Genomic DNA, 115,343 nt, shown 5'->3' with positions numbered 1-115,343 from the left:
TCTGGAATTATATATAATATAGTAAAAGATAGTAACGTAACTCAAGAAATTACTCAAGATGTTTTTATAAAAGCTTGGAATAATGCAGCCTCATATTCTTCAAAAAAAGGACGTTTTTTTACATGGTTGCTTAATATAGCTAGAAACGCGGCTATAGATTACACAAGATCAAAAACAAATAAACAGTCCAAACAAAACCTTAATTCAGATTTTTTCGTAGATATATTAGAGACGCATAAAAGTTTAGACGACTCTACCAACGCAATTGGGTTGAAAGATATAGTGTCTAAATTAACGGAGAAATGTAAATCTATGATTGAATTATTATATTTTAGAGGATTTACCCAAAAAGAAGCGGCAGAAGAATTAGACATTCCTTTAGGAACTATTAAAACAAGAAACAGAAGTTGTATAGGCGATTTACGTACTATGCTTGGAGTATAAAATGGATATAAAAGAATACATAGCATCTGGAATTTTAGAACTGTATGTAGCAGGCACACTCTCTGAAAAAGAGAATGAAGAAGTATACGCTGTTATAAAAGAACACCCAGAAGTCTTACAAGAAGTTATTTCTATTGAAAGAGCAATTTTATTTTTGTCTGATGCTGCTAAAAAAGATACTCCTTATTCTTTTTCTAGATTACAGAAAAAATTAAATGGTAATGCGCCTAAAATTATTCCTATCTCAAAATCAAAAATAAACTGGTCTCAATTTACAGGTTGGGCAGCTGCTGTACTTTTAGGTAGTGTTTTAATATATACTGTTAACCAAAACAACACACTAAAAACTCAAATTGCTGCAGAGAAACAGCAATTAGAAAAACAAATAGACAAAGCCTCTAACAATCTAGCTGAAGCCGAAAAATTAATAGAAGTTTTTAGAGATAAAGATATTATTTCTATACCTCTAGCAGGACAAGTAGCATCTCCAAACTCATACGCAAAAGTGTATTGGGACAAAAAAACAAATTCTATTTATTTAGATGCCAAAGGTTTACCTGAGCCACCTAAAGGCAAGGTATATCAAGTTTGGTCTTTAAAATTAGCTCCTTTAACCCCCACAAGCTTAGGAACTATTGATACTTTTACTGCAGATACCAATAAAATCTTTGCCATAGATAACCCTAATGATTCTGAGGCCTTTGGTATAACGCTAGAACCAGAAGGTGGTAGTGCATCTCCTACTCTAGAACAACTTTATGCGCTTGGTGCAATTAACGCTGCTCCTTAGTTTTACTATATTTTTAAATTAACTTTTGTATAATGTATGCAAATTATTAAGTCTATAACTCAAGAAACCAAATAAGAGGTTTTACTTAATAAAAAGTTTGGATCAAATTATTCTAATCTTTCTACACAAAATACTCTTACTGAATCTTTGACTATCGATTTAGATAATCAATTAACATTTAGATTTGGTGTAGAATCCGAATTTATCTTTGGATTTTATAAAAATAAATGGTTTGCAATAAGTAAACCTACTTATGAATATTTTAAAAAGAAACAAAGAACAGACAATCAAAGTACCAAGATTGACTATACATCAATAGAATCAATTATTATACGTCATCATTTATTTTTGAATGATAGAGCAAAACTGTTTGTTAACTGAGTTCTTTATAAAAACATTGTTTATCAAGTAATTACTATTTTTATTGTTTAAAACGAATATCATTTCGATTGAAATGGAGAAATCTTACTATAGATATGAGATTTCTCAACTACACTTTTACTTCGTAAGCTACTTTTAATTTAAATATATTTAAATTTCAGTAATGTTCGAAATGACAAGTGTCTAATTTTCAAATAAATAGTACTTGTGTCATAGAAAAGTTATATCGAACTCACGTGTTTGTTAACACTTCCTTAGTTTTTGATTTTGCTGGCAATACCCCTTATATTGTATTTAAATCTAGTGGTACTTGTAAAGTACAACAGTTAATAAATGTAGATAATTTGGCTTTTGATTTTAGATATCAATCTAGTAAGAAATTTTAGACGTTGAAGGATTTTGGCTTTTAGATTATCAAACACTCTCTTTTATTTTTAGATTTACTATTTTTTAGAGTACTTAATTTTCTTCTAAAAAATATATTAAAAAAAGAAACCTGTTACATTGCTGTAACAGGAATCTCATCCAACTAAAACTAACCAAAACATGGTTAAAACCTTATTATTATTTCTTGTGTTTATTTTTAAAAACGATAACTTAAAGTTGCTTTTGCAAAAAAAGGTGTTCCTGGAGTAAAGTGAATCTCTTCTACAGATGTTACTTCATTTTGCAACCTACTTTCTGTAGCAAATTGTGTTTCATTCCACTCTACATCAAATAAATTTTCTATTGCAACCCCCAATGAAAGTTGTTGATTCACCTGATAATTTAGGTTTAAATCTGTCACAAAATACCCTTCTGCTACTATAGTATTGTCTTCATTAGCTGCTCTGTCCCCTAAATATCGGTAACGTAAACCTCCTGAAAATTTACCCAAATTTGTAATTGCTATACCACCTGCTACAGTAACTTCTGGAGCTAGAGGTATAAAGTCTTCACCCTTAATATTTTCTAAACTTTTAGCATCTGTATATGTCGCATCTGTATCTAAAAACAACCAATCTAGAATTTGGTATCGTATACCAAAATCTAATCCAAATCTTCTAGATTTTCCAGAAGGCTCTACAATACCTGCATCTCCTACATACACAAACTCTTCTTCTGAAAACAAATACCATAATGCTGTATTTAACACAATGTTTTTGTTTGGCTTATATATATTACCAAAATCTACACCATAAGCTCTTGGTAACACCTTGTCTGCATTTTGTTGTAAAACTACTCTAGCATCATTAGAATGAAAACCAATTCCTGATTTTAAAAACCACTGTAAATTATCATGTTGAGTATACAAAAAATTTAATTTAGGGTTTACTATTGCTTTAGTCTTAGATAAGGTTTCAAAATTATCGCTCAAAGCATCATTATATAAAAAATTAAAATAATCAAAACGAAGTGCTGGTGCTATTTTGAATTTTCCAATTTCAAATTCTGAGTTAAAAAATGCATATGCGTTAGTTTGATTTATATCTCCTAATTGAATCTGTTCTAAGGTTTCTCTTCTATTTTTTGTACGAGCTAACTCTACATCATTTACAATATCAAAACGTAAACCAGCCCCTTTGGTATATTTAGCCTCAATATTTCCATATTTTTTTGTGTCTGTAATTTGAACATTTGCTCCAAAAATATCTCTTGTTTCAAATTGTCTTATTTGATCTCCGTTTAATGGGTCTTCTAAAAAAAATGTAAAATTAGAAAAAAGCTCAAAATTATAATTACTATAAAATGCATTGGCATTTAACCTAGAGCTTTCAGAAATAGTTTTATCAAATTGAAGGTTTACATTAGTTCTAGAAGTAAAACCACCTTCTGTATCATCTATGGCACCAAACCTAGAAATCAAACCGCTTTGTACTGCTCTTTCTGGTATTTGTCCAGAAGCATCCCATCTACTTTTAAAATATGAAGTTGTTAAAGAAATTCTATCAGATCCTTTTAAAAAAGCACTGTATTTACCAAAAATATTAATTCTATTAAAATTTTGTGGTGATTCAAATGCTCCATCAGTTTCAATATATTCAACAGCTATATAAGCATTTTTATCTTTCGTAGCATCTAATAAGTTAAACATACCTAAAGTTCTTAGAGAGTTAAAATCTCCATATCCTACAGAAATTAAATTTTCTTGAATTGCTTTTTTTGTTGAAAAGTTTACGTAGCCTGCCGTATTAAAATCTCCTTGATTAGCATAGTAAGGCCCTTTACCAAAATCTATTTTTGAAATTGTTTCTGGTATTATAAAATGCAAATCAGAATATCCTTGACCATGTGCATGAGAAACCATATTTATTGGCATACCATCTACTGAAAGCGTTATATCTGTTCCATGATCTATATCAAAACCTCTTAAAAAAATTTGTTCTGCTTTACCGCCACCTGCATGTTGCCCTATAAATAAACCAGGTACTTTTCTTAAAATTTCTTGCGAATTGTTTACAGGGTTAACACTTACATCTATTTTTGTTATGGTTTGCATTGCATCTAATTCTTTACGTAAAACCAACTCTTTAAGTTCAAATACTTTTGTTTTTAAAACTATTGTAATTCCTGTATTTATATGATTTTTAGTAGCTATAATCACTTTCTTTTCATAACCTAAAATACTTACTTGTAGGCTATCATTTACAGCTACACCTTCTAAATAGAAAACGCCTACTTCATTGGTATGTGTATGCTTATTATTAGATAAATTAATAATATAAGCATTTTCTAAGCCCTGATATAGAGGGTCCAAAATTTTTCCTGTTAACTGTTGTCCAAACAAATAAAAACCACAAAAAAAGAATAACAATATTGTTAAATACCTCATATTATATCTCTTAAATATTATTGATTTCTGCTTCTACATTTGGTCCTAATTCATAGACAGCTCCTAAAAGCTCTTTTTTAAGCGTTACAGCCATTGGTATTTTTCCGTTTGCCTTAAAAATAAGAGCTGCATGTAATAAAGCTTCTGGTTCAAAAGTTTTTTCAATTACGTGTTGGTCAACTATTGCTAACGCCTTTTCTTTTTGCCCGTTGTTAAAATATGCCCAAGCCAATAAGTCATAAGATTGTGCCGTTGGTCTTTCTTCCACTTCTTGTTTTGCCAACACTATTGCTTTATCATTTTGTGCTTCAGATAACAATAAAACATCATATTTATGATACATTACACCATATTTTGTGTTTTTTACCCTAGACCAATAACTATCAATTTGATGTTTTTTTTCAACCTTATCTCCCATATAATCAGCAATTTCAGACTTTAATAAATGATAATCTGGTGATGCATTTTCTTTGGTAACTGTGTTTAAAATTCTTAGTGCTTCTTTTGGATTTCTCTCATAAGAAAATACAATCCATGCTATACCTTTTTTAGCATAACTATTGTTTGGATTAATTGCTAAAGCTTTTAAATAACTATTGTAAGAATCTTTAATACGACCTGCATGACCATAATAATCTGCTAAATTCGTATAATTCCATTGTATTAAACTATTTTTTTTAGACGATTTTGCGATTTTTAAAGACATTTCTAAGTAGGCAATTGCTTTGTCTAAATTTCCTAAATGATCATTGTATTTTGATAATCTAATTAGGTAGTCAAAATCTTTGAAGTTTTTTACTTTAGATAAGTATTCAGAAACTTTTTCATAGTTTCCTAACTCTACATATACATCTACAAGCATTAAATGTGTTCTTTGTAAATTTTCTCCATTATATTCTGCTTTGGTTAAAAGGTCTAAAGCCTCTTTAAATCTATGTTGAGAAATAAAATTTCTTGCCAAACTTCTTAGATAACCTGCATTATTATAATTTGTTTTTTCATTGGCTATTATTAAGTTTTTTTCAGCCTCTTTAAGGTCATTTATATTTCCTGTAGATTGAAATTTTTTTGAATTAGCGGCCGCTAATTTTGCGTAATAAGGGTATTGATTTGGGGTTTTAGAAAGTTTATTTTTCCAAAAATTATAATCAGATGTAATTTTTGGTAAATCTGTGTTAGATGTCATTTCTAAATACTGATTGTAGTCTTTAGAATTGGTAATTTTTTTATTGGGTTGTGTATTGCAACTAATCGTTAAATAACAAGTTACAAATAATAAAATTAGTTGGATGTATTTCATGATTTGTATGTTTTAGAAAGGTGTTTATAATTTAAAATACTGGCGCACTATTCCCCCAAACGTGCGCCAGCTAATTCCCTTTTTACCAAGGCGTTGCCAAATAAGGGAATGATGTTAAAAATTCTTTATCATTAGCATCTACATTGTCATTTGATAAGGTAGGGTTTTCAGTAAAATCTTCTCCACCAAAAATCAATAACAACTCTACTGTAATAACATCATCTGCTAAAGCTCTACCTGTTAATACATTTGTTCCGTCAAAGAAAGTTGTTTTACCATCTAAAGAAACATTTAGAACATCTGTAGCTAATAAACCTGTAAAGGCTGCTGCATTTTGACCTAAAGCATTGGTATCATCTGCATTTGCAAATGCAGGACTTAAAGCCATTAAATTGGTCTGAAACATAGATTGAAATCTTGCAGATTGTGCAGAAGGTACTGTTACATTAAACTCATCTTTACTAGCTGCAGAAACAAAAACTGTATTTACTGCTGGTCTTCCCATTTGATCTTTCTGAGCAAAAGTTCCAGAAAAATCTGGTCCTGTTGGTAAATCTTCATCCTTATTATTGTTACAGGATACTAAAATGAAGGTTAATGAAAATAAAAAAGTTAAGTATTTTAAATATGTGTATTTCATAATATTGTTTTTAAAGTTGATATTGTTATTGTTTTGCTTTAGCTTCTACCCAAGTATTAATTGTTCCTGAAGAACCTATCATAGATTTAGGAACTTCTACTACTATAGACATTACGTTAGTACCCGCAAAAGTATCTGAACCTGGACTATTAAATCCTGGTGCATTACCTGCAATTATTTCTCCATACCTAGCAAAATCCATAAAGAAAGGATCATCTCTTGGGCCTGCAAAAAATTTCATTCCTACGGCATTAGTACTTGTCACAGCAGTAGAATTGTAAGCTGTAATAGCAACTTCTCCGGCTGTAGCGTTTTCATTAATTGTACTATTTAGCCCAGTTACAGAAGGTGTAAATGGTCCAAAAAAGTACATAACTCCATCTCTAGGTATAGCCTGTATTACAAAGTCTTCAGTATTATCTTGATTGGTGTCTATATTAAACTCTACAAGTACGTTTTCATCAAAAGATGTTTCTGCAGTTGCAGAAGGACTAAGTAAACCTTGTACATTGGCTACAAATACCAGATTATTGGTATCTTCACCTTGAAAGGCATAAAAATCTGTAATGTCTGCTGTTGTTCCTTGAGCATCAGGAGCATCTATATGATCTGCTGCTACCAAGACCAAACCAATAACGGCTGCAAAAATGGTTGTCAATAAAATTCTGTTTTTCTTCATTGTGTGATATTTAAGTTATTATTTAATTGAATCTCACTAACACTTACGAGAAAAAAAGAAGTAGGGTTTTAAAAAACTTTATTTTTTTTACACTTTTTTTAGAAACCCTTGTGTTTAAAGAGAAAAACACATAGAAAAAAATTAAAATTTCACTAAATATTTGTAGTATTGTAAGACTAATTGTTTTAAAATTGGAAAAAACAAACCCAAAACTATCTTGGAAACAAAAACTTCATGAAATTATTTATGAAGCAGATACACCACAGGGTAAACTTTTTGATATTATACTTTTAATTGCAATTATTGCTAGTATTCTTTTAGTAATGCTTGAAAGTGTAGAAAGTATAGATACCAAATACCATGATTTACTAAATCTAGGAGAATGGATTATTACAGTATTATTTTCTATTGAATATATTTTAAGAGTAATTTCTATACAAAAACCGTTTAAATATGTTTTTAGTTTTTACGGTATTATAGATCTACTTTCTACTATACCAAAATATCTTTCTTTTATAATAGTAGGATCTCATAATTTAGCAGCCCTAAGAGCACTTAGATTATTACGTGTTTTTAGAATTTTAAAGTTAGCAAGATATGTGGGTGCATCAAACAAATTGATGTTGGCCTTAAAATCTAGTAGAGCAAAAATTGCAGTCTTTTTATTTTTTGTTTTAATTGTTTGTATCATTTTAGGAACCATTATGTATATGATAGAAGGTGCAGAAAATGGTTTTAATAACATCCCTAAAAGTATTTATTGGGCTATTGTAACTTTAACTACTGTTGGCTTTGGAGACATTGCACCACAGACACCTTTGGGGCAACTTATAGCAAGTGCTATTATGATTCTTGGATATTCTATCATTGCAATTCCGACAGGAATTGTAAGTGCAGAAATGAACAAAAAAGAAGAATTACCAACAAATACGCAATCTTGCCCTAACTGTCTTAAAGAAAAACACCAAGAAAATGCTACTTTTTGTTATAGTTGTGGTAGTATTTTAAATCCGTAATTGTTAATGAAAAACACATTAATTACCATTGTAGGACCAACTGCAATAGGAAAAACTGCCTTAAGTATACAACTTGCAAAACATTTTAAGAGTGCTATACTTTCTTGTGATTCTCGCCAATTCTACCAAGAAATGACTATAGGTACTGCTGTTCCTGAGCCTGAAGAATTGGCTGCTGCTACACATCATTTTATTCAAAACAGAAGTATTTTTGATGATTATAATGTAGGCGCTTTTGAAAAAGATGCTTTAGCAAAATTGGATGAACTATTTTTGAAAAATCCAATTCAAATTATGGTTGGCGGAAGTGGTTTGTATGTAGATGCTGTTTTAAAAGGGTTGGATTATTTTCCTAAAGTAGCGCCATCTATCAGGCAAAATTTAAATAAAGAACTTGAAAAAAATGGTCTTGAAACACTTCAACAAAAGTTAAAAGAATTTGATCTTGAAACCTACAATTCTATAGCCATAGATAATCCTCAAAGAGTTATAAGAGCTCTAGAAATTTGTATAGGAACCAATATTCCGTATTCAGAGTTTAAAAATAAACCAAAAACTCCTAGAAATTTTAAGAGTATAAAAATTGGTTTGAATGCAGATAGAGAAATTATCTATGAAAGAATAAACAAACGGGTAGATATTATGGTTCAAAAAGGCTTGTTAGAAGAAACCAAAAAACTATACAAACACAAACATTTAAATGCTTTGCAAACTGTTGGTTATAGAGAGTTGTTTTCTTATTATGATGGAGATTTTACCAAAGATTTTGCTATTTCTGAAATTAAAAAAAATACAAGACGATTTGCAAAAAGACAATTGACTTGGTTTAAAAAAGATCTTGAAACCTATTGGTTTGACTACAAAACCAATAGTTCTGAAATTTGCACCAAAATTTCTGAAAAAATTAACGCACTAAAAAATTAATCTACTTTTGTAGTTAATTGACTTTTATATCTTTGCTTCACAAAAAATAAAAAAAATGAAATCTAAAATTATATTTTTTTATACTTTATTAATATCTAGTATTATTTATTCTCAAAATAAAGTTGGTACAGTAGATAGTGATTATGTTATGAATTTGATGCCAGAGGCAAAAATTGTTTTAAAAAGAGCAAAAGCTTATGGTGCTAAACTAGACTCTTCTTTTCAGATAAAAGTACAGGTCTATAAAGATAAGGTAGAAACGTATCAAAAAAACGAAAAAACTTTGGGCGAATTGGCTAAAAAAACATCAATTCAAGAGTTGACACAATTAGAAACAGATATTAAAAAATACCAAAACAATGGTCAGCAACTTATGCAACTCAAACAAAACGAATTGATGCGACCACTATATAAAAAATTAAGTGATGTTATTGCAGAGGTCGCAAAAGCTAACGGATATTCTCAAATTTTAACCATTACTGGTAATGAATTTGCTTACTTAGATCCTACATTTGATATAACAGATTTAGTACTTGCTAAATTAGGTATTGAAAAACCAACGGATAATAATTAGTCTCTTACAATATAAATAGCTTTACTATTAAAATAAACTTTATAAAAGGTAAACAAAAAAGCTCAAGAAATAATCTTGAGCTTTTTTTGTAATTACTTAGTTTTTATAACCTATCTCCTACTATAATTTGGAGCTTCTTTGGTTATAGCAACATCATGAGGATGACTTTCATTGATACCGCTTGCCGTAATTCTAACAAACTGACCTGTTTCTTTTAAAGTTTCTATGTCTTTTGCACCACAATAGCCCATACCTGCTCTTAATCCTCCTATAAATTGATGAATACTTTCAGACAACTCACCTTTGTAAGGTACACGTCCTACAATTCCTTCTGGTACTAATTTTTTAATATCATCTTCTACATCTTGGAAATAACGATCTTTAGAACCTTTTTTCATAGCCTCTACAGATCCCATTCCTCTATACGATTTAAATTTTCTTCCTTCGTAAATAATTGTTTCTCCAGGAGATTCTTTTGTACCCGCTAAAAGAGAACCTAGCATTACAGAATCTGCTCCTGCTGCAATTGCTTTAGGAATATCTCCTGTATAACGAATTCCACCGTCTGCAATAACAGGCACTCCTGTGCCTTTTATAGCCGCAGCAACTTCTAAAACTGCTGAAAATTGAGGAAACCCGACACCTGCAACAACTCTAGTTGTACAAATAGAACCTGGTCCTATACCAACTTTTACAGCATCTGCACCAGCCTCTACTAAGTATTTTGCAGCAGCTCCTGTAGCAATATTACCTACTACAACATCTAGTTCTGGGTACTTAGCTTTTACTTCTTTTAATACAGAAACCACACCTTTTGTATGCCCATGCGCGGTATCTATAATTACAGCATCTACACCTGCATTTACCAAAGCGCCTGCTCTTTCTACAGCATCACCTGTAACACCCAATGCTGCAGCTACTCTAAGTCTACCATAAGTATCTTTATTAGCTATTGGTTTTTGGGTAACCTTTGTAATATCTCTAAAAGTAATTAAACCTTTTAGTTTGTAGGCTTCATCTACAATTAGTAATTTTTCAATTTTATGATTTTGAAGTATCAATTCAGCATCGTTTAAAGAAGTTCCTACTCCAGCAGTAACCAAGTTTTCACTTGTCATTACTTCAACAATAGGACGTTCATTTTGATGTTCAAAACGTAAATCTCTATTGGTAACAATACCTTTTAATGTTCCTTTTTCATCAACAATAGGAATACCTCCAATACTGTGCTCTCGCATGTTTGCTTTGGCATCTAAAACTGTAGCGGTTAGCGGTAAGGTAACTGGGTCTAAAATCATTCCGCTTTCTGCACGTTTTACACGTCTAACTTCTTGAGCTTGTTGCTCTATAGTCATGTTTTTGTGCAAAACACCAATACCTCCTTCTCTTGCAATAGCTATTGCTAAAGCAGATTCTGTTACAGTATCCATAGCTGCTGAAGCTATAGGCACATTTATAGTAATGTTTTTTGTAAATTTTGTTTGTATACTTACTTCTCTAGGAAGTACCTCTGAAAAGGCAGGAACCAAAAGAACGTCATCATAAGTTAGTCCTTCTCCTAATATTTTGTTTTCGTGAGCTGTCATGTGCAATTAAGATATAATTGCGTGCAAATTTACAACTAATTATTGAGATTTTAGGTAAAATAAACTTTAAGATATTTTATTGTATTTACTCAGCCAACAATACTCACTAAAATTCTTACCAGATGATGCTCCTAGAAAGAAAATCATACCCATAACTCCTTTAACATAAAACAAAAATAACATAAATAAATAGCCAAAATTGGCTTCGTCATTAAAAAAGAAATCTTTAGTAATTATGGTTAATAAAAAGCTAATAGCAAAAATGGCTACACCTAAATTTTCTACATTTTTTACAGACCAGTATTTTAGTTTTCTTAAAGGATGTAAATCTTTACCCCACTTGTGGATTAAATAGTAGTATCCATTTCCCATAGGAGCAAATAATAAAGGATCATCAGCCTCGTTAAGTTCAAATAATTTTGAAGGAGCTATAATTTTGAAGCCGTCTAAAGTTGTAGCGTGATTTTCTTCTAAGACTTTGATTTTAGAGATTACTTCTTTTGGATAATCACTTTTAAAATAACGCGTATCTAAAAAGCGTAATCTATAATTAATGCATATTTTTTTTATTTCACTAACATGAAAAATAGCATCTGTGTCTACTTCATTTATATTAAAACTATTTATTGTTTTTTGAATGGGTGATTGTGACAATCTTTCTAACACACTTTTTTGAGTAGCATCTATATCATCAAAAACTTCTTGAACCCACTTTAAAACATCAACAGCTTTGTATCTTTTATTTCTTTCTTTAATTAATTGTTGTTGAATATCAATAGTTTGTAGCATTTCAAAATATTTTGATACTAAATTAAGCATTCATTCTCAATTTTTAAAATTGAAAAAAAGATGATTATTATTTAAAATGAATACAAATAAGTTAGAATTTTAGTTCTAAAGTTAGGTAGTAATTTCTTGGTGCAGAGGGTATAATACCAGGGCCTGGATAGCCAGTTGCCCTTCTAGTAAAATATGAATTATTGAAAACATTATTTATTCCTGCTTCAATTTTTGCAAACTTGTACTTGTAAGAAGTAGAAAAATCTAAAATATTGTATGCAGGAATTGGTCCTCTAACAGCATTAGATTCGTCAGGAATTGGTGAATTAGAGGCATCATTAAATTGCTCTGATAAATAACTATATTGTAAACTGAGTAGCAAATTTTTATACCCAAAACGCACACCTGTTTTAAAGTTTACATCGGGTACAAACTCTACACTATTACCCACAATACCATTTTCTTTAGACTCTGTATATTCTGAATTGATAAAAGATGTATTGAAAAATAGATTCAAAATATAATTATTACGCATTTTTAAGATTCCTTTTAAGTTAAAATCTACCAAAGATTCTATTCCTAAAATTCTTGCTTTACCAACGTTAGTTCTTAGTAAACCTACATTATTTATAGGCGGAATTCTAGTGAAGATATCTCCTATTCTATTGTTATAGAATAATGCAAAAAAATTGGTATCATAAGATATATTTTTGTTTACGTTACCTCTAATACCCAAATCTGCAGTATATCCTCTTTCATCTTCTAAATTGGGGTCTATTGCATTAGAAGGGTTTACAATATTTACATCAGAAAACGTAATAGATCTATAGTTTTGAGAAACGTTTGCATACGCCTCAAAGGCTTTATTCTGTTTATAACTAAAACCAACACCTAACAGGGCAAAAGAGCGCTCTTTTGTAATATTATCAGCTTCTTCTACAGTTCCTACAGGGTTTCCTGCACCATCAAAATTTGTAAGTTTTTTTATACCATTACTACCTGTATTAATGTATTCAAAACGAAAACCTGGGGTTATCGAAAATTTATCGTTTATATATAATATGTTTTCTCCAAAGAGGGCAATATTTTCATTTGGATTGTCAAAATCTGACTGAAAACGAAAATTGGGAAATTGAGCAGTGGCTTTTGTAAAATTTGCATCACTGCCATCTGTTCCTGGTCCTTGAAAAGAGTTGTTAGACGCATTGTAGTACTTTGCTCCTATTAAAAAAGTAGTCTTTTTACCCAATAAGGTATATGAATTTAAATAACGAGTTTCAAAACCAAAATTATTAAAGTCGCCAATAATTAAATCTCTAGCATTAAAATCATCTTCAGTTGCAACTCTAGCAACCCTAAAACCAACAGCTTTTCTAGAAGCATTTAAACCAAAAAAGTTAAAACTAAAAGTGGCTGTTTTAGAAATGTTATAATTGTATTTTAAATTGTAAAGCAGCCAATCTACTTTAAACCAATTTCGTGTTCTATTGCTCTGAAAAGGGTTTTCTGCAAACATTCTATCTGTTAAACCACCTGCTTGTTTTGCCAAATAATCTAAATAGGTAATTTCTAAGGCTAGCTTGTTTTTATCATTAAACTGATACCCTAAGTGCAAAAACGCATTGGTAGAATTGAATTGAGAATTAGGTCTAAAACCATCACCTTTTTTGTAATTGAAAAAACCATAATAACTCACTTTATTTTTAGTACCACTAACACTTGTAAAATTGGTATACAAACCAAAACTACCCACTGTATTTCTGCTGATGAGTTCTAATTCTTTAGTTGCATTTGGCTTTTTAGTTACAAAATTAATCAATCCTCCAAATTGAGTTCCGTATTGTAATGAAGCTGCTCCTCTAATAATTTGAATTTCTTTCAAGCCTTCTGATGCTGGTGTATAGTAACTTTCTGGGTACCCTAAAACGTCTGCACTAATATCATACAAATTTTGACGCGTATTAAAATTTGCTGTTCTATTGGGGTCTAAACCCCTTCCTCCAATATTTAATTGTAAACCTGCATCATCATTTTCAAAGATGTTTAAACCTGCAACTTGATTAAAAATTTGTCTTGCATTGTTGGCCGCTAAATTAGCTGCTGATTGATTTACTAAAACAACTTCTGTTTTTTTTCCTGCATATATAGAGGTACCTTCTACATCTTTTAACCGTTTTAGTTCAAAAATCTTTTCTTTTCTAGTTCTTATTTGAATTTCTGATAATTCTTCTGTAAAAGAATTTAATACAACTTTTGTATTCTGATAATCATCAGACTCTAAAACAAGGTTTTTTACTTTATAATTGTCTGTAAAAAAAACAAGTACAATTAGCTCTAAATCTGTATTGAATTTAAATTTACCTAAAGGAGATGTTTTAGCAAGTAACCCACCGTTTTCGTTATAAATCTCTACATTTTTTATAGGTTGATTTTGTTCTGAAACTACGGTTCCAAAAACGGTAAACTGACTATATAATGTAGTTTGAAACAATATGAAAACAACAACTAATACTTTAAATTTCATTATACTAAATTCCTTTAATTTTTATTCTTGAATTAAATGGTAAAATCCATTTTTTAGGTTTAAGTGATGCTACTTCTTGATACAAATCTACAGTAGAGTCTATGTATTTTGTACTTAACCTACCGTTTAACGCAACATAACTTTCTGCATAAACAGCAACGTTTTGATGCCCTTGGCTTTTAAAATGATGGCCCAAAAAATGTGCATATTCAAGAATAAAATCTGGTTGAAAACTCATTTGTTTCTCTTGAAAAGGCGTTAAAAAGTCTGTATTATCTACAATAAAAAAACTCCCTGTTTTTGTGTTTGAAATTTTAAAATTAGTATTACCTGCCTTTTCCATTAACATTACTCTCCAGGAAAATCGATATCCTTCTTCTGTCCAAAATAACTCTCCAGGATATAGCAAATATCTCCAAGGAAATAATAATTGGAGCACAAAAAAAGGAATTAAAACTGACAATACTACTTTTTTGTTTTGAATTTTATAAAATACTATTTGTTGTGCAGCAGTAGTACTTGTGTGTTTTGCTAAAAAAGAAAATTTAGAAATTAACTGTTTACTAAAGTTGATAATTTTTTGATGAAAAGAAGCATCAAAAAAAATTAGTGTGGAAATAATCATGATATACGGAAACATACCAATAGGAAACAAAACTCTAGTAAATACATGAAAAAATACTACCACTATAAAAGCAAAGTATCTTGTTCTTTTGTACAATAATAAAAAAGGAATTGTTAAATCATAAAGCATTCCACCCCAACTCATTGCAAAATAAAACCACTCTTGTTGCATTAAATTTTCTCCAATTAAAGGAAGATCATATTTAGAAGGTAACCATATTTTTAACGGTTGTGCTCTAAATAACCAATCTGTATTTAACTTTGCCAAACCAGCATAAAAATACACAATACCTAAGAGAAGTTTTATACTATCTATTGTCCATTGAGGTACGTTTGTATAATATTTTTTTTGAGTAAAAGCATCTAGAGAAAAATATTTATTTGCTGGCAAAAAAATTAATAAAAAACTTACAATGGATATAAAATAATAATGGTTTAAATAGGTTGTTTTATCCATCAATTCAATATAAGTAAACGATAGAAAAAAGATAATAATAGCAATTCTATATTTATAACCTAACGCTACAAAAAAAGCGGCTAAACCACAGATAACAAATAGTAGATAAGTATAACTGCCAAAAGGTTTTACCCAACTAAAACCATAATATGAAAAGTGAAACTTTGGTGTAATATATAATTTTTCAATCCAACCATAAGACCAAAAACGAATGATACTTAACAACATCATTACACCAAAACACATGCGAAATACTGCTAAAGGTGCACTATGTGTTTGTTTGTTAAAATTGTATTTTAAAAGTATCATTAAAACAAAAACCTGAGCATTTACTTAACTTTATGGTAAAATGTTCAGGTTTATTTTTATATTAATTTATTAATTTTAATCTCCATCTGAATCTACAAAATCTACACTTATATTAAATGCTTGTAACATATCAACCTTTAATAATATTACTGCTTTTTGTAATTCATCATAAGCTCTAAGCATTTGAGAATTATCTGTAGCTATTTGAGAAATAAAATTTGGGTTAAGTGTATTAATTTGTGTTCTAGCAGAAGCAAATTGATTTTCTATGGCTGTTACCAAATCTTGCCTTTGTAAAGCAACCAAATAGGCTTTAAAACTAACTTGAGTAGTACTTGTAGATGGATTACCTTCAAACAAGTCTTGTACAGCTGTTAGAGCTTCTAATGCTAATGTTTTAGACACTTCTTTGTTATAATATGCTTCTACTCTATCCGGTAAAGGGTTTGCAGAAAAAATTCCTGCAGGTAATCCAATTTTGTTACGTCTTAACCCTTTTTCATAATAGAAAATATAGTCATTTACCAATTTGTTTACAGTACTTGTAGCAGTGTTTTGATCGTTATTTACAAAAGTACTTTTATTACTTTTAAACTCAGCTACAACATCTTTTGTTAACCTGTTCATTTGGTTTAGCACATCAATCAAATACTTCTTATAATTTTCACTATTTTCTACTGTAGTGTACTTTCCTAAAACTTCTTCAGTTGTTGTTCCAACTCCAAATAATAAATAATCTAATGCCGGAAAACCTTGTGCATCTTGGTTGTTTACGCTATTTAAATCATATGTTCCGTCAGCTATATTCTCTTCAACATCTGTAACTGTTAAAGGAAAAACATTCATAAAAAATGAATATTGTAACTCTTCTGCACGTCCAATATTAAACATTTCTACATATTGCCAAGATTTGTAAGCCTCTAACCAAGTACTTCTTAAATCTTCTAGTGTAACTTCTGTAGGATTGTTAGAAAATGTAACCCCTGCAGTAACTAATGTTTCCATATCAATTGCAAAATTATCATATGATGGAATAATAATATTATCTGCAATATGGGTTAACATTGCTTTTCTATCAAAGTTATCTGTAACATCTGGCCCATTTTCTCCATTAGGAGTACAGGCATACATCAGAGAAAGCGAAAGAAAAAGTGTTGCTATTTTTTTAATCATCTTATTTCTATTTATTCTAAATAAAAGCACAAAAGTAACAAAAAGCAATCAATCTAAATTGCTTTTTGTTTTGAAAATTTGTTAAAATATTAGTTACCAGCTTCTGCTACGGTGAAGTTGAATTTACTCGCAATAGTCGTAGACATTTCATCTAAGGTTGCCTCATTAATACTCCAGAAACCATTACCTGCAGTAAGGGTTGTAATAAAAGTATCTACTTCAGATTTTGAGAAATAAGGTTCTGGTGAATTTGGCTTTCTTGTAAATTGTAAACTGTAAATAAAACCAAATCCTTCAGATAAGTCATGAAATGCACTTGCTTTATCTCGTTGCAAATTAGCCTTGGCTTGTTGTAAGTAATAAACAGATCTAATACCTACAATCATAGAAATTTTTTCTTTTAAAATTGCTGCCTGTTCATCTCTTATAGTATAATCTTTATTTACTATGGCTGCTCTACCTAATTTAAAAGCATCATATATATCAGTAGCAATACCTGTAAAATCAGCATCGTTTTCTACTCTTGCTAAATATTTGCTTAAAAAACTATCCGCACCTAAAATTGGGTTTTCTGCGTTATCAGTACCATAAAGATACCCAAAAGCTTCATCCCACTTGTGTTCCATATTTGTATAGTTTTTACCTTCAGCAACTATCTCAGCATCATTATCTGTTACATTTGAAGCCTCATCTAATACTGCTGTACTTAAATAGTTATTTATAATTTGATCTACCATTAATGCCCCTATTAAACCTTTGTTGAATGCTTGATCATATTCTAACCCTTTAGCATTTACATATCTAGTAGAACCACCACCAGCTTCTTGAATCTTACCTGCTATACCTTGGGCAGCATCAACATTCCAATTAGGATATACTTCATTTACCTGAGCAGCAATCCAAGTATCAAAATCTGCTTTTATAGCTGCTGCATCTGTAGTATTAGATGAAAAAAAATCTGAAGATGCTGCTGTTTTACTTCTAACTGACTTTGTAGAAGCATTTAAATCTGTTCTCTCAAAATTGTTTCCTGTGTTTGTAAACATTCCATCTATTTGCTCTTCCGTTTTTGATGGATCTTTCAAAGCACTTACCAATTCTTCACCCATCAGAATTCTCGTAGTTTGCCCACTATAACTTACCGTTGTTTCTCCATTTCTTGTAAAAGAATAGGTATCCGGTGCTTGTGTTTTGCTTTCGTTATCAGTATTGTTACATGATATTAAAATTGAAACTATGGCTATTGATAAAATTACTTTTTTCATTTTTATTTGGATTGATTTAAAATAATATATTTTACGATTGCAAATATAATATCCTAATCAACTTAGTCAAAATTTATTTAGACTTAATTTAAATAAAAACGTAAAATTACTTATATTACAATAAAAAAGGTCAATTGTTAATATATTTTAAATATTCAGCAACAGATTTACGAATATCATAACCAAACTCTTCAATTGTGGGTGTGTACACAGATAATACATTTGGATTGGTATTAGATAAAAAAGGAATGTCATAACCTTTTAATAAATAATCAGAAAATGCAACAGTATACTTTTTGTTTGGTTCAATTGATTTACCGTTAACCAACCACCTATTGTTTTGTAAACTTATGTTATGCCTTTGCAAATAAGCTCCCGTTCCTTTTGCCAATTTGCCATAATCTAGGACTCGTTTTAACAATTCGCCTGTGAGCTCTACTTTTAAAATTGCACCTCCATAGGGTAATACTTTAAAAATATCTACAGCAGTAATATTACCATACAATTGGTCGTCTATTCTTATAGAACCACCGTTTACCAAAGCAGCGTCAACATTACCATTAAAAGCAAAAGACATGGCAGCCGTTATAATTTCACCAAGATTGGTTTGTTGGCTTCTTATAGTTGTGTCTCTTCCATCTAAAGGAACTTTAGCATTAAAAATTACCTCATTAGGTTTTGCTATTACTTCTTTTATTTGCCTATTTAATACAGATTGCCATTTTTGTACAACCTTGTCGACTTCTATATTAGGTTCTATAGAAGCATTAATCTCTTTTAACTCAGACTGTACTGTTGTTTTTTTTGTTTTTTTATCAAACGATATTTTATGAACATATACAGATTTTGCATTTGCATCTGCTTTTGCAATTGTTACATCTCCAATTTTTTCATATTTGTTAGTATGTTCATGCCCACCCATAATTAAAGGTAAATCAGGAATAAGTTGTGCTATTTTTCTATCATGATTTATTTTTACGTGTGTTAAACCAAAAATTACATCTACCTTATCTTTAAGGTATGCATATGACGCTCTCGCTTTTACAAACATATTAGCATATTCTACATAGTCTTTTGGATTAGAAGGTATACAAACACTAATAAAACCAATTTTAATAGTGGTGCCATCTGCATCAGAAATATCTTTAATAAAGGTCTCTCCTACATATTCTTTTTCACCTTCTTTATCTTTATAAAAAGGCATTGCAGCTTCTTTTGTCTTTAATTTTACATTGGCAGAAACCCAAGGAAAAGTACTTTCATTTAAACGCTTTTGTAAGTCTTTTTGAGAAAGATCAAACTCATGATTTCCAAAAGCTACCAAATCAAAATTCATAGCGTTCATTACTTCTACCATTTGTTTACCTCTCACCCTTTCTCCATCTATTTTTAATGTTCCTAATAATGAAGGATTTAAAAAATCTCCTGCTAAAAACAACATTGTGTTGGGGTTTTCTTTAAGTAATTCTTTATAAAGGGTTGCTACCCTAGCCATCCCTCCAAATGCTCCTCCTTGTATAGGAGCTATTTCATACACATCATTAAGTTGTAAAAAGGTAAAATCAATTTTTTCATCGCCTTTAGGTCTTTGTTTCAAAATAGAACAGTGACTAAAGATTATTACAAAAATTATATAGATTATTGATTTAAAAGGCTTCATTCTATTTTTTTGTATAAAAGTAAATAGTTTTATTTAATTACTTATTTTTATAGACTATAAAATTAGATAGACATATGTTAAATAAATTAGTTTATTTCTTTCTTATAGTATGCTTATTTGCTTTAATAAGTTGTGCGTCAAAGAAAGAAATTACAAATGCCACTTCACAAACTTATACAGATTTTAGAGCACAACAAAAATCTTTTTTATCATCAGATGGAAATATAAAATATATTGATAAAGGCCAAGGAGAAGCAATTCTTTTACTACATGGTGTACCTTCATCTTCTTGGTTGTATAGAAAAATGATTGATGGTCTTGTAACCGAGGGTTACAGGGTTATTGCACCAGATATGCTTGGTTTTGGTAATAGTGATAATCCTAAAGGATATGATATTTATAGCGAAAAAAACCATGCCAAAAGAATCATAGAATTAATGAATAATTTAAAAATTGATACTTGGACACATGTAACGCATGATGCTGGTGGACTATGGACTTGGGCGTTGTTAGAAAATAATCCTAAAAGAATAGATAATCTTATTCTCTTAAACACTATTATTTATGAGGAAGGATTTAACCCTCCTATTCGAATGAAAAAAGGTGTTTTTTCAAAATTTGCAATGTGGATGTACAAAAACGGTGTAACTACTAATATGTTGCTTAATGGTTTATTTAAAAAAGGCCTCAAAAAAAATGACTTGACCAAAACAGAAATAGAAGGTTATAAAAAACCTTTAAGAGAAGGCAAAACAAGAGCTATGTATTACTTCTTTAGCAAAACATGTAATGAGTTACCCGTAAATGATAATGTTGTTAACAGCTTTAATAAGCCCACAGCCATTATTTGGGGAAAACATGATAATATGCTAAAATTTGCACCTCAACAAACTAAACTTATAAAAACGATGAACATAGAAAAAGAAAACGTTCATATTCTTGATGCAAAACATTTTATTCAGGAAGAAAAGCCAGAAGAAATAAATAAACTTATTTTACGTTTTTTAAAAAACCTCTAATGCCTTATTATAAGCACTTTCAAAACTCATAGGTTTTATATTTGTTGTAGCTTTTTGCGTAGTAAAATAGCTTATTAATTTTTCTGTAGGCATATTGCCTGTCAATTCATCTTTTGCCATAGGGCATCCTCCATAACCTTTAATGGCACCATCAAATCGATTACATCCAGCTTTATAAGCTGCATCTACTTTTTCATGCCATTTATTTGGTGTTGTGTGCAAATGCGCACCAAATTCTATGGTAGGGTACTGTGGTATTAAATTGGTGAATAAGTACTTTATGACTTCTGGTGTGGAACTTCCTATGGTATCAGATAAAGATAAAATTTGAACCCCCATAGCAGAAAGTTTTTCTGTCCATTCCGCAACTATTTCAACATTCCAAGGATCTCCATAAGGATTGCCAAAACCCATAGATAAATAAGCTACAACTTCTTTATCATGTTTATCTGCTAAATTAAGAATATCATGTAATGTTTTTATAGATTCGGCTATAGTTTTGTGTGTATTTCGCATCTGAAAATTTTCAGAAATCGAAAACGGATAGCCTAAATAATCTATTTCATCAAATTGAACTGCATCATTGGCTCCTCTTAAATTTGCAATAATTGACAGAAGTTTACTTTTGGTTTTAGATAAGTCTAGTTGAGCTAAAACTGCTGCTGTATCTCTCATTTGAGGAATTGCCTTTGGAGATACAAAACTTCCAAAATCAATAGTATCAAAACCAACTTTTAATAAAGAGTTTATGTACAATGCTTTTTTTTCTGTAGGTATAAAATGAGATTTTATACCCTGCATTGCATCTCTTGGACATTCTATGATTTTGACGTTTCTCATCGTTTCAAAGATAACTAAAGTATTGAAGTTAAATACAAATTATCTGAATTATAAGAATGTTTTTGGTACTTTCGTTTGTAAATGAAAACTTCAAAACACATACTTCCAATAATTATTATTTCACAATTCTGTTGCACGTCTTTATGGTTTGCTGGAAATGGAATTATTACAGATTTGATTAATAATTTTAATCTAAATGATGATGCTTTAGGGCACTTAACCTCTGCTGTACAATTTGGTTTTATTAGCGGAACACTTTTTTTTGCTTTATTTACTATTGCAGATCGTTTTGCGCCTGCTAAAGTATTTTGCTTTAGTGCACTTTTAGGAGCTACTTTTAATTTGGGCTTGGTTTTAGAAAGTCAAACCTTAAGTACTTTACTAATATTACGATTTTTAACTGGATTTTTTCTGGCAGGAATTTATCCTGTAGGCATGAAAATAGCAACAGATTATTTCAACAAAGGTTTAGGAAAATCTCTTGGGTATTTGGTTGGTGCGTTAGTATTAGGTACAGCTTTACCGCATTTATTAAAAGATATTTTAGAAAACTTTTCTTGGAAAAGTGTTTTATTTTTCACCTCTTCTTTAGCTGCTATTGGCGGACTTTTAATGGTGCTTTTTGTACCTAATGGGCCTTATAGAAAAGCAGGAAAAAAATTAGACTTGAGTATTTGTTTTTCTGTTTTCAAAAATAAAAACTTTAGAAAAGCTGCTTTTGGGTATTTTGGTCATATGTGGGAACTGTATACCTTTTGGGCTTTTGTACCTGTACTTTTAAAAATTTATTCAGATACTCATACAGCAGTTTCTTTTAACATTCCGCTATTATCTTTTCTAATTATTGCTGTAGGAAGTATTTCTTGTATTATTGGTGGTTACTTAGCTGAAAAAATTGGCTCTAAGCAAGTAGCTTTATCTTGTTTATTATTGTCAGGAATTTGTTGTGTACTATTTCCTCTTGCTGTATTACAAGGCTCGCAAATACTCTATGTTTTGTTTTTAATTTTTTGGGGAATGGTAGTTATAGCAGATTCTCCACAATTTTCTACTTTGGTTGCTCAAAATGCTACCCCAAGCCAAAAAGGTACAGCCTTAACTATTGTAAATAGTATTGGTTTTGCCATAACTATTGTAAGTATACAAATACTTTCTTATATTTTTTTAAGCGTAAACAGCAATTGGATTTTTACAATTTTAGCGATTGGACCAATTTTAGGATTGCTTTCGTTAAAAAGAAAATGATCAGTATCAAAAATAGTTGTAAAGTACTATTTTTGTGCTCATGAAAAATCTAAAACAAGTTACTAAAAAATTACAGAAAGCTGTTGCAGAAGTTATTCAGCAATATGTAATGATTGAGGAAAACGACAAAATTATGGTATGTCTTTCTGGAGGAAAAGACAGTTATACTTTATTAGACCTTTTATTGTATTTCCAAAAAGTGGCACCTATTTCATTTGAGCTAATTGCAGTTAATTTAGATCAAAAACAACCTAATTTTCCTGAAGAAATTTTACCTAGATATTTAGAAAACTTAGGTGTTAACTATAAAATTATAGAAAAAAATACTTATAAAATTGTAATGGAAAAAACTCCTGAAGGAAAAACAACTTGTAGTTTATGTTCTCGTTTACGAAGAGGCACTTTATATGAAGCTGCTAAAGACTTAGGTTGTAATAAAATTGCCTTAGGACACCATAGAAATGATATTTTAGAAACCTTTTTTCTAAATTTATTTTTTTCAGGAAAACTTGAAACAATGCCACCAAAATTTAAAAATGATACTGGAGATTTGGTTGTGTTAAGGCCTCTTGCTTTTTGTAAAGAAAGTGATATTGAAACCTATGCTAATTTTATGAATTTCCCTATAATACCTTGTAATTTATGTGGTTCTCAAGAAAATTTACAGCGTAAAAAAGTAAAGCAAATGATTACTGAATGGGAAACCGAATTCCCGAATAGAAATGCCATAATGATGAATGCTTTACAGAATGTATTTCCTTCTCACCTCTTAGATACCAACTTATATGATTTTGAAAATTTAGAATCTAAAATTGTTGCAACATCTTTAGCCAATTGATGTTTATAGAATACAAAAAAACCGAGCAAATTACTCGGTTTTTTTATTCTATATAGGTAAAAATTACATCATAGCTGCTGCAATTTTCTTGTAAGTACCGTTTTCTAATTTCTCTCTAATTCCTGAAAAGGCAGTTATGGTTTCATCTATATCTTCTTGTGTATGTGTTGCTGTTGGTATTAACCTTAAAATGATTAATCCTTTTGGTATCACAGGATACACAACTATAGAACAGAATATTCCATAATTTTCTCGTAAATCATTTACCATAGCCATAGCTTCTGGAATATCTCCTTTTAAATATACAGGAGTAATACATGTTTGTGTTGTACCTAAATCAAAACCAGCAGCTCTTAAACCAGATTGTAAATTACGGGTATTTTCCCATAATTTATCTTTTAATTCTGGCATTTTACGAATCATATCCAAACGTTTTAATGACCCTTTAACCATTGCCATTGGCAACGATTTAGCAAACATTTGAGAACGCATATTGTATTGTAAAAACTGAATAACATCTTTATTACCTGCTAAAAAAGCACCAATACCTGCCATAGATTTAGCAAATGTTGCAAAGTAAACGTCTATTTGATCTTGTACACCTTGTTCAAAACCAGTACCTCTACCTCCTTCTCCAAGTGTTCCAAAACCATGAGCATCATCTACCAATAAACGAAAATTGTATTTTTCTTTTAATGCACAAATTTCTTTTAAACGCCCTTGCTCTCCTCTCATTCCAAAAACACCTTCAGATATTGCTAAAATACCTCCCCCTGTTTTCTCTGCCATTCTTACAGCTCGCTTCATATTTTTTTCGAAGCTTTCCATGTCGTTGTGTTTGTAAACAAATCTTTTTCCTTGATGCAAACGTACACCATCTATAATACAGGCATGAGTATCTACATCATAAACAATAATATCATTTTTGGTAACTAAAGCATCTATAGCAGACATGATACCTTGATACCCAAAATTTAACAAGTATGCCTTTTCTTTATCTACAAATTCTGCACATTCTTTCTCTAATTGTTCATGATAAGGAGTATGTCCAGACATCATTCTAGCCCCCATTGGGTAAGCCATACCATGCTCTCTTGCAGCCTCTCCATCAACCTTTAAAACTTCAGGATGATTGGCTAAACCTAAATAGTCATTAATACTCCAAGTAACTACTTTTTTACCATTAAATGACATTCTGTTAGAGATTGGACCTTCAAGTTTAGGAAACACATAATAGCCTTCAGCTTTTTCTGCCCAGTTTCCTAAAGGACCTTTATCAGCAACGATTTTATCAAATAAATCTTTCGTCATTTTCTCTGTTTTTTTGATTTTGTTAAGAACTGCAAAGTAACCGTTTTTTTTGCAGTTTATCAAATCATTAAAATTGAATTAAAATTACATAAAGTCATTTTCTTTCATCCAATCATCGCTATAAATCTTGTTCATGTAACGAGATCCGTGATCTGGAAAGACAAGTACCACAACACTTTCTTCTGTAAACATACCTTTTTTGGCATACTGTTTTGTAGCTTGCATTACTGCTCCACTAGTGTAACCAGGAAACATACCTTCCGTTTTTACGATTTCTCTGGCTTGTAAGGCAGCTTCTTTATCTGAGACTTTTTCGTAGACATCAATAATATCAAAATCTGTAGCGGTAGGAATTAAATTTTTACCCAATCCTTCTATTTTATAAGGACTTACCTCATTTAAATCTAACTCTTTGGTTTCATGATATTTTTTTAGCACAGAACCTATAGCGTCTACTCCTAAAATTTTTATGTTTGGATTTTTCTCTTTCAAATATTGTCCTGAACCAGAAATAGTACCTCCTGTTCCGCTAGCTACTACAATATGAGTCAATTTACCTTCAGTTTGTTCCCATATTTCTGGGCCAGTAGTTCTGTAGTGAGCCTCTGTATTTAATTCATTAAAATATTGATTAATATATACAGAGTTTTTTGTTTTTTTATGAATAGCTTTGGCTACCTCGTAATAAGAGCGAGGATCTTCTGGTGGCACATTTGCAGGACAAACATGTACCTCTGCTCCCATACATTTTAATAAATCTATTTTATCTCTAGAAGATTTATCACTAACCGCTAAAATACATTTATAACCTTTAACAATGCTTATCATTGCCAAACTAAACCCAGTATTACCAGAAGTTGTTTCTACTATTGTAGCTCCTTTCTTTAAAATTCCTTTTTTTTCTGCATCTTGTACAATATGAAGTGCTATTCTATCCTTAGCAGAATGACCTGGGTTAAATGCTTCAAACTTAGCATAATATGTTCCTGGCAAGCTTTTAGTAATCGTATTCAGTTTAATAAGAGGTGTCTCTCCTACCAGTTCTAATATTGAATTTGTGATTCCTTGATTCCTAATCATTCTAATTAATTATCGAAAAAAGTTTTACAATTTTACTTTTTTCGATTGCAGGGGCAAAAGTACATTTATTAATGAAAAATGAAAAATGTTTCATTGTTAATTTATAGATCCTAATTTGTTTTCTAAACTTAGCAAAAAGGTATAATCTCTTGCAGTTTCTTTTAAAGAATCAAATCTACCTGAGGCTCCTCCATGACCAGTTTCCATATTTGTATGTAGTATTAAAACGTTGTTATCTGTTTTTAAATCTCTTAATTTTGCCACCCACTTTGCTGGTTCCCAATACTGTACTTGCGAATCATGAAAACCTGTGGTAACTAACATATTTGGATATGCTTTAGCGGATACGTTATCATAAGGTGAATAGGATTTGATATAATGATAATACTCTTCATTGTTTGGATTTCCCCACTCATCATATTCTCCTGTAGTTAGCGGTATACTTTCATCTATCATTGTAGAAACTACATCTACAAAGGGAACAGCAGCAATAATTCCGTTGTATAATTCTGGATTCATATTGATAATTGCCCCCATTAATAGACCACCTGCAGAACCACCCATAGCGTAAAGGTGTTTTGGTGATGTATAGCTATTTTCTATCAAAAATTTAGAACAATCTATAAAATCGTAAAATGTATTTTTCTTTTGTAACATCTTACCATCTTCATACCAATCTCTTCCTAAATATTCGCTTCCTCTTATATGCGCTAAAGCGTACACAAAACCTCTATCTAATAAACTTAGGCGTGTTGTAGAAAAACTATCTGGAATGGTGTAACCGTATGAACCATAGGCGTATTGTAAAAGAGGCGTACTGCTATTTAATTCTGTATCTTTATGATATACCAAACAAATCGCTATTTTTTTGCCATCTCTTGCTATTGCCCAAACTCTCTTGCTAATGTAATTTTCTTTGTTAAACTTACCACCTAGTACTTCTTGCTCTTTTTTTATTTCTTTTTCTTGTGATTTCATATTGAAATCAATAATAGAATTAGGAGTTGTAAAAGAATTGTAAGAATAACGAATAATATCTGTATCAAACTCTGGGTTTGCATAAACATCTGCCGCATATGCTTCTTCTTCAAAAGGTAAATAATAATCTTTTGTATTGTCCCAACTTTTAAACCTTATTTTATTTAAGCCATTGTTACGTTCTTCTAAAACTAAAAAATCTTTAAAAATAGAAAAATCTTCTAATAAAGTATCTTCTCTATGAGATATGACATCTACCCAATTCTCTTTTTCAGTAGCGTGAATTGAGGTTTTCATTAATTTAAAATTCGTAGCCTTGTCTTTGTTGGTTAAGATGTAAAAATGCTCTCCGTAATGAGAAACAGAGTATTCTAAATCTCGTTCTCTTTTTTGAAAAAGTGTAAACTCTTCTGTTGGATTATCTGCTTTTATAAACTGAGCTTCTGTAGAAACAGTACTATAAGAACCTATAATAATATATTTCTTAGATTTAGATTTGGTAACATAAGTGCCAAAAGTTTCATCTTTTTCATGATAAACCTCTACATCTTCAGAAGTTGGTGTACCCAACACATGTCTAAAAATTTTGATACTTCTTAGTGTAATTGGATCTTTTTTTGTGTAGAAAATTGTTTTATTATCATTGGCCCAAACAGAGCCTCCAGTCGTATTTTCTATAATGTCTGGATAAATCTCTCCTGTTTCTAAATTTTTTATACGTAAAAAATACTGTCTTCTACTTACTGTATCTGTAGCAAAAACCGCTAATTTATTGTTAGGTGAAACATTTAAGCCTCCTAATTGATAATACTCAAAACCCTCTGCCATTTTATTTACATCAAATAAAATTTCTTCTTCAGCCTCTAAGTTTTCGAGTTTTCTACTATAAATAGGATATTGTTTTCCCTTTTCATAACGTGTACTATAAAAATATCCATTGCTTTTATAAGGTACAGAAGCATCATCTTCTTTAATTCTACCTTTCATCTCTTCAAACAATTGATCTTGGAAAGTTTTTGCTCCTCTGGTAACAGCTTCGTAATAAGCATTTTCTTCCTCTAGATAATCAATCACTTTTTGGGTTTGATTATCTCTAATTTCAGCTAATTTTTGTTCATCAGACAAACGCATCCAAAAATAATTATCTACTCTTACATCTTGGTGTTTTTTTATTTCAACAGGAATTTTATCTGCTATAGGGGCTTTGGCATCAGTCATTTTCATCATTCTATTAGTATTGGGCGGTTGCAAATGTAAGATTTAAAAAAGAAATTTATCACTCAATTATAGTTTCATTGTATTGCTGAAAATAGTAATTTTGCTACTTGTAACTTATAAAGTATAAAACTATGTTTGGAGATTTAGGAGGAATGATGGATAAGCTTAAAGAAGCTCAACAAAAAGTAGAAGAAACAAAAACAAGATTAAATACGGTATTGATTGATGAGGCTTCTGCTGATCAAAAAATTAAAGTAACTGTAACTGCAAATAGAGAAGTAAAAGCAATTACTATTGATGAAACTTTATTACAAGATGCAGAAGAGTTAGAAGATTATTTAATCATTACCTTAAATAAAGCCATAGAAAAAGCAACCCAAATAAACGAAACAGAGATGGCTGCCGCTGCAAAAAGTGGTATGCCAAATATATCAGGAATGGGGTTTTAAATTCTACAAACAGTACTACGTTTTTGCTATTATTCTAAAGAATTATCTTTGCATTTTTTGAGCTATTTTTAACATCATATAAACAAAGTTACTTTTACAGTTAAAGTATCTTTGTTTATATTTTCTATTAAACTTTACATTCATGGCTAACAATAAAAAGAAAAAATCTTTATCTAAAAAAATTGCAAAATGGTTTGCTGTAACTGTTTTAGTAGTAATAGTACTGTTGGTTTCTGCACCTTTTATTTTTAAAGATAAAATTGTGTTGATGGTTACCAATACCATTAACAACTCTATAAACGCTAAAGTTTCTTTTACAAATAGCGACTTAAGTTTACTGAAGCATTTTCCATTAGCAAGTTTAACTGTAAACAACGTAGCAGTTGCCAACAAAGCTCCATTTATAGGTGACACTTTATTTAAAGCTAAAAAATTAAGTTTGGATATGAAAATTACTGAACTTTTCAAAAAACCAGATGAAAGTATTGCTATTCAAAGCATAAGTACTTCTAACGGAGCAATAAATATTATTTTTAATGAAGGTGGATTGGGTAATTATGATATTGCAAAGAAAGATGAAGCCGACGTAAATACCAATGCTAACAGTTCTTTTTCATTTAATATTAATGACTATCAACTAGAAAATATAGATTTTAACTATATAGACAGAGCCACTAAAATGAATTTAAGTGTTGCTGACATAGTACACTCTGGTAAAGGTAATTTTAAAGAAGATATTTTTAATTTAGACACAAAATCTACAGGGTATTTATCGTTTGCTATAGATAAAACCAATTTTATTAATAAGGTTAACGTTTCTTTAGATGCTGTTTTAGAAATGGATTTAAAAAACGCTAAGTACACTTTTAAAAAAAATACAGGATACATCAATCAATTGCCATTAGCTTTTGATGGTTTTATTCAATTGATTGATGATAACCAATTGTATGATATCCATTTTAAAACTCCAACATCATCTTTTAAAAATGCATTAGCTTTAGTGCCAGAAGAGTTTTCTGGAAATTTAAACACTATAGAAACTAAGGGTAATTTTGATTTAGAAGGTATCGTAAAAGGAACGTTATCAGAAAACACAATACCTAATTTTACTATAAACATTAATTCTAAAAATGCAATGTTTAAATACGCAGATTTACCGAAATCTGTCCAAAACATTAATATCAACACTCAAATTTTAAATAAAACAGGAAACACAAAAGACACATACATTACTGTAAATACGCTTAATTTTAAAATTGATGAAGATGTATTTTCTGCAAAAGGAAATGTAAAAAACCTTACCACAAATCCTAAGTTAAATCTTAGTGCAGAAGGAACCATTAATTTAGCAAATATTGGGAAAGTCTACCCTGTATCCTTAGAAAAAAAATTAGAAGGTATACTTACAGCTAACGTTTCTACACGTTTTGACATGAATGCCGTAGAAAAAAAGAACTACCAAAATATAGACAACTCAGGAACCATTTCTGTAGACAATTTTAAATATAACGGAAAAGATGTTGCAAATCCTTTTTTTATAAATAAGACAACATTAACATTCAATTCATCTGTTATAGAACTCAAAGAGTTTTCTGCAAAAACAGGTGGATCTGATTTAGCCGTTACAGGTAAAATTGATAATTTATATGGTTTTGTATTTAAAGATGAAGTTTTAAAAGGAAAGTTTAATTTAAATTCTAATAATTTTAAGATTTCAGATTTTTTAACCGAAGAAACCCAAACCAATACTAGTGAATCTGCAGGAAGCCTAAAAATTCCTGCTTTTTTGGATTGTAAATTTTCTGCAAATGCTAAAAAGGTAGTGTATGACAATATTAACTTAAATAACGTCTCAGGAGATTTATACATACACGACCAAACTGTTGATTTACAAAACTTAAAATCGGATGTTTTTGGAGGTAAAATAGCTTTTGATGGTAACGTCTCTACAAAAGAAAAAACACCTAAATTTAATATGGGGTTAAATTTATCTGAACTTAATATTTCTGAATCTTTTGGTAATTTAGAAATGCTAAAGGCTATTGCTCCTATTGCCAAAACTATAGAGGGCAAAATCAACTCTACTATTAAGCTTTCTGGAGTTTTAAATCAAGATATGACTCCTAATTTAAAAACACTGTCTGGTGAGTTGTTTGGTAAATTATTAAATCCTGAACTGAACAAAAACAATTCTAAAGTACTCAGTTTATTAAGTAATAAAATTGACTTTTTAGATATTAATAAATTAAACTTAGATGGTATAAACGCTTTCTTATCCTTTAAAGACGGACAAGTTACTGTAAAACCGATACCTATTAAATACAATGACATAACTGTTGAAGTTGGCGGAAAACATAGTTTTGACAATGTTATGAACTACGATATCAACTTTGATATTCCTGTAAAATACCTAGGTACTGAGGTAACAACATTACTATCTAAATTAACACCTAAAGATGCTGCAAGTATTAAAAGTATTCCTGTACAAGGAAATTTAACAGGTAGTTTTGCTAGTCCAAAATTTGAATCTAACCTAAAAAATGCCACTTCAAACTTAGTTAAAGATTTGGCAGAAAAACAAAAGCAAAATCTTTTAAATCAAGGAAAAAATAAGTTAAAAGACTTATTAAATGGCAAAAAAGATTCTACCAAAACAGACGATACAAAAGACAAAGTTAAAGATGCTTTAAAAGGTCTTTTTGGTAAAAAGAAAAATAATGGAAATTAATATTTTTAGTCTACTATCTACTATAATGCACCTAACATAGAAACCACAAAAAGTAACGCATATAGAGAAATAGTTATAATGGTAAACACCCCTATAAACTTGTAATGAGACTTTAAAAGTTTAAAAGCATTGGCTAAAGTTTCTTCATTTTTTGTAGACAATGCAGTTTTCATTTTATTAGAAAACTGTAATAAATAATATACAGGAAAAAAGTAAATGACAGCAAACACCAAGTAAACCACAGTCATAATAAGTCCAGTACTTTCTGGTACACCAGGTTGCAATTGAGCTGCTAGACCAAAAATAGTTGTAGAAAACGCTGCTAAAATTAACAATAAAAAAATTAGTACAAACCCAATAATAGAAAGAAAAAAAGACCATTTAGCCGTTTCTTTTAAAAATCGTTTAGAAGCACTATTTAAAGTTAATTGTTCTAATTGTGTAATTGGGTTGTGCATAATCTGTATTTTTAATTTGGTGTTGTTCTCAAATGTAAAAAAAAGCTATAAATACACGACTAAAATTTCAACTCCTGAGAAGAAAAACATGATAATCGAACATTTATAGCAATATTTTTTTAATCAAACTCAGTAATTGTTTTCTTTATAATAGCAATACAATCTTTTAATTGAGCTTCATTCATAACCAATGGAGGTGCAAAACGAATGATATTTCCGTGAGTTGGTTTTGCCAACAAACCATTATCTCTAAGTTTTATACAAATATCCCAGGCCGTAGAACTCTCTTCAGAATCATTTATTAAAATGGCATTCAACAACCCTTTTCCTCTTACAGACTCAACTAAATGATTGTTCTTACAAAACTCAGTTAATTCTGCTCTAAAAATTTTCCCTAACCTATCAGCATTTTCTGCTAGTTTTTCATCTGCAACAACAGTTAACGCTGCAATAGCAACAGCTGCCGCAACAGGGTTTCCACCAAAAGTAGATCCATGATTACCTGGTTTTATAACATTCATAATGGTATCATTTGCCAACACAGCAGAAACAGGGTATGCACCGCCACTCAATGCTTTTCCTAATATTAGTATATCTGGTTTTACCTCTGGGGTACCAGAGCAATTTTTATCATCACAAGTACAATTACCACAAGTTGCTAACAAACGTCCTGTTCTTGCAATTCCCGTTTGTACTTCATCAGCTATAAACAAAACATTATAATCTTCACACAATTGTTTTGCTGCAGCCAAATAACCTTCAGAAGGAACGTAAACACCAGCTTCACCTTGAATAGGCTCTACCAAAAATGCAGCAACATTTGGGTTGTTTTCTAACACCTCCTGTAACTCTTGCAAATTATCATATTCAATTTTTACAAAACCCTTGGTATAAGGTCCAAAATTCTTACGCGCCACAGGATCATTAGAAAATGAAATTATTGTGGTAGTTCTTCCATGAAAATTATTTTCGCAGACTACAATTTCGGCTTTATTTTCGTCAATTCCTTTTACTTCATATGCCCATTTTCTTGCAATTTTTAATGCCGTTTCCACAGCTTCTGCCCCAGTATTCATGGGCAATAACTTATCAAAACCAAACAAATCTGTTGCAAATTTTTCATATTTACCCAACATATCATTGTAAAAAGCACGAGATGTTAAGGTTAATGTATTTGCCTGATTTATCATTGCATTTACAATTTTAGGATGACAATGACCTTGATTTACAGCAGAATACGCAGATAAAAAATCATAATAACGTTTTCCTTCTGCGTCCCAAACATACACACCCTCTCCTCTACTTAAAACTACAGGCAGTGGATGATAATTATGCGCACCATACTTATTTTCTAATTCAATTGCTTCTTGCGAGCTTAACTTGTCTAAAACAGCCATTTTTTTAACTTTAAATGTTTATACTAAAAACATTCCTGTTCTACCTTTATCCTTTCAGTACGTACCGAAAATTCAGCGTGGGAAAGAAATCATCCCTGAAGTACTACAAAAATAATGAAAATCTATTAAAAGTCAGTTCTAGAGCACACAAAGTTCAGGGCGTTCCCTAAAGGTCGGGCTTTCACTACTCGCTTTTTTTAGTTTGTCTTAAATATAAAATTGTAAAAAAAGTAAATTTCTGTCAAAAGACAAATCAAAAAAGAGCTCAAACAAACCGTTCAATCCCTAACGCATATTGCTTCTTTAAAAACACCAATATTATAACTATCCTATTTCTTTTTTTAGGTTCATCGTTTTTTAATTCTAGTAACACCTTTTCTCAATTTCTTTACCTAATTTTGCAATCTCATAAAAACACAAAAATGCCACGTAGAGAACGCAATAAATTCGTTAAAAGAAATCAGATTTTAGAACTTAACATAGAAGATTATGCTTTTGGCGGAAAAGGAATTGCAAGAATTAATTCAGACGAGGGTAGTTTTGTAGTTTTTGTACCCAATACATTACCAGGGCAATTGGTAAAAGCTCAAATTAAGAAAACAAGCAAAAAATATGCTGAAGCCAAATTGATAGATGTTTTACAGCCTTCTGAAGATGAAGTTGAAGTACCGTTTCAAGATATTCCTGGAGCTCCCTACATTCAATTGCCAATAGACTTACAACATCAATATAAAAAAGAAAGTACTTTATCATTGTTTAAAAGAATTGGTAAAGTTAACAATATTGAAGATTTGTTTGATGAGTTTATTACTTCGCCAAACGTGTTTCATTACAGAAACAAAATGGAATATGGTTTCTCTGCTATTGGTTATGACAGAATTAACAAAACAGACAAAGACGAATTTACGCTAGGTTTTAAAAGGCGTGGTGTTTGGTGGATGGGCGATAATTTAGACAAAGATTCTGGTTTGTTTGACAAACAATTAGAAGACAACTTAATTAACATTCGTAAATATTGCTTAGAAACAGGTTTACAGCCTTGGCACGGACCTAAAAAAGAAGGTTTTTTTAGGTATTTTGTGGTACGAAAATCGTACAAAACTAATGAATTACTATTCAATTTAGTCACTACATCTTATGATTTGTCTAAGTTCGATTTAAATAAATTTGCTAATTTTTTAGTAGAGTTATTTGGAGATAGAGTTGCTGGTTTATTACATACTATAAATGATGAGGTTGGAGATAGAACCATTGCTACTTCTGGAAGCATTGATCTAATTTACGGTAAAGACAAAATTGTTGAAGAACTCTTAGGCTTAAACTTTGAAATTAGCATGAAAAGCTTTTTTCAGACCAATCCAAAATCCGCAGAAAAACTCTACACAAAAGTAGTTGATTATGTTTTAGAAGATAAATCCAAAGTAGACAATACTGTAGTGATGGATTTGTTTTGTGGCACAGGAACCATTGGGCAAATTGTGGCCTCTAAGAGTGATAATGCAAAAATTATTGGAGTAGATATTGTAGCTTCTGCCATAGAAGATGCAAAGAAAAATGCCCAAAGAAACAATATTGATGGTTTACAGTTTTATGCTGCAGATGTAGGTAAATTTTTACAACAACACCCAGAATATCAAAACAAAATTAAAACCATCATTTTAGATCCTGCTAGAGCAGGAATTGTACCAAAAACCTTAAAAAAAATCATTGAATTAAATGCAGATAGAATGGTATATGTTTCTTGTAACCCAGCTACACAAGCCAGAGATACAGAATTACTTAGAGATGCTGGTTATCAAATCAAAAAAATTAGTTTGGTAGATCAGTTTCCGCATACAAGTCATATTGAAACGGTGGTTTTGTTTGAAAAGTGTTAAAAGTGTAAATTATTTTTAGAGAAGTAAGATTTATTTCTGAAAATGGAACTATTTTAGCATGGAAAATCTACTATATTGAGGTTGTAAATTTGCTAATTTAATAACGTAAATTACTAGCAAATTTTAAAAATCTACATACGATGAAAAAACTAACAGAATTTGAAATTCAAAAGAAATTAGAAAATCTTACCGACTGGGATTATTATGATGATGCTTTGCATACCGATTTTGAATTTGATAATTTTAAAGATTGTATGTCTGCAATGAGTAGAATTGCTTTTGAATGTGAGGCATTAAATCATCATCCAGAATGGACTAATGTGTACAATACGTTAGATATTACACTAACTACTCATGATGCAGACGGCGTTACAGAATTAGATTTTAAATTGGCAGAAGCTATTAATAAGATTGTAGAAGTTGAAGATTAATTTTAAAAAAATAAGTGTTTTATTAGGTCTACTACTGCTTATAAATACGGCTTGTGAAAAAGACGATTTCTGCTTACAAAATCCAGTTACACCTAATTTAGTATTACGTTTTTACGATAATGTAAACAGAGAAACTGTAAAAAACGTTGAAAGATTGTCTATTATTGCAGCAAGTAAAACAGACAGTTTATTTACCAATTTTACTTCAGACAGTATAGCTATTCCTCTAAATTCTCTTAGCAACAGCACTGTTTACACCTTAAAGATGAACAATCAAAATGGCAATATTGCTACCAATCAAATAGCAACATTTACAGTATCTTATACAACAGAAGAAATTCATGTTTCTCGTTCTTGCGGATTCAAAATCAATTTTAATGATGTTAATTTTTCACCAGAAAATGACGGTTGGATTTTAGATTTTACTCAAAATACATTTACAATAGACAATCAAAATGCAGCACATGTACAAATTTTTCATTAGCATCACTTTTCTTTTTGTTGTTGTAGATGGGGTATCTCAAGAACAACAAAAAGATAGTGTACCTTCTATTGAAAAAGATACCTTAGTTTATAAAACAAACTATGGTTTACGTTTGGGTGTAGACATTAGTAAACCAATTAAAGCACAGTTTGATGATACCTTTACAGGCTTTGAAATTGTTGGAGATTACAGGCTCTCTAAAAACTTTTACGCTGCTGTAGAGGTAGGTTTTGAAGAAGAAACTACTAAAGAAGATTTTTCAAATTCTACTGCAAAAGGCAACTATATAAGAGTAGGTTTTAACCTAAATACGTATAAAAACTGGTTAGACATGAACAACGAGATTTTTGTAGGATATCGTTATGGCTATAGTAATTTTGAACAAACCCTTAACAGTTATACCCCAAATGTAAATACCTCTTATTTTCCTGCTGTAGAAATTAATACCCCAATTACCACAAAAAACCTAAATGCACATTGGTCTGAAATTGTTGTAGGGTTTAGAACAGAAACACTAAAAAATGTATTTATTTCATTTAGTGGCTCTTATAAAATATTGATGAGTATTAAAGATCCTGATAATTTTCAATCGTTGTTTGCTCCTGGTTTTAATAGAGTTTTTAAAGGTGGTACTGGTTTTGGATTTAATTATACGATTAGCTACTTAATTCCTTTTCAAAAAAAGTAATACCGTTTACTTTTTTTAGTAAATTTATAATCTTTTGTAAAATCAATCATTAGAATGAATAAAATACCAAGTGTAGATTTAGCCGATTTTCTATCAGAAGACAATCAAAAAAAACAAAATTTTATTAATGAAATTGGTCACGCATATGAAAATATTGGTTTTGTGGCTTTAAAAGGTCATTTTTTAAATGATGCATTAGTAAAAGAACTATATGCTGAAGTAAAAAACTTTTTTGACTTGCCATTGGCTACAAAAAAGAAATATGAAATTCCTGAAATAGGCGGTCAAAGAGGCTATGTTTCATTTGGTAAAGAATCTGCAAAGGGTAAAAAAGAAGGAGATTTAAAAGAGTTTTGGCATTTTGGTCAATACGTTGCAAAAGATTCCAAATATGCTGAAGAATATCCAGACAATGTTATTGTGGAAGAACTCCCTAAATTTAATGAAATCGGTAAAAAAACCTATCAAATGCTAGAAAAAACAGCAAAATATGTTTTGCGTTCTCTAGCGTTACACTTGGGTTTAGAAGAAACCTATTTTGATGATTATATTAAAAACGGAAATAGTATTTTACGTCCAATTCATTATCCACCTATAAAAACTGAGCCTCAAGGAGCAGAAAGAGCCGCTGCTCATGGAGATATCAATTTAATAACGTTGTTAATGGGTGCACAAGGAAAAGGGCTTCAAGTTCAAAATCATAAAGGAGATTGGATAGATGCAATGGCTGCCCCAGATGAATTGATGATAAATGTTGGAGATATGCTTTCTCGTCACAGCAACAACAAGCTAAAATCTACCATTCATAGAGTGGTAAATCCACCTAAAGAGATGTGGGATACATCACGCTATTCTATTCCGTTTTTTATGCATCCAATTTCAGATATGAAATTAGATGTTTTACCAAATTGTATTAATGCAAAAAACCCAAAACAGTTTGAAGATATTACTGCTGGGGAGTTTTTAAATGAACGCTTAAAAGAATTAGGATTAAAAAAGTAGTTTTTATAGTAATGTAAGACATGATTATTTTGTCTAGCATTTTAAACAACACCTATACACTACAAACCAATTTAGAAAAATAGAAATGGACTTAAGAGATCAGTTAAAAAATTTATTTCCAGAACACCAAGAAAAACCTGAACCTGTAAAAGAAAAATCTAATATTTGGTTACAAGACGATCCTATAATTTGCAAATATGAAAAGAGAAAAGGAAAACCAATTACAATACTAGAAGGATATACAGGAGCAACATCTGACTTTAAGATTTTAGCTAAAGAAATAAAAACTAAGCTTTCTGTTGGTGGCAGTTTTAAAGATGATAAAATTATTATTCAAGGAGATTATAGAGACCGAATAATGATAATGCTTAAAGAAAAAGGATTTAAAGTAAAACGTGTTGGAGGTTAATTATGATTTAAAATTCTATTATAGATTTTAATGAAATGGTTACAGTTTGTATAGAAAATAAAAAAATCATTAGAACTGATACATTAAAACAATTTTAAATCATAAATAGTAACGAGTTTTAAAAATTAAATTCGATATTTTTCATCGTTTTAAAATATCAATCGTAAAAAATAGTTTATTTATAAAATGAATCCAGCTGTTTTACATATAACTAACGGAGATAGTACTACCAACTATCTAAAAAAACTTAAATTTAGTGGAGAGTTTATTACGTGGAGAGAGATGTTATGTGAAGGAAAAACTACAGCAGACGTTGGTAGTGAATCTTTTTGGAAAAATAGATTCGTTTTTTTTAAAACTTCTTATAAGGTTAGCAAAAAAAGGTTTATAGATTTTACGGTTAAAGAGTACAGAAACCTTTGTAATAAAAAGGATAACAAAGAAATTATACTTTGGTTTGAATACGATTTATTTTGTCAAATTAATATGTTGGCTGTACTTAGTTGGTTAAAATCACACAGAAAAGGCCATCATATTTCTTTAGTTTGTAGTGGAAAAGTTAAGGGTTCTAAAAAATTAAAAAGTATAGGAGAACTTACAGCAAATCAGATAGATCAATATTATAAAAATAGAGTTTGCTTAACCCAAGATGATATTGAATATGCAGACTATATTTGGCAATTGTATTGTGCAAATTCTCCGCTAAGATTAGAAACGGTGTACAGATACAACCCAATGTCTCCTTTTCAATATTTAACTACCGCTTTAGAAGCTCATTTAAGACGTTTCCCTACTATATATAACGGATTAAACGCTATTGAAAATAATATTTTAAACACTGCAAACACCAAAAAGTTATCTTCTAAAAATGCGTTAATTTCGCAAATTTTAAAAGAAGATACCACTTACGGTTTTGGAGATCTTCAGTTTAAATACAAAATTGATCAACTTCAAAAATTATTCGAGTCATTTCATCCTGTAAAATTATCTAAAAAAGGGAACAAAATTTTAGAAGGTCAAACTAGTTACTATGGCACACTTCGAAATGATAATGCCTATCTTGGAGGTACAAAAAAATATAGTTTTTTATTTAATACCACAACAGAAAAACTGCTGCAAATTACCTCATAAATGTCTATAAAATCTTCTGAACTCATCTTAAATACAGATGGAAGTGTCTACCATTTGAATCTAAAGCCTACGCATATTGCTAAAGACATCATTTTTGTTGGAGATCAAGATAGAGTTACCAAAATTACCAAACACTTTGATAGTATTGAATTTACTACTCAAAAACGTGAATTTAAAACAACTACAGGGCTATACAAAAATAAAAGATTGTCTGTAATATCTACAGGTATTGGTCCAGACAATATAGATATTGTATTGAATGAACTGGATGCTTTGGTAAACATAGATTTAGAAACTAAAAAACCTAAAAAAAAGTTAACTTCACTCAATATTATTAGAATAGGAACTTCTGGAGCCTTACAAAATGATATTCCTATAGATTCTTTTTTAATGAGTAGTTACGGATTAGATTTAAACGGAATGTTACATTCTTATCATGTAGAAAATATTGGCAACCCTAATATTGAAAATGCTTTTGTAAAACATACAAATTGGAGTACTAAAAAAGCTACTCCTCTTCTTATTTCCTGTAGTAAAACCTTAGCAGATACTTTTGTTTCTTCAAATATCTATACAGGCATCACAGCTACAGCTGGAGGGTTTTATGGCCCGCAAGGAAGAATACTAAGACTAGCGCTACAGGATAACAATTTAAATAGTAAAATTGATACTTTCAATTTTGAACATCACAGAATAACCAATTTAGAAATGGAAACAGCTGCTATTTATGGTCTATCAAAACTGTTAGGGCACAAAGCGTGCTCATTAAACGCAATTATTGCAAACAGAGCCAATGGTACTTTTAGTAAAAACCCCAATAAAGTAATTGAAAGCTTAATTGCCTATACATTAGAAAAGCTAACCATATGATTTTAAAATCTAAAACCACTAAAATAGTGCTCATATGTTTATTTTTTATAATTACTAGTTTTCAGTGTGAAGACATTATCAATTGTGAAAATGAAACATCCTTTATTACTACAGAGGATAACTTTATAAAAATAACTAGAAAAACAGACTTATTTACAAATGACACTATTTGGATTTCGCTTGATTTAAAAAAGGAACAAAATGATAATATGGGCAATTTTGTTTCATTAGAATTAGACGATATATATGGTTTTGATGATGTTATTATCACAGAATTTAAAAACAATTTTGATGCATACAATTCTTTAAATTTTGGTTCTTTTTTGATTGAAAAAAAAGGAACTATTTCTACTTCAAATGGTTCTATTCTTACACGTTTTGTTTTTGACAGTGCTGCAAATGCTTACCAATACAATTTTGGTGTAATTTTAAAAGATAGTGGTAATTATAGATTTAGTATTTATAATTTTTACGCTAATTCTAGTATTAAAAATAGAGATTGTACAGAGTTTTCATATGAAATACCATTATTTTTTGATGATGGCATACAAGAAAAGACACAAATATATAATTTTACAGTTCGTTAATTTATGATAAATTTAAAAGTTGGTGGTGTACCAGAGCATTTTAACTATCCATGGTACATTACCCTAAAAAATAAAGAATATAGTAAATACAACATCAATTTAAGATGGCAAGATTATCCTGGTGGAACAGGACAAATGTGTAAGGCACTTAGAGATGGTACTGTAGATATTGCTATCGTTTTAACAGAAGGTATTCTTAAAGACATTGGCGCAGGAAACCCTTCTAAAATTGCACAAACTTTTGTAAAATCTCCCCTTATTTGGGGTATTCATGTTGGTGCTCAATCGCCATTCAAAAAAATTGAAGATTTAGAGCATGCTACAATTGCAATTAGTAGATTTGGTTCTGGTTCACACTTAATGGCAATTGTAAATGCTCACAACCAAGGTTGGGATATTAGCAAATTAAAATTTAAAGTAGTTGGTAACTTACAAGGAGGTATAGATGCCCTTACCACAGGAGATGCTGATTATTTTATGTGGGAACATTTTACTACCAAACCCCTAGTTGATGACGGAACTTTTAGAAGGATTGATGACTGCCCTACTCCTTGGCCTTGTTTTGTAATTGCAGTAAGAAACGAAGTGATAGAAAACAACTTTAATGAAGTAAAAAAAGTACTAGATATTATAAATAAAGAAACTAAAAGTTTTAAAAAGATAAAAACTATTGATAAAATTTTAGCCAAAAGATATGGCCAACAATTAGAAGATATTCAACAATGGTTGAAAATTACTGAATGGAATGATGGCAAGCCTATGAGCAAGAATTTAGTTACTAGAATACAAAATAAAATGGTTACTTTTAACGTTATTGAAGAGAAGAAAAATTCTGCAATGTTCATAAAAAATATGTACATTTAACCCGTAAAATAATTCGTATGAAAAAAATAGTATTTATTGCAATTTGTCTAATAGGAATTATCTGTTTTTCTTCTTGTAGAAGCACATCAAAGCGTTGTGGTCTTGCAGATAATAATATAACAACTGTAACTTCTATTGAAAAAATAGAACTTTTTTAAAATAGCTGATAGATATTATCATATTGTAAAAAATAACTTTTTTTAAGTGTTTTTTTACACTTATTTTGTGTGTTTAGTGTACACAAAACTTCTTTTTTAAGTGGTTTGAAAACTACCAATCAATTTGTTTTAAATCAAGCGATTTTAAAATATGATTGACTTTTGAAAAATGCTTATTCCCAAACCAATAGCCTCTATTAGCACTTAAAGGAGAAGGATGGCCAGAAGTCAAAATATGATGTTTTTCACCACTTATCAATTTAACTTTTTTCTTAGCAAACCCTCCCCAAAGTAAAAAAATTACATTTTCTCTCTTATCAGAAATCTTCTGAATTACTGCATCTGTAAAGGTTTCCCAACCCTTTTTTTGATGACTACCAGCTTCATGCGCTCTTACGGTTAACGTTGCATTTAATAGTAACACCCCTTGTTTTGCCCACTTTTCTAAATTTCCACTTTGTGGATAATCAGTATGTAAATCTGTACCTATTTCTTTAAAAATATTAATAAGTGATGGCGGATGCGCAATACCATCCTGTACAGAAAAGCATAACCCATTAGCTTGGTTTGGTCCGTGATATGGATCTTGACCAATAATAACCACTTTTATATCATCAAAAGCACAATGGTCAAAGGCAGCAAAAATATCTTTTCCCTTAGGGTAGCACGTAAAAGTTTGATATTCTGTTTTTACAAAATTTATCAATTCTTTAAAGTAAGGTTTTTCAAATTCAGATTGTAAAATATTTTTCCAACTATCCGCAATTTTTACATTCATTGTTTCTTATTTTTGTAAAAGTTAAGCTGAACCGTCATTTTCATCAATTTAAAAGGTAAAAATTAAATTTTTAATTGATAAAATAATACCAAGGTTGAGTCTCGTATATCAAAGATACAAATTTGAATATTTCAGAAAAAACATTACAAGATTTAGAGTTTTCTACAGTTTTACAACATGTATCACAACATTGTATTTCTGGTTTAGGAAAAGAAAATGTGCTAGACATAACACCATTTCAAAGTAAAAAAGCACTGTTTAAAGAATTACACTTAGTAGATGAATACTTATCTTCTTTTGAAAGTGACAATAGAATACCAAATCATGGTTTTGACAATATTACAGAAAGTGTAAAGAGGTTGGCTATAGAAAACAGTTTTATAGAAACAGAAGCGTTTTTAAAAATAGCCACAACTTCTTTAACGGTTAATGAACATATCAAATTTTTTAAAAAGTTTAAAGAACAGTTTCCTACTTTTTTTGAACTTACCCAAAAAATTGAGTTTACTACCTATGTAGATGATGAAATTAAAAAAATAATTGATATCTCTGGAGAGGTTAAAAACAATGCCTCTGCTGCTTTAAAGCAAATTAGAAAAGATATTAATTACGTGCGTGGTAAAATTGGTGCAAGCTTTTCTTCTGCTTTATCAAAAGCTATTTCTGCAGGTTATTTAGACGATATTAAAGAAACTGTAATAGACAATCAGCGTGTTTTAGCTGTTTTGGCAATGCATAGAAAAAAAGTGGCAGGAAGCTTATTAGGGTCTTCAAAATCTGGGAATATCGTTTATATAGCACCTCAAGCAACGCTTTCTTACTCAAGAGAATATCAAAATTTGATTTACGATGAAAAGCAAGAAATTGTCAAAATTTTACGCAATTTGTCAGATATCATTCGTCCTCTTGTATCTTTATTAGAAGACTATATTTACTTTTTAACCCATGTTGATATGGTGGGTGCAAAAGCAAAATATGCCTTAGAAATACATGCTATTTTACCCAAGATAACTAAAGAAAAAAAGATTTTTTTTAAAAATGCATATCATCCTGTGCTATGGAAAAAAAATACAACACAAAAAATACATACGGTTCCTCAAACAATCACACTGCATGATAAACAGCAAATTATTGTGATATCAGGCCCAAATGCAGGTGGTAAAAGTATTACACTAAAAACTATTGGTTTATTACAATTGATGGTTCAAAGTGGTTTGCTAATTCCTGTAGATGAGCGCAGTCAGACTTATATTTTTGACACTGTCTTAACAGATATTGGAGACAATCAATCTATAGAAAATCAGCTAAGTACGTACAGTTATCGTTTAAAAAATATGCGTAATTTTTTACGCAAGTGTAATGAAAATACGTTGTTTTTAATTGATGAATTTGGAACAGGTTCTGACCCTGAACTTGGTGGTGCTTTGGCAGAAATTTTCTTAGAAGAATTTTATCATAAAAAAGCTTTTGGCATTATTACTACCCACTACTCTAACTTAAAAGTGTTAGCTAATGAACTGGAGAATGTTACCAATGCCAATATGCAATTTGATGAGCGTTCTCTAGAACCTTTGTACAAATTATTTATAGGTCAAGCAGGAAGCTCATTTACCTTTGAAGTAGCTCAGAAAAATGGTATCCCTTTTAGTTTAATCAACAAGGCAAAAAAGCGTGTTGAAACGGAAAAAGTACGTTTAGATAAAACCATTTCTAAACTCCAAAAAGAACGCAATAGACTTCAAAAAAATTCTGATAATTTAGAAAAACAAAAATCTAAAGGACAAGAGCATTTAGAAAATCTACAGGAAAAAGAGCAGCGTATTCAAGATAAATTAGCTGGTTTTCAAGAATTGTATGATAACAATCAAAGAATGCTTTCTTTGGGTAGAAAAATTAATGAACTTTTAAACAAATACTTTCAAACTAACAATAAGAAAGAGTTGAACGCCAACTTTAACAAATGGGTGGTAGATGAAAAAGTAAAACATGCCAAGAAAAACCCTATTAAACCCAAAACAAAGTCTCAAAAACAAAAGGCAAAAATTGTTGCCAAACAAATGAAAGAGACTATAGAAAAGGTTGAAAAAGAAGTACTTGAAAAAGTGGTTGAAGTACGCAAAGAGAAGAAAAAAGAGGCTGCTAAAATAGCCAAAGAAAAATCTGAATATATTTTTAAACTGAATGATAGAGTTAAGATAATAGACTCAAATTCAGTAGGTACAATTGATAAAATAGAAAAGAAAAACGTAATAATTAACTACGGAATTTTTACAACAAAAACTTCTGTTGATAAACTAGAACTTGTAGAAAGAGCTAAAAACTAAAGTACAGAAGCTATTTTTTTTACAAATACTTTTGACGTAAATGGTTTAGAAATTACTCCTGAAAAACCAATTTGTAAATATCTTTTCAAATCCTCTTGAGAAGTATTTGCTGTTAATGCCAATACAGGAGTTTTAGAATTTTGTTTTCTAAAAACCTCAGGTTTTTGCATTAATTGTTCACCTGTTAAATTGGGCATATTAATATCTAACAAAATTACATCAAAAGGCACTTCTTCAATTTTAGACAATGCCTCTAAACCATCTTTGACAAAATGTGCTATGGCATTTTCTTTAGATAAAAAGTGTTTTACTATAGTTAAGTTTAAGACATCATCATCTGCAACTAAAATTCTCTTCCCTTCTATATTTGCAACTATATCACTTTTTATTGTAGAAGTTTCTTCAGTTTTTTTATTTTTTTTAAATGGAATTTCTACTGAAAAAGTTGTTCCTAAATCTAATTTACTTTCAACAGAAATACTTCCGTTCATGGCGTTTACCAAACGTTTAACTATGGCTAACCCTAAACCTGCACCTCCTTTAATTCTATTATCAGAAAGTTTGTTTTGTTGATATTCTTCAAATATTTTTAAGGTTTGTTCTTTGGACATTCCTCTACCTGTATCTGAAACTAGGAGTTGGATTTTTACAGTATCATCAGTATCAGCTATCAACTCTACTTTGGTAGTCACATTACCTTTTTCTGTAAATTTTATAGCATTTCCTATTAAGTTGGATAGAATCTGTTGAATTCTAACACTATCTCCAATTATAGTTTTTGGTATATTTTTTGGAACTTCAAATAGTAAATTAACATCTTCTTTTTTTTGTTGATGCTTAAAATCATTTTCACAGTTTTGAAAGATTTCGTGTAGTAAAATTTCTTCTTCAGCCAACTTCAATTTACCCGCTTCAATTCTAGACAAATCTAAAATATCATCTACAATTACTTTTAAGTTTTTTCCGGCAGAAGACAAATTTTTCATGTATTTTACTACAGTATCAGACAAGTTTTCAGAAGAAATTAATTCTGCATATCCTAAAATGGAATTTAATGGGTTACGAATTTCATGACTCATCATTGCTAAAAAACGAGATTTTTCTTCGTTGGCCTTATCTGCTATCAGTCTTAACCTATCTAGTTCTTTATTTTTTTCAGCAATTTCTCTTTTTATGAAAAAAATATCGTTTCTATTTTGGTTGAGTTGATCTACATATTTATAAACATTTGTTCTATTGTGAAGTAAAATATCTATACTAGAAGGGCTTTTAAAAACCTCTATATCTATATTGTATTCATTGTCACCAGAAACAATTAGCATACCTTCTAAAAAAAAAGGTTTTTCTAGTTCTAAAGCCTCTAAGGTTCCTTCTAAGAATGGACAAACGTTATAAATAGATTTGTTAATAATAAACTCTTTTTTTGCAAAAACACCTGCCTCAACGTTCTTTATTACTCCTGATACATCAGTAGTAACTTGTATAAAAACATCTTCAATTTTAGCAGGTATCAAGGAGTATTATTTTAGAGCTTGGGCGGTTAATTTCATAAAAGCATCTTCTACGTAATCGCCTTCTTTTGCACTGGTTATCAAATCAATATCAACAGATACTTTTTGTATTACATTATCTATTTCTGTAGCACTTAATAAATCTTTTTTATTACCAACTATGGTAATATCTTTTAACCCTGATAAATCTCTTACCATTTTAAGATTTTTATCTATGGTTAGATAAGTTTCTTCTCTACTTAGGTCAAAAACAAACATTGCGGCATGTGCACCTAAAAAGTAGGCTTTGGGTATTTTTTCATCTCCATTAGTTCCTGCAACATCCCAAATCATTAATTTTATAGTTTCGTTTTGATACGACACTACTTTTTTACTAACTCTAACACCAATAGTACTTATATAATCTTCAGAAAATTCATTCAATACAAATCTTCTAATTAAAGATGTTTTTCCAACTCCAAAATTACCAACAAGTAGTACTTTTTTTGCAATCATAAAATTTAATTGATTTTTAAGCTTCAATTAGCTCTTTAACAATTAATGTATTCAAACGCTCTTCTTCAGACAAAAAAGAACGATCTCTTAATATAATCTCTGCTAAATTGTGTATTCTATCAGACAATTCTTCTTTAAAACTAGCATTCAACACTCCGGAACAGGCAATGGCTATATAAATACTTTTAAAATTTTGAATAGAAAGTTGAAAGGTTTCAAATTTAATATCTTCTAAATCTTGACCTTCTTTAGAAAAAGCATCTTCTGCAAAAGATTTGATGGCTGTTAACATTCCAGAAACCATATCTTTATCTGCAATATTACCTCTAGAGTAACTCCCAGATAACAATCCAGAATCTTTTTCTATGACAAAAACTTCTTCTATAATAGGTTCAAAAACTTCTTGTAAAACAATGTCTGCATCATTCTTTTTTCCTCTTATAAAACGTTTTAAAATTTCTTGAATAGAAAATTTTTCTTTTACAGTTTTATTAACACTCTCAGTTAACTTAGTAATTTCACTAACAATAGCTTTTTTAACCAATTTACCCATAATTGGGTATAAGGCTTCTACAACTTCGTCTTGTGAGTCTCTAATTTGAACTTTTATAGTTTGTGTAATGGTATCTCCAAAATATTCAGGAAATTTCTCTCTAAGATCAAGAATTTTTTCATCTACCAAAGGAGAAACATTATTTTTTAGCTTTTCTCTAAGAATAACCTCTTTACTAAGGGCTTCAAACTTATCTCTGTCTTCTGCTAATAAAAGTTCTCTGAGTAACTCAAAACGATTGTCTTTTGTGCTATCTACAGGTGTTTTTTTCATTTATTCTTGCAACATCAGAGCAATTTTCTCTAAAGCTTTTCCTAATTTTCTTCTGTCTGTTTTTTCATCATCTAAATCTGCCAATCTCTTGTCTAAATCGTCATTTAAATCCTGAAATTTATGATCCATTAAACTTTCTAAATCGGCTAATTTATTTTCTAAATTAGTTACGGCTTCGTGTAAATTTTTGTCAGTTGCATCTTTAAGTGATTGGATTTTACTATATACATCAGCAAATTCGCTGTTGTATTCTTTCATATTTTCACCAAAGATGAGCTCTCTTACAGCTGCAATTCTATCAATTTCTTTTTGATTGTCAACTGTGTCATTTTTTTCTTTGTTCTCTGCCATGTTTTAAGTCGGTTTGTTCCTACCTGATTTTAATATTAAAACACCTTTAATAAAAGGCTTACAAACAAATATACATTAAAAAACAAATTATAAAAATCTAAACTTCTATTTTTAACCCATCGTATGCTAAAAATACATTGTCTGGAAGTAATTTAGAAACTTCATCATGAAAACCTAATCTATGGCTAATATGCGTAAAATAAGCTTTTTGAGGTTTAATTTCTGTAACAAACGCTAAGGCATCTTCTAAGTTAAAATGTGTGGTGTGCGGTGCAATACGTAAAGCATCAACTACTAAAACATCCAAGCCTTTTAATTTTTCTTTTTCAGTCTCTTCTACAAAACTTACATCTGTTACATAGGCAAAATCTTGAAATCGGTATGCAGTAATGGGTAATTTGCCATGAAAAACTTTAATTGGCGTTATTTCTAATCCATCAACCATAAAAGATCTATCGTTAATCACCTTAGGCATCACTTTTGGTGCTCCAGGATATCTAAATTTAGGATCAAAAATATATTCAAAACGCCTCTCTAAACTACCTAATGTTCTCTTATTTAAATAAATAGGCATATCTCCTATTTTGTAACAAAATGGACGTAAATCATCTAAACCCCCTATATGGTCTGCATGTTCGTGAGTAAAAAAAACACCATTAAGAGATTGCACATTTTCTCTTAGCATTTGCTGTCTAAAATCTGGACCGCAATCTACAGTATACGCCACATCATCCCAAGATATTAAAATTGATGAACGCAAACGTTTGTCTTTAGGATTTGTAGATTTACAAACAGGCTCATTATTGGCAATCATAGGAATTCCTTGAGAAGTTCCGGTTCCTAAAAAAGTAATTTTTAACAGTTTTTTGGTAAAATTCATTACAACAAAAATAATATAAAAATTGACTGGTAGCACTCTATTTTAGTACATTTGTTTGAAACATAAATCCGTTTTATATGGCAATCTCTTTAAAGGGCGATCAAGAAATTAGTAGCGTACCAACTACCAAAAGTAAAGCATTAAGAATAAACTTAAATAGAGATATTTACGGTACATTTTCTGAAATTGGTGCAGGACAAGAAACTGCACGTAACTTCTTTAGATCTGGTGCTGCCTCTGGTACTATTGCCAAAGCCATGAGTGCTTACGATAAAGATTTTTCTGATGCAATATATGGTGTAGAAGATGACAGAAGGTATGTTACACAACCACGTCTAAAAAAAATGTTAGGTCATGAAATTCATTTAATCGAAGACAGATTAAGTAGAGAAAAACATCCTGATAAATTGTTTTTTAGTTATGCAAATACCGTAACTACCATAGATTTTGCCAAACAATTTAAAGGTCATGGTTGGGTAGGTATCCGTTTTCAGCTAGATCCTTTAGAAGGGTATAATGAAATTATTTTGCATTTGCGTTTTAAAGAAACAGATGCTAGGTTACAGCAAGAAACCTTAGGTGTGCTAGGTGTAAATCTTCTTTATGGTGCTTTTTACCTTAATGATAACCCTAAAGAGTTGGTAAAATCTTTTTATGACAACCTAAGCAATGATCAACTAGAAATAGATATGATTAATTTTTCTGGACCTCGATTTATGTATGTAGATAACCGTTTGATGAGTCTACAATTACTTAAAAACGGAATGACCAATGCTGTTATGTTTGGACCTGATGGTAACAATTTATTGCCAGCACAAGTATTGTACAAGAAAAACATATTAGCACTTAGAGGTAGTTTTAGACCAGTTACCAAGGTAAATATGGATATGTATGAAAAGTCTAAAAAACTCTTTTTTGAAGAAAACAAAGTTGATGAGAGTAAAACACAAATTATTTTTGAAATTACCTTAAGCAACCTTGCTTCTAAAGGAAAAATTAATGAAAGAGACTTTTTAGATAGGGCAGAATTATTATGTTCTTTAGGACAAAATGTAATGATTACTAGTTTTCAACAATACTTTAAACTGGTTGAATACTTTAGTGAATTTACAAAAGAACGAATGGGACTTACCATGGGAGTTCAGAACTTAATTCAAATTTTTGATGAGAAGTATTATAGAAATTTAAGTGGTGGAATTTTAGAAGCATTTGGTAAACTGTTTTACAGAGATTTAAAAGTATACATGTACCCTTACCATGATCAAGCTACTGATACTTATATTGATAGTGAAAACCTAAAAGTTCATCCAAGGATGAAAGAACTCTACAAGTTCTTTAAACACAATGGAAAACTTAAAAATATAGATGATTTTGATAAAGATATTTTAGACATTTTTTCTAGAACAGTTTTAAAAATGATTATGAATGGTGAAGAAGGTTGGGAAGAAATGTTGCCCGAAGGAATTGCTGAAACCATTAAACAAAAACGTCTTTTTGGCTATTCTAGACCAAGAATAAAAAAGTAACAATAAATTAAACCTTTTTGTATTTTTAGAGTCTCAATGTTATAGACTATAAATTGACAGACGAAACACGCTTAGTATCAGCATTACAAAACGCAAGTACCAAAGAAAAAGCATTTAGAGAGCTTATTAAAAGCTATAAAGAACGCTTGTATTGGCACGTTCGTAAAATTGTAATTTCTCATGATGATGCAGATGATGTTTTACAAAATACTTTTATTAAAATTTATAGAAATATTGACAAGTTTAATCAAAACAGTAAATTGTATTCTTGGATGTATAGAATTGCAACCAATGAAGCCATTACTTTTATTAATAAAAGAGCCAAACAGCGAAGTTTAGATATTGCTGACTACCAACAAGAACTTGCTTCAGCTTTAACTTCTGATGATTTTTTTACGGGTAATGAAATACAGTTAATTCTTCAAAAAGCAATTGCAACACTACCCCAAAAGCAACAATTGGTTTTTAACATGAAATATTTTGATGAGTTAAAGTATGAAGAAATTTCTGAAATTTTAGAAACATCAGTAGGAGCTTTAAAAGCCTCCTATTTTCATGCTGTAAAAAAAATAGAATACTATATAAAACATAAAGTAAATTAAACCTTTTGATAATTAAACGGTCTAAAAAATAAAATGGAAGACAACATAAAAAATAGTGAAACATACCTAAAATCTGTTATCGGTAAAGAAAACGGTTTCTCTATCCCTAAAGATTATTTAGAAAGTATAGAACAACAATTTTCTATTAAAAAAATTGATAATCAATTTAATAAAGAAAACTCTTTTAAAGTTCCAGAGAATTATTTTGATAATTTAGAAGAAACTATTTTATCTAATGTAGTGTCAGAAAAAAAGAGAGGCAACGTCATTTCTTTACAAAAACGAATTTACAAAATAATACCAGCTGGAATAGCTGCTTCTATTATCCTTTTTATTAGTATTTTTTACTTTAACACAAATAGCGCAAAGGTTAGTTTTGATAGTTTAGCTAAAAATGATATTGAAACATGGATTATTGATAATTCAACTTTTTTTACTTCAGAAGAAATTGCTACATTTATTATTGATGGTGATGAAGTTAATATAGACGATTTTAGTTATGCAAATCTTGAAAATGAAGCTATAGAAGATTATATTATTTACAACGAAAACACAAGTTTATTAAACGAAATTAATTAGTATGAAAAAAAACATAATTCTATTAATTCTACTGCTGTTTATATCATTAAACGTTGCAGCACAGGGGAGAAAAAATAAAGAAAAAATAAAAGCTCTAAAAATTGCTTTTTTAACACAAGAACTTAATCTTACAGCAGAAGTGGCGCAACAATTTTGGCCTATTTACAATACACACGAAGAAAATCTAGACCTATTAAGAAACAAAGGTAGAACAGCTATTAGAAAACAAATAAAAAATGATGGTGGTTTTGAAGGCTTAAGCGAAGAGGATGCTAAAATTTTTGTAAAAAATAAACTAGATTTAGATAATCAGATTTTGTTAGAGAAAGTGAGTTTTACAAAAAAAATAGCTAAAGTATTAACCTACAAACAAATTTTAAAGCTACAACTATCAGAACGAGATTTTGCCAGAGAATTAATGCGAAAATATAGAAAGAAACCCTAACAAAAAAGAAGCCTTTTAGGCTTCTTTTTTTATTCTCTTATTAATGCTAAACATGAGTATAACTCAGGTTTATTTGCTGTAAATTGCCTTAACCAAATTGTTAACTCATCAATTTCATAAGGTAATAATCTTTTTACTGCTTTTTCTACTTCTTTACAAAACAAATCTGAATTAAAACTTACTTTTTGTAGTACTGTTTTTGTGTACTCAAACATTGCTCTTGCCATTTTTTAAAATTTAGTTATACAATAAATGTTGGTTAAACTTGATTATTATATTATTCCAAATTTAATAAAAAAACCATCACTTTAACAATGATGGTCTTAAAATTTTGTTTAAAAAACGTTAAATTAAAAGCTGTTTACTTTTTCCACTAAATCTTTTGCCTTAGTTTCTAAAGTAGTTTTCACCTCATTAAAGTGTGCTTTTTTATTCTCTACATTAGTAGCATTTACTTGTGCCATTAAGACATCAAAAGTTTCAATTGCCTCATCTACTACTTCATTACCTTTTTTAGTTTCATTTTTTAAAGCAGCCACATCTAATGCATATGATATTACATCACCTAAGACATAATTGATATCTTTTTTCAAATTTTTAATACTTGCCATAACTCTGTTTATTTTACGCTACAAATTTAGTTTAATTATTTATAAGAAAGACAGAACTTCTTTTATTTTTAAGACTGTGTAATAATCTTCTTTTGATGATACGTCTTCTGCAACCTGTTCATGTATCCAAGTTGTATGAAAAGGAATATGAATAGCAGTAGCTCCTATTTTTACCAATGGCAATACGTCCGATTTTAAAGAGTTGCCTATCATTAATAATTCTGAAGGTTGTATATCTAAATGTTGAATTAATTTTTGATAATCTTTTTCTTTCTTGTCACTCATCACTTCTATATGATGAAAATAATGAGATAAATTTGACTTTTGTAACTTACGTTCTTGATCTAATAGATCTCCTTTGGTAGCAACTATCAATTTATATTTTCCTTGCAATTCAGCTAACACCTCTTCTACCCCATCTATTAATTCAATCGGTTTTTCTAACATTTCTTTACCAATATTTATAATTTTAGCTATAGTGCCAGGAGAAATTTGATAATTAGACAACTCTAATGCACATTCTATCATAGATAAAATAAAACCTTTGATGCCATAACCATATTGAGTTAAGTTTTTTATTTCTGTTTTAAATAACTCTTGATCTATTTTATTAGCTGTCTCATACTGTGCTAATAACTTCGCAAATTCTAATTCTGCTTCTCTAAAGTACGTTTCGTTTACCCATAGTGTATCATCAGCATCAAAAGCAATAACCTTTATTGTTTTAGGTAATGTATACATAACTATGCTTTTAATTGTTGAATAGCTTTTTCTAAATCTTCTGGAGTATCTATACCAATTGCCTCTACACTAGTTTCTACCATTTTAATTTTTTTACCAATTTCTTGATATCTAATGGCTTCAATTTTTTCTGCAGCTTCTAATGGAGTAATTGGAGTATTGTAAAAATCTAATAAGGCTTGTTTTCTAAACGCATACACTCCTTTATGTTTGTAATAATTTACACGTATAGCTGAATCTCTATGATAAGGAACTACACTTCTAGAAAAATAAATTGCCATATTATTAACATCTGTAATCACTTTAACATTATTTGGATTTTTGATATCTTCTGCATCTGTCATTAATACCTTTAAAGAGGCTAAGTCTATTTGTTGCGTGTCATCTTTCTTAAAAACATCTATTAATTTAGATAAAGAATGTTGATCTATAAATGGTTCATCACCTTGAACATTAATCACAATATCAACATCCATATCTGCCACAGCTTCTGCAATTCTATCAGAACCACACTCGTGTTCTTTAATACTCATTATTGCTTTCCCGCCAGCCTTTTCTATGGTTTTAAAAATAACATCAGAATCTGTTACTATATATACATCATCAAATAAATTTGTTTGTAAAGCAGCCTCGTAAGTTCTTAAAATTACAGGCTTACCAGCTAAATCTTTCATCAATTTACCCGGAAAACGAGAAGCACTGTAACGTGCAGGAATCATTGCAATTACCTTCATTTTATAACTAATTTTTATGCATCAAAGATACTATTTAAATGGATAGCGTTAAAAAACACTTTAAGCTATACATAATTTTGTTACGAACTAAAAAATATTAATTATGAGAAGTTTACTTTGGCTAATAGCCGTTATTTGTATAATTGTTTGGATACTAGGTTTTTTTGGAATTGTTGCAGGAATAGGAACAAGTAGTTTAATTCACGTCTTGTTAGTAATTGCAATTATTTCAATTCTATACAATATCATTAGAGGTAGAAGACCTTTATAATAAACAAAAGCTCAGACATACTGAGCTTTTATTTTATGTATACCTCCAACAATTCAGATTGATGTTTAGAAGAAATTTCCAATTCTTTAATACAAGCGGGCACAAGTATTGTTTCTCCCATTTTAAGAGATTCTTTTTGATTGTTGTAGTGAAACTCAACAGCTCCTTCTACGCACATATAAATTACAAAGCTATCTTTTTGCTTGTGACTTACTGTAATAGTCTTGTTTATAGGTAAGATGTTAGTAGTAAAATACTGACAAGAAACAATTTCTGAAACTTCATTTTGTTGCTTAGAATAAGAAGTCTTGTACGATTCTTTTGCTGAATAATCTATGGCGTCTAAAGCTTCTTCTGTATGCAATTCTCTATAGGTGCCATCAGGGTTTGGTCTGTCCCAATCATATATTCTATAAGTAATATCAGACGTTTGCTGAATTTCTGCCAATAGAACACCTGCGCCTATGGCATGTACTCTACCCGTAGGAATAAAATATACATCTCCTTTTTTAACTTCATCAATGTTTAAAATATCAGTTAACGTTTTGTTTTCTAAGTGATGTAAGTATTCTGTAGGAGTAACTTCTTTTTGAAAACCTACAATTAAATTTGCATTTTTATCAGCTTGCATTACATACCACATTTCTGTTTTGCCAAAAGAGTTATGTCTTTCTTTAGCCAAATCATCATGCGGATGTAGTTGAATACTCAAAGCCTCCTTAGCATCTATAAACTTTATAAGTAGAGGAAAATCTTCTCCAAAATGACGATATACTTTTTCGCCCATTAAATCAGATGTAAATGCTACTATAAGTTCTTTTAAATCTTTACCTTTTAAATCTCCATTAACAACTACAGAGGTATCTCCTTTCACATCAGACAGCTCCCAACTTTCGCCAATATCTGTTCTGTTAGATGTTTTGTTTAGCACATTAACTAACTTCTCTCCTCCCCATATTTTATCTTTTAAAATTGGTTTGAATTTTAATAACTGATTCATAGTTTTCATTATTATGCGTAAAAATATTACTAAAGTTTCAGAATTTGAAATTTTAGCTATTGAATTTAAATTTTATTTTGATTTATTCTCCAGAATAACTTACAAAGTTTCGAGGAGTTTCGTACAAAGTAATTTTTAATGCGAGTGTGTTTGGTAAGTGTTTTCTTAATTTATTATAGGTAATTACACATATATTTTCTGCTGTAGGATTCAGCTCTTTAAACTCAGGTACTTCAATGTTTAAATTTTTATGATCAAAACACTCCTCTATCTCAGTTTTAATTAATTTTTTTAAAATCCCTAAATCGTATACGTATCCTGTTTCCTTATCTATTTCACCCGTAAGAGAAACTATCAATTCATAATTATGACCATGAAAATTAGGGTTAGAGCATTTACTAAAAATTTCAAAGTTTTTTGCATCAGACCAATCCTTTCTGTACAATCTATGAGCCGCATTAAAATGGGCTTTTCTATGAACGGTTACTTTAGGCATGCTTTAGTTTTTCAAAAGATTTATCAAAAATAATTTTAAACCATTCTGTATAAAGGGTAGGGTTTTGCTCAATATCAGATTTAACATCCTCTAACTTCATCCACTTATAAGCTTCTACCTCATCTTTGTTTATTTTTGGCTCACCGTCAAATTTACCAACCATAACGTGGTCTAATTCGTGTTCTGTCAATCCATTATCAAAAGGTGCTTTATAAATAAAAGAAAAAACTTCTTTTATTTCGGTTACAAAGCCCATTTCTTCTTCTAGTCTTCTTTTGCCAGCTTCTAAATTACTCTCTCCATCTCGTTGATGCGAGCAACATGTGTTTGTCCATAATAAGGGCGAATGGTATTTATGTGCAGCTCTTTGCTGCAGCATTAATTCTCCTTTTTCATTGAAAATAAAAACCGAAAAAGCTCTGTGTAAAACTGCTTTTTCGTGCGCTTCCATTTTTGGCATCAATCCTATAGGATTATCTTGTTTATCTACCAAAACAACTAATTCTTCCATATTACAAAAATAGTAAAATGATTAAGCAACAAATCATAAAAAAAATACAAAACAAAAAGTATTTATATCTATTCTGTTGTGATAATTTATATTTGTATTGCTAAAAAACAGCTTTATCATGAAGTTTTTTAAATTTATCATACTCATAACCATTGTCATTATCTTTTTTAACTGTAATACAGACAAGAAAAAAAATGACCAAAAATCATCAACTCAGCAACTAAATCAAACATCAACCTTACATCAGAAAAAAAAGGTTGAAAAAAAAGTAATAAAACGTTGGGATAGTTTAAACAAAAACAATGTTGAGGCTTTTTTTACTGAGTTTGGTAAACAGAATAAGGAAAACAAAGTAATCATCAAAACTAGATTTGGAAATATAAAACTGCGCTTATATGATGATGTCCCAATACACAGAGCTAATTTTATTTTTTTAACTAAAATAAAATACTTTAATACCACAGAAATCTATAGAGTTGCTAAAAACTTTGTTATTCAAGGGGGTAATTCTGATGAGACTTACACGATAAAACAAAGAAGATTGTATGGTAATTATTTACTGGCTCCTGAATTTAAATCTCACAGAAAGCACAAATATGGTGCTCTAGCAGCAGCAAGAGAGTGGGATAACAATCCAAATAAGCTGTCTAATCCTTTCGAATTTTATATAGTGCATAGTAGAAATGGCGCTCATCATTTAAATAATGAGCACACTGTTTTTGGTGAAGTTATTTCTGGTTTTGATACTATGGATAAAATCTCTAAAGTTAAGGTAGGTGTAGATGAATGGCCTGAAGAAGACATTAGAATGACTATCGAAATTTTAGATTGATAATTCTCTTTGTAAAACCTATCTTTGCACCTCAATTTTTGTAGATGGGCTTTTTAGAGGAAATAAAACGCAGAAGAACTTTCGGAATCATATCGCATCCAGATGCTGGTAAAACTACACTCACAGAAAAATTACTGTTATTTGGTGGGGCAATTCAAGAAGCTGGTGCTGTAAAGAATAACAAAATTAAAAAAGGTGCAACATCCGATTTTATGGAAATAGAACGTCAGCGTGGTATTTCTGTAGCTACTTCTGTACTTGCTTTTATTTATCAAAATAAAAAAATAAATATCTTAGACACTCCTGGACATAAAGACTTTGCAGAAGATACTTTTAGAACATTAACCGCTGTAGATAGCGTTATTGTTGTAATTGACGTTGCCAAAGGTGTAGAACCACAAACCGAAAAGTTAGTTGAAGTTTGTAGAATGCGAAACATACCTATGTTGGTTTTTATCAATAAATTAGATAGAGAGGGTAAAGATGCTTTTGACTTGTTAGATGAAGTGGAGCAAAAACTAGGTTTACGAGTAACGCCTATGAGTTTTCCTATAGGAATGGGATATGATTTTAAAGGAATCTACAACATTTGGGAAAAGAAATTAAATCTTTTTTCTGGAGATAATAAAACCTCTATTTCTGAAGGAATAGAATTTGATGATTTATCAAATCCAGAGTTAGACAAAGTTGTTGGAGAAACTGCTGCAGAAACTTTACGTGATGAATTAGAGTTGATTAATGAAGTATATCCTCCTTTTGATCAAGAAGAATATTTAGCAGGTCAATTACAACCTGTATTTTTTGGTTCTGCGTTAAACAACTTTGGGGTAAAAGAATTACTAGATGCATTTATTGAAATTGCCCCTTCTCCTCAACCCAAAAAAGCTGAAGAACGTTTGGTAGATTCTAAAGAAGAAAAACTAACTGGTTTTGTTTTTAAAATACACGCCAATATGGATCCTAAGCATAGAGATCGTTTAGCTTTTGTAAAAATAGTATCGGGTACTTTTAAAAGAAATTCTCCTTACTTACACGTTAGAAACGGAAAAAAGGTAAAATTTTCTAGTCCAAATGCTTTTTTTGCTGAGAAAAAAGAAATTGTAGACGAATCTTTCCCTGGAGATATCGTGGGTCTACACGATACTGGAAATTTTAAAATTGGTGATACTTTAACAGAAGGAGAACAATTAAACTTTAAAGGTATTCCTAGTTTTTCTCCTGAACATTTTAGATATGTAAACAATGCAGACCCAATGAAATCTAAACAATTGTATAAAGGTTTAGACCAATTGATGGACGAAGGAGTTGCCCAATTATTTACTTTAGACATGAATGGTAGAAAAGTTATTGGTACTGTTGGCGCATTACAATATGAAGTAATTCAATACCGTTTAGAACATGAATACGGAGCAAAATGTACCTATGAAAATTTAAACGTACATAAAGCATGTTGGGTGGAACCAGATGATGTTAAAAATGAAGAATTTAAGGAGTTTAAACGAGTAAAACAACGTTATTTAGCAAAAGACAAACAAGGTCAATTGGTCTTTTTAGCAGATTCTGCTTTTACCATACAAATGACTCAGAGCAAATACCCATCTGTTAAACTGCATTTTACAAGCGAATTTAAAGATTAATTTTATGAAAAAGCTTTTTCTATTTTTATTGTTTTCTACCAGTTTACATAGCATTTCTCAAGATTTAAATCTTGATAACATTACTACAGTAGAACTTAAGAATTTTATTAGGCTTAATCATATTTTAATAGATCAACCAGATATAACCTACACATATAATGATGGTTCTCAATACACTTTAAAACCAACTGCAGGAATTTTAGGTTTAAACTATAACATTCCGTTAAATGATTGGCTGTACACAGGTGCTGGTTTTCATGCTGCTAGTATAGGAGACCAAGGAGGTTTGTTTACTCTTGGGGTTAATTTAGGGGTAAATCTCCCTATTTACAAAAAACTTTTTTTTGATGCTAACGTGCATTTTGGGGGTGGTGGCGGATTTAGAAGTCTGGTTAATGGTGGTGCAATTATTTATACCAACGCAGGTTTACAATATAAATTGAAAAATGTTGCTTTTGGTATTCAATATGGTTATTTAGACTTTTTTACAGGAATTCAAGGCGGAGATAATGTTTCTTTTTTTGTAGAAATTCCTACTTCTGTTAGGGCCGCTTCTTATAAAGATGCTCAAAAAGAATTTATTGTAAATGATGATTTTAAGGATGATTTTTGGAAAAAGCCAGCCGTAAAAAGTGTACAACAAGTAAAGTTTGATTTCTTTTTTCCTATAGGTGATACAAGAACTGATGGTATGGGAAATTTCAACAATGCACAACCTATAAACCAAACACTTTATATTATTGGTTTTGAGTATCAAAGATACATGAACACAAATACTTTTCTTTACGCACATTTAGACACTATGTACAGTGGTTTAAGAGCCGGATTTATGGATATGTTTTTTGGTATAGGAAGAAACTTTATAGAAACAGAGTATGTAAATTTCTTTGCTAAAATGGGCATAGGTGCTGCTGGTGGAAGAATTTTTCCAGAAAATGGTCTTACAATGTACCCTAGTGCTGGTTTTGATGTAAGAGTTACAGAAAATTTTGGATTAAGTTTTCATGGAGGCTATCATAGATCTTTAGGTGCTACTTTTGAAGCATTAACTTCTGGAGTTAGTTTAAAATATTATGGCTTAAGTGGAGGAACTAAAGACCCTGTAACAAACACAAAAGCTAAAAATATAAAAACTCAAGGCGTTCAAATTGGAGTTCAAAATCAGACCTACTTTGATGTTGCTATTTTAGATAGACCAGACAGAAATCTTCAACAAATTGCTCTTAAAATAAACTATGATATTAATAAGAGATTTTATGTGGCAGGTGAAGCTTCTTTTGCTTACGAAGGTGGCTCTGGAGGTTACGCGCATGGAATTTTTGGTCTTGGTGTAAAAACAAACCAATTTTTAAACAGAAGGTTTTCTTTATTTTTAGAAACAGCTGCTGGTGTTGCAGGTGGTGGTGGTGTAGATTCTGGTGAAGGTGTGTTAATTAGACCGTCTGCAGGAATTAATTATCATTTAAATGATAATTTAAGTTTAAATCTTTCAGGAGGACAGATGTGGTCTCCTTTTGGTAACGTAAATTCTACTAACATAAACATCGGGTTTACTTACGGTTTATCAGTTTTAAATATGAAAAAATAAAAATCTTTTAAAGAAGATTAAAAACTATACAATTAATAAATATTATCATGAATAACGGATTATATGCAAAGTTCACCACACCTAAAGGTGAAATTTTAGTACAATTAGAACAAGAGAAAACTCCTGGTACAGTGGGTAATTTTGTAGCTTTAGCAGAGGGTAATTTAGAAAACTCTGCCAAACCTCAAGGAACTCCATATTACAATGGTTTAAAGTTTCATAGAGTCATTCCAGACTTTATGATTCAAGGAGGATGTCCTCAAGGAACAGGAACCGGTAATCCTGGGTATAAATTTGATGACGAAATTCATCCCGAATTAAAGCACGATGCTCCAGGTAAATTATCTATGGCAAATGCTGGACCTGGTACTAATGGATCTCAATTTTTTATTACTCATGTTGCAACACCTTGGTTAGATGGCAAACATACCGTTTTTGGCACTGTAATAGAGGGGCAAGATGTAGTTGATGCTATAGCTCAAGGTGATGATATGACCGTAGAAATCATTAGAGTTGGTGAGCCTGCAGAAAGCTTTAATGCTGTAGAAGCATTTAGATCTTTTGAAGGTGCTAGAGAAAAAAGAGAAGCAGAAGAAAAAGCAAAACAGGCAGCATTATTAGATACAGTCGCTGCTGGTTATGACGAAACCGATAGTGGTTTACGTTATAAAATCCTTCAAAAAGGAGACGGAAAACAAGCTACTAAAGGTGCAGGTGTTTCTGTACATTACAAAGGACAATTGTTAGACGGTACTGTTTTTGACTCTTCTTATAAAAGAAAACAACCCATAGATTTTAACGTTGGTGTTGGTCAAGTAATTTCTGGTTGGGATGAAGGTATTCAGTTATTACAAGTTGGTGATAAAGCCCGCTTTGTAATTCCTTCAAATTTAGCTTATGGAGAAAGTGGTGCTGGTGGTGTAATTCCGCCAAATGCTACACTAATTTTTGATGTAGAACTAATGAATGTTGACTAAATTCTTTTAACACGAATTTTATTAAGAGGCTTTCTAAAAAGTATTGTAAATCTACTTTTTAGAAAGCCTCTTAATTTATCTTTTCATTAAAATTTATTTAAAAAGTAGTACTTTAGATATTTCTTGGTTAAGAATTATCACCAAAATAAACAGACATGGATTACAAAAGAAGAAATCTACTAAAAGGGTTAGCTTTAGCCCCAATTGCATTAGGCACCCAATCTCTTTTTTCAAATACACCCTCAACTTCAAAACTATCTACTTCTTCTAGAGTTAAATATAGTGTAAACGCTTTTACGTTTAATGATATGTTGAGAAATGGAGAAATGGATTTTTTTGATATGATGGATTTTGCCTCAGATATTGGTTTAGATGCTGTAGATTTAACATGTTACTATTTTGAAGGTTATCCTAAAGCTACCATAGACAGTAAAATGCTCTTTAAGTTAAAGAAAAAAGCATTGGCTTTAGGATTGGATATTACATGGACAGGGGTTAGAAACAATTTTGTAAAACCCGATGAAACATCTAGAGCTAATGATATGCAAATGATAAAAGATTGGCTAAAAGTTTCTTCTAAACTAGGTGCTGCTGTAATGAGAGTTTTTGCTGGAAAAGGAAGATATACAGGATATTCTAAAGACCAAGTTAAAGAATGGATGGTAGCTCATTTTAAAGAATGTGCTAAGTATGCGGAAGAAACTGGTGTAATTACAGCTCTACAGCATCATAATGATTTCTTGTATGATGCTGATGAAGTAATTGACATTTTAAAAAGAGTAAATTCTGAATGGTTTGGATTAATTTTAGATATTGGTAGTTTACGTAGAGGAAACCCTTATGAAGAAATTGAAAAACTTGCTCCTTTTGCTAATTACTGGTTTGTAAAAGAATTGGTTTACGTAAAGGGTGTCTCTGAACCCGTAAATATGAAAAAAATAGCAAACATACTCATCAAAAATAATTATAAAGGATATATCTCTTTTGAGAGTTTGACAGAAGGCGATCCTAAAGAAATAGTTACCACCATGTTCAACGACTTTAAAACAAACTATAGCCAATTAAAAAGTACCTCAAAGTATTAAATTATTCATATTGTTCCATTTCCTTGTCATAAAAAGCACTAGCCTCTTCAATTAAAGATTCTAGTTCATTGGCTATGTCATCTTCTTTTTCGCCAGCCAAATCTTCAAACCACTCTACCTCGTCATCTTTTAAATTGATCATAAAACGAGGAAATTCTGTATGTAAAACAAAAATATCCTCTGGGTAATTACTGTTATCTGCTAATAAAAATTTAGGTAAGTTCATGTTTCTGTTTGATGAGTTTTAAAGTTAAAAAATTAAATCTTATAAATAATAATATAGATGCCGTAGTTAATCCTGCTAAAAGTCCTAGCCAAATACCAAAGCTACCGTACATTTTCTCTTTTCCTAAAAAATAGGAAACAGGAAAACCTACAACCCAATATGATATAAAAGTTAATACAGTAGGTATTTTTACATCTTGTAAACCTCGCAAAGCTCCTAAAACTACAACTTGAATACTATCAGATATTTGAAAAAATGCTGCTGCCAATAATAATTTTGAAGCAATAGAAATCACTTCTATATTGTCTGCATAATTTGTTGAATCATTTAAATCTACATAAAGATTAGGAAGATTTTTGTGAAAAATAAAAAAAATAGCCGCAAAAAAAACAGCTAACAAAATACCCAATAAAAAAATAGAAAAAGCAATTCTACGCAATTCTAAAAAATTTTGTAATCCTTTTTGATTGCCAACCCTAATCATAGAAGCTACACTTAAGCCCATAGCAACCATAAATGTCATAGAGGATAAATTTAATGCTATTTGGTTTGCCGCTTGCGGGTTTTTACCCAACAAGCCACTTAGCCAAATTGCTGCTGTAAAAATAGCCACTTCAAAAAACATCTGCATTGCACTTAAAGAGCCCAAATTGATGATTTTCTTAAGCATCAAAACATCTAAAACAAAAAATTTGATGTTCTTAACAATGCGCGCCGACCTTTTTTTGAAACGCAATAAAATAGCCAAATACAATATCATTATTACTCTAGAAGCCAAAGTGCCATAAGCAGCACCCACAATACCCATTTCTGGAAAACCAAATTTCCCAAAAATTAGAATATAATTCAATACTACATTAACAATGTTTGCTAAGAGAGTTGCATACATTGGGTATTTTGTCATAGACATACCGTCACTAAATTGTTTTATTGCTTGAAAAATAACTAATGGTATTAATGAAAAAGCAACTAAATCTAAATATGGTATTGCTAATGCGACAACCTCTTTTGGTTGCTGCATTAAGTGCATTAGAGGTTTAGAAAAGTAAACACCTAAAAAAAGTACAATTCCTAAAACTGTGCACAAAAACAAACCATGTTTGTAAGAAGACCTTGCTTGTTGCAAATTATTAGAAGAATCTGCTTCTGCAATTAAAGGCGTTATAGCTGTAGAAAAACCTATTCCTATAGACATAGCTATAAACATAAAACTATTTCCTAAAGACACAGCCGCCAATTCTGCGGTACCCAATTGCCCAACCATTATATTGTCTATAAAGCTTACAAAAGTGTGCCCTAACATACCTAGCATTACAGGAGCTGCCAATTGCAAATTGTATTTAAATTCTGATGTGTATTGAGAAATATTCAATTAAAACAGTGTTTAGCCGCTGCGAAGATATTTATAAAAATCGCAACAACATTAACAAAAGATAAACAGTTTGTTTTAGTTGAAATAACGTATTTTTGAGATTCACTAAAACTAATAAAAATGGCAAATATTACTTTAAAAGGAAACGCAATAAATACTATAGGACACTTACCAAAAATTGGTTCTAAAGCAGTAAACTTTACATTGACTACAACAGATTTATCTCATAAAACATTAACAGATTTTTCTGGTAAAAAAGTTATTTTAAACATTTTTCCAAGTGTAGACACTGGCACTTGCGCTACTTCTGTTAGAGAGTTTAATAAAAAAGCAGCAGATTTAGAAAATACAGTAGTGTTGTGTATTTCTAAAGATTTACCATTTGCTCAAGCTCGTTTTTGTGGTGCTGAAGGTATTGAAAATGTAGAAATGTTATCTGACTTTGCTGATGGTAATTTTGGTAAATCTTATGAACTAGATATACAAAATGGTCCTTTAGCTCATTTACACTCTAGAGCTATTGTTGTGATTGATGAAAAAGGGATAATAACCCACACAGAGCAAGTTTCTGAAATTGTAGATGAGCCAAATTATGCAGCAGCATTAGAAGCGCTATAAAATCATGAAGAATCCTAACGATGGTTTTTTACGAAGAAGAATACGCAGTTTAAAATATGCTTTTAAGGGTCTTTGGATATTAATTACCACAGAAGACAGTATAAAAGTTCAGCTATTTGTAACGTGTATTGCAATCATCTTAGGATTCATTTTTAATTTATCTGCTATTGAGTGGATGTTTCAGTTTTTTGCTATTGGTTTGGTTTTAGCTTCAGAAGCTGCCAACACAGCTATAGAAGCCATTGCTGACTTTATTCATCCTAACTATCATGAAAAAATTGGTTTGATTAAAGATCTAGGCGCAAGCATACCTACCATTGCTTCTATAATTTCTTTAATTATTGCTGGTTTTATATACATCCCAAAAATAATATTGCTTTTCTAAGTAAATATGTATATTTACTGCTAAAATTTACTAACAACTTTAATGGCTAAAAAGAAAACAAGCACAAAAAAAGTGATCAATTCTTCGGATAGTAAACCGAATATTTTCACTTTTTTAAAATCAAGGCAAACACAAACAGTTTTAGGAGTTTTTCTTATTTTATTTGCTGCATTTTTATGTATTGCTTTTATTTCTTTCTTTTTTAACTGGCAAGAAGACCAAAGCACACTTAATCAATTATTAGATAAAACTGTTAAAAGCAAAAATTTGTTAGGTAAAATTGGTGCAAACTTAAGTCACTTTTTTATATACAAATGTGTAGGAATTAGTGCTTTTTTAATAGCATTTCAATTTTTTTTAACAGGTGCTTACATTTTACTAAAAAAGAAATTTTCTAAAATTATACTATCTTGGAACTGGAGTTTATTAGTAACACTTTGGCTTTCTATATCCTTAGGTTTTTCCGCTCATAAATATGCACTTTTACCAGGTACAATAGGCTATGAAATTAATAATTTTTTGCAAGCTTTTATAGGTAAAACAGGTTTAGTAATTGCTTTAATTTTTTTATTTATTACCTATATAGTTGTTCGTTACAAGGTTACTTTTGATGCTTACATAGAAAAATTAAAAACGAAAAGAGCGCAAAGAAAAGCCAGAGAGATTGCAGAAAAACAAGAGAACAAAACTGAAGAAGACAAAACTATAGTCAATTCTATTGAAGAAATTAAAGAAAACACTAACAAAACTATTACATTATCTAATCATAAAACACAAAAATCAGAATTTGAACTTTCTTTAGAAAATCTTCAACCTACAATTACCAAACATTCAGATGTAACCGAACCTAAAGAAGAAGTTACACTAACAGTAGAAGACAACAAAGAGCCTATTTTAAAAACTGCTATAGAAGAAGTAGAAAAAGAAACTAACAAACCTGTTGAAATTGATGTAGAACAAGTTGCAGAAGAAGAGCACTCAACTGAAAATTTAGCTGATAAAATAGTAAAAGATTTTGGAGAATTTGATCCTACTTTAGAATTGTCTAATTTTAAATTTCCAACATTTAATCTCTTAAAACAATATAACGAAAGTATTTCTATAGACCCAGAGGAGTTAGAAGCTAACAAAAATAGAATTGTTGAAACGCTTAATAATTATAAGATTGGTATTTCAGAAATAAAAGCAACTGTTGGGCCTACAATAACGCTTTATGAAATTGTACCAGAAGCTGGTATACGAATTTCTAAAATCAAAAATTTAGAAGATGATATTGCATTGTCTTTATCTGCTTTAGGTATTCGTATTATAGCTCCTATTCCTGGTAAAGGAACAATTGGTATAGAGGTACCAAATAAAAAATCTACAATTGTTTCTATGCATTCTGCAATTTCATCAAAGAAATTTCAGCAATCTACAATGGAGCTTCCCATAGCTCTAGGTAAAACAATCTCTAACGAAACATTTGTTGTAGATCTTGCTAAAATGCCCCATTTGCTTATGGCTGGTGCTACAGGGCAAGGAAAATCTGTAGGGTTAAACGCCGTTTTAACATCACTCTTATACAAAAAACATCCAGCTGAAGTTAAATTTATTTTGGTAGATCCTAAAAAGGTAGAATTAACGTTATTTAATAAAATAGAACGTCATTACCTAGCAAAACTGCCTGATACAGAAGAGGCTATCATTACAGATACTTCTAAGGTTGTAGCTACACTAAATTCTTTATGTATAGAGATGGATAATCGTTACGATTTGTTAAAAGCGGCAATGGTTAGAAACATTAAAGAATACAATGCCAAATTTAAAAAGCGTAAACTAAACCCCAATGACGGACATCAATTTTTACCTTATATTGTATTGGTTATTGATGAATTTGCAGATTTAATTATGACTGCTGGAAAAGAAGTAGAAACTCCAATTGCACGTTTAGCACAATTAGCTAGAGCTATTGGTATTCATTTAATTGTAGCTACACAAAGACCTTCTGTAAATGTAATTACAGGGATTATAAAAGCAAACTTTCCTTCTAGAATTGCATTTAGAGTTACTTCTAAAATAGATTCTAGAACTATTTTAGATGCTCCTGGTGCAGACCAACTTATAGGTCGCGGAGATTTATTATATTCTGGTGGAAACGATATTACAAGAATTCAGTGTGCCTTTGTTGATACCCCAGAAGTTGAAAAAATAACAGACTTTATAGGATCTCAAAAAGCCTATGCAGAAGCTTATCAACTGCCTGAATATGTAGATGACGAAAGTGGCACAAGTATTGATGTTGATATTGCAGACAGAGATAAATTATTTAAAGAAGCAGCAGAAGTAATTGTTACTGCACAACAAGGTTCTGCTTCTCTTTTACAAAGAAAATTAAAATTAGGATACAATAGAGCTGGTAGATTAATAGATCAATTAGAAGCTGCTGGCATTGTTGGTGGTTTTGAAGGTAGTAAAGCAAGACAAGTTTTAGTTTCAGATTTAATAGCTTTAGAACAATTATTAGAAAACGAAAAGAACACGTAGTATGAAAAAAATTAGCATTTTATTTTTAAGTTTATGTACATCTATCGCAGCTTTTTCTCAAAATACTGCAGAAGCTAAATCTTTATTAGATGAAGTTTCTTCTAAAATGGGAGCTTACAATAATATGTTTATTGGCTTTAGCCAAACTTTAACTAATGAAGAAGCAGGAATAAAAGAAGGAGATGAACCACCTATTCGTGGAGAGATTACCATGCAAGGAGAAAAATACAATTTAAACTACCTTGGAAACAATTTTATTTTTGATGGTGCTAACTTATATATTGTAAATCATGATGAAAAAGAAATTGCTATTACAGAAGGAAACATGGATAGTGACGATGGTTTTATATACCCATCAAAATTGCTAAGTTTTTATAAAGAAGGCTACAATTTTGAAATGGGTACCATACAAACCATTAACGGTAAAAAAATTCAGTTTGTAACTCTTATTCCTATTGATAGTAATTCTGAAATTGTCAATGTAAAGCTAGGTATAGACGCAAAAACAAAGCATATCTATAACTTAGTACAAACGGGTAATAATGGCTCTAAAACAACATTTACAATAAATCAATTTAAAAAAAATCAATCGTTGCCTAGTAATTTTTTCAATTTTGATATGGAAAAATACAAAAGTCAAAACTACACAATTGATTAACTTTTTCAATTAACAGAAAATTAGTAGCATTTTTGGGTTTAAGAAGTTACTTTTGCCTTAATGAAAATTTTAGATAAATACATCTTAAAAACCTTTCTAGTTCCCTTTGTAGCTACATTTTTTATTGTACTTTTTGTACTGGTAATGCAAGTACTTTGGCAAACTTTTGAAAGCATTGCCGGCAAAGGTATTAGCTTTTCTTTTATCTTAAAATTTCTATATTACACAACACTAATTATAACACCTCAAGCCTTACCTATAGGTGTTTTACTTTCATCTATAATGGCCCTTGGTAATCTAGGTGAAAATTATGAGTTTGCTGCCGCAAAATCTGCAGGAATCTCTTTACAGCGTTTGGTAAGACCTTTAATAGTATTGGCATTTCTTCTAAGTGCAGTTAACTTTCTGTTTTTAAACAACGTATATCCTTACGCGGTGTTAAAACAAAAAAACTTGTACATAAATATTAAAAAGAAAAAGCCTGCTTTAGCTCTAGTTGCTGGTAGTTTTAATAGTGATTTACCTGGTTACCAAATTAAATTTGAAGAAAAGTATGGTGAAGAAGAAAATCTTCTAAAAAAGGTGTTAATATATGATTTAACATCAAAAAACGGAAATCAAAAAGTAATCACTGCAGAAAGAGGTAAAATTTTATCTGAAGAAGGAAGCCGTTATATGACTTTTATACTCTATGATGGTTATTATTATGAAGAACACTACAAATCTGCAACAACGCAAATAAAACGTAAAAAGATGGCAGCTTCCAGCGCCACTTTTGATGAATATGAATTTAATATAGATATTTCTAGTATTTCAGGTGATCAAGGTTTAGACGAAACAAGATACACCAAAAACAATATGATGCTTAGTTTAAAACAGTTGGGAGACACTATACCAGAATTAAAACTAAGCTATGACGAGTTATTAGAAGCAAAATCTAAAAACCTTTACTCAAGTACACTTGCTAAAGATTTATATAAATACCCAGATTCATTAAAAGCAAAAAATATAAACTCAGACATCTTAGAAAATTTTGCGCTTACAGAAAAAATTGCTGTTCTAAATTCTGCAGATACCAAAGCAAGTAGATCTTTAAGTTCTGTTAGAAACAATATGAAAAACATGAAGTTTAAGAGAAAGGTCTTAAACCTATTTGATACAGAATATTACAACAGAATAGCCTTTTCTTTATCTTGTGTTATCTTATTTTTTATAGGTGCCCCACTAGGATCTATCATACGAAAAGGAGGTTTTGGATTGCCAATGATACTAGCTATAGCTGTTTACGTAATTTACTTTTTTGCCAATACTTTTGGTAAAAATTTAGCAGAAGAAAGCTCGGTATCTGCATTTTTGGGTTCTTGGATTTCTGCAATTATTATGGTTCCTTTAGGTGTTTTACTAACACGAAGAGCTACAAGAGACAAAGGAATTTTTAATACAGATAGTTTTATTCTTCCAATTACCAATTTCTTTAAAAAAATATTTTCAAAAAAAGAAGCATCAAAATTATGACTACAAAATCAAAAATACAGTTAAACACCATAGAAGCTGCTATAGAAGATATTAGAAATGGTAAAGTTATTATTGTTGTTGATGATGAAAATAGAGAAAATGAAGGAGATTTTTTAGCAGCCGCAGAAAAAGTAACTCCTGAGATGATTAATTTTATGGCTACTCATGGTCGTGGATTAATTTGTGCTCCCTTAACAGAAACTCGTTGTAAAGAATTAGAGTTAGGAATGATGGTAAACAACAATACAGACCCTATGGAAACCGCATTTACAGTTTCTATAGATTTACGTGGTAAAGGAGTTACTACTGGTATTTCTGCATCAGATAGAGCATTAACTATAAAATCTTTAATAGATAAAAGTACAAAACCTTTTGATTTAGCAAGACCTGGTCATATTTTTCCTTTAAGAGCTAAAGAAGGCGGTGTACTAAGAAGAACTGGTCATACAGAAGCAGCAATAGATTTTGCACGTTTGGCAGGTTTAGAGCCAGCAGGTGTTATTGTTGAAATAATGAATGAAGATGGTAGTATGGCTCGCCTACCAGAGTTGTTAGTGGTGGCTAAAAAATTTGACATTAAAATTGTTTCTATAGAAGATTTAGTAGCTTATAGAATGGAGCACGATTCTTTAATTGAAATTAAAGAAGATTTTGACATCAAAACTAGATTTGGAGAGTTTAGACTTAGAGCATACCAACAAACCACAAACAATCAAATTCATATTGCATTGACCAAAGGTTCTTGGACTAAAAATGAAGCCATACTAACTCGTGTTAATTCTACCTCTGTAAATAATGATATCTTAGGAACACTTACAAACGATGCCGACAAAAAGTTAGATCTCATGTTTCAAGTTATTAATGATGCTGGTAAAGGAGCCATTATTTTTGTAAATCAACAACATCAATCTCAAAACCTGTTAAGCAGATTGTCTATTTTAAAAAAGAATCAAGAAAAAGGACATATTAAAGCTCCAAAAATTAAAATGGATAATAAAGATTTTGGTATTGGTGCACAAATACTACATGATTTAAACATAAGCAAATTAAAACTAATTACAAATTCACAACAGACAAAACGCGTGGGTATTATTGGTTATGGTTTAGAAATTGTGGATTATATTGGGTATTAAATCATTACAAATAAAAAACATTTGAATGTTTTAAAAATGAAGTATACGCTCATTTTCTAATTCCACAGGAATTTTATCCTTTTGAAATAACCGTGCAGTATGTTTGCCTTTAAGTTTGATTGTATCACCATTTACCGCTAACCAACTTCCTTCTCGTAATCCTAAAACAGGAGTATCATTAAATATATGGAATTCTTTGATTCTGGTTTCTCTAGTTTCTCCCATATGTTTAGAACCTTCTAAAGAATCAAAATAATGTGCATTAATATTAAACGGTATACAGCCCATAGTATTAAAACTTGGAGGATAAACCACTGGCATATCATTAGTATTCATCATAGAAACACCACAAATGTTGCTTCCTGCACTTGTACCTATGTACGGTGTTCCATTTTCAATTACTTCACGTAACGTTTCTAAAACATTATTTTTGTACAATTGATTTACCAATTCAAAGGTATTTCCTCCACCAGTAAATATAGCTTGTGTATTTTTTAGAGCTTCTCTAGGGTTTTTAAATTCATGAATTCCTTTTACAGTTATACATAAATCTTCAAACGCTTTCTGAGTTATTAATGTATAATCATCATAAGAAATTCCACTTGGTCTTGCATAAGGGATAAATACCAACTCATTTACATTTTTCAAAAAAAACTCCAACTCCGGTTTTAAATAAGTTAAAAAACCAGATCCATAAATAGTTGAAGAGCTTGCTATAATCATTTGTTTCATATAATCAAAAATATATTTTTTAAATTAAAATAGTTTTATTTAGGAAAGTAGATTTTTATAAAATGACAAATTTTCTGATATCGTGAAGATAATTTTTAAAAATATTAGTTATTTACTCTTATATAAAAACATTAAAACTCAATTTTTTATTTAACATAAGTTTAAAAGAAGTCATAACTTTTTAGGAACCAATAAGACGACATTTGTAATGTAATAGAACTATAAAATCACACCAAAACTGTTTACAAGTATAATATAATATTTATAAAATGAAAAAAATAAAAACGATACTATCAACTGCCTTATTACTTCTAATTTCTAACTATGTTTTAGCACAAGAAACAGAAAAAAAAGAGTTAGCTAAACTATCTTTCTTAATGGGAAATTGGTCAGGAATATCTAGTTCTTTTACTGTAAAAGATACTACTCAAGTAAAAGTTAGAGAAAGTGTAAACTATATCATGGATGGAAATATATTAACTCTAGATGTAGTATCTGCAAATATTCAAATACATACACTCATAACCTACAGTATAAAAGATAAGTGTTATTATTATCAACCATATACTAAAACAGGTGGAGGTAAATACAAAGGAAAATTACAAGACAATAAATTTATTGTTTATTTTAATGAAAAAAATAGATTGATTTTTGAAAAAACAGTGAATGGAGAATTTCATGAATATGGAGAATCTCTCGTAAACGAAAAATGGAAAAAATACTTTGAAGATATACTTTTACCAGCTTCTACAACAAACTATACTAAATTAAAAGCTGAAAAGATTACCAAAGAATATATCGATCCAATTACAGCGTTAACTAATGTTATATCTGTTGAACATGAAAACTTTAAAACTATATATATAGCTGGTCAGGTTGGTACAGGAAACACTAAAGAAAAACAACTAGAAACAGCGTACAAAGCAATAGAAAAAAGATTAGCTCAGGCTAACGCTTCTTTCTCTGATTTGGTAGAAATGAAAATATACATTGTAGATTATGACCCAAATAAGGACTTAAAGATGTTTTTTAGAGTTCGTGAAAAACTTTATGGTGATCTAAAAATGCCTCCAAATGTATTTATTGGAATTTCTTCACTGTACAGTAAAGATAAAAAAATTGAATTATCAGGAACAGCAATAGTAATTAAATAAAAAAACAAAATAGTTTCAATACTAATTAATGAGTTTCAATACTAAAAAAACTTATTGTTTAGGAATTCTAATTCTAACAATATATAGTAATCAAATATTTTCTCAAAACTCAATCAAGAAAGAAGAAATTGACAAAACAGGAGCATCCTATTCTCAGTCTGTAAAAATATCAGACTATAAAGAATTACTGTTTATCAGTGGCCAAATACCTTTAGATGAAAAAGGTAAGTTACCTACTCATAACTCTTTTGAAGAACAATGTAGGTATGCTTGGGCTAATTTAATAAAACAATTAGATAAAGCTAATATGGAGTTAAAAAACCTCGTTAAGGTTACCATATTTTTATCTGATAGAAAATACAGACAAACTAACGGTAAGGTAAGAAGAGAAATTTTAAAAGATTTAAGTCCTGCATTAACCATTATCATTACAGGAATTTATAATGAACAATGGCTTTTAGAGATTGAGGGTGTTGCAGCTAAATAATATTTTTTTGTAACTTATGACTTAAATACATCGATTTTTTTTATGAATACGTTATTGAGGACTAATTAACATAAGTTTAAAAGGTACTTAATAGTTTTTTTAAAGTAATAGAACGACATTTGTTAAGTAACCAGATTTTAATACCTAATGAGAAAGAAATTAATTTTACTTTTTTTAACAGCATATTCGTTAACTGCTATAGCCCAAGACAATAGATTTTTAATAAAGGGTAAGGTTTTAGATTCTGTTAAAACTGTGGCAAATGCGCACATTATCAACTTAAAAAATAATCTTGGTACATTTTCCTCTGATAATGGTAATTTTCAAATATATGTTACTTTAGGAGACACTTTAAGCATCTCATCTGTACAGCATATTACCAAAAATATTTCTGTAAATCAACAAATTATTACAGATAAAAAAATTATCATAAAACTAAAATTAAATACGTACGTTTTAGATGAATTTGATTTAAGAAGAAATGAACTTTTAGGGCGTTTAGGTATTGATATAAAAGATGTTCCTGTAGACAAAAGAGATTCTATCTTAAAAGCAAATTTAGATTTTTCTAAAGTAGATATAGAAAACGGTAACTATAAGACTGATGCTGTTGATAGAGCAAAACCACCTATTGTAAATACGATGCAAGGAGCAATGCCTATGGCAGGAGGTGGTGTTGGTGTTGGAATACCGTTTAAAGATTCTGAACGTTTGTGGGCTTTAAGAAGGGAATTAGAACGTAAAAAACAGTTTCCTTATGAGATAATGTCTGAATTAGGAGAAAAATTTTTCTTTGTAGACCTTAAGATACCTGTTGATAAGTACTACCATTTCTTAGAGTACTGTAATCCACTAGGAATAGAGGAACTTCATAGAAAAAACAAAACGCTAGAAATTATTAAAATATTAAAAGAAGAAAGTGTTGAGTATCTACAAATCATCAAAAAAGAGTAATTTGGCTCAATAAATGATATCAATCTCATATGAAATTTAAAAAAGTATTGGTAATTATATTGCTATTACCCCTACTCTCTTTTACAGCACACAAATACTATTTAAGCTTAACTCAAATAGAATATAAAAGTGAGTCTAAATCAATTCAAATAACAATTAATGTTTTTATGGATGATATAGAAACAGCTTTGAATAAAGACTTTAACATAGACTTGCAGCTAACAACAAGCAAAGAACTTTTAAATAATGATATTTATTTTAAGAAATATCTTAAAGAAAAACTTCATTTTAAAATCAATACAACACCTGTAAATTTTAATTATATTGGTAAAGAATACGATGGAGATTTGGTTTTCTTCTATTTAGAAATTGAAAATATAAATAATGTTGACACTATAGAAATTGAAAACAAAATTTTAACCCATCATTTTCCTGAACAACAAAACTTAGTAAAGTCTAAAGCAAACAAAAAACACAAAAGTATTCTCTTATCTGCCAAAACTGATAAAGGTTTGTTAAAATTTTAACTGTTTTTAACTGTTTTGGTTTCTTATCCTTAATTTGCTAATCAATTCAAACATGTTTAAAATGAAAAAAATAACACTCTTTTTGCTTTCGTTTATTTTTATAAATGCTACTCTAACTGCGCAAGATAAAAATATCACAAAACAAGGGCATACAAACCAAAATAAATTTAGACAACTAAAGCAAGAACTAGCAACTCCTAATAGTCAAAGAACTGCTTCTGGTGCTCCTGGTGTAAATTACACTCAGCAACAAGTTGATTATAAAATGGATATTGTTTTAGATGATAATTCTCAAAAAATAACTGGTAATGAAACCATTAAATACTATAACAACTCTAAAGATGAGTTGGCTTATTTATGGGTTCAATTAGACCAAAATATGAGAGCTTCAGATTCTAAAACTCCAGATATTCAGCCCAATAAGATTCCTAAGAAAATAAGTAAAAGAGGTTATGATAGGTCTTTCCCTGAAGAAAAATTTGATGGAGGTTTTAATATCATGAGTGTAACCAATACAGATGATAGTAAATTGTCGTACACTATAAACCAAACGATGATGCGTATTAATCTGCCAGAACCTTTAGCTCCTGGAAAAACATTTTCATTTAACATTTCTTGGTGGTATAATATTAACAATCATAGAACTCAAGGAGGTAGATCTGGTTTTGAACATTTTGAAGAAAACGGAAATAACAATTATGTAATTGCTCAGTTTTATCCAAGAATGTGTGTGTATGATAATGTAGAAGGATGGCAAAACGATCAATTTTGGGGAAGAAGTGAATTTGCTTTAGAATTCGGAGATTTTGAAGTAAACATTACCGTTCCAGAAGACCATATGTTAGGCGCAACTGGTGTTTTACAAAATGAAAAAGAAGTATATTCTAAAAAAGAATTAAAAAAATTAGAGGAGGCTAAAAAAACATTTGACAACCCTGTAATTATAAGAACCCAAAAAGAAGCAGAAAAAATAGAAAAATCTAAAGCTACTAAAACCAAAACTTGGAAATTTAAAGCTAAAAATGTAAGAGATTATGCGTTTGCTACATCTAGAAAATTTATTTTAGATGGTATGGCAGTAGACATTAATGGTAAAACAGTAATGGCATATTCTTTATACCCTAAAGAAGCAAACCCGTTGTATGGAGATCATTCTACAAGAGCTGTAGCACAAACATTAAAAACATATTCTAAATATACTTTTGATTATCCTTACCACAAAGCAATTTCTGTTGATGGGCAAATGGGAATGGAATACCCACAGATTTGTTTTAATCCAGGAAGGCCAAATCCTGACGGAACGTATTCAGACAGAGTAAAATACAGAATGATTAAAGTTACTATTCATGAAGTTGGTCACAACTATTTTCCTATGATTGTAAATTCTGATGAAAGACAATGGACATGGATGGATGAAGGTCTAAACTCTTATTTAGAAATGTTAGCGGAGTGGGATTACGACCCTAATTTTCCAATAACAAGAGGATTGCCTAAAAATATCGTGCCTTATATGAGTGGAGATCAATCTAAAATAGCACCTATTATGTCTAAAGGAGACAACGTGTATAGTTTTGGTTACAATGCTTATGGTAAACCAGCTACAGCGCTGTATATTTTAAGAAATACTATTATGGGTAAAGAACTTTTTGACCATGCATTTAAAACCTATGCTCAAAGATGGAAATTTAAACACCCTACTCCTGCAGACTTTTTTAGAACTATGGAAGATGCATCTGGTGTAGACCTAGATTGGTTTTGGAGAGGATGGTTTTATACCACAGATGTTACCGATATTGGTATAAAAAACGTAAAAAAATTCTCTGCAAAAAAAGGGGATCAAATAGTAGATTTTGTTCAAGATACATCTAAAGGATTAGGTTTTTCAAAAAAACAAGACAAATACCATTATGAAATTACTTATGAAAAACCAGGTGGTTTGGTAATGCCTATTATTGTAGAATTTACCTATAAAGACGGTACCAAAGAAAGAAAACAGTATCCAGCAGAAATTTGGAGGTATAATGATAAAGAGGTTACAAAAGTGTTCTCTTCTAACAAACAAATAGAATCTATTACCATAGATCCTGATTTAGAAACAGCAGATGTAGATACTTCTAACAACAGCTATCCAAGGCAAACAAAAAATAAGTTTGAAAAATTCAAACAAAAAGTAAAAGGTTAAAATATAACGTAATAACTTGTACAAGCAGCACTTTATAAAGTGCTGCTTTTTTTATAAAGGTTTGTTAAATTTAAAGGGTATTTAAGAAAATCTTAGTAGTTTTGAGTACAACTTAAATTCAATTAATATATGAGAAAACTCATTCTGTTAGCAATGTCATTAACTTTGACATTAGTTTCTTATGCTCAAGAAAAAGAGCAACAAGGAACTCAAAAAGGACATACAGATCAAAACAAATTCAGGCAAATGAAAGATGTTTTGGCTACACCAAACGATCAAAGAACAGCATCTGGTGCTCCTGGTCATCAATATACACAACAAAAGGTTGATTATAAGATGAGTATTAGATTAGATGAAAGTACAAATAAAATTTATGGAGACGAAGATATCACTTACCACAATAACTCTAAAGATGCTTTAGAATATCTATGGGTACAACTAGACCAAAATATGAGAGCTGATGACTCTAAAACACCTTTAGCGAAATCTACTGGTGCTTCTGCTTGGATAACACCAAGTGATTTTAAAAGTACCTATATGAAAGAAAGCAAGGGGTTTGGTTTTAATATAGAAAAAATTTCTTCTAACGGAAAGCCTGTAAAATTCTTAATTAACAGAACTATGATGCGTATTGATTTACCTAAGCCATTGGCTTCTGGAGAAACATACGAGTTTAGTATCAAATGGAATTATAAAATAAATAACTCTGTAAAAGATGGTGGTAGATCTGGTTTTGAAGATTTTCCTGATGGAAATAACAACTATACAATTGCTCAGTTTTTTCCTAGATTAGCTGTGTATAATAATGTAGAAGGCTGGCAAAACATGCAGTTTTGGGGACGTTCTGAATGGGCTTTAGAGTTTGGAGATTATGATGTTAAAATTACAGTTCCTGCAGACCATATTATGGAAGCTACAGGAGATTTACAAAACCCTAAAGACGTTTTAACTAAAGAACAACGTAAGCGCTATGAAAAAGCAACTACTTCTTTTAAAGATCCTGTAATGATTGTTACACAAGAAGAAGCAGAAAAGAACGAAAAAGGACGTGCCACAAAAAACAAAACATGGCATTATAAAGCCAATATGGTTAGAGATTTTGCCTTTGCTACCTCTAGAAAATACATTTGGGATGCCATGGCTGTTAACATTAACGGCAAAACAATTATGGCAACGTCTTTATACCCAAAAGAAGGAAACCCTTTATGGGAAGAACACTCTACAAGAGTAGTGGCAAATACTTTAGAAGAATATTCTAAAATTACTTTTGATTATCCTTACCCAAAAGCAGTTTCTGTACATGCCAAAAATCAAGGAATGGAGTACCCTATGATTTGTTTCAACTATGGTCGTCCAAATGAAGATGGCACCTACTCTGATAGGGTAAAATATGGAATGATTGGCGTAATTACGCATGAAGTTGGTCACAATTTTTTTCCTATGATAGTAAATTCTGATGAAAGACAATGGACTTGGATGGATGAAGGTTTAAACTCTTTTGTAGAAATGTTGGCAGAAGAAGATTATGACCCTAATCACCCATTAAGAGGGTTACCTAAAGGAATTGTACGTTATATGGGAGGTGATCAAAACAATTTGTCTCCAATTATGTCTCAAGGAGACTATGTAAAGCAATTTGGACCTAATGCGTATACGAAACCAGCTGCTGGTTTATACATGTTGCGCAAAACCATTATGGGACCAGAATTGTTTGATTATGCTTTTAGAACATACTCTCAAAGATGGATGTTTAAACACCCAACACCCGCAGATTTTTTTAGAAGTATGGAAGATGCTTCTGGTATGGATTTAGACTGGTTTTGGAGAGGTTGGTTTTATACTACAGATGTTACAGATATTGGTATAAAAGAAGTAAAACCTTTGTACTTAACAGACAAACCTAGCGAACGTGTTGTGAAATTAAAAGAACAATATGCTCAATATTTTGAAAGTCTTGGAGATTTAGTTTTTATTACCGACAAAAAAGAAGATGCTAATGCAAAAGCAATGGACAAATATGCTAATGGTAAAGAAATACCTTCTTACATATATTCTGTAGAATTTGAAAAACCAGGTGGTTTAGTTATGCCTATAATTGTTGAGTTAACTTATGCTGATGGTACTAAAGAAAGAGAAACTTTTCCTGCTCAAATTTGGATGAAGAATGATGAAACTGTAAAAAGAGTATTTTCTTCTACAAAAGAAATTGTAAACATTACAGTAGATCCAGATTTGGAAACTGCAGATGTAGATACCTCTAACAATAGCTGGCCTAAAAAAGAAACCAATGCTTTTGAAGACTTTAAAAACAAGGTAAAAGAATAAACTTTATACTGTATTTAAACTAAAAAAACCTCGTTTTTAACGAGGTTTTTTTTAACTCCAAAATTCACGTTTTTTATTCAACTCCACCTCTTCTTTTACATACTCTTCAGCCTCTTTAGGAGAAAGTACTTTTAAAAAAGAAGGATGCTGTTCTATAGCATATTCTATCTTTGTTACTATATCAGCAATTTCTTCATTATCATAATCAATCTCTAAGGGCTCTTTTATAACCATAGATTGCAATACATTCTTTCTTTTAATACGAAGTCCTTTTTTATCAAAAGAACGTCTAAAACCATCAATTACAATAGGTACTACAACAGGTTTATAGGTTTTAATAATATGTGCTGTACCTCTTCTAATAGGTTTAAATGGTGTCGTAGTTCCTTGTGGAAAAGTAATAACCCATCCATCATTAATTGCTTTTCCTATATTTGATATGTCAGAATTCTTTACTTGTCTATTCACATTTTTTCCGGCAGCCCTCCAAGTTCTATCAATAGATACAGAGCCTACATAGGCAAAAATTTTAGGTAGTAAGCCAGCTCGCATTGTTTCTCCTGCTGCTACATAATATGCATTTAATTTAGGTTTCCAAATGTAACCGATATTTTTTATGGTATCATCTCTACCACTAAGTGCTGCATTAAAAACATGATACATTGCCGCTACATCTGCAAAATAAGTTTGATGATTAGAGATAAAAAGTACTTGTTTATCTGGTAGATTGCGAAGGATTTCAGAGCCTTCTATCTGCAAACTATTAAAACTTCTATACCTACTATGAGATACGATTCCTAATATTCGTATAAGCCATTTTTTTATAAATAAATAATGACCAAAAGGGTTCCTTTTAAATAAGGGCATTTAAGATACTTTTATTGGGTTAGTGGGCTAATTTACAAAACTATTAAAATAGTTTCATGAGATTAGCTCTTTTATTTCTGACAACATCATTGCGGTAGCACCCCAAACAACGTAATTGTTGAATTTAAAACAGGGGACTTCTGCATTTTTCATATATGAAGTATTCATAATTACGGTAGTTAAACTACTGTCATTTAATAAATCTGACAACAAAACTTCTATCAGTTTTTCTACCTCATGGTTTGTAGTAAAGTTAGGTCTTTTTACTGAAAAACCCAGAAAAGGAGTGGCTAAAAAATTACTAGGCGGAATATAAACATCTGTCAATTCTCTAAAAACAGATATAGAATCTGGATGAATACCTACCTCTTCAAAAGTTTCTCGTAATGCGGTTTCTTGTAAACTTGTATCTATTTGTTCAATTTTTCCTCCTGGAAAACTAATTTGAGCAGAATGCGTTCCTTTATAACTAGCTCTTTGTGTCAATAAAAAAGTAGTTTCGTTTTTATCATTAGGATAAAATAAAGCTAAAACAGCAGCCCTTTTTGGATTATTAGCACTTAGTTGTTCTGGATCATATTTTAAACGTAATTTTGGAGCCATTTTAAATTGTGCATCTAAACCACCTAAAGTGATTTTTTGAAATTGCTGAATTCTTTGTTTAAAATTATTGAAATTCACAAGAAAAATTTATTTTTATCAAATATATCAAATCACCTATACTTGTTGGTTTTGATACGAATTTAATAAGATAAAACATCATATGAGTACAAAATACAAAAAGTTAATTTTAAGTCTAATTTTAGATGCTATCGGTTTAATTCCTATCCCTTTTTTTGATGTGGTTTGGGCGCCAGCTTCTGCTTATATTATGACTAAAATGTATAAGAGCAAAGAAGGTAAAATTGCTGGTATTTTAAGCTTTGTAGAAGAAATAATTCCGTTTTCAGATATTGTACCCACCTTTACTATTATGTGGGTTTATTCCTATATCATCAACAAAGAGAAAGTAGATACCATTGTTGAAGCTTAATTTTCTTTTTTAAATAAGAACCCTAAACCTAACCTACTTAAAAATTTCTTTTCAAACTCCCAAAAAAACTTAAATTGTCCTAAACACCATCCTACAATAGGAAGAGTTAACTGATAAATGGGAAAAATTAGTAAAATTCTTAAAGGCCAATAGAGCCACGGATTAATAGTTTCTGGTGATAGACCCAGTATATTTGTAATAGGTTTTGCAACCCATGCTGCAAACGATCCATTTATTGCAAACACAATTAAAATTGCTGCGATGGACCAGTTACTTTGAATACCCCAGCGTTCTTTCAATTTTTCCATAAGTAATTAAACTCTTTTTTTAGTTTGTCTAAACATTAACCACAAACCGATAATAATCAATGGTATACTTAATACTTGCCCTGTATTTAACGGACTAAAAAACCACTCTTCGCCACGTTGTTGCACTTGTGGCTCTTTTAAAAACTCTATTATAAATCGTAAAGACCACAACACTACCATAAACAAACCAAATAAAAATCCTGTTTGTTGTTTTTTATCTGTTTTCCAGTACAAGTACCACATTACAAAAAATAAAACTAGGTAACTAAATGCTTCATACAATTGTGTAGGGTGTCTCGCTGTAGTTTCTCCAGCTGCTTTAAAAATTACCCCAAAGTTAGAACCCGTTTCTTTACCATATATTTCTGAGTTAAAAAAGTTACCAAACCTAATGAAAAAACCTGCTAAGGCTACCATTATAGCCAATCTATCTAAAATAAAAAGCCATGGTTTTTGTAAATGCTTTTTGGCATAAAAATACATTGCTATAGGAATAGCTATTGCCGCTCCGTGACTTGCAAAACCTGTAAACCCCGTAAACTTCCAGGTGCCGTTTACTTGTTTAAATGGTATAAATATTTCTAATAAATTGTGTTGGTAATAATCCCAACTGTAAAAAAACACATCGCCCAAACGCATTCCTATAAGCATAGAAACAAATACGTACATAAAAATAACATCTAATTTTTCTACAGATATGTTGTCTTCTATATATATTTTTTTCATCAAACGTAAACCCAATAAAAAAGCGCCTACAAACATTAAGCTATACCATCTTATTACAAAAAAACCTAAATCTATTCCTAAGGAAGGATCCCAGGTAATTGCTAAAAAACTCATATTTTAAATATTTTTTTTAAATTATTCTAATCTATTTTAGAATCCTATTATTTCTTTTTTTCTGGAACAGGATCATAACCACTGCCTCCCCAAGGATGACAACTGAAAATTCTTTTTAAAGCCAGCCATCCACCAGAGAATAAACCATGTTTTTGCAATGCCTCTATTGTATAATGTGAACATGTTGGGCTGTATCTGCATGTTGCAGGTGTAAATGGTGAAATTGCAGTTTGATAAAAACGAACCAAAATAATAAATGGGTATGAAATATTTTTTTTCAAAAAATTAAACTTTTTTATCTTTAAAAGTTCTTCACAAAATTTCGGATTGATATCGAAATCGCTCGAACTAACAACAACATAATTTATAGTTTCTAATCTAGAATTGCATATTAATTTATAGAAAAGGTTGTACCCTCTTTGCCATCTTTTAACTGAATTCCTAATGCAATCAACTCGTCTCTAATTTGGTCTGATAATGCCCAGTCTTTATTTTCTCTGGCCTCTTTTCTTAATTTAATCAACAACTCTACTACCCCTGTTATTTTTCCTGAATTGTCTTGTGTAGTTTCATTCATCAACCCTAAAACATCAAAAACAAATGCATGCATCGTTGTTGTTAACTCAGATAAATCTTCTGCTGTTAAAGAAGCTTTCTGTTCTTTTATTTGATTGATTACTTTCACAGCCTCAAATAAATGCGATATTAAAATTGGTGTATTAAAATCATCATTCATTGCATCATAACAATCTTTTTTCCAGTTTTTTACATCAAAGGTTGATGTTTTTCCGGCTGCTATTTTTGGTAAAAAATGTACCGCTTCCATTAACTTAGAATGTCCTTTTTCTGAAGCTTCTAAAGCTTCTCCAGAAAAATCTAAAATACTTCTATAATTGGCTTGCATGTTAAAGAAACGAACTACAGACGCTGAAAATGCTTTGGATAAAATTGTATTATTTCCTGAAAGAATTTCATTCGGTAAAATAAAATTACCTGTAGATTTTGCCATTTTTTGGCTGTTTAACAACAACATATTGGTATGCATCCAATAATTAACGGGTTTCACACCAGAACATGTTTGAGATTGTGCAATTTCGCACTCGTGGTGCGGAAATTTCAAATCCATTCCTCCTCCATGGATGTCAAAACTTTCTCCTAAATATTTTGTACTCATTACAGAGCACTCTAAATGCCACCCAGGAAAACCATCAGACCAAGGAGAAGGCCAACGCATAATATGTCTATCGTCAGCTTTTTTCCAAAGGGCAAAATCTTGCGGATTTTTTTTATCAGATTGTCCATCTAAAGCACGTGTATTATGAATTAAGTCTTCTACTTTTCTCCCAGAAAGAATTCCGTAATTACTGCTTTTATTATATTCTAAAACATCAAAATATACAGAACCATTTACTTCATATGCAAAACCTTTTTCTATGATTTCCTTAATCATTTCTATTTGTTCTACAATATGACCTGTTGCAGTTGGCTCTATACTTGGTGGTAAAAAATTGTAATTTTTTAAGACGTTATGAAAGTCTACCGTATACATTTGAACCACTTCCATTGGTTCTATTTGTTCTAAACGTGCTTTTTTAGAAATTCTGTCTTCACCTTCATCTGCATCATTTTCTAGATGACCTGCATCTGTAATGTTACGTACATAACGTACCTTATACCCTAAATGTAAAAGGTATCTATATACCACATCAAAGAACATAAAAGTTCTTACATTGCCCAAATGCGCGTTGCTGTAAACTGTTGGTCCACAGACATACATACCCACATAACCTTCCGTAATTGGTTTAAAATCTTCTTTAGATTTTGTTAGTGAATTGTATATTTTAAGTTGATTTTCTTTGTAGAGTTCCATTAAATAAGTGACTATTTACAAGGGATAAAGATAGGCACTTTAAGAAGAATAACGAAATGGAAATTGTTAGAAATTTTGTAAAAGAAATAGCTATTATTTGATAACTATTGTACTATAATCTCCATTAACCCTTATAAGGTTATTTGTTGACGTATTATTTTTAACATTTTTTGTTCTTTGGTTGTCTAATTTAACTCTGTTTACCTGATATTTGTAGTTACTAAAGACATCACCTAAAATAATTGTTGCGTTAGATTGACTTAAATTTAAAACAAACTCACCAAAATTAGGATGAAAGCTATCAATAGTTAATTCGCCAAATTTATCTGAAAGATTTACATTTTGATTTATTTTAAAAACACGCACACCAGAAGAATTATTACTCATAGTAGTGTTGGTAATTGATGCTATTCTAGCATCAGTTACATTGTTCAAAAAAAGTGTACAGGCATTTAAATGATTGATATCTACTTTAGAATAATCTATAGTTAACCTACCTCCTACTAAATCATTTGCATTAAATGTACCATATTTTACGTTTCCAAAAGCTACTGTATTTGGCAATTTTATTTTACAATGACGGGTGTTTAAATCAAAAGTAGCATTTTTAGGTACTTTTATTTCTAGTCTTTTTTTAATCTTAATTTCTTTACCATCTATGATAATTTTACCTGAACCATTAGCTTGAAAATTAAATTTCATTTCTTTTAACTTTGCTTGGGCTTTTGCTAATTTTTCTTTAATTTTTTCTTTATCAATTTTAGCAAATTCTATTTTGGCTTTAGCAAGTTCTTGCTTCATTTTATCCTTAGATACTATAAATTCTTTTCTTAGTTTTTCTTTATTTTTAAGCATTTCTTTTTGAAATTCTTGATATTTCTTGCTTTTTTTAAAGTTTTCCCATTCTTTTTTGCTTTTGATTATTATTTTATCGTTTCCCATTTTCCAAGTAAAATCATACTTTCCATTTTCTCCTATATGCTCTTCAAGTTCTCCTAAATCTTCTAAAAGTTCGTCAAAATTGAAATTAAAATTCATTTCTGGAAGAACAATAACATCTGCATTTGGTAACTCTATATCCGGAAAAGTAAAATCTGCATCATTAAAAAAGATAAAATCTGTTTTAGACCCTAAACTAAAATTTCCTTTAGAGGTTATATTTACTTTTTTACTATTTCCTAAAGCTTCAAAATTCCAGTTTTCAAAATATTTTTCAGATTCCTCTTTAGATAATCCTTCAATTTCTATAAAGGCCTTTACTTGTACCTCACTTTTGTTCCATGTAGATACATTAATATCTGTATTTGTAGAATTTATAGCTACTACTACATCTTTATTTACATCAAACTTTTCAGTAAATTGTTTGTTAAACTTCTGTGCAAAGGTTATATTGAAAAAAGCTATAGTTATTAGAGTTATACTATGTTTATATAATTTGTGTTTCATTATTTTGTGTGTTTAAGTTTTTAAGTTGTTCTAATTGCTTTTTTAAGCGTTGCAACAGTTGTAAGCGTAATTGTAAATTACGTATTAATGCATCTATAGTAGTATCATTAACCCCTTTTGTATTGAGCTCTTGAGTTAATAATTTGTATTCTTTTGTGAGCTCAGAAATTTTTAATAAATATTCATCTACAATTTCTCTATTTTCTTCAGACAAATCTAGCTGACTCAATTCTAATTTTATACTGTTCGTGTAATACGTTTCTATCGTTTGAAATTCTGGAGATATATTACCTAATGTAATTTCTTTTGATGTAAGGTTTTTTTGTTTTGATTCTGTAATTTTCTCTGTATTTTTTGATGGATACCATTGAATCCCTATACTAATAAGCAATACTATGGAGGCCGCTATAGACAACCATTTTAAATGGTTCTTTTTAGATTTTTGTTGATGCATTTCTTGCGCTAAAAAATCTTTAAATTTTAGAGCGTGTTGTTTAGAAAGCATTGTATCTTTATCTTTAAAATTTTTTAATTTCTCTCTAATATCTTCCTTCATAATTCGTGTCTTTTAATTGTTGTTTCAAAAGTTTTTTTCCTCTTAACAAATGGGTTCTAGATGTATTTTCTGTAATTTTTAAAATTTCAGATATTTCTTTATGATCATACCCTTCTAGCAAATACAAGCTTAACACCCATCTATATTTGTCTTTTAAATTGTTAATAACCTCTACTATTTTATCAACAGAAATTGTTGAATTCACTTGCCAATCATCATCTGTTTCAACTATAGAAACCTCTTCATTTATTGTGGTAAGTATTACCTTTTTCTTTTTTAATTCATCTATACTTTGATTGATAACAATGCGCTTTAACCATGCCCCAAAAGCAACTTCATTTTTATAACTGTTTATATTTTTAAACGCTTTTATAAAAGCGTCTTGCATTATATCTTCCGCTAAAAAACGGTCATTTACATATCTGTAAGCTACATTTAGCATTGCTTGACAATATAAATTATACAACTGCATTTGCGCTTTTGCGTTATTGTTTTTACATTGTTCAATGATTGGCTGATGTAATTGTTTGGTTGCGTTCATTGATACTTTCTTGTCTTATAGACGAAACATTTTTGACAGTGTTGCAAAAAAGAATAAAATATTATTTCTAAATTTACATAATTCACATTTACTATGGTAAAAAAATCTTCTGCATTACATGAAAAAGATGGGGTTTCTCAACCAGAAGCAACCAACAAATTGAGTGCAGAAATTATAAAACAAAAAAGAACCAAAAACACTTCTGTTGATGAGTTTATATCACAAATTTTAAAAGGAAATATTGTTTTTTTAAGTAAAGCTATTACACTGATAGAAAGTACAAATACTATACATCAAGAGAAAGCAAATAAAATTTTAGAAGCCTGTTTACCTCATGCAAATAAATCTGTTAGAATAGGGATTACTGGCGTACCTGGTGTAGGTAAAAGTACTTTTATAGAAACCTTTGGTAAACATTTAACATCACAAGGTAAAAAAGTGGCGGTTTTGGCTGTAGACCCTAGTAGCTCTATGAACAAAGGAGCCATTTTAGGTGATAAAACTAGAATGGAACAATTGGTTACAGATAAAAATGCTTTTATTAGGCCTTCGCCATCAGGAAACTCTTTAGGTGGGGTTGCTCAAAAAACACGTGAAAGTATCATTTTATGTGAAGCTGCAGGTTTTGATACCATATTGATTGAAACTGTTGGTGTTGGTCAATCTGAAACCTTAGTACACTCTATGGTAGACTTTTTTCTATTGTTAAAAATTACAGGTGCAGGTGACGAATTACAAGGTATAAAACGAGGTATTATAGAAATGGCTGATGCAATTGTTATTAACAAAGCTGATGGAAATAATGAAAAAAATGCTCAAATAGCTAAAATAGCTTTTAAAAGAGCATTACACTTATATCCTCTTAAAGAAAGCAATTGGCAACCCAAAGTACTAACGGCAAGCGCTTTAAAAAACATAGGTATAGCAAATGTTTATAACATGATTTTAGAATACTTAGAACTCGTTACAAAAAATAATTATTTTTTTGAAAAAAGAAATGAGCAAAATAAGTACTGGCTATTGTCTACCATAGAAGAGCAATTAAAGTCTAATTTTTATAACAATCCGAAAATAAAAATAGCCCTCAAAAAAGAAATTTTAAGTCTAAAAAAAGGAGATACAACTCCCTTTAACGCCGCAAAAAAATTGCTTGATTTATAAATATATTTATATTTGTCCAAAAAAATATTCTATGAAAAAAATATTCATCATCTCTTTCTTTCTTTTTTTGTCTCTAACTAATACTGCTCAAATTAAATTTGAAAAAGGTTATTTTATTAAAAATAATAAAGAGAAAGTTGAATGTCTTATAAAAAATATTGGGTGGAGATATACACCTACTCAAATTGATTATAAATTAGCTTCTGATACTGAGATTAAAACCATGAAACTTACAAATATTGTAGAGTTTGGGATTTATGATGATTCAAAATTTATAAAAAGAACCGTAGATATAGACAGATCTTCTTCTGATGTTGATGTTTTTGATGAAGATAGAAATCCTAATTTTAAAACAGAAACTATTTTTTTAAAGCTGTTATTAAAAGGTGATATAAATTTATATCAATATACTAATAAAGATTTATTCCGTTTTTTCTATGAAAAGAAAGCTACTAAAGAGATAAAACAATTGGTTTATAAACAATATTATGGATATAAGTATGTTGATGGAAACCCAGTTAGGGGTGGCGTTAAAACAAACAATGGTTTTAGACAACAGATTATCAATTACTTTGATTCTAAATGTGTAGATACTAAAAATGTTAAAAATTTAAGGTATTCAAAAAATGATTTAGTTCCGTTTTTTAAAGAATTTAACCAATGTAGCAATAAAGATATTAATTACATTACAAAGAAAAACAAAAGACGTGCATTTAATTTTACTGTAAAAGTTGGTTTAAATAATACTTCTGTAAGTGTGTTACAAACTGCTGTTAGAGAATTTGATTTTTTTAGTTTTGATAATAAACCCAATCTTAAATTAGGTTTTGAATTAGAACATATTTTATCCTTCAATAAAAATAAATGGTCTATTATTTTTGAACCCACTTATCAGTCAATCAACTTTCAAGGAGAACAAAGTGAAACTTTTCAAAAAAATTTTAATTATAGCTCAGTAGAAATAGCAATAGGAGTTAGACATTATTTATTTTTAAATACAAATAACAAATTTTTTATAAACGGAATGTTTGTTCTTAGTTATGCTGTAAATGACTCTTCTGCTTTCTTATTTACAGAGCAATTTATAAAACCTGAAATTATTCATTCATTTCCTATTGCCACAGGTATTGGATACCAATACAGCAACAAAATAGGTATTGAGTTAAGATACTATTCAAACAGAAAACTGTTTAGTGATTTTTCATTTTTAAATGCAAAATTGGATAATATCGCCTTAGTATTGGGATATACTTTTTAATAATGATTAGGTATAACCATTTAGTATTTTTGAACTCTTATTCTCTTTTATTTAATGGGGCTTAGAATACCATTAAAATTACAAAAAGCAAGATGTATATTGTTTAGAATAAGTTGATAATACCGAAAATAGTATTTCATTCAATATTTTTTGTAAAAAAATAGACAACAACACCATACAGTTTTATTTATTCGATTAAGAATGTAAGTTCAAATGATTTTTAATGACAAACAATCATGACTTGAACTTATTTCTTAATCGTAACAACTGTTCTTGTTTACCTTTATAATTTAACCAGAAAAACTTATTAAAAAACTTATACATATGAAAACACCTAACATTTCTAAAGAAGAAGTTTTAAATGCTTTTAATTACAGACACGCTACAAAAGTATTTGATGCTGATAAAAAGCTAACAGAAAAAGATATTAATTTTATTTTAAAAACAGCTAACTTATCTCCTAGTTCTTTTGGTTTTGAACCTTGGCATTTTGTTGTTGTTCAAGATATAGAACTACGTGAATTATTAAAACCAGTGGCATGGGGTGCTCCAGATAAACTTGACACAGCTAGCCATTTTATATTAGGTTTAAGTATGAAAGCTCCTATGACCAAATGGGATGCTGATTATATTATGCACATGATGAAGGATGTAAAACAACTTCCAAAAGATGTAATAGAAATGTATTCTAATTTTTACAAAGCATTTCAAGAAACCGATTTTAATTTAGATACAGATAAAAAAATATTTGACTGGGCTTCTAAACAAACATACATTGCACTTGGTAATATGATGACTGCTGCTGCTTTACAGGGAATTGACAGTTGCCCTATAGAAGGTTTTCATCAAGAAAAAGCTGAGACATTATTAAAAGAAAAATTTAATATTGATACCGATAAATATGGTCTTTCTTTTATGGTTGCTTTTGGATATCGAAAAGAGAATCCTCCTCATCCTAAGACTAGAAGAGCTTTAGAGGATATAGTTACTTGGAAATAAATTTTTATAGTTCGTCTTTGGTGATTTTTTATATATTGCAAATCTCAAAAAAAACATAATGAATCACCAAAGATTAACTATAGTTGCAAAAATTTTAGCGAAACCAGAAAAAAGAGAGCTGGTAAAAAATGAGTTGTTAAAATTGATAAAAACCACATTAAAAGAGGAAGGTTGTATCAATTATGACCTGCATCAAGATAATGAAAACGAAAACTTGTTTTTATTTTATGAAAACTGGGAATCTAAAGCATTATGGCAGCAACATATGAATAATTCTCATTTGGCTGAATATTCAAAAGCTACAGAGGGAGCGGTGGAAAATTTTGAATTGTTTGAAATGACTCCTATTAGTTAAACCGATTTTGTAATATTTTTATTTGAAAAGGTTTACAGATTTTAGTTGAATCTATAAATTGGTAAATCTTTCTTTTTTACTTCGTTAAACATCTAAATTTTTGGTTACTATTTTCTTTATTTTTTTGTTCAATGATTTTAAAGCATTGTAGCTAGTGTGTTCTAAAACAATAACTACCAAATCATCATCTAAATAGTTGGTTAACGCAGTACTGAAACCATTCCATTTACCATAATGATAAATGTTTTTTTCGTCGCTTCTATCTACACGAAATCCAAAACCATACGGAATTTTTCTACCATAAATAGTTTCTCCTTTGGTGTACATCAAATCTAAAGATGCTTTAGAAAGTAGTTTTCCTGAATTCAATCCGTAAGTCCATTTAAACAGGTCTTCTGTAGTAGAATATACATTTTTATCTCCTACAACTCCATCATTTACTGTATTTTTAATACCTATATGCCTCCACCCTCTATATAAACGATATCCTGTTAATTGGTTTTTATGAGGTATATCATGTTTACAACTATAGACATATGAATTTTTCATATCTAAAGGATCAAAAATATTTTCTTTAAGAAAATTACCAAACGAGGTACCTGATACTTTTTCTACAATAGAAGCTAAAATAAAGTAACCCGTATTAGAGTAATCAAAATTACGACCCGGTTTAAAAAATCTTTGAACACTAGAACACGAAAAAAGCTCCATCATTTCTAAATTTGTTGGCGCTTTTTCTTTTTGCCACTCATGTTCTGCAACCCAAAAATATTTTGGCAAACCAGCAGTATGGTTTAACAAGTGTTTAATTGTAATGTTTTCAAAAGGAAAGTTCGGAAAATAAGTATTTACAGTGTCTGTAATCTTAATTTTATTTCTTTCGTGTAAAAGCATAATAGCTGCTGCAGTAAACTGTTTACTAACAGATGCCAATTGAAAAGTAGATTCTTCATTTAAAGGAATCTTTTTTTTAAAATCTGCAAAACCAATCTGGTTTTTATACACTATTTTTTTATTTTTTGATACTAAAATAGCCCCATGAAAATCATGTCTTTTGTTAATTCTTTTCAACAAAGAATCTAACTTGTGATTTACATTTTTTGTGTCTTTTTCTGGAAAATACTCTACAGGAATTGTAAACTTTTCTTCTATTCTTTTTTGAGATATAATCTTTGAATTTGTAGAGCTCTTATCTTTTTTTGAAGAAGTACATGCAATACATACAAATACGAAAATAACTGATGAAAACCTAAAAAATTGTAGCATGATCTTTTTCAAAAAAAATATATTTCTGTAAATTTAAATATCATTATTGTAAAATCAAAATGTAATTTGAACTTAAAAAAGTATCCAATTTAAAAAAAATAAATCTTAGCTAATATTACTCCAAATTTTAGAAGAGGCTGCCATTTTAGCAAATGCTTTATTTATTGGTCTATTTTCTAAGCTAGAAAGATTTGGATCATCTTGCAATACTGATATTGCTGTATTTCTTGCGGAAACCAGGATTTTAGAATCTTTAACAACATCTGCTATTTTTAAATTTAAAACACCACTCTGTTGTGTTCCCATGATATTTCCTGGTCCTCGTAACTTTAAATCTACTTCAGATATTTTAAAACCGTCAGAGGTTTCTGTCATCGTTTCTAATCTTGTTTTTGCTTCAGTAGATAACTTAAAACTAGACAGTAATATACAATAACTTTGGTCTGCACCTCTACCTACTCTACCTCTTAATTGGTGCAACTGACTTAACCCAAAACGTTCTGCACTTTCAATAACCATAACACTTGCGTTAGGTACATTTACACCAACTTCTATAACTGTGGTAGCTACCATAATTTGAGTTTCTTTAGTAACAAACCGTTGCATTTCATAATCTTTATCTGCTGGTTTCATTTTACCGTGTACAATACTAATTTGATATTTTGGTGACGGGAACTCTCTAGAAATACTTTCGTAACCATCCATCAAATCTTTATAATCCATAGCTTCAGATTCTTGAATTAATGGGTAAACCACATATACTTGCCTCCCTTTGGCTATTTCGTCTTTTAAAAATTTAAACACAGATAATCTATTGCTATCAAAACGGTGTACCGTTTTTACCTCTTTTCTTCCAGGTGGCAACTCATCAATCACAGAAATATCTAAATCTCCATAAACAGACATTGCCAAAGTTCTTGGTATTGGTGTGGCTGTCATTACTAAAATATGAGGTGGCAGTGTATTTTTAGCCCATAATTTAGCACGTTGTTTTACTCCAAAACGGTGTTGCTCATCAATAATTGCAATTCCTAAATTTTTAAAGGCTACTTTATCTTCTAACAAGGCATGTGTGCCCACTAAAATATGCAAAGTCCCATCTTCTAAATTCCGATGGATTTCTCTTCGTTTTTTAGTTTTTACAGAACCTGTAAGAATATCTACCATAATAGGTAAACCATTTAAAAGTTCTGATATTGCTGTAAAATGTTGATTTGCTAAAATTTCTGTAGGTGCCATAATGGTGGCTTGAAAACCGTTATCTATGGCTAAAAGCATACTTAACAATGCAACAATTGTTTTACCAGACCCTACATCACCTTGTAATAAACGATTCATATGTGCACCAGTGCTCACATCTTTTCTAATTTCTTTGAGTACTCTTTTTTGAGCATTGGTCAACTCAAAAGTCAAATATTTGTCATAAAATGCATGAAAACTATCTCCTACTTCGTTAAAAACTAAACCTTTAATTTTAGCTTTATTGATGAGTTTTTTGCGTAAAAGTTGCATCTGAATATAAAATAATTCTTCAAACTTTAATCTGTACTGTGCTTTTGCTAAATTTTCTTGACTTTTTGGAAAATGAACATTTAGCAATGCATCGCGTTTTAGCATTAAATTAAAATCATTAATAATTTCTAGCGATAAACTTTCTTCTATAGCCTCGTAAGTTTGCTGTAGTAATTGCTGAATATAATTTCTCATCAACTTATTAGAAACTCCTGAATTCGTTAATTTTTCTGTTGATGGATATATAGGTTGCATTTTAGTCTGTAACTTTTTTTTGTATTCTGTAACCAATTCCATTTCTGGATGCGGAATACTAAAATTACCGTTATAATGATTCAATTTACCATAAACTACGTAAGGTGTATTTATTTTTACAGCATCTTTAATCCATTTTTGACCTTTAAACCAAACTAACTCCATACTTCCAGTAGCATCTTGAAAAGTAGCTACTAATCTACTTCCTCTTTTTTGAGCTACAGATTTTATATTTGTGATTTTACCCACAATTTGAACTTCTGTAGCAGCAGGTTGCAACTCTTTTATTTGATAAAATTTTGTCTTATCAATATATCTGAATGGGAAAAAATTTAGTAAATCATTGCACGTTTTTATACCCAATTCTGTGTATAATAAAGTGGCTCTTTGCACACTTATACCTTTTATATATGTTATTGGGTAGTTTAAATTCAATTTTAAAAATAACTATAGATAACGAAAATACAGAAAACAATTTTTAATTAAAAACAAGAAAACTAAATTGTTACTTTTTTTAAAAAAGAGTGTCTTATTATAACAAATAATAATTAGTATATTTGGTTAATTTAAAAAATGATTTTTTATGATATTTACTTATGTTTTAATTAATGAAAAAGTAATATATAAATAAAAACATCTTTTGATTTCTAGTTATTCTTATACCCTAAAAATATGAAATTAAAGAAAAATAAAAACGTACTATTCTTTTTTGTGTTATTCTGTGTATCTTTTTTTACACTTAACACAAATGCCCAAACACCTGGAGTCATTGTAGAAGGCTTGCCAAATGCAGTTCTAGACCCTAATGGAGATGGATATGTATCCTTACCCCCCTCACAAACCCCTAGTCAATTTACAAATATTGGCTTTCCTGCTAATATATTACCTACAGATGTTTTTGATGTTTTGTACAGTGAAATTGCTTATGTAGGAATACCAGAAATTACTTCTGAGCCAACAGGAGACCCAAGTAAAGGAAGTAGTTGTTCTTTTACAGATTTGGTACAAGACGCCAACAGCAGATCTTCTTACTACAACACAGATGGCACTAACATGCGTTTTCGATTTCGATTAGGTGGGGCAGCCTCTAACTCTAAAGGATATTCTATTTTAATAGATACTGATGAAAAATTTGGTTTTTCTGGACCAAATGCAGACCCAGATGCTGTACCTGGAAATCCTGGTTTTGAAATTGAAATTGTATTAAGAACAAATTTTGAAGTAAATGCTTATGATGTAAATGATCCTACAAACATTATAGAACTTGCTGCATTACCTTATACTACTCACGCTATAAAATCTTTAGCGTTAACTACTATTTGTAATGATCCTGATTATTTTTATGACTTTTACATTCCATTTAGTAATGTTGCAGGAATAGATTCAACCACAAAATTAAGAATGGTTTCTCTTACTTCTGTTAACCCTAAAGGTATTATTGGTAATAATGGAACTGCAGACATTGCTGGTGTAGACGATAGTTCTAACACATCAGATAATTTATACATAGAAACAATAAATACCCAAACACCAACCAATGGAGATCCAATTGTAAGAGCTTCTTGTCCGTTTATAACTGGAGGAAACACAAACCCTGGAGCTATTATTAATGGAGACACACTAGTACAAGGTACCTCTACAGAAGAAGATGGTACTTTAGTAGAGGTGTTTGTTAATGGAAATTCGACTCCTGCAGGAACAGCAACCGTAGCTGGAGGTACTTGGTCTGCATCAGTTTCAGCTTTATCTACTGATGATGTAATTACTGCTTCAGCAACCGTACCTAGTACAGTAGCAAGTGGTGTAGAAAAAGGAACTTCTATAGACAATTGTGATATAGAAACTGTTTTATTAACATTTTGTACACCATTAGCTACACCTGTTTTATCTGCAATAAGTAGAGATTTAGATTTAACCTATGCAACAGGTACACCTGCAGGATCTAGTTTTATTTTTAATTTCTTTGATTCAAATACCGGAACTCAAATTACTACAATAGATGGAGTTAACGTTGTAAACTTTGTTTCTACTTCTGCCACTAGAGTTAGACTAGGTACTGGTAGCCGCAGATTTACTGATGAAGATCTTAATTTTATTGTAAAAATAGACACAAACCCTTCAACATGTCAATCTTTAGGTAGTGAACCGATTTCTACCTGTAGTGCCACAGGTGCTGCTTCTGCAACTCCTTTTTTGAATCCTGTAGAAATTGGAGACACCTCTTTAACTGGTAATTTTGGTGGTAGCCCTCCAACGGCTGCAACGTTAAGGTTAATCATCAATAATGCATCTACAGATATAACTACTACTACAAGTGGTAGTTCAAATACGTTTTCATTTGATATCAGCTCTCTTACACTATCAACCTCAGATGTAATAGAAGTATCTAACAGAGATTCTGGTAATATCTGTAGGAACACGCTTTCTACTAGTATAAGCCCTACAGCTCCAATTGTTCAGTCTCAAACACCAACCCTTAACACAGAGTTTTGTGCTACAGGGAACATAAGTACTGTTTCTGGAATCACCAATGAAACGTCCGGAACGGTTACTTTATATTCTAAAGGAAGTTCAGATGTTACAACATCTGATACATTAGAAGGTACAACTACAACTATTGTTAACGGTACTTGGACAATTACTGGCTTAAGTATAGCTCCTTCAAATTACATTGCTGCCACTATACAAGCAACAGGAAAATCAGTTAGTGATATTTCTGAAAGCATCATAATTAATTCTAAAACAATACCAACTTCATTAACTATAACTTCAAATCCAATAATAGAAGGTGATGCTAGTATAACAGGTACAAGTTCTGGTTTACCTTCAGGTTCTATTATACAATTGTATTTAGATGGAGACAAAGCAGTTAATAGTAGTGGTAATGAATTAACAACGACTACAGATGGTAGCGGTAATTGGACGTTTGCAGGTTTAGATGCTCCTTTAGAAATACTGTATACAAATGCTATAGTTACGGTTACTGCTACCTCAACAGCTTTAGGAAGTTGTGAGAGTGATCAATCTTCATCTAGAGTAGTAATTTGTAACCCACCTATTACACCAACCATAACCGCAGTTTCTACAACTCCTATTTGTGAGAATAGTATTTTTACAGTAACAGTTGTAAATGCTCAACCAGGATTATTGTATCAACTATTAGATCAAAACAACAATAGTGTGGGTCCAAGTTTTTTAGGACCATCTATTGCTGCAGATACAACTATAGATACAGATCCAATACCTTTTGGGGTAACCTCTCTTAAAGTAGTCGCTTCTAAAATTTTTGGTACTTGTACAACTGTAGAATCTAACGCAATTAGTATTACGGTAAATCCATCACCTACAATTACATTTACAGCAAATCCATCAGCAGTTTTTAATCTTAGTGCACAAACTGTTGATTTAGCATTTTCTGCAACAACAAACTCTCCTAATGAATATAGAATTGATTTTGATGATGTAGCTTTTACAGATGTACCTTACACAGCATTACCTGCATCTCCTATACAAATTACTGTTCCTGCAGGTTTAACTACAGGTGTTTACACTGCTACAGTAACGGTAAGAGAAGCTACAAACGGATGTGAAAAAAGCTACCCTATAACCATTACCATAACTGATGCTTCTACTCCAACAATAACGCTAACGAACACTAGTGTTAGCTTATGCTCTGGTACAACAACAGCAAATTTTGATTACAGTGCTACTACAAATGCTCCAGATCAATATAGTATAAACTTTACCGATACTGCTAATTTACAAGGATTTGTAGACATTACTAATGCGAGTTTACCATTATCTCCTATTCAAGTAACCGTACCTTCAGTAGCTGCTGGCGGAACTTATACGGGAGTTGTAACTGTTAGAATTTCATCATCAGGAACAATAAGTGCAGAATATCCAATAACCATTAATGTAGAAAAAACCAATGGAGGTGTAATTGCTGGAAATCAAACTGTTTTAAACAATACTGATGTTACCGCATTTACATCAGTTGCAGAAGCTACAGGTATTGGTGGTGTTACCTATCAATGGCAAGAAAGTGTTACAAGTGCAACCACTGGTTTTACTGATATTTCAGGAGCTACTAGTGCTACATATGATAAGGGTATTATAACACAAACTACTTATTATAAAAGAATAGCCACAAGTATTACCAATGGCTGTATTGCAGAGAGTAATGTAATTACTGTAACAGTTATAACACTTAGTGGTATACCAATGATAACTCAAGTGTATCAAGTTGATAATGAAAAATGGATTGAAATTACTAACACTAGTACAAATACCATTAATGCCAACGAAATTAAAGTGGTACTTTTTAAAGATAGAAATATAGTTTTTGATGGTCAAATACCAGACGCTAACTTAACAATTACCACTGCTCTAGCACCAGGACAATCTGTATTGATAAAAAACACTCTTAGCACAACTATTACCAACATTAATGGTACGCCGCTTATAGACAACAATTTAACAAATATAGACGGAGGTAACGATATCATTATTTTATCAACAACCACAGATGCTACAGCATGGGCCAATAGGTACGATGTTGTTTCAAACATCCCTAATAAAACCTCTTTGGTTAGAATTGACGAAACAATAAGTGCAAATAACACATTTACCCCTAATGAATGGGTAACTTTTATAGATGATGCTATTTTACCTTACAGCAACCCACTAGCAGCAGCACAAGAAGGTAGACATCCACATGCTCCTTTAATTTCAGAAATTACAGGTTCAAACACAGAAGCTAATACCTTACTTGGTTTGCATAGAATTGGCAGTACAATTAGAACTGGTAGTGCTTGGAACAATGGTTTCCCAGATCGTTCTCGTTTTGTGATTATTAATGAAGACTATAATCATGGAGCATTAAAATTAAGTGCAAGAAAACTTACTGTAAATAATAAATTGGGTATAGAAAATTTATTAGTTGTTACAAATGATGTTCTCTTTGGTGTTAGCGGAGAGATTAGATTAATTGATCCATCTGGTGCTAGTAATGCTCAATTTATACAAACACATACTTCTGCTAGTTTGGTTTCTGGTGATGGGAAATTACTTGTAGACCAAAACTCTAGCGTACCTAGCTTATATAGATACAATTACATGGGGTCTCCTGTAATTAGTGCTTCTGGAGCAACTACATATACCATTTCAGATATTTTTAAAGACGGTACTTCCCCAACCTCTTTCGCAGGAATTATAAATACAAATATTGCTAAAGATATCACCTTTCTTACTGGAACCAATTACGATGGAGATACTACAGATCCTATAACCTTAGCAGATTATTGGATGTATACTTTCGCCTCAAGTACAGGTGGTAGATCTAGTTGGGTTCAACAAAGAAGCGGAACTCCAATTCCTAATAGTGATGGTTTTATTTTTAAAGGTCCAGGAAGACCTCAAAATTATACTTTTTTAGGAATTCCAAAAGATGGAACAATTACAACAAGCGTGGGTGCTAGTGAATCTTACTTAGTAGCCAACCCATATACTTCTGCTATAAGTGTAAAAGAATTTATAGAAGACAATATTAGCGCTATTACAGGTACTTTATATTTTTGGAAACACGCAAATGAAATTGTATCCTCTGGTATTGATGGTCATTTTTTTGCTGGTTATATTGGTGGTTACGCAACGAGAACCATAACTACAGGCGTAACTGCAAAAGCAGAAAATTTAAGTGGTGAAACTGGTCTTATAGATGTTACTTTAGAAGCTGAGGCCCCTGAAAATACAAATAGTGGTGAGCTAGAGGGTACAGCTATTTTATTAAACTCTGCAACAGACTCTATTACCTTTCACAAAATACCAAGAAGTGTAGATTCTATAAGAATTAGATATCAATCTACCGCAAGTAAAACAATTAACTTAAAAGTTAACGATGTTATTAAAACAAATATAACATTACCTTCTACATCAGGAGTTTTTAGTACGCAGATTGTTTCTTTTTGTGTTTTTGTGGGAAGTGACATTACTATTTCTTCTACAAATACTGATGCAATAACCATTGATTATTTAAACCTATATGATATTAACGGAGAAGTAAACTGTTCTCCAACTTCTGGTGATGCCATTTTTCAAGAACCAGAAGCGTTTATACCTATTGGGCAAGGTTTCTTTGTTGCAGGAGATGCAGATGGAGGTACAATAACCTTTGACAATAGTCAAAGAGAATATAAAACAGAAGGCTCTGGTAGTTCTGTTTTTTTTAAAACTTCTTACAAATCAAAAAAGAGTAATTTTGATTTACCAATCTTAAAAATAGGAATAGATCACCTTATTGATAATACTGCTTTTCATAGGCAACTTGCTATCTCTTTTGGTCCTTTTCAATCTTTTGATCATGATAAAGGATATGATGCTGAAATGTTTGATATTGGAGATACTGATGCATACTGGAAATTTCCAAATAATGATAAAAAATACGTTATTGCTGGCGTTCAATCTATTCATGAGAATTTAGAAATTCCACTGGAGGTTACCATAGATTATTCTGGTGCAATCTCTTTTACACTAGACCAATATAAAAATTTTAATGACAACATATACATTGTAGATAAATTAGCAGCAACATCTTATAATATTAAAGAAGAAAAAGCTACTATCACTTTAGAACCTGGAATCTATTCTGATAGATTCTTCTTAGCTTTTAAACCTTTAAAAACCTTATTTGTAAAAGATAAGGATACTACCTCTCTATTTACAAGTACATATGTAGACAATATAAACCAATACATTGTTGTAGATAAAACTCAAGAAATAGAAATACAAGAAGTAAGTCTATACAACCTATTAGGTAAAGAAGTAGCTGCTTGGAATATTGAAGAACAACAAGATAAATATCAATTGAAAATTGAGGGAAAATTACCCGCTGGATTTTATATTGTCAAATTAAAATCAGATAAAGGAATACTTAATAAAAAAGTAGTTATTGAATAATATAATTAAAATACATATAGTCTTATCTTACTCAAATATTAAAACTATTATTCTACAATAATAATCTCTATTTTTTATATCGATTTGACAAAAATATAGATATTAAAATTTTATACTCTTACCTTCCTTTTATTAAAGTAGAATTATAACATTATTCGTTTAGCAAAAATAGAGTTCATTTCAATCTAATGAAAACATTTAATCAGATATAAAGAACAGTCTACATTTATTCTTGTGCTATCTCTTTTACAATAGACCAATACAAAAGTTTTAATGACAACATATCCATTGTAGATAAGGTAACAGCAACTTCTTATAATGTTAAACAAGAAAAAGCTGCTATCATTTTAGAACCGGAAACCTATTCTGATAAATTCTTCTTAGCTTTTAAGCCTTTAAAAACTTTATCTGTAAAAGATAAGAATACTACCTAACCATTCACAACTATTTTTGCAAATAATCTAAACCTATAAGTTGTTGTGAATAAAACTCAAGATATCAAAAAAAGAAGTTTATTCAACTTAAACTTATTAGATAAATAAATGGTGTTATAGTATATCAAAAAACAACAAGATAAATCTCAAAGAAAATTAAATATTGAATTTTATATGATAAAATTAAAAGCTATAGAAAAATAGTATGTATCATGAATGTTTTAACTTTTAACTAAAAAACCACTAAAAAAAAAGAGCTAATTGAGTACTTTTGTTGTAGTAATAGTGACCTTCTTTTAATTTCTGTGTCTAATCTAATGAATATACTTTATCACTTAACTTTTTTTATGAAATCATACCAAAGAAAAACGAGTTTATCTGGAAAAATAATTCGTTACAATCAAGCTTTTAATATAATCCTGCTTATTGTTACACTCTCTTTTAGTACATTTAAAACTTTTTCACAGGCAAAACCTGTCTTTCCAAACACACAAGTACTAATAGAAGGTACAGATGGGCAACCAGGAGCAGTCTACTTAATAGAAAATGTAGAAATTTCTGCAAATGGAACACCAACTGATGTAGATGCAATTTTAAGAATTGTGTCTTTTACAGGAACACCTGTAATAGATGAAATAGATGATACTCAGTTTGTTGAAAATAGATTTGAACCAGTCATCAATTACGGTACACCTGGAGATGCTGTTCGTTGGCAATTAGAGTTTATTGTAGCAAATAGTGCAGATGCTGGTAGTGGTGGTTTAGCCGCAAGAATTCCTTTTCCGCTAGATTCTTATACCTTAGAAATTATAGATCTAGACGCTTTAGAATGGGCAGAAGTTGTTTCGCCAAGTAGTTTTGAACTGGCAGGAACAGGTCAACCAGAAACAATTATCACACCAACTGCTGGTCAACTACCAAATTCCACTAGATTTAATAGTGCAGACGTAACAGACCCTGGAGTAAGTTTAGATAATACTCGTTCTATTGTAAGAATTAATTTTGTAAATGCAAGTTTAGTTGATTTTACACTAGGTAGAGACAGTAATGAGCCAAATATAACTAGAAATATATCAGTAAGTTTTTTAGGGGAAGTTACTTTTGGTAACCCAAGTACTACTACTGTAAATAGAAAACCCACAGTAGTAGATAACCTAAATAACATTATTAACACCAATCAATCTTTTTCTACAAATATTTTATCTGGTGCAGATGATCCTGATGGTAATATAGATCTATCATCAGTAAGTCTAATAGACCCTAATAATGTTAATAATCAAGGTAGTGTAGGTACACCGTTAGTAATTGCAGGGGTAGGTACTTATACTGTTGATAGTGCAGGAAACTTAAACTTTACTCCAGAATCTAATTATAATGGAGATGCCTCTATTTTATTTAGAGTACAGGATACTTTTGATGTAAATTCAGATCAAGGTACACTTCAAATATCTATTGTTGATGTTAGCTGTGATGCCATAGCCTCTGGAAATCCAGATAGAGATGGTGACGGTATTTCAGATATTTGTGATTTAGATAATGATAATGATGGAATTTTAGACACCGTTGAGCAAAACTGTCCAACAACAGATTTTATTGCGATAGGTGGTTCTTTTACACAAGCAAGTACAGGAACAACAGCAGGTTCGCAAACTTCAGGTTCTCAAACCTCTTTATATACTTTTAATACAGTTAATGTAGATTTTGATTATGAAGTTACTAACTCAGCAACATGGAGTACTGATGGAGTTTCAACTGTGGGTCCTACAGGAGGTATAGATGGTAATTACATAAACGTCCAACCAAACAATACAGATTTCCCAGTAGGAACATCTTTCCCTGCAGATGCTTCTAGCATAGATGTTGGCTTGTATACCTTTACTTTTTCTGAACCAGTTTTTAATGTAACCTTTAAGTGGGGTGGAATAGATAACAATGATAGAGTTCAATTTATTGGAGAGTTAAATGGTACAGAAGTACCTTTAAATGTAGAGAACATCAACTTACCTAATGGAAATTTTACAATTACTGGGCAAACGGTTAATAGCACTGCAGGTGGTTCTAATGCTCCTAGCAATACTGTAAGTGTCACAAGTCTAGAGCCACTAACAAAAATTACCATTGCAGCAGGTAAATCTATCCCTCCTACTGGTGGTGGAAATGTAACCATGCAATTTTATGAACTTACATATTGTACAAATTTAGATTCTGATGGTGATGGTGTTGCTGATTATCTAGATTTAGATTCTGATAATGATGGAATTCCTGATGTGATTGAAGTTGGAGGTACTGATAGCAATAGAGATGGTAAAGCAGATGGAGGTCCTAATGCAGATGGAATACCTAATTCTGCAAGCGCAGGAATTACTCCAATAAATTCAGATTCAGATAGCTTACCAAACTATTTAGATATAGATTCTGATAATGATGGAATTCCAGACAATGTAGAAGCTCAAGACACGTTCGATTTTATTGCACCAAGTGGAATTGGAACTGGTATTACTGATACTGATAGTAACGGTGTTGATGACAATTACCAATTCGCAGGAAACGTTGGTTTAGATCCAGAAAATACAGATGAAACAGATAATCCAGATTATTTAGACTCAGATTCAGATAACGATGGTATTCCAGACATAGAAGAAAATGGAGATGCACAAGATACCTTATCTGGAAATGATGCAGATAATGATGGATTGGACGATAATTTTGATGATAATGACGACAGCGGAATTACAGGTTCCACGGTTAATGACAACCACAACCCTCCAGCTCCTGGAAATTTAGGAGATGTAGACGGTGATTTTGAAACCAATGGATTAGGAGGAAATGTTGATTATAGAGATAATGGAGACGATACCGATAACGATGGTATTCCAGATAGTGTAGATATTGATGATGATAATGATGGTATTTTAGATATTGAGGAGGGTTGTATAGCTGCAACTGGACCATTATCTAGAGATTTATCTCTTGAAAGATCAGGTGGTAGTGGTTTTACAATTAATGGTAATAATATTACTTTTTCAAATACTGCAGGCGTAGCTGGTTTTAGTAATAGTATTACTTCTAGGCGTTTTTCTAATTTCGGAGTAACTGACGATTTTACTGTAAGTTTCGCTATACAAGGTACCTTTACTGAAGCCCAAAGAGATGTTATAATTGGTATAGATGCTTTTGGAGCTAATGTAAACTCTGGTTTAGATATTGAATATGCATTCAGGTTTAGAGGAAACACCCAAGCTATACAGGTTATTAATAATGGTTTAGTAGCAACAACACTAGCAGATACTGCTGCAGATGGTACACAGGTTGCTATTCGTAGAACTGGTACATTAGTAGAGTTTTTGGTAAATAATGTAGTCCGTTTTACAAGTCCTATAGCTGCAAACGCAGAAGAATATCAAGTAGATAGTACTTTTGAAGGTCAAGCAACAGCATCAACGTATACAATCTCGAATTTACAGGTAACTTATGATGCAGAAATAAGTGATGATGATGGAGATGGTGTAATCAATTGTTTAGATTTAGATTCAGATAATGATGGTATTCCAGATATTATCGAAGCACAATCTACTAACAACTATATTGCTCCCTCAGGTTTAGATACTGACAAAGATGGTTTGGATGATGCTTTTGACAATACTCCTAATGGAGATAGTAGTGGAACCGATTCTATAGGTTTAGTTCCACAGAATACAGACGGTACTGATAATCCAGATTATTTAGATTTAGACTCTGATAATGATGGAACAAATGACATTCAAGAATCTGGTAGTAATTTGCCACAATCAAATGGAAGAGTTACTGGTACAGTTGGTACTAATGGACTGATCAACGATTTAGAGATTGGTGATGTAGAAGGAGGATATAATGATCCAAATGGAGAATTTGATGACACCCAAGAAGATAATTTTACAGATTCAGATAACGATGTTTCTACTGGAGGAGATGTAGACTATAGAGATATTTCTGGTCCAGACGCAGATAATGATGGCGTTCAAGATGATGTAGATTTAGATGATGATAATGATGGTATCTCTGATGTTACCGAAGGCTATGGTTTTTTTACTGATGGTGTAGAACCTGGTGGAGTTTGTACAGGCTTAAACTACAGTTTTATAGGCACCAATGCAGATTATATTAATGGAACAGGTACTGGTGCTGGTTCTGTAAATGCAGAATATCGTTTTTCTAACGTTGCTGCAGGTTTAGATGCTATCGTTAGAATTGCAGAAAAAAGTACAGGAGTTACGGTACTTAATATTGATCAAAATCTTGGTGATGATGACGCACTTCAACCAGAATTAAGATATGCCAATGGTGCTAGAGGAGATCTCACTATAAGACTACAAATTAGATTTGTAGAAACAGGCACATTAACTAGTGCTAACGTAGATCGTGTTGGAGGTTTTATCCAAGATATAGATAGCGAAACTGGTATTAACGAGTTTTATCGCGTTCAAAATATTGTGGGCTATAGTATTGGTACACCTACTAATATTATTCCAACCGAATTAGCAAACGGAGTAGTTCAATTTGCAGCTAATAATTCAGGTTTAGCACCAACTGTTCCTATAGACACTTCAAATCCTTATCGCTTATTTTTTCAAAAGAGAGACATAAATTTATTCAATTTTACTATTGGAGCAGAAAAAACAGTCAATGAAAGAAGAGACCGTTTTTATTCGATTCGTTTTGATGAATGTAGAATAGACTTATACGATAATCCACGTCATGTATTTTTTAATGCTCCAGATACAGATGGAGATGGTGTAGCAGATTATTTAGATATAGATTCAGATAATGATGGTATCACAGATGTTGTAGAATCTGGAGGGACTGATGTAAATAACGATGGAAGAGCTGATGGAAATGAAGGAACTACACCTACAACTTTAGGTATTCCAAGTTCAGCTGGTGTTGGTGTAAATCCAGTAAATACTGACTCAGACGCTCTGGCAAATCATTTAGATATAGATTCAGACAATGATGGTATTCCAGATAACATAGAAGGGCAAAGTACATTTAACTACATCTCTCCTAGCGGTTTAGGAAACACAATTACAGATGCTGATGGAAATGGTCTAGATGACGTATATCAAAATAATGGAGTACTTGGTTTAAATCCAACAAACACTGATAATATAGATAATCCCGATTATCTAGATAACGACTCAGATAATGATGGAATTACAGATATTACTGAAAATGGAGATGCAAACAATACCCTTTCTGGAAACGATACAGATGGCGATGGTTTAGATGATAATTTTGATGATGTAGATGACACAGGAAATAATGGATCAACAGTAAACGACAACCATAACCCGCCAGCTCCTGCCAACTTAGGGGATACTGATGGTGATTTTCTAGCTAACGGAACAGGAGGAGATGTTGACTATAGAGATATTCAAGGGGCTATAGATACAGATAATGATGGTATACCAGATGCTACTGATTTAGATGATGATAACGATGGAATAACAGATTTTGTTGAAAATGACTGTACTTCAATTGATCAAGCAATTAACGAAGTAGTACAAGCAGAATCTACTGTAGATAATGCTAACACCAATTTTGCAGCTATAAATGATGGTGCAGCTACAGCAGGCCAAGGTGTTGCAATGAATAGTGTTACACATCATATGGTTTTAGACTTAGGTCAAATTTATCAAGCGAATACTTTAGTTAGAATAGATTTTTCTGGTACAAACACTTTTGGAACAAGAGCTGTTGTTACTTCAGAAACACCAACAGGAGTATATTTAAGTTCTGGAGGAACTAACCAAGTTACCAATGATGTTACCGTAAACGGAACAAGTTTTTACAATTATATACTACAAAATGCTACACGTTTCATACAGGTAGATATGACTCAAACTGATTTTAGTCAAACTGCATTTTTTACTGAAGCAACAGTAGAAACAGAATGTAACTCTCCTGATACAGATGGAGATGGAATCATAGATGCTTTAGATCTAGACTCAGATAATGATGGTATTGCAGATGTAATTGAAGCTGGTGGAACAGATGTAAATAACGATGGGCAAGCTGATGGCGATGTAGGGACTGCAACGGATACGAATGGTATTCCAAGTTCTGCTGGTACAGGAACAACGCCTATCAATTCAGATACCGATAGTCTTCCAGATTATTTAGATATCGATTCAGATAACGATGGTATTCCTGACAATATAGAAGCACAACCAACCATTGGTTATATTGCTCCAAGTGGTGTAGGTTCAGGAATTACTGATGCAAACAATAATGGTTTAGACGACAATTACGAAACCGCACAAGGAGGAACCAATATTGTACCTCAAAATACAGATGGTACAGACAATCCTGATTACAAAGATACCGATACCGATAATGATGGGACGCCAGATATTGAAGAAAATGGAAATGCCAATAATACATTGTCAGGTACAGATACAGACAATGATGGTTTAGACGACAATTTTGAAAATGGATCTAATAATGATGGTTATGTAGTAAATGATGGTATCAATCCACCAAACGACACAAATTTAGGAGATGCTGATGGTGACTTTAATCAACTAGGAGGAGATTTAGACTATAGAGATGCCACCAATGGTTTAGATTCAGACAATGATGGTATTCCAGATAGTGTAGATTTAGATGATGATAACGATGGTATATTAGATTTTTTAGAAGACATTTGTGAGAACCCAACAGCGCGTTTTACCACAACACCAGTTGCGTTTTGGACTTACGAAAATAACACGAATGATGTTTCTGGTAATGGATTTAACCAAGGTAGTGGTACCAACGCTCCTAGCTTTTCATCAACTGCTATAGAAGGCTCAAGTGCTGCAAGTTTTAACGGAACCAATAATGAAATACGATACAGTGTAGACGGTGCTTTTATGGAGGCCTCAGCAACTACATTAAGTTTTTCGGCATGGATACTTCCAAACAATCTTAGTGGTCAGAGAATTATTTATGAAGAAGGAGGGGCTACAAATGGTTTTACATTGTGGCTAAATGGCGGAGTATTAACGGCATCAGCAAGAGCAGGTAGTACTACTCAAACAAATGTAACCGCTGCTAGAACCTTAACTTTAGACGGTTTATGGCATCACGTAGCGGCTACTTTTAATAATGGTGTTATTACTGTGTATTTAGATGGAGTGGCTTCTAGTATTACTGCTGCTTTTAGTACTATTCCAACACATACTGATAATGGTGGTATTGGAGGTTCAATAGGCTCAACTGCTGCAGGTACTTTAGGTAACTATTCCGGTCTATTAGATGCGGCTCGTTATTCTAATACAGAAGCTTGGTCTCTAGCAGATATCAATTTTGAAAGTTCTAGAGGTTGTGATTCTGATGGTGATGGTATTTTAAATTCATTAGATCTAGATTCTGATAATGATGGTATTCCAGATCTAGTAGAAGCTGGAGGAACAGATGTTAATGGAGATGGAAAGGTAGACAATTTAAATCCAGACAACACCTTAATTAACGACACAAACAATAATGGTGTAGATGATGTATATGATGATGAAAACTTCGGAAATCTAATTCCAAACAACGATTCTGATGGAGATGGAATTGCAGATGCACTTGATCTAGATTCAGATAATGATGGAATAGTAGATATTATAGAAGCTGGTGGAACAGATGCAAATGGAGATGGAAAAATTGACGCCATCAACCCAGACGGAACTTTGGTAAATGATACTGATAACGATGGATTTGATGATGCTGTAGATGGAGATGTAGGAAATGATGGTACTATAGAAAACACAGCAAATGCACTCGTAATTACAGGTGCAGATATTGATAGTAATGGTGTTCCAGATAGCTACCCTAATGCAGATACAGACGGAGATGGCAAACCTAATTACGTAGATATTGATGCCGACAACGATGGTATTCCAGACAATATAGAAGCGCAACCAACTCAAGGATATATTTCTCCAAGTGGTGTTGGTAACGCAATTACAGATGATAATAATAATGGTATAGACGATAATTATGAAACATCACAAGGTGGAACTACCATTGTACCTCAAAATACAGATGGTACAGATAATCCAGATTATTTAGATACAGACACAGATAACGACGGAATTTTTGATATTGATGAAAATGGCGATACCGACAACACACTTTCTGGAACAGATACCGACGGAGATGGTTTAGATGATAATTTTGATGACAACGATGATTCTGGTATTTCAGGCAGTACTGTAAATGACGGTATTAATCCTCCAAACGCCGCTAATCTTGGTGATGAGGATAATGATGCAAACAATGGAGGAGATCTAGACTATAGAGATACTACATTTAGTGATAAGGATAGAGATGGAATTAATGATGCTGTAGATTTAGATGATGATAATGATGGTGTATCAGATATTACAGAGTCAGGAGGAAATAACCCAGATGGAGACGAGGATGGAGATGGTATAGTAAATTACCTAGACACCACAGACGATGGAAATGGTGGAGATGGAAGCACTACTGATTATACAGATAATAATGGTGATGGAATACCAGATGTTTATGATAATGATAATGACGGTATACCAAATCACTTAGATTTAGATTCAGACAATGATGGTATTCCAGATATCGTGGAAGCTGGAGGTACAGACACAAATGGAGATGGAAAAATTGACGCCATCAACCCAGACGGAACATTAGTAAACGATACCGATAACGATGGTTTAGATGATTTGTACGATGCAAACAATGGGGGTACAACCATAGCAAATTTAGATTCAGATGGTGATGGAATTGCAGATGCATTAGACCTAGATTCTGATAATGATGGTATCCTAGATATTATAGAAGTCGGAGGTACAGACGCAGATGGAGATGGTAGAGTAGATAATATCAATGCAAATGGAACATTAACTAATGATACCGATGCAGATGGTTTTGATGATGGTGTTGATGGTGATGTGGGGAATGATGGTACTGCAGAAAACATAGCTAACGCATTAGTTGTAACAGGTGCAGATACCAATGGTGATGGAGTTCCAAATTCTTATCCAAACGCAGACACAGACAATGATGGTTTAATCGATAGTAGAGACTTAGATACTGATAATGATGGTGTTCCAGACATTGTAGAAGCAGGTGGAACAGATACCAATGGAGATGGTAAAGTAGATAATCTTAATGGAGATGGTACTTTAGTAAACGATACAGACAATGATGGTCTAGACGATTTGTACGATGGGAACAACGGAGGAAATAGAATCGCTAACTTAGATTCTGATGGAGATGGAATTCAAAATACAAAAGATTTAGATTCTGATAACGATGGTATTACAGACATTATAGAATCAGGAGGATCAGATACAGATAGAGATGGTAAGGTAGACAATCTTAATGGAGATGGTACCTTAGTAAATGATGCAGATGGAGATGGTTTTGATGATGCTGTAGATGGTGACGTGGGTAATGATGGTACAGCAGAGAATTCAGCCAATGCCTTAGTTGTAACCGGTGCTGATACCGATAATAACGGGACACCTAATAGTTATCCAAATGCAAATCAAGATACAGATAGCTTACCAAACTTTATTGATATTGATGCCGATAATGATGGTATTCCAGACAATGTAGAAGCACAAACATCTACGGGATATATTGCACCAAGTGGTGTAGGTGCTGGTATCGATGATGCTAATGAAAATGGAGTTGACGATGATTATGAGAATGGAGCTTTAATAGGAATAGTTCCAACCAATACAGATGATACAGATAACCCTGATTACCTTGACACTGATACTGATAATGATGGAATTCTAGATATTGCCGAAAACGGTGATAACGATAACGCTCTTGCTGGGACTGATACAGACGGTGACGGTTTAGATGATAATTTTGATGACAATGACGATTCAGGAATTTCAGGAAGTACCGTAAACGATGGTCTAGGAATAGGAGACACAGTAACTGATGCTGCATCATTAGAAGATGCGTTTAATGATGAAGACGAAGATTTTAATCCTGGAAATGGAGATTTAGATTACAGAGATATACTTGATAATGACAATGATGGTATACCCGACAATGTAGATGTAGATGATGATAATGATGGAATTTTAGATACAGTAGAATCTTGTACTAATTTTACAAGTACTGTTGCAGATTCTGGAACTTCAATAAATGGTTCTGTAATTAATATTGCAGATGCATTTGATGGTGTTAATAATAGAGGAGCAGAATTTAATGCTCTAAATGAAACCTTACTAGTTGATTTTGGCGAAATTGTACCAAGTGGAATAACTATTAGATTAACCTACTTTTCCCCCGCAAATAGTGACCCTAAAGAAGTTAGGTTTTCTCAATCTGATATTACAGGAGCCTCATCGGTAAACGCTCAATCAGTTGCAATTAACAATGCTGATACCGCAAATGTTTTTGATTTTGTTTTAAATCAAAATACACAATACTTTAAAATAGAATACACACTTGTTCCTAATGGAAGAAGAATTGAATTAGATTTTATAGAAGCGTTACCTGTAAGCTCTACATGTGATCCTGATATAGATAAAGATGGAATCCCGAACTCTCTAGACTTAGATTCTGACAATGACGGTATCCCAGACATCGTAGAAGCTGGAGGTACAGATACTAATGGAGATGGAAAAGTAGATAACCTTAATGGAGATGGAACATTAATTAACGATACTGACAATGATGGTTTAGATGATTTATATGATGCCAATAACGGAGGAATAGCAATTACTGATGCTGATTCAGATGGAGATGGTATTCCTAATAGATTAGATTTAGATGCCGATAACGATGGTATTCCAGACGTAGTTGAAGCTGGTGGAACAGATGTAAACGGTGATGGTAAAGCAGACAACTTTGCAGATACCGATAATGATGGATTCAATGACGTAATAGATGGAGACGTTGGTAATGATGGTACTACTGAAAATACTGCTAATTCTTTAATAGCAACTGGTACAGACAGCGACAATGATGGTGTTCCAAATAGCTATCCGAATGGAGATACAGATGGTGATGGTATACCTAATTATTTAGATTTAGATTCTGACAACGATGGAATTGTAGATATTATTGAGGCTGGAGGTTTAGATTCAAATAGAGATGGTAAAGTTGACGATCTTAATGGAGATGAAACTTTAATAAACGATGCAGACGGCGACGGATTTGATGATGCTGTAGACGGAGACCCAACAAATGCACTAGTGGTGGGTACAGATACCAATGGAACAAACACAGCCAATGCATTAATACTAACAGGAGCAGATATTGATAATGACGGAGCACCAAATACTTATCCAAATGATAATGAAGATAATGATAGTTTACCTAATTTTATTGATATCGATGCCGATAACGATGGTATTCCAGACAACGTAGAAGGGCAAACCACTAGAGATTATGTAGCTCCAAGTGGTATCGGTACAGCGATTATCGATAATAATGATAATGGAGTTGACGATAACTACGAAAATGGAACTATCATCGGTCTAAACCCAGAAAACACAGATGGAGAAGATAACCCAGATTATTTAGATGCAGATTCTGATAATGACGGAATACTAGACATTATTGAAAACGGAGATACTGACAATGCCTTAGCGGGGTCAGATTCAGACAGCGATGGTTTAGACGATAATTTTGATGACAATGATGATAGTGGAATTGCTGGAAGTACTGTAAATGATGGTTTAGGTAATGGAGATGTAGTTACAAATGCTACGTCTTTAGAAGATGCTTTTGGAGATAGTGATAACGATTTTAATCCAGGAGATGGAGATTTAGATTATAGAGACGATATTGCAGGTAATATAATGATAACTCAAGTATATCAATTTGGTTCAGAACGCTGGATAGAAATAACAAATATTGGAACTTCTACTGTACCGGCTAATACGATTCATGTACAATTGTACCAAGATAAAACAGGAGATCAAACAGGAGTAACCCCAGATGCAACAGTATTGGTGAATTCTTCTATAGCGGCAGGTCAATCTGTATTATTTAGAAATACAACCAATACAATAACCAATACAACACCAGCACCACCTGCAACGGCAGCTATTATTGTAGAGGATAATGCACTAACTGATATTGCAGGAGGAGATGATATTATTACAGTATCAAGTACAGGAGATGCAAGCTCTTGGGTAAATCGTTTTGATATAGTTGCAGAATTTGGTAACAACACTTCATTTGTAAGAATAGATGAAACGTTAACACCAAATACGACGTATACTCCATCAGAATGGGTAGTATTTGTAGACCCAGCGTTACCAACGTTTACAGATACAAATGATGATATTACAGGAAGACATGCACTAGCGCCATTAACTTCTGAGATTGTGAATTCAAATACAGATGCCAATACATTATTAGGATTGCACAGAGTAGATGTAACCACAAGAGTTGGAGGGGTATGGAACAATGGTATTCCTGATAGATCTCGTTTTGTTATTGTTGATCAAGATTTCAATCAAACGTCAAGTAGATTAAGTGCAAGAAGATTACAAGTAAATGCGAGCAATACCTTAGGGGTTACCGATAATTTATTAGTTGTTACCAATGATATTGTCTTAAACGGAGATATTCGTTTGATAGATGTTACAGGAGCAAGTAGAGCGCAGTTGGTACAAACGCACGAATCTGCAAGTTTGGTATCTGGAGGCGGAAGATTATTGGTAGACCAGAATTCAACCGTACCTAGTTTATTTAGATACAACTACATAGGTTCTCCTGTAACAAATGCAGCAGGCGCTACACAATATAGTATCGCTAATGTGTTAAAAGATGGAACTACTGCTACTAATTTTACAGGAGTAATAAACGGATCAGGCGCAACAGGTATAGCAAAAGATATTAACTTTATAGGAGGTTTTGATGGAAACACTACAGATCCAATTTCTTTAGCAGATTACTGGATGTTTACTTTTGCTCCTAGTGGAGCAGGAAGAGCAAACTGGTTTCAAAACAGAAGTACTCCTCCAATAAATAATATAGCAGGATTCATATTTAAAGGTCCAGGAAGACCACAAAACTATACGTTTATGGGAACCCCAAAAGATGGAACGCTTACACAGTCAATTGGAGGTAGTGAGTCATTCTTAGTAGCCAATCCATATGCATCTGCTATAAGCGTTAAAGAGTTTATAGAAGATAATTTAGACGCTACTACAGGAGTCTTGTATTTCTGGGAACATGCCAGTGAAGAAAGCACAGCAGAAGCAATAGACGGACATCGATTTGCAGGTTATATTGGAGGATATGCTACTAGAACAATACAAGCAAGTGTTAGTGCATTGGCAGCCGCAGGTGGTGGTGGTCCTGTAGATGTAGATATCGAAGCAGAAACAGCTACCATAGTTAACGGTTCAGTAGAAAACGTAACAGATAACGGTAGTAACATATCTGTAGCGTTATTAGATGCTGTAGGCTCTAATGTTACCTTTAGTGCTATACCAAGAGCAGCAGATTCATTGCGCATCCGATACCGAGCAAGTGCAGATGTTAGCATTCAAATTTTTGAAAACAATGCGTTACAATTTGGAGAATATACCAATTCACTAAATGAATTGGAAAGAACAAGCACCTTTGTATTGGAGGGGACAGCAGTATTGGTTAATGATGATCCTGCTACACCAGGTGTTAATGAAGAAGAGCGTGCTTTTGAGGAGATTACAATCAGCAGCTGTGTTGTGCAATCGAGCAACATCCGAATAGAAGTTACAGCAGGAGCAGATTTAGAAGTAGATTATTTAAATCTCTTTGATGCAGATGGAGATGTTTCTTGTTCACCAAACGTAGAACCTGTAACAGATTTCACCTTTACAGAACCAGCAGCGTTTATACCAATAGCACAAGGTTTCTTTATAGGAAGTGATTCAGATGGAGGTACAGTAACATTTAACAATAGCCAAAGAGAATACGTAGTAGAAGGTACAGAATCTATATTCTTTAAGTCTAATGCAAATGGTAAGACTTTATCTAAAAGCGCAGCTACTGAAAGCTTTAGAGACTTACCTGTTTTAAAATTAGGATTAGATTATACAGAGTCAGGTATTAACCTTCGAAGACAAGCAGCAGTTTCCT

Annotated in this window: 94 protein-coding genes (1 of these 94 running past the window's edge); 50 read left to right on the top strand and 44 right to left on the bottom strand. The window is 31.1% G+C overall.

The window, feature by feature from the left end; translation table 11 throughout:
- A protein-coding gene (locus DUT90_RS06840; RefSeq protein WP_114426429.1) for an RNA polymerase sigma factor crosses the window boundary here: on the top strand, positions 1 to 444 show its 3' portion. 87 nt of this gene lie to the left of the window's left edge; only the last 444 of its 531 coding nucleotides appear in the window; the start codon falls outside the window, past its left edge; the stop codon is at positions 442 to 444.
- Between the two features lies 1 nt (position 445).
- Positions 446 to 1,234, top strand: a complete 789-nt coding sequence (locus DUT90_RS06835; protein WP_114426428.1) for an anti-sigma factor domain-containing protein — start codon at positions 446 to 448, stop codon at positions 1,232 to 1,234.
- Positions 1,235 to 2,198: 964 nt separating this feature from the next.
- Here the strand turns inward: DUT90_RS06835 and DUT90_RS06825 are convergent.
- From DUT90_RS06825 to DUT90_RS06810, 4 genes are all read right to left on the bottom strand, one after another.
- Positions 2,199 to 4,427: a TonB-dependent receptor gene (locus DUT90_RS06825; protein WP_114426426.1), complete on the bottom strand. Its 2,229-nt coding sequence runs from the start codon at positions 4,425 to 4,427 to the stop codon at positions 2,199 to 2,201.
- A 10-nt stretch (positions 4,428 to 4,437) separates the two neighbouring features.
- Positions 4,438 to 5,727: a lipopolysaccharide assembly protein LapB gene (locus DUT90_RS06820; protein WP_114426425.1), complete on the bottom strand. Its 1,290-nt coding sequence runs from the start codon at positions 5,725 to 5,727 to the stop codon at positions 4,438 to 4,440.
- Between the two features lie 82 nt (positions 5,728 to 5,809).
- On the bottom strand, positions 5,810 to 6,367 hold the full coding sequence (locus DUT90_RS06815; protein ID WP_114426424.1) for a DUF4331 family protein: 558 nt from the start codon (positions 6,365 to 6,367) through the stop codon (positions 5,810 to 5,812).
- 25 nt (positions 6,368 to 6,392) lie between these two features.
- Positions 6,393 to 7,046 (bottom strand): DUF4331 family protein, encoded by a 654-nt coding sequence (locus tag DUT90_RS06810; protein ID WP_114426423.1) that lies wholly within the window; start codon positions 7,044 to 7,046, stop codon positions 6,393 to 6,395.
- Between the two features lie 191 nt (positions 7,047 to 7,237).
- Between DUT90_RS06810 and DUT90_RS06805 the strand changes: the two genes are divergently transcribed.
- The 3 genes from DUT90_RS06805 to DUT90_RS06795 are packed head-to-tail and all read left to right on the top strand — an operon-like array spanning position 7,238 to position 9,560.
- Positions 7,238 to 8,062, top strand: a complete 825-nt coding sequence (locus DUT90_RS06805) for an ion transporter (protein ID WP_114426422.1) — start codon at positions 7,238 to 7,240, stop codon at positions 8,060 to 8,062.
- 6 nt (positions 8,063 to 8,068) lie between these two features.
- Entirely contained in the window at positions 8,069 to 8,986 is a 918-nt protein-coding gene (gene miaA, locus DUT90_RS06800; RefSeq protein WP_114426855.1) for a tRNA (adenosine(37)-N6)-dimethylallyltransferase MiaA, read from the top strand.
- Positions 8,987 to 9,041: 55 nt separating this feature from the next.
- Positions 9,042 to 9,560 carry an OmpH family outer membrane protein gene (locus tag DUT90_RS06795; protein ID WP_181858155.1) on the top strand — a complete coding sequence of 173 codons (519 nt, stop codon included), beginning with the start codon at positions 9,042 to 9,044 and terminating at the stop codon, positions 9,558 to 9,560.
- Between the two features lie 110 nt (positions 9,561 to 9,670).
- On the opposite strand, the gene guaB is transcribed toward DUT90_RS06795, so the two are convergent.
- The 7 genes from guaB to DUT90_RS06760 form a co-directional block, all read right to left on the bottom strand.
- Entirely contained in the window at positions 9,671 to 11,146 is a 1,476-nt protein-coding gene (guaB, locus tag DUT90_RS06790) for an IMP dehydrogenase (RefSeq protein WP_114426420.1), read from the bottom strand.
- 66 nt (positions 11,147 to 11,212) lie between these two features.
- Positions 11,213 to 11,935, bottom strand: coding sequence for a hypothetical protein (locus DUT90_RS06785; protein ID WP_114426854.1), 723 nt, complete (start codon positions 11,933 to 11,935; stop codon positions 11,213 to 11,215).
- Between the two features lie 91 nt (positions 11,936 to 12,026).
- Positions 12,027 to 14,450: a TonB-dependent receptor domain-containing protein gene (locus tag DUT90_RS06780; RefSeq protein ID WP_114426419.1), complete on the bottom strand. Its 2,424-nt coding sequence runs from the start codon at positions 14,448 to 14,450 to the stop codon at positions 12,027 to 12,029.
- Between the two features lie 4 nt (positions 14,451 to 14,454).
- Positions 14,455 to 15,840, bottom strand: coding sequence for an HTTM domain-containing protein (locus DUT90_RS06775; RefSeq protein WP_114426418.1), 1,386 nt, complete (start codon positions 15,838 to 15,840; stop codon positions 14,455 to 14,457).
- Between the two features lie 75 nt (positions 15,841 to 15,915).
- On the bottom strand, positions 15,916 to 17,013 hold the full coding sequence (locus DUT90_RS06770) for an imelysin family protein (RefSeq protein WP_114426417.1): 1,098 nt from the start codon (positions 17,011 to 17,013) through the stop codon (positions 15,916 to 15,918).
- An 89-nt stretch (positions 17,014 to 17,102) separates the two neighbouring features.
- Entirely contained in the window at positions 17,103 to 18,278 is a 1,176-nt protein-coding gene (locus tag DUT90_RS06765; RefSeq protein WP_114426416.1) for a DUF4856 domain-containing protein, read from the bottom strand.
- Between the two features lie 130 nt (positions 18,279 to 18,408).
- Positions 18,409 to 19,875 carry a bifunctional UDP-sugar hydrolase/5'-nucleotidase gene (locus DUT90_RS06760; RefSeq protein ID WP_258848514.1) on the bottom strand — a complete coding sequence of 489 codons (1,467 nt, stop codon included), beginning with the start codon at positions 19,873 to 19,875 and terminating at the stop codon, positions 18,409 to 18,411.
- A gap of 137 nt (positions 19,876 to 20,012) precedes the next feature.
- On the opposite strand from DUT90_RS06760, the gene DUT90_RS06755 reads away from it, so the two are divergent.
- Positions 20,013 to 20,957 (top strand): alpha/beta fold hydrolase, encoded by a 945-nt coding sequence (locus DUT90_RS06755; protein ID WP_114426414.1) that lies wholly within the window; start codon positions 20,013 to 20,015, stop codon positions 20,955 to 20,957.
- Here DUT90_RS06755 and DUT90_RS06750 read toward each other — a convergent pair.
- Positions 20,943 to 21,797 carry a hydroxymethylglutaryl-CoA lyase gene (locus DUT90_RS06750; protein WP_114426413.1) on the bottom strand — a complete coding sequence of 285 codons (855 nt, stop codon included), beginning with the start codon at positions 21,795 to 21,797 and terminating at the stop codon, positions 20,943 to 20,945. The two genes, DUT90_RS06755 and DUT90_RS06750, sit on opposite strands and share 15 nt — an antisense overlap.
- An 81-nt stretch (positions 21,798 to 21,878) precedes the next feature.
- Here DUT90_RS06750 and DUT90_RS06745 point away from each other — a divergent pair, with 81 nt between their 5' ends.
- Together DUT90_RS06745 and ttcA are read left to right on the top strand one after the other, a co-directional pair.
- Entirely contained in the window at positions 21,879 to 23,042 is a 1,164-nt protein-coding gene (locus tag DUT90_RS06745) for a nitrate/nitrite transporter (RefSeq protein ID WP_114426412.1), read from the top strand.
- Positions 23,043 to 23,082: 40 nt separating this feature from the next.
- A complete protein-coding gene (ttcA, locus tag DUT90_RS06740; RefSeq protein WP_114426411.1) occupies positions 23,083 to 23,880 on the top strand; it encodes a tRNA 2-thiocytidine(32) synthetase TtcA in 798 nt (265 codons plus the stop codon).
- Between the two features lie 63 nt (positions 23,881 to 23,943).
- On the opposite strand, the gene DUT90_RS06735 is transcribed toward ttcA, so the two are convergent.
- From DUT90_RS06735 to DUT90_RS06725, 3 genes are all read right to left on the bottom strand, one after another.
- Positions 23,944 to 25,191: a pyridoxal phosphate-dependent aminotransferase family protein gene (locus DUT90_RS06735; RefSeq protein ID WP_114426410.1), complete on the bottom strand. Its 1,248-nt coding sequence runs from the start codon at positions 25,189 to 25,191 to the stop codon at positions 23,944 to 23,946.
- Between the two features lie 84 nt (positions 25,192 to 25,275).
- Positions 25,276 to 26,271, bottom strand: coding sequence for a PLP-dependent cysteine synthase family protein (locus DUT90_RS06730; RefSeq protein ID WP_114426409.1), 996 nt, complete (start codon positions 26,269 to 26,271; stop codon positions 25,276 to 25,278).
- 96 nt (positions 26,272 to 26,367) lie between these two features.
- The gene (locus DUT90_RS06725; protein ID WP_114426408.1) at positions 26,368 to 28,473 is read right to left on the bottom strand and encodes a S9 family peptidase; all 2,106 of its coding nucleotides are present in this window, start codon (positions 28,471 to 28,473) and stop codon (positions 26,368 to 26,370) included.
- 125 nt (positions 28,474 to 28,598) lie between these two features.
- Here DUT90_RS06725 and DUT90_RS06720 point away from each other — a divergent pair, with 125 nt between their 5' ends.
- Together DUT90_RS06720 and DUT90_RS06715 are read left to right on the top strand one after the other, a co-directional pair.
- Positions 28,599 to 28,916: a YbaB/EbfC family nucleoid-associated protein gene (locus tag DUT90_RS06720; protein WP_114426407.1), complete on the top strand. Its 318-nt coding sequence runs from the start codon at positions 28,599 to 28,601 to the stop codon at positions 28,914 to 28,916.
- Between the two features lie 142 nt (positions 28,917 to 29,058).
- Entirely contained in the window at positions 29,059 to 31,644 is a 2,586-nt protein-coding gene (locus tag DUT90_RS06715; protein ID WP_114426406.1) for an AsmA family protein, read from the top strand.
- A 20-nt stretch (positions 31,645 to 31,664) separates the two neighbouring features.
- Here the strand turns inward: DUT90_RS06715 and DUT90_RS06710 are convergent, their stop codons facing one another.
- Positions 31,665 to 32,102, bottom strand: coding sequence for a DUF5362 family protein (locus DUT90_RS06710; RefSeq protein ID WP_114426405.1), 438 nt, complete (start codon positions 32,100 to 32,102; stop codon positions 31,665 to 31,667).
- Between the two features lie 119 nt (positions 32,103 to 32,221).
- On the bottom strand, positions 32,222 to 33,499 hold the full coding sequence (gene rocD, locus DUT90_RS06705; RefSeq protein ID WP_114426404.1) for an ornithine--oxo-acid transaminase: 1,278 nt from the start codon (positions 33,497 to 33,499) through the stop codon (positions 32,222 to 32,224).
- 422 nt (positions 33,500 to 33,921) lie between these two features.
- On the opposite strand from rocD, the gene rlmD reads away from it, so the two are divergent.
- The 10 genes from rlmD (at position 33,922) to DUT90_RS06655 (ending at position 41,842) form a co-directional block, all read left to right on the top strand.
- Positions 33,922 to 35,376, top strand: a complete 1,455-nt coding sequence (gene rlmD, locus DUT90_RS06700; RefSeq protein WP_114426403.1) for a 23S rRNA (uracil(1939)-C(5))-methyltransferase RlmD — start codon at positions 33,922 to 33,924, stop codon at positions 35,374 to 35,376.
- A gap of 140 nt (positions 35,377 to 35,516) precedes the next feature.
- Positions 35,517 to 35,807: a 4a-hydroxytetrahydrobiopterin dehydratase gene (locus tag DUT90_RS06695; RefSeq protein WP_114426402.1), complete on the top strand. Its 291-nt coding sequence runs from the start codon at positions 35,517 to 35,519 to the stop codon at positions 35,805 to 35,807.
- The gene (locus tag DUT90_RS06690; RefSeq protein ID WP_258848513.1) at positions 35,797 to 36,291 is read left to right on the top strand and encodes a DUF6452 family protein; all 495 of its coding nucleotides are present in this window, start codon (positions 35,797 to 35,799) and stop codon (positions 36,289 to 36,291) included. Before DUT90_RS06695 ends, DUT90_RS06690 begins: the two co-directional genes overlap by 11 nt.
- The gene (locus DUT90_RS06685; protein WP_114426401.1) at positions 36,272 to 36,979 is read left to right on the top strand and encodes a DUF6048 family protein; all 708 of its coding nucleotides are present in this window, start codon (positions 36,272 to 36,274) and stop codon (positions 36,977 to 36,979) included. Before DUT90_RS06690 ends, DUT90_RS06685 begins: the two co-directional genes overlap by 20 nt.
- A gap of 54 nt (positions 36,980 to 37,033) precedes the next feature.
- On the top strand, positions 37,034 to 37,981 hold the full coding sequence (locus DUT90_RS06680; protein ID WP_114426400.1) for an isopenicillin N synthase family oxygenase: 948 nt from the start codon (positions 37,034 to 37,036) through the stop codon (positions 37,979 to 37,981).
- 85 nt (positions 37,982 to 38,066) lie between these two features.
- Positions 38,067 to 38,390, top strand: coding sequence for a translation initiation factor (locus tag DUT90_RS06675; RefSeq protein ID WP_114426399.1), 324 nt, complete (start codon positions 38,067 to 38,069; stop codon positions 38,388 to 38,390).
- Between the two features lie 186 nt (positions 38,391 to 38,576).
- Positions 38,577 to 39,521 (top strand): DUF1835 domain-containing protein, encoded by a 945-nt coding sequence (locus tag DUT90_RS06670; protein ID WP_114426398.1) that lies wholly within the window; start codon positions 38,577 to 38,579, stop codon positions 39,519 to 39,521.
- Positions 39,522 to 40,391 (top strand): nucleoside phosphorylase, encoded by an 870-nt coding sequence (locus DUT90_RS06665; protein WP_114426397.1) that lies wholly within the window; start codon positions 39,522 to 39,524, stop codon positions 40,389 to 40,391. It begins immediately after the preceding gene.
- Positions 40,388 to 40,978 (top strand): hypothetical protein, encoded by a 591-nt coding sequence (locus DUT90_RS06660; RefSeq protein ID WP_114426396.1) that lies wholly within the window; start codon positions 40,388 to 40,390, stop codon positions 40,976 to 40,978. Before DUT90_RS06665 ends, DUT90_RS06660 begins: the two co-directional genes overlap by 4 nt.
- Before the next feature lie 3 nt (positions 40,979 to 40,981).
- The gene (locus DUT90_RS06655) at positions 40,982 to 41,842 is read left to right on the top strand and encodes a substrate-binding domain-containing protein (protein ID WP_114426395.1); all 861 of its coding nucleotides are present in this window, start codon (positions 40,982 to 40,984) and stop codon (positions 41,840 to 41,842) included.
- A gap of 270 nt (positions 41,843 to 42,112) precedes the next feature.
- Here DUT90_RS06655 and DUT90_RS06650 read toward each other — a convergent pair whose 3' ends face one another.
- Entirely contained in the window at positions 42,113 to 42,778 is a 666-nt protein-coding gene (locus DUT90_RS06650) for a uracil-DNA glycosylase (RefSeq protein WP_114426394.1), read from the bottom strand.
- Positions 42,779 to 42,900: 122 nt separating this feature from the next.
- Here DUT90_RS06650 and DUT90_RS06645 point away from each other — a divergent pair, with 122 nt between their 5' ends.
- On the top strand, positions 42,901 to 45,102 hold the full coding sequence (locus DUT90_RS06645; protein ID WP_114426393.1) for an endonuclease MutS2: 2,202 nt from the start codon (positions 42,901 to 42,903) through the stop codon (positions 45,100 to 45,102).
- Here the strand turns inward: DUT90_RS06645 and DUT90_RS06640 are convergent.
- The 5 genes from DUT90_RS06640 to DUT90_RS06620 all read right to left on the bottom strand — a co-directional run bounded on the left by DUT90_RS06640 (position 45,099) and on the right by DUT90_RS06620 (position 49,165).
- The gene (locus DUT90_RS06640) at positions 45,099 to 46,616 is read right to left on the bottom strand and encodes an ATP-binding protein (protein WP_114426392.1); all 1,518 of its coding nucleotides are present in this window, start codon (positions 46,614 to 46,616) and stop codon (positions 45,099 to 45,101) included. The two genes, DUT90_RS06645 and DUT90_RS06640, sit on opposite strands and share 4 nt — an antisense overlap.
- 6 nt (positions 46,617 to 46,622) lie before the next feature.
- Positions 46,623 to 47,108, bottom strand: a complete 486-nt coding sequence (locus tag DUT90_RS06635; protein WP_147266199.1) for a Rab family GTPase — start codon at positions 47,106 to 47,108, stop codon at positions 46,623 to 46,625.
- A gap of 16 nt (positions 47,109 to 47,124) precedes the next feature.
- Positions 47,125 to 47,934 carry a cell envelope biogenesis protein OmpA gene (locus DUT90_RS06630; RefSeq protein ID WP_114426390.1) on the bottom strand — a complete coding sequence of 270 codons (810 nt, stop codon included), beginning with the start codon at positions 47,932 to 47,934 and terminating at the stop codon, positions 47,125 to 47,127.
- Positions 47,935 to 48,285: a hypothetical protein gene (locus DUT90_RS06625; RefSeq protein ID WP_114426389.1), complete on the bottom strand. Its 351-nt coding sequence runs from the start codon at positions 48,283 to 48,285 to the stop codon at positions 47,935 to 47,937.
- A gap of 97 nt (positions 48,286 to 48,382) precedes the next feature.
- Entirely contained in the window at positions 48,383 to 49,165 is a 783-nt protein-coding gene (locus DUT90_RS06620) for an MBL fold metallo-hydrolase (RefSeq protein ID WP_114426388.1), read from the bottom strand.
- A 77-nt stretch (positions 49,166 to 49,242) separates the two neighbouring features.
- Here DUT90_RS06620 and DUT90_RS06615 point away from each other — a divergent pair, with 77 nt between their 5' ends.
- From DUT90_RS06615 to DUT90_RS06600, 4 genes are read left to right on the top strand one after another with little or no spacing between them, the layout of a single operon-like run.
- Entirely contained in the window at positions 49,243 to 50,691 is a 1,449-nt protein-coding gene (locus DUT90_RS06615) for a TonB-dependent receptor (RefSeq protein ID WP_114426387.1), read from the top strand.
- A gap of 53 nt (positions 50,692 to 50,744) precedes the next feature.
- Positions 50,745 to 51,293 carry an RNA polymerase sigma factor gene (locus DUT90_RS06610; RefSeq protein ID WP_114426386.1) on the top strand — a complete coding sequence of 183 codons (549 nt, stop codon included), beginning with the start codon at positions 50,745 to 50,747 and terminating at the stop codon, positions 51,291 to 51,293.
- Positions 51,294 to 51,326: 33 nt separating this feature from the next.
- Positions 51,327 to 51,872 carry a hypothetical protein gene (locus tag DUT90_RS06605; protein ID WP_114426385.1) on the top strand — a complete coding sequence of 182 codons (546 nt, stop codon included), beginning with the start codon at positions 51,327 to 51,329 and terminating at the stop codon, positions 51,870 to 51,872.
- 1 nt (position 51,873) lies between these two features.
- A complete protein-coding gene (locus DUT90_RS06600; protein ID WP_114426384.1) occupies positions 51,874 to 52,317 on the top strand; it encodes a hypothetical protein in 444 nt (147 codons plus the stop codon).
- 29 nt (positions 52,318 to 52,346) lie between these two features.
- Here DUT90_RS06600 and DUT90_RS06595 read toward each other — a convergent pair whose 3' ends face one another.
- From DUT90_RS06595 to kdsB, 4 genes are all read right to left on the bottom strand, one after another.
- On the bottom strand, positions 52,347 to 52,544 hold the full coding sequence (locus DUT90_RS06595; RefSeq protein ID WP_114426383.1) for a hypothetical protein: 198 nt from the start codon (positions 52,542 to 52,544) through the stop codon (positions 52,347 to 52,349).
- Positions 52,545 to 52,667: 123 nt separating this feature from the next.
- A complete protein-coding gene (locus tag DUT90_RS06590) occupies positions 52,668 to 52,928 on the bottom strand; it encodes a hypothetical protein (RefSeq protein WP_114426382.1) in 261 nt (86 codons plus the stop codon).
- Positions 52,929 to 52,967: 39 nt separating this feature from the next.
- Positions 52,968 to 53,669, bottom strand: a complete 702-nt coding sequence (locus tag DUT90_RS06585; RefSeq protein WP_114426381.1) for an HAD family hydrolase — start codon at positions 53,667 to 53,669, stop codon at positions 52,968 to 52,970.
- Between the two features lie 2 nt (positions 53,670 to 53,671).
- Positions 53,672 to 54,403, bottom strand: a complete 732-nt coding sequence (kdsB, locus tag DUT90_RS06580; RefSeq protein ID WP_114426380.1) for a 3-deoxy-manno-octulosonate cytidylyltransferase — start codon at positions 54,401 to 54,403, stop codon at positions 53,672 to 53,674.
- Positions 54,404 to 54,506: 103 nt separating this feature from the next.
- Here kdsB and DUT90_RS06575 point away from each other — a divergent pair, with 103 nt between their 5' ends.
- The gene (locus DUT90_RS06575; protein ID WP_114426379.1) at positions 54,507 to 54,674 is read left to right on the top strand and encodes a lmo0937 family membrane protein; all 168 of its coding nucleotides are present in this window, start codon (positions 54,507 to 54,509) and stop codon (positions 54,672 to 54,674) included.
- Positions 54,675 to 54,702: 28 nt separating this feature from the next.
- On the opposite strand, the gene DUT90_RS06570 is transcribed toward DUT90_RS06575, so the two are convergent.
- The 3 genes from DUT90_RS06570 to idi all read right to left on the bottom strand — a co-directional run bounded on the left by DUT90_RS06570 (position 54,703) and on the right by idi (position 56,681).
- The gene (locus DUT90_RS06570; RefSeq protein WP_408962307.1) at positions 54,703 to 55,683 is read right to left on the bottom strand and encodes a type I phosphomannose isomerase catalytic subunit; all 981 of its coding nucleotides are present in this window, start codon (positions 55,681 to 55,683) and stop codon (positions 54,703 to 54,705) included.
- Positions 55,684 to 55,756: 73 nt separating this feature from the next.
- Positions 55,757 to 56,170: a 6-carboxytetrahydropterin synthase gene (locus tag DUT90_RS06565; protein WP_114426377.1), complete on the bottom strand. Its 414-nt coding sequence runs from the start codon at positions 56,168 to 56,170 to the stop codon at positions 55,757 to 55,759.
- A complete protein-coding gene (gene idi / locus DUT90_RS06560) occupies positions 56,163 to 56,681 on the bottom strand; it encodes an isopentenyl-diphosphate Delta-isomerase (RefSeq protein WP_114426376.1) in 519 nt (172 codons plus the stop codon). Before idi ends, DUT90_RS06565 begins: the two co-directional genes overlap by 8 nt.
- Before the next feature lie 118 nt (positions 56,682 to 56,799).
- Between idi and DUT90_RS06555 the strand changes: the two genes are divergently transcribed.
- The 5 genes from DUT90_RS06555 (at position 56,800) to DUT90_RS06535 (ending at position 62,800) form a co-directional block, all read left to right on the top strand.
- Positions 56,800 to 57,513 carry a peptidylprolyl isomerase gene (locus tag DUT90_RS06555; protein ID WP_114426375.1) on the top strand — a complete coding sequence of 238 codons (714 nt, stop codon included), beginning with the start codon at positions 56,800 to 56,802 and terminating at the stop codon, positions 57,511 to 57,513.
- Positions 57,514 to 57,557: 44 nt separating this feature from the next.
- Positions 57,558 to 59,150, top strand: a complete 1,593-nt coding sequence (locus DUT90_RS06550) for a peptide chain release factor 3 (RefSeq protein ID WP_114426374.1) — start codon at positions 57,558 to 57,560, stop codon at positions 59,148 to 59,150.
- A gap of 4 nt (positions 59,151 to 59,154) precedes the next feature.
- Positions 59,155 to 60,738, top strand: a complete 1,584-nt coding sequence (locus DUT90_RS06545; RefSeq protein ID WP_114426373.1) for a hypothetical protein — start codon at positions 59,155 to 59,157, stop codon at positions 60,736 to 60,738.
- A gap of 47 nt (positions 60,739 to 60,785) precedes the next feature.
- Positions 60,786 to 61,715 carry a peptidylprolyl isomerase gene (locus DUT90_RS06540; protein WP_114426372.1) on the top strand — a complete coding sequence of 310 codons (930 nt, stop codon included), beginning with the start codon at positions 60,786 to 60,788 and terminating at the stop codon, positions 61,713 to 61,715.
- A gap of 155 nt (positions 61,716 to 61,870) precedes the next feature.
- A complete protein-coding gene (locus DUT90_RS06535) occupies positions 61,871 to 62,800 on the top strand; it encodes a sugar phosphate isomerase/epimerase (protein ID WP_114426371.1) in 930 nt (309 codons plus the stop codon).
- Position 62,801: 1 nt separating this feature from the next.
- Here DUT90_RS06535 and DUT90_RS06530 read toward each other — a convergent pair whose 3' ends face one another.
- Complete coding sequence (locus DUT90_RS06530; RefSeq protein WP_114426370.1) at positions 62,802 to 63,026, bottom strand: hypothetical protein; 225 nt, start codon at positions 63,024 to 63,026, stop codon at positions 62,802 to 62,804.
- Entirely contained in the window at positions 63,013 to 64,398 is a 1,386-nt protein-coding gene (locus tag DUT90_RS06525; protein ID WP_181858154.1) for an MATE family efflux transporter, read from the bottom strand. The genes DUT90_RS06530 and DUT90_RS06525 overlap by 14 nt, the downstream gene beginning before the upstream one ends.
- A gap of 120 nt (positions 64,399 to 64,518) precedes the next feature.
- Here DUT90_RS06525 and tpx point away from each other — a divergent pair, with 120 nt between their 5' ends.
- The 6 genes from tpx to ribB are packed head-to-tail and all read left to right on the top strand — an operon-like array spanning position 64,519 to position 71,233.
- Entirely contained in the window at positions 64,519 to 65,016 is a 498-nt protein-coding gene (gene tpx / locus DUT90_RS06520; protein ID WP_114426369.1) for a thiol peroxidase, read from the top strand.
- A gap of 4 nt (positions 65,017 to 65,020) precedes the next feature.
- On the top strand, positions 65,021 to 65,401 hold the full coding sequence (locus tag DUT90_RS06515; RefSeq protein ID WP_114426368.1) for a diacylglycerol kinase family protein: 381 nt from the start codon (positions 65,021 to 65,023) through the stop codon (positions 65,399 to 65,401).
- 42 nt (positions 65,402 to 65,443) lie between these two features.
- Positions 65,444 to 67,927: a DNA translocase FtsK gene (locus DUT90_RS06510; protein ID WP_114426367.1), complete on the top strand. Its 2,484-nt coding sequence runs from the start codon at positions 65,444 to 65,446 to the stop codon at positions 67,925 to 67,927.
- A gap of 1 nt (position 67,928) precedes the next feature.
- The gene (locus tag DUT90_RS06505; protein ID WP_114426366.1) at positions 67,929 to 68,585 is read left to right on the top strand and encodes an outer membrane lipoprotein carrier protein LolA; all 657 of its coding nucleotides are present in this window, start codon (positions 67,929 to 67,931) and stop codon (positions 68,583 to 68,585) included.
- Positions 68,586 to 68,645: 60 nt separating this feature from the next.
- Positions 68,646 to 70,100 carry an LptF/LptG family permease gene (locus DUT90_RS06500; protein WP_114426365.1) on the top strand — a complete coding sequence of 485 codons (1,455 nt, stop codon included), beginning with the start codon at positions 68,646 to 68,648 and terminating at the stop codon, positions 70,098 to 70,100.
- Positions 70,097 to 71,233, top strand: a complete 1,137-nt coding sequence (ribB, locus tag DUT90_RS06495; RefSeq protein WP_114426364.1) for a 3,4-dihydroxy-2-butanone-4-phosphate synthase — start codon at positions 70,097 to 70,099, stop codon at positions 71,231 to 71,233. Before DUT90_RS06500 ends, ribB begins: the two co-directional genes overlap by 4 nt.
- Before the next feature lie 30 nt (positions 71,234 to 71,263).
- Here ribB and pepE read toward each other — a convergent pair whose 3' ends face one another.
- Positions 71,264 to 71,965, bottom strand: a complete 702-nt coding sequence (gene pepE / locus DUT90_RS06490) for a dipeptidase PepE (RefSeq protein WP_114426363.1) — start codon at positions 71,963 to 71,965, stop codon at positions 71,264 to 71,266.
- Positions 71,966 to 72,234: 269 nt separating this feature from the next.
- On the opposite strand from pepE, the gene DUT90_RS06485 reads away from it, so the two are divergent.
- The 6 genes from DUT90_RS06485 to DUT90_RS06460 all read left to right on the top strand — a co-directional run bounded on the left by DUT90_RS06485 (position 72,235) and on the right by DUT90_RS06460 (position 79,594).
- Positions 72,235 to 73,119 carry a RidA family protein gene (locus DUT90_RS06485; RefSeq protein ID WP_114426362.1) on the top strand — a complete coding sequence of 295 codons (885 nt, stop codon included), beginning with the start codon at positions 72,235 to 72,237 and terminating at the stop codon, positions 73,117 to 73,119.
- Between the two features lie 28 nt (positions 73,120 to 73,147).
- On the top strand, positions 73,148 to 73,606 hold the full coding sequence (locus tag DUT90_RS06480; protein WP_114426361.1) for a RidA family protein: 459 nt from the start codon (positions 73,148 to 73,150) through the stop codon (positions 73,604 to 73,606).
- A 147-nt stretch (positions 73,607 to 73,753) separates the two neighbouring features.
- A complete protein-coding gene (locus tag DUT90_RS06475) occupies positions 73,754 to 74,560 on the top strand; it encodes a hypothetical protein (RefSeq protein WP_114426360.1) in 807 nt (268 codons plus the stop codon).
- Between the two features lie 29 nt (positions 74,561 to 74,589).
- Positions 74,590 to 75,087, top strand: a complete 498-nt coding sequence (locus tag DUT90_RS06470) for a DUF6702 family protein (protein ID WP_114426359.1) — start codon at positions 74,590 to 74,592, stop codon at positions 75,085 to 75,087.
- A gap of 61 nt (positions 75,088 to 75,148) precedes the next feature.
- Positions 75,149 to 77,269: a M1 family metallopeptidase gene (locus DUT90_RS06465; RefSeq protein WP_114426358.1), complete on the top strand. Its 2,121-nt coding sequence runs from the start codon at positions 75,149 to 75,151 to the stop codon at positions 77,267 to 77,269.
- 129 nt (positions 77,270 to 77,398) lie between these two features.
- Complete coding sequence (locus DUT90_RS06460; protein ID WP_114426357.1) at positions 77,399 to 79,594, top strand: M1 family metallopeptidase; 2,196 nt, start codon at positions 77,399 to 77,401, stop codon at positions 79,592 to 79,594.
- A 51-nt stretch (positions 79,595 to 79,645) separates the two neighbouring features.
- Here DUT90_RS06460 and DUT90_RS06455 read toward each other — a convergent pair whose 3' ends face one another.
- On the bottom strand, positions 79,646 to 80,461 hold the full coding sequence (locus DUT90_RS06455) for a 1-acyl-sn-glycerol-3-phosphate acyltransferase (protein WP_114426356.1): 816 nt from the start codon (positions 80,459 to 80,461) through the stop codon (positions 79,646 to 79,648).
- Positions 80,462 to 80,515: 54 nt separating this feature from the next.
- Positions 80,516 to 81,142: a CoA pyrophosphatase gene (locus DUT90_RS06450; RefSeq protein ID WP_258848512.1), complete on the bottom strand. Its 627-nt coding sequence runs from the start codon at positions 81,140 to 81,142 to the stop codon at positions 80,516 to 80,518.
- Between the two features lie 82 nt (positions 81,143 to 81,224).
- Between DUT90_RS06450 and DUT90_RS06445 the strand changes: the two genes are divergently transcribed.
- Positions 81,225 to 81,494 (top strand): hypothetical protein, encoded by a 270-nt coding sequence (locus DUT90_RS06445; RefSeq protein ID WP_114426355.1) that lies wholly within the window; start codon positions 81,225 to 81,227, stop codon positions 81,492 to 81,494.
- Here the strand turns inward: DUT90_RS06445 and DUT90_RS06440 are convergent.
- The 7 genes from DUT90_RS06440 to DUT90_RS06410 form a co-directional block, all read right to left on the bottom strand.
- Positions 81,491 to 81,802 carry a DUF6787 family protein gene (locus DUT90_RS06440; RefSeq protein WP_114426354.1) on the bottom strand — a complete coding sequence of 104 codons (312 nt, stop codon included), beginning with the start codon at positions 81,800 to 81,802 and terminating at the stop codon, positions 81,491 to 81,493. The two genes, DUT90_RS06445 and DUT90_RS06440, sit on opposite strands and share 4 nt — an antisense overlap.
- 6 nt (positions 81,803 to 81,808) lie before the next feature.
- Complete coding sequence (lgt, locus tag DUT90_RS06435) at positions 81,809 to 82,642, bottom strand: prolipoprotein diacylglyceryl transferase (protein ID WP_114426353.1); 834 nt, start codon at positions 82,640 to 82,642, stop codon at positions 81,809 to 81,811.
- Between the two features lie 47 nt (positions 82,643 to 82,689).
- A complete protein-coding gene (yidD, locus tag DUT90_RS06430; protein ID WP_114426352.1) occupies positions 82,690 to 82,923 on the bottom strand; it encodes a membrane protein insertion efficiency factor YidD in 234 nt (77 codons plus the stop codon).
- Positions 82,924 to 83,033: 110 nt separating this feature from the next.
- Entirely contained in the window at positions 83,034 to 84,512 is a 1,479-nt protein-coding gene (cysS, locus tag DUT90_RS06425; protein WP_114426351.1) for a cysteine--tRNA ligase, read from the bottom strand.
- A gap of 93 nt (positions 84,513 to 84,605) precedes the next feature.
- On the bottom strand, positions 84,606 to 85,958 hold the full coding sequence (locus tag DUT90_RS06420) for a hypothetical protein (RefSeq protein WP_114426350.1): 1,353 nt from the start codon (positions 85,956 to 85,958) through the stop codon (positions 84,606 to 84,608).
- Positions 85,939 to 86,514, bottom strand: a complete 576-nt coding sequence (locus DUT90_RS06415) for a hypothetical protein (RefSeq protein ID WP_114426349.1) — start codon at positions 86,512 to 86,514, stop codon at positions 85,939 to 85,941. Before DUT90_RS06415 ends, DUT90_RS06420 begins: the two co-directional genes overlap by 20 nt.
- The gene (locus DUT90_RS06410; protein ID WP_114426348.1) at positions 86,498 to 87,055 is read right to left on the bottom strand and encodes an RNA polymerase sigma factor; all 558 of its coding nucleotides are present in this window, start codon (positions 87,053 to 87,055) and stop codon (positions 86,498 to 86,500) included. The genes DUT90_RS06415 and DUT90_RS06410 overlap by 17 nt, the downstream gene beginning before the upstream one ends.
- 93 nt (positions 87,056 to 87,148) lie before the next feature.
- On the opposite strand from DUT90_RS06410, the gene meaB reads away from it, so the two are divergent.
- The 4 genes from meaB (at position 87,149) to DUT90_RS06390 (ending at position 90,828) form a co-directional block, all read left to right on the top strand.
- Positions 87,149 to 88,216, top strand: a complete 1,068-nt coding sequence (gene meaB, locus DUT90_RS06405; RefSeq protein ID WP_114426347.1) for a methylmalonyl Co-A mutase-associated GTPase MeaB — start codon at positions 87,149 to 87,151, stop codon at positions 88,214 to 88,216.
- 31 nt (positions 88,217 to 88,247) lie between these two features.
- On the top strand, positions 88,248 to 89,474 hold the full coding sequence (locus DUT90_RS06400) for an outer membrane beta-barrel protein (RefSeq protein WP_114426346.1): 1,227 nt from the start codon (positions 88,248 to 88,250) through the stop codon (positions 89,472 to 89,474).
- 324 nt (positions 89,475 to 89,798) lie between these two features.
- Complete coding sequence (locus DUT90_RS06395) at positions 89,799 to 90,473, top strand: NAD(P)H-dependent oxidoreductase (RefSeq protein WP_114426345.1); 675 nt, start codon at positions 89,799 to 89,801, stop codon at positions 90,471 to 90,473.
- A gap of 58 nt (positions 90,474 to 90,531) precedes the next feature.
- Positions 90,532 to 90,828 (top strand): putative quinol monooxygenase, encoded by a 297-nt coding sequence (locus DUT90_RS06390; RefSeq protein ID WP_114426344.1) that lies wholly within the window; start codon positions 90,532 to 90,534, stop codon positions 90,826 to 90,828.
- A gap of 84 nt (positions 90,829 to 90,912) precedes the next feature.
- Here the strand turns inward: DUT90_RS06390 and DUT90_RS06385 are convergent, their stop codons facing one another.
- Together DUT90_RS06385 and recG are read right to left on the bottom strand one after the other, a co-directional pair.
- The gene (locus tag DUT90_RS06385; protein ID WP_114426343.1) at positions 90,913 to 92,094 is read right to left on the bottom strand and encodes a serine hydrolase; all 1,182 of its coding nucleotides are present in this window, start codon (positions 92,092 to 92,094) and stop codon (positions 90,913 to 90,915) included.
- 105 nt (positions 92,095 to 92,199) lie between these two features.
- On the bottom strand, positions 92,200 to 94,296 hold the full coding sequence (gene recG / locus DUT90_RS06380; RefSeq protein ID WP_114426342.1) for an ATP-dependent DNA helicase RecG: 2,097 nt from the start codon (positions 94,294 to 94,296) through the stop codon (positions 92,200 to 92,202).
- A 237-nt stretch (positions 94,297 to 94,533) separates the two neighbouring features.
- On the opposite strand from recG, the gene DUT90_RS06375 reads away from it, so the two are divergent.
- Together DUT90_RS06375 and DUT90_RS06370 are read left to right on the top strand one after the other, a co-directional pair.
- On the top strand, positions 94,534 to 100,818 hold the full coding sequence (locus DUT90_RS06375) for a T9SS type A sorting domain-containing protein (RefSeq protein ID WP_114426341.1): 6,285 nt from the start codon (positions 94,534 to 94,536) through the stop codon (positions 100,816 to 100,818).
- A gap of 781 nt (positions 100,819 to 101,599) precedes the next feature.
- The coding region (locus DUT90_RS06370; protein WP_220222562.1) for an S-layer family protein at positions 101,600 to 115,343 on the top strand (13,744 nt) is incomplete at its 3' end.

It is taken from the genome of Polaribacter sp. WD7 (assembly GCF_003335085.1).
Lineage (GTDB): Bacteria > Bacteroidota > Bacteroidia > Flavobacteriales > Flavobacteriaceae > Polaribacter.
Note: the sequence above shows the minus strand (reverse complement) of the source record. Positions and strands in the feature narration are given on the sequence as shown.

Excerpts from the sequence above, each read along its gene's own strand:
- DUT90_RS06410 (WP_114426348.1), bottom strand. The coding sequence starts at position 87,055 with ATGAACGCAACCAAACAATTACATCAGCCAATCATTGAACAATGTAAA.
- DUT90_RS06590 (WP_114426382.1), bottom strand. The coding sequence starts at position 52,928 with ATGGCAAGTATTAAAAATTTGAAAAAAGATATCAATTATGTCTTAGGT.
- DUT90_RS06720 (WP_114426407.1), top strand. The coding sequence starts at position 28,599 with ATGTTTGGAGATTTAGGAGGAATGATGGATAAGCTTAAAGAAGCTCAA.
- DUT90_RS06420 (WP_114426350.1), bottom strand. The coding sequence starts at position 85,958 with ATGAAACACAAATTATATAAACATAGTATAACTCTAATAACTATAGCT.
- DUT90_RS06470 (WP_114426359.1), top strand. The coding sequence starts at position 74,590 with ATGAAATTTAAAAAAGTATTGGTAATTATATTGCTATTACCCCTACTC.
- DUT90_RS06565 (WP_114426377.1), bottom strand. The coding sequence starts at position 56,170 with ATGCCTAAAGTAACCGTTCATAGAAAAGCCCATTTTAATGCGGCTCAT.
- DUT90_RS06630 (WP_114426390.1), bottom strand. The coding sequence starts at position 47,934 with ATGAAAAAAACACCTGTAGATAGCACAAAAGACAATCGTTTTGAGTTA.
- DUT90_RS06505 (WP_114426366.1), top strand. The coding sequence starts at position 67,929 with ATGAAAAAAATTAGCATTTTATTTTTAAGTTTATGTACATCTATCGCA.
- DUT90_RS06795 (WP_181858155.1), top strand. The coding sequence starts at position 9,042 with ATGAAATCTAAAATTATATTTTTTTATACTTTATTAATATCTAGTATT.
- DUT90_RS06775 (WP_114426418.1), bottom strand. The coding sequence starts at position 15,840 with ATGATACTTTTAAAATACAATTTTAACAAACAAACACATAGTGCACCT.
- DUT90_RS06475 (WP_114426360.1), top strand. The coding sequence starts at position 73,754 with ATGAGAAAGAAATTAATTTTACTTTTTTTAACAGCATATTCGTTAACT.
- lgt (WP_114426353.1), bottom strand. The coding sequence starts at position 82,642 with ATGAGTTTTTTAGCAATTACCTGGGATCCTTCCTTAGGAATAGATTTA.
- meaB (WP_114426347.1), top strand. The coding sequence starts at position 87,149 with ATGGTAAAAAAATCTTCTGCATTACATGAAAAAGATGGGGTTTCTCAA.
- DUT90_RS06385 (WP_114426343.1), bottom strand. The coding sequence starts at position 92,094 with ATGCTACAATTTTTTAGGTTTTCATCAGTTATTTTCGTATTTGTATGT.
- cysS (WP_114426351.1), bottom strand. The coding sequence starts at position 84,512 with ATGGAACTCTACAAAGAAAATCAACTTAAAATATACAATTCACTAACA.
- rocD (WP_114426404.1), bottom strand. The coding sequence starts at position 33,499 with ATGGCTGTTTTAGACAAGTTAAGCTCGCAAGAAGCAATTGAATTAGAA.
- DUT90_RS06500 (WP_114426365.1), top strand. The coding sequence starts at position 68,646 with ATGAAAATTTTAGATAAATACATCTTAAAAACCTTTCTAGTTCCCTTT.
- DUT90_RS06480 (WP_114426361.1), top strand. The coding sequence starts at position 73,148 with ATGAGTTTCAATACTAAAAAAACTTATTGTTTAGGAATTCTAATTCTA.
- DUT90_RS06390 (WP_114426344.1), top strand. The coding sequence starts at position 90,532 with ATGAATCACCAAAGATTAACTATAGTTGCAAAAATTTTAGCGAAACCA.
- DUT90_RS06535 (WP_114426371.1), top strand. The coding sequence starts at position 61,871 with ATGGATTACAAAAGAAGAAATCTACTAAAAGGGTTAGCTTTAGCCCCA.
- DUT90_RS06685 (WP_114426401.1), top strand. The coding sequence starts at position 36,272 with ATGTACAAATTTTTCATTAGCATCACTTTTCTTTTTGTTGTTGTAGAT.
- rlmD (WP_114426403.1), top strand. The coding sequence starts at position 33,922 with ATGCCACGTAGAGAACGCAATAAATTCGTTAAAAGAAATCAGATTTTA.
- DUT90_RS06400 (WP_114426346.1), top strand. The coding sequence starts at position 88,248 with ATGAAAAAAATATTCATCATCTCTTTCTTTCTTTTTTTGTCTCTAACT.
- idi (WP_114426376.1), bottom strand. The coding sequence starts at position 56,681 with ATGGAAGAATTAGTTGTTTTGGTAGATAAACAAGATAATCCTATAGGA.
- DUT90_RS06670 (WP_114426398.1), top strand. The coding sequence starts at position 38,577 with ATGAATCCAGCTGTTTTACATATAACTAACGGAGATAGTACTACCAAC.
- DUT90_RS06445 (WP_114426355.1), top strand. The coding sequence starts at position 81,225 with ATGAGTACAAAATACAAAAAGTTAATTTTAAGTCTAATTTTAGATGCT.
- DUT90_RS06745 (WP_114426412.1), top strand. The coding sequence starts at position 21,879 with ATGAAAACTTCAAAACACATACTTCCAATAATTATTATTTCACAATTC.
- DUT90_RS06660 (WP_114426396.1), top strand. The coding sequence starts at position 40,388 with ATGATTTTAAAATCTAAAACCACTAAAATAGTGCTCATATGTTTATTT.
- DUT90_RS06750 (WP_114426413.1), bottom strand. The coding sequence starts at position 21,797 with ATGAGAAACGTCAAAATCATAGAATGTCCAAGAGATGCAATGCAGGGT.
- DUT90_RS06550 (WP_114426374.1), top strand. The coding sequence starts at position 57,558 with ATGGGCTTTTTAGAGGAAATAAAACGCAGAAGAACTTTCGGAATCATA.
- DUT90_RS06780 (WP_114426419.1), bottom strand. The coding sequence starts at position 14,450 with ATGAAATTTAAAGTATTAGTTGTTGTTTTCATATTGTTTCAAACTACA.
- DUT90_RS06675 (WP_114426399.1), top strand. The coding sequence starts at position 38,067 with ATGGACTTAAGAGATCAGTTAAAAAATTTATTTCCAGAACACCAAGAA.
- DUT90_RS06755 (WP_114426414.1), top strand. The coding sequence starts at position 20,013 with ATGTTAAATAAATTAGTTTATTTCTTTCTTATAGTATGCTTATTTGCT.
- DUT90_RS06820 (WP_114426425.1), bottom strand. The coding sequence starts at position 5,727 with ATGAAATACATCCAACTAATTTTATTATTTGTAACTTGTTATTTAACG.
- DUT90_RS06375 (WP_114426341.1), top strand. The coding sequence starts at position 94,534 with ATGAAATTAAAGAAAAATAAAAACGTACTATTCTTTTTTGTGTTATTC.
- DUT90_RS06715 (WP_114426406.1), top strand. The coding sequence starts at position 29,059 with ATGGCTAACAATAAAAAGAAAAAATCTTTATCTAAAAAAATTGCAAAA.
- DUT90_RS06620 (WP_114426388.1), bottom strand. The coding sequence starts at position 49,165 with ATGAATTTTACCAAAAAACTGTTAAAAATTACTTTTTTAGGAACCGGA.
- DUT90_RS06730 (WP_114426409.1), bottom strand. The coding sequence starts at position 26,271 with ATGATTAGGAATCAAGGAATCACAAATTCAATATTAGAACTGGTAGGA.
- DUT90_RS06465 (WP_114426358.1), top strand. The coding sequence starts at position 75,149 with ATGAAAAAAATAACACTCTTTTTGCTTTCGTTTATTTTTATAAATGCT.
- DUT90_RS06835 (WP_114426428.1), top strand. The coding sequence starts at position 446 with ATGGATATAAAAGAATACATAGCATCTGGAATTTTAGAACTGTATGTA.
- DUT90_RS06710 (WP_114426405.1), bottom strand. The coding sequence starts at position 32,102 with ATGCACAACCCAATTACACAATTAGAACAATTAACTTTAAATAGTGCT.
- DUT90_RS06695 (WP_114426402.1), top strand. The coding sequence starts at position 35,517 with ATGAAAAAACTAACAGAATTTGAAATTCAAAAGAAATTAGAAAATCTT.
- DUT90_RS06825 (WP_114426426.1), bottom strand. The coding sequence starts at position 4,427 with ATGAGGTATTTAACAATATTGTTATTCTTTTTTTGTGGTTTTTATTTG.
- DUT90_RS06585 (WP_114426381.1), bottom strand. The coding sequence starts at position 53,669 with ATGTATACATTACCTAAAACAATAAAGGTTATTGCTTTTGATGCTGAT.
- ttcA (WP_114426411.1), top strand. The coding sequence starts at position 23,083 with ATGAAAAATCTAAAACAAGTTACTAAAAAATTACAGAAAGCTGTTGCA.
- DUT90_RS06765 (WP_114426416.1), bottom strand. The coding sequence starts at position 18,278 with ATGAAAAAAGTAATTTTATCAATAGCCATAGTTTCAATTTTAATATCA.
- pepE (WP_114426363.1), bottom strand. The coding sequence starts at position 71,965 with ATGAAACAAATGATTATAGCAAGCTCTTCAACTATTTATGGATCTGGT.
- DUT90_RS06595 (WP_114426383.1), bottom strand. The coding sequence starts at position 52,544 with ATGGCAAGAGCAATGTTTGAGTACACAAAAACAGTACTACAAAAAGTA.
- DUT90_RS06665 (WP_114426397.1), top strand. The coding sequence starts at position 39,522 with ATGTCTATAAAATCTTCTGAACTCATCTTAAATACAGATGGAAGTGTC.
- DUT90_RS06530 (WP_114426370.1), bottom strand. The coding sequence starts at position 63,026 with ATGAACTTACCTAAATTTTTATTAGCAGATAACAGTAATTACCCAGAG.
- DUT90_RS06735 (WP_114426410.1), bottom strand. The coding sequence starts at position 25,191 with ATGACGAAAGATTTATTTGATAAAATCGTTGCTGATAAAGGTCCTTTA.
- DUT90_RS06635 (WP_147266199.1), bottom strand. The coding sequence starts at position 47,108 with ATGATTGCAAAAAAAGTACTACTTGTTGGTAATTTTGGAGTTGGAAAA.
- miaA (WP_114426855.1), top strand. The coding sequence starts at position 8,069 with ATGAAAAACACATTAATTACCATTGTAGGACCAACTGCAATAGGAAAA.
- DUT90_RS06510 (WP_114426367.1), top strand. The coding sequence starts at position 65,444 with ATGGCTAAAAAGAAAACAAGCACAAAAAAAGTGATCAATTCTTCGGAT.
- DUT90_RS06600 (WP_114426384.1), top strand. The coding sequence starts at position 51,874 with ATGAAAAAAAACATAATTCTATTAATTCTACTGCTGTTTATATCATTA.
- kdsB (WP_114426380.1), bottom strand. The coding sequence starts at position 54,403 with ATGAAGGTAATTGCAATGATTCCTGCACGTTACAGTGCTTCTCGTTTT.
- DUT90_RS06650 (WP_114426394.1), bottom strand. The coding sequence starts at position 42,778 with ATGAATGTAAAAATTGCGGATAGTTGGAAAAATATTTTACAATCTGAA.
- DUT90_RS06485 (WP_114426362.1), top strand. The coding sequence starts at position 72,235 with ATGAAAAAAATAAAAACGATACTATCAACTGCCTTATTACTTCTAATT.
- DUT90_RS06555 (WP_114426375.1), top strand. The coding sequence starts at position 56,800 with ATGAAGTTTTTTAAATTTATCATACTCATAACCATTGTCATTATCTTT.
- DUT90_RS06605 (WP_114426385.1), top strand. The coding sequence starts at position 51,327 with ATGGAAGACAACATAAAAAATAGTGAAACATACCTAAAATCTGTTATC.
- DUT90_RS06460 (WP_114426357.1), top strand. The coding sequence starts at position 77,399 with ATGAGAAAACTCATTCTGTTAGCAATGTCATTAACTTTGACATTAGTT.
- DUT90_RS06770 (WP_114426417.1), bottom strand. The coding sequence starts at position 17,013 with ATGATTAAAAAAATAGCAACACTTTTTCTTTCGCTTTCTCTGATGTAT.
- guaB (WP_114426420.1), bottom strand. The coding sequence starts at position 11,146 with ATGACAGCTCACGAAAACAAAATATTAGGAGAAGGACTAACTTATGAT.
- DUT90_RS06725 (WP_114426408.1), bottom strand. The coding sequence starts at position 28,473 with ATGAAAATGACTGATGCCAAAGCCCCTATAGCAGATAAAATTCCTGTT.
- ribB (WP_114426364.1), top strand. The coding sequence starts at position 70,097 with ATGACTACAAAATCAAAAATACAGTTAAACACCATAGAAGCTGCTATA.
- tpx (WP_114426369.1), top strand. The coding sequence starts at position 64,519 with ATGGCAAATATTACTTTAAAAGGAAACGCAATAAATACTATAGGACAC.
- DUT90_RS06625 (WP_114426389.1), bottom strand. The coding sequence starts at position 48,285 with ATGGCAGAGAACAAAGAAAAAAATGACACAGTTGACAATCAAAAAGAA.
- DUT90_RS06615 (WP_114426387.1), top strand. The coding sequence starts at position 49,243 with ATGGCAATCTCTTTAAAGGGCGATCAAGAAATTAGTAGCGTACCAACT.
- DUT90_RS06785 (WP_114426854.1), bottom strand. The coding sequence starts at position 11,935 with ATGCTACAAACTATTGATATTCAACAACAATTAATTAAAGAAAGAAAT.
- DUT90_RS06680 (WP_114426400.1), top strand. The coding sequence starts at position 37,034 with ATGAATAAAATACCAAGTGTAGATTTAGCCGATTTTCTATCAGAAGAC.
- DUT90_RS06655 (WP_114426395.1), top strand. The coding sequence starts at position 40,982 with ATGATAAATTTAAAAGTTGGTGGTGTACCAGAGCATTTTAACTATCCA.
- DUT90_RS06810 (WP_114426423.1), bottom strand. The coding sequence starts at position 7,046 with ATGAAGAAAAACAGAATTTTATTGACAACCATTTTTGCAGCCGTTATT.
- DUT90_RS06415 (WP_114426349.1), bottom strand. The coding sequence starts at position 86,514 with ATGAAGGAAGATATTAGAGAGAAATTAAAAAATTTTAAAGATAAAGAT.
- DUT90_RS06540 (WP_114426372.1), top strand. The coding sequence starts at position 60,786 with ATGAATAACGGATTATATGCAAAGTTCACCACACCTAAAGGTGAAATT.
- DUT90_RS06515 (WP_114426368.1), top strand. The coding sequence starts at position 65,021 with ATGAAGAATCCTAACGATGGTTTTTTACGAAGAAGAATACGCAGTTTA.
- DUT90_RS06570 (WP_408962307.1), bottom strand. The coding sequence starts at position 55,683 with ATGAAAACTATGAATCAGTTATTAAAATTCAAACCAATTTTAAAAGAT.
- DUT90_RS06395 (WP_114426345.1), top strand. The coding sequence starts at position 89,799 with ATGAAAACACCTAACATTTCTAAAGAAGAAGTTTTAAATGCTTTTAAT.
- DUT90_RS06545 (WP_114426373.1), top strand. The coding sequence starts at position 59,155 with ATGAAAAAGCTTTTTCTATTTTTATTGTTTTCTACCAGTTTACATAGC.
- DUT90_RS06815 (WP_114426424.1), bottom strand. The coding sequence starts at position 6,367 with ATGAAATACACATATTTAAAATACTTAACTTTTTTATTTTCATTAACC.
- DUT90_RS06440 (WP_114426354.1), bottom strand. The coding sequence starts at position 81,802 with ATGGAAAAATTGAAAGAACGCTGGGGTATTCAAAGTAACTGGTCCATC.
- DUT90_RS06575 (WP_114426379.1), top strand. The coding sequence starts at position 54,507 with ATGAGAAGTTTACTTTGGCTAATAGCCGTTATTTGTATAATTGTTTGG.
- DUT90_RS06455 (WP_114426356.1), bottom strand. The coding sequence starts at position 80,461 with ATGCCCTTATTTAAAAGGAACCCTTTTGGTCATTATTTATTTATAAAA.